Genomic DNA, 113,286 nt, shown 5'->3' with positions numbered 1-113,286 from the left:
CCACCACGGCAAGGGCGACCTCGAAGGGCATGCCGAGCAGTTCGGTCATCAGCGGGATGGCGGACAGGTCCACTGCGCACATCAGCAGGCCCTGAAAATAATCCGGCCATTCGAATTTGTAGTGAAGGAAGGGCAGGCGAATTTTGAATGGTCCGGCAGGCCAGTATGGCTGCTCCTGACCGTCGATACGTTCAGTGCTCAATTTATTCTCCGAAGACATGAGGAACGGCTGCGGAGAAGCGGCAATCAGCTCGCTTCTCCGGCACGTTCCGTCAGGTCATTGTTATTGATCAGAAAGCTTCGCGATAAAGCGCGAGCGCATCGGCCTCGGTTACGTCAACCGGGTTGTTGCCCAGAAGCCGTGTCTGCAGCATCGCGTCGCGCGCCAGCATTTCAAGGCTGTCTTCGGTCACGCCGACATCACGCAGGCGGCGCGGTGCGCCGGACTTGTTCATCAGCTCTTCCATATAGGTGACGAAGGCCGCTGAGCGCTCTTCCGTCGTGCCTTCCGATTTCTCCAGCAGGAGATCGGCAAGCTCGGCATAAAGCGTGGCTGCGCCCGCCATATTGTAGCGCAGGACAGGTCCCAGCATCAGCGCGTTGGAAAGGCCATGCGGCACATGATAATGACCGCCAAGCGGATAAGCCAGCGCGTGAACGGCGCCGACAGGCGAGTTCGAAAACGCCTGACCGGCATAGTTGGCGCCGAGCAGCATGGCCTCGCGGGCATGACGGTCATTGCCGTTTTCGCAGGCTGCAACCAGATTGGCTGAAAGAAGCTTCAGCGCTTCGCGGGCGAATGCGTCTGACAGCGGGTTCTTCTTGATCCGGCTCGTATAGGCTTCGATCGCATGGACCATGGCGTCGATGCCGGTCGCCGCCGTATGAAGGGCGGGCAGGCCGCAGGTCAGCTCCGCATCGAGGATAACGAAGTCAGCGTAAAGCTGGCGGGCAACGACGCCCATCTTCGTGGTTTCGCCGGTTGTCAGAATTGTGATGTTCGTGACTTCCGATCCGGTTCCAGCGGTTGTCGGAATCTGGATCAGCGGAAGACGGCTGCCTTGCACCTTGCCGATACCGTAAAGCTCGGAAAGTTCCTGTTCGGAAACGAGCAGCACGGCCGCGAGCTTGGCGATATCCATGGAAGAGCCGCCGCCCAGACCAAGTACGATATCGCAACCGGCGGCCTTTGCTTGCTCAACACAGGCAAACAACACGGATTCCGGCGGATCGGCTACCACGTCATCGAATACGCTGATACCGAAACCAGCCTTTTCAAGCGAGGCCAGCGCATGGTTGAGGACGCCGGCCTTGTGCAGGCCCTTGTCCGTCACGATCAGAATCTTGCGTTCGGAAAACCGCTCGCCGAGGATTTCGCCGAGGCGCTTGGCAGCGCTCCATTCGACGAGCATCGAGCCGACGGTATCGAACGAAAATGGCTTGATCTCTGTTGTCATCATTCCACCCTTATCACTTTCACCAGCGCCGAGGTCTCTCACTTCCTCACCGGCACACAACGCTGGGCTTATCCCGGAAAAGCTTCTGTCTTGGGAAGGAAGCGCCTCCGTCATTTTCCGATACAGCCGATGCATCGGCGGTTCTGAAGAAAAGCCTGGGAGAAACTTTTCGTCTGTTCAGTATATTGAACAATGTTCAAAACTAAACGACCGATACAGGATAAGAAGCCGGACTGTCAATTTCTCCCTTCGATCAGGAGGGCTAAATCAAGGCCAGAAAGTTCGCGGTCGAAATGCCCCGGAATATAAGCGATTGAAAATGTTCGTTTTCACTTCGGTTGCCATCACACAACTTTGTGAATATTTCAGGAAAAATAACTTGCCGGGCTTCGCCCGAGGCTGCGTTTGAACGTTGCGGCGAAAGCGCTTGCGCTTTGGTATCCGCAGTCCAGCGCAACGGTGACGACGGGCATTCCCGCGGCCAAGGCGGGCAGGGCGGCGAGCAATCGTGCCTGTTGCCGCCAGCGGCCATAGGTCATGCCGGTCTCGCGCTCGAAGTGTCGCATGAAACTGCGTCTGCTCATGCCCGTTCGATCAGCGGCATCGTCAAGGGACAGCTCTGTATCGGGCTCCGCTTGCAGGGCTTCACAAAGTTTGCGGAACCGTTGATCCAGAGGCGTTGGAAGATTGAGCGGTTCCGTGGGGAGAAAGGTCAGTTCTTCCAGCAAAAGTTCGCTGATACGCTGTGCAAAGGATGTAACAGGCTGGTCCTGCAATTCAACCAGACGCAGGATCAATTCCCGCAATAATGGCGAAACTTCCACCACGCCACAGGACGGGGGAAGGGAGCGGGCCGCATCCGAACGGACAAAGATCGTACGAAACTGGACCGGTCCATGGCTGCGCGTTGCATGTTCCACCATCGGCGGTACCCACACCGCACGATTTGGCGGCACGACCCAGGTTCCGCTCTCCGTTGTGACGGATACCACGCCGGATCGCGCATAGATCAGTTGCGCATCCTGATGGCGGTGCGGCGGTCCGGCAAAAGACGTGTCATCTTGCGCCAGGGCCGATAGGGCGAGTGCAAGCGGCGCAGGGTAGTTCAGCGACATGGGTTGACCCTTTTGCGCTCTATTATGACCCTGATGCGCAAGAATGCCAATATGGGCACGTCTATTATCGGGTGGAGAAGCCAGTTTTCCAGAAAGCCTGAACGTGTCCGCTTGCGCCTGCCACAACACAGTTGTTTCGACGGAGTTGAACACTCCGGTCGGCAATGCGCGACTGGCGTCCCTGCTTCTTCTCCTTCGACTTACCGGCGACCGTTGGGCCTGATGGCATCCCGGCGGTCGTAATCTGCCGTCAATCCCTTTCCCATTGTCGCAGTCGCTGCTCCGCGCAGCCGAAGGAACTATTATCATGTTGCAGAACCCGGACAGCAAATACCGTCCTTTCATATCTCCAATCGAACTGCCGGATCGCCAGTGGCCGAACCGGCGCTTGACGCAGGCGCCGCGCTGGGTATCGACAGACCTGCGCGACGGCAATCAGGCGCTTGCCGACCCGATGGATGGCGACAAGAAAATGCGCTTTTATCGCATGCTCCTGGAAATCGGTTTCAAGGAAATCGAGGTTGCATTTCCTTCAGCTTCGCAGACGGAATTCAATTTTGTCCGCCGCCTGATCGAAGAGGAACTGATACCCGACGATGTGACCATTCAGGTGCTCACCCAATCGCGTGCCGACCTGATTGCACGCACTTTTGAATCCCTGCGCGGCGCACGTCAGGCCATCGTCCATCTTTATAATGCGACAGCGCCGCTTTTCCGTCGCGTTGTGTTCAAGATGGAAAAGAACGAGATAATAGACCTGGCCGTCTGTGGCGTAACGGCCATGCTGGAGGAAAGCCGGAAGCAACCCGAGACGCGTTGGACGTTTGAATATTCACCGGAAACCTTCTGCTTTACCGAGCCGGACTTTGCGCTGGAAATCTGTGAACGTGTTCTGGATGTCTGGCAGCCAACGCCGGAAAACAAGGTAATTCTCAACCTTCCTGCTACCGTTGAAGTGGCAATGCCGAACGTCTATGCGGACCAGATCGAATGGTTCTGCCGCAATCTTTCCCGCCGCGACAGCGTGATCATAAGCGTCCATCCGCATAACGACCGGGGCACAGCGGTGGCTGCAACGGAACAGGCCCTGCTTGCAGGCGCTGATCGTGTCGAGGGCTGTCTGTTCGGCAATGGCGAGCGCACTGGCAATGTCGATCTCGTTACGCTGGCGCTGAATTTCTATACGCAGGGCATCGACCCAAAACTGTATTTTCCAGAGATGCGTTCCGTCGTGCGAACGGTGGAACATTGCAATGACTTGCCAGTTCATCCGCGCCATCCCTATGCAGGCGAACTGGTCCATACAGCTTTTTCCGGCTCGCATCAGGACGCTATCCGCAAGGGCTTTGCCGCGCATGAAACGCGTAATGACGGAATATGGGAAATGCCTTACCTGCCCATTGACCCGAAGGATATCGGCGAGAGCTATGAAGCCGTCATTCGCGTGAACAGCCAGTCGGGAAAGGGCGGCGTGGCGTGGGTGCTGGAACAGGACCGGGGGCTGAAACTGCCGCGTCCGCTGCAAATCGATTTCAGCCGTCGCGTACAGGCATTTGCCGACGATACCGGCAAGGAAACGACCTCTGAAATGATCTGGACGCTGTTTAGCGACCTGTATCATTTGAACGCAAACGCCGAATTCGAGCTTCTGAATTACAGGGAAAGCAGACCGGCGCGGAGCGGCGAGCCGCGTGTCTTTGCCGGGCGAATCCGGCATCGCGGCAAGGAAATCGCCATAACGGGGCGCGGTAACGGATTGATCTCAAGTGCGGTTTCGGCATTGCAGGCCGGTTGCGATATCGAACTGGAAATCGTCGATTATCACGAGCATTCGCTCAAAAAAGGCACCTACGCACAGGCCGCGGCCTATATCGAATGTCGGACGCAGGATGGGCGGAAAGTTTTCGGCGTCGGGATCGATGACGATATCGCAACCGCGTCGATACGGGCTGTGTTAAGCGCTGCCGCGAATTTTTCTGCGAGCGGTGCTTAAAAAGTGAGGAGGCAGGCAAGATTTGCTCTTGACCTCAACCAAGGTTGAGGAACTAGAGAAGCATGGCCGATTATCTGGAGTATCGTCCATGCGCTTGTCGCTCCTTCTTGTTCCCCTTGCCTTTTCCACTGCTCTCATTGTTTCGACAGCCGCCTCTGGTGAAGGGGCGGATGCTGCCGCGGGAGAAAAACTCTTCAAGCGATGCTCCGTCTGCCACACGGCGGATGCCGATGAGAGCAAACGCGGCCCGTCATTGAAGGGCGTGGTGGGCCGCAAGGCCGCCTCCTATCCGGGTTATCCCTATTCGGATGCAATGCGCAAGGCGGCGTCCGAAGGGCTGGTCTGGAACGAGGATGAGCTAAAGAGCTTTCTCAAGAAACCGCAGGCCATGGTGAAAGGCACATGGATGGCTTTCGCCGGACTGACCAAGGAAAAAGACCTCGAAAACATGATCGCCTATCTGAAACAGCATTCCGAATAGCTGTTTGGAGCCGATATGGCCGAACGGACATCCCGACGTAAGGCCATGGCCGGTCGGAAACGCTGCGGGGCGATTCCGACCGGCGCCAGAACATTTCCAGCAAAAGTGTGAAACGGTTTTGCGTTCGGAAATGCAGAAAAAACAAATAGATAGAGCGGTTCTGACGATGCCGTCAAACAGGAACCGCTCTAAGCAGGGACAGAAGCCGAAGGTTGTCTGACATGATGAACACGAACGTGCTGCATATAGACCGCGACGCAATTGGCGCTGTTTCGAAACGAGAGTTCGCGGATGTGATGTCGCGTATGGCCGCGACCGTGTCCGTGGTGACAGCGCGCGATGCTGGCGAAGCCCACGGTCGCACGGTGACAGCGGTGTTGTCGCTTTCCGCCGAACCGCCGATGGTCTTGGTTTCGGTCAAAAGCGACAGCGCACTGGCAACGGCGATCATTTCCGATGGCGGCTTCTCACTCGCCATGCTCGCGGAAGGGCAGGAGATGATCGGCGATGCTTTTGCAGGCAAAATACCGCATGGGCAAAGATTTCTAATTGGCGTGTGGGGCGAATGGCCGTCGGGCAGGCCGCATCTTTTCGGGGCGTCAGCTGCGATTGATTGCGAACTTGCAGGCAGTGTTCCGATGGCGGATCACACGCTTTTTGCCGGGCTGGTAACGAATACCGATTTGCCGCTGCATTCTCGCCCGTTGCTATGGGCGCGCCGCAATTATCGCGCGTTGAGACATGACGCGGATTTATGAGATGCTTGCGATGGCGCGCGGCTGGAGCGCTTTTCTTCCGCGCATCTGAACCAAAAGCCGTTTCACACTTTTCGGGATGTGCTCAAAGGCCTACACATTCGGCATGATCGAGTTTGACGATATGGAACATTCAGGTCTCAAGAAAAGCCTGACAGTTGGTGACGTTTCCCGGCGCGCTGGCGTGGCGGTCTCTACGGTTCATTTCTATGAAACCAAGGGGCTTATCGAGGGCTGGCGCACAGAGGGCAACCAGCGACGTTATCACCGCGCCGTGCTGCGTCGCATTGCCATTATCAAGATCGCGCAACGCGCAGGTATCCCGCTCGCGATCATTCGTGAGGCGCTGGAAGACCTTCCGCATGACCACGTTCCGACAGCGGAAGACTGGAGACGCTTTTCGGAAGCCTGGAAAGGCATGCTTCAGGAGCGTATCGACAGTCTGATGCAGCTTCGTGACCAGATAACAAGCTGCATCGGTTGCGGTTGTCTCTCGCTTTCCGAATGCCCGTTGCGAAATCCGGACGACATCCTCGGGCAACAGGGTGCCGGCCCCAGAAGATTGATGGCCAAGACCGGCAATCTCACCTGACTTTCGAGCGTCCGAGCCGAGTTTTCCCCACCACCATTGTGCTCGCTCGCAGTGGCGGTTTTGTTTTGGATTTGGCCGATTAAATCCTGATGTTTTCAGTCGAAATAGCCTATTGACCTCAACCAAGGTTGAGGTCCTATAAACCCGTCGGCAACAATTCAGTTCACGGAGGCCGACAGTGCAAAGTTCGATCGAAGAAACAATTCCGGCGGGGGACGCGGGCTATAAGCCCGCTGGCTGGGGTGAGCTTCTAAGCGGTAAAAATGGCCTCTATGCCCTGGCTTTGGCTGGTGGGGTCACGCTCCACGCGGTCAATATGTACATCGCGACCACAGTCATGCCGAGCGTGGTGCAGGATATTGGCGGCATGGATTTCTATGCCTGGGCCACGACCTTGTTCGTCGTTGCCTCCATTCTGGGTGCCGCACTCACTGCGCGGCTTCTGAAAAGTGCGGGTCCAAGGGGCGCCTATGTCGTGGCGACCTTGCTGTTCGCGGCCGGTACACTGATTTCGTCTCTGGCTATCAATATGCCTGTGATGCTGGTGGGGCGGAGCGTGCAAGGCCTTGGCGGCGGCTTCCTTTATGCGCTTGCCTATGGCCTGACCCGTGTCGTGCTGCCAGAGCGTCTGTGGGGCAGGGCCATCGGTCTCATTTCCGCGATGTTTGGCGTGGCGACACTGATCGGTCCGGCGATTGGCGGCATCTTTGCCGAATATGGCGCATGGCGCGCCGCTTTCTGGTCGTTGCTGCCCGTTTCGGGCCTTTTCGCTGTGGTCGCATTCGCAACATTGCCGCGTTCGAGCTGGGACAAGAATGAGCGCGTTTCCATTCCCGTTCTTCAACTCATTCTTTTGACCGGCGCTGTCCTTGCGGTATCCGCAGGGAGCCTGTCTCAGGAGACGCTATGGAAGATCGTTGGACTGGGAGCTGCTATATTCATGATTGCCATTATTGCGGTCGTGGACCGCGATGCCAAGGCCCGCCTCCTGCCGCGCCGCTCGTTCAGCCTGTCGACGCCGCTGGGTGCGCTTTACCTTACAATCGCGCTTTTGATGCTCAGCATGCAGCCCGAAATATACGTGCCCTACCTGCTTCAACACCTGCATGGCCAGTCTCCGCTATGGGCGGGATATCTGGCGGCACTGATGGCCATTGGCTGGACAGTGGCATCCTTCCTCAGTTCCAAATGGCAGGAGAAGGGCGGCGACAAACTTGTCGCGGCTGGCCCTATCCTCGCGCTTGCGGGCCTCGTGTTGCTCGCCGTATTCCTTCCGGTTCACGGTAGCGGCAACTGGTCATTGCTCGCGCCCGTCTGCCTTGGGCTCATCCTGATCGGTTTCGGGATCGGCCTTGCCTGGCCGAGCCTCGTCACCCGTGTTTATCAAAGCGCTCCGTCGACCGAGCAGGACCTTGCCGCAGGCGGCATGACGACCGTGCAGCTTTTCGCCATCGCCTTCGGGACGGCCTGTGCGGGCATGGTTGCCAATTTCGCCGGTATTGCAGTGCCTGGCGGCGTGGAAGGCGCGGCCAATGCCTCGCTCTGGCTCTCGGTGATTTTCGCGCTCGCACCGGCAATTGCGATTGCCGTGGCATTCAAGGTCAACCGGATCACTGGCGGAAAGGCTGATTGATGCCGCGCTTCATTGCCAACATTCTCGATTCCCGCGTCAGTCTTTTGCTGGCGCGGATCGTTCTCACCTTTGTTTTCTGGTCCAGCGGCCTGGCCAAGCTCTTCGATTTCGGTGCCAATGTCGCGGAAATGGAGAGCTTCGGCCTCTATCCGGGCTGGTTGTTCAACAGCGCGACCCTGCTTTTGCAAATCGGCGGATCGTTGATGATTATCTTCAATCGCGGAACCTGGCTGGCTTGTGGCGCTCTTGCGGTCTTTACGATCCTGACCATTCCGGTCGCTCATCCATTCTGGGCGAAAGAAGGAGAAGAAGCTTTCCGGGATATGACGGTGGCACTGGAGCACATATCGCTGATTGGTGGCCTCGCCATAGCCGCGATCCTGGCGCGTAAGGTTTAAACCACTGGACGCAAGGATTGGCCTGCCTGTACCTTGCCTGTCGTCTGATCGATAGGCAGGGAGGGCCTGGTATGGATGTGACGATCATAACGGGAGCATCGGATGGTATCGGTGCCGAAACGGCACGGCAGATTGCCCGACGCGACCGTGCAAATGCTGCTTTGGTGCTCGCCGCACGCAATGTGGACAAGCTGGAAAATCTGGCAGCCGAATTGCGGCAGCTGGACAGTTCTGCCCTCGTGGTGCCAACCGATGTGAAAGATCGCGCTGCCTGCATCGCTTTGATTGACAAGGCGGTGTCCGCCTATGGCCGCATCGATACGCTGATCGTGAATGCGGGCATGTCGGCCCATGCCAATTTTGCCGAAATCAAGCCGGATGATCTCGGCTGGATGCATGATCTGATGGAGTTGAACTATTGGGGCAGTGTCTGGCCTATCCATGCCGCACTTCCCCATCTTGCTGCAAGCAAGGGGCGGATTGTAGCGGTCTCATCCATTGCCGGGTTGATCGGCGTGCCGGGACGCACGGCCTACAGCGGAACGAAGTTCGCCCTTTCCGGCTTCTGCGAGGCGCTTCGCGCGGAACTGGAACCAAGCGGCATATCCGTGACAATCGTCTATCCGGGTGTCGTGAAGACCGACATTCGCAAGGTGGGCTACAGTGCGAGCGGGGCCGCTCTTGGAACGAGCGGCGTGCGCGAGGATGACATGATGCCGGTCGAAGAAGCCGTGCGGCTGATGCTGGACGGCGTGCAGGCGCGCAAACGGGAAGTGCTGATGACCCGGCAGATGCGGCTGGGGCGTTGGTTGAAGCTTATAGCGCCCGCGCTGGTGGACCGCATGGCGCTCAAGGCTATCAAGCCGGAGTTCAGGCCGAAACCGATCGTCCCCGCAAAGTAAACAGCGATTGGCAAGCGGTTGCGACCGAGAATGAGGTTCTCGACCCGTTTTGCAGCGGGAATGCGCGTTTAGCGCAAACTATATCGAGAAAGTACATTTTTCATTTGGCTTCTGTCGCGGTCCCGTTACAAGAGAGGCTCGGGCGGTAAAGGGCTAAAAATGGACACGCGGGGGCAGGGCAGCAGGAATGTGCCGCTGGCAGTCGATCTGGACGGAACGCTGGTTTCGACCGATCTGCTGTGGGAAGGCATTTTTCTTCTTCTGAAAAAGAACATTCTGTTCGTCTTCATGTTGCCGGTCTGGCTGCTCTCCGGCAAGGCATATCTCAGGCAACAGGTGGCGGGCCGCGTCACGCTGGATGCGTCGCGACTTCCTTATCGAACCGAGTTTCTGGATTTTCTGCGCGCAGAACATGCGTCTGGACGCATGTTGGTGCTGGTGACGGCAGCTCCGGAACCGGTAGCGACTGCTGTCGCGTCGGAACTCGGTATCTTCAGTGAGGTCTGCTCAACGTCCCTGACAAAAGAATCTTCCGCAAAAAGCAGAGCCGAACTGCTGGTGGAGCGCTATGGGCGGCAGGGGTTCGATTATGCGGGGAATGATCGCGACGATTTGCCGGTTTTCGATGCGGCGCGGCAGGCGATTGTCGTGGCACCTGATCGCGCAGCGGCGCGCTTCCAGAAGCGAAACGGCTGCGAATTTTTCAATGCCGGAAAGCCGACTATCCGAACCTATGCCCGGATGCTGCGCGTTCATCAATGGCTGAAGAACCTGCTGGTCTTTGTTCCTGCCACTCTGGCGCATGATATAGTGAAGCCGGACGTGTTCATTGCGGGTTGCCTGGCATTCATTGCCTTTTGTGCGACAGCGTCTGCGATCTATATCGTCAACGATATTTCCGATCTTCCGGCGGACCGGAGACATGCGCGAAAAAATCAGCGGCCCTTTGCAAGGGGGCAGATTTCCATTCCTTTCGGCCTTTCGGTCGCGGCTCTGTTGCTGCTTTTGACGGCCTTCATCTGCTTCTTCCTGCCGCCGGCTTTCACGCTGGCAATCGTCACCTATCTGGTTCTCACGACCGCTTATACATTTGCCTTGAAACGCATGCTGCTGGGCGACGTGATTTGTCTCGCAGGGCTTTACAGCTTGCGGCTCTTGGGAGGATCGGCGGCATCACATGTTCCGCCGTCCTTCTGGCTGATGGCCTTTGCCATGTTCTTCTTCCTCTCGCTCGCATTGGCGAAGCGCTATGTCGAGCTGCAAGGCGCGGTAGCGACGGAAAAGGACAAGATCGCCGGGCGGGGATACCGCCCCGAAGATCGCGATATCGTGGGGCAGTGCGGGGTGGCAGCCGCATTTACCGCAGCGCTGGTTCTGGCGCTCTATATCAATAGCGATGCGGTCAAGACGCTCTATACCTATCCCTGGCTGATATGGCCGCTCGGTCCGATGGTGCTCTATATGAATGTTCGCGTTTGGATATTGGCGCATCGGGGCAACATGGATGACGATCCCGTTCTCTTTCTTGCCAAGGATTGGCGCAGCCAACTCGTCATCACGCTTGGCGCGGTGTTGCTTCTTGTGGCTGGAATGCGCTGATGGAACAGTCCTTCGACAGCTTCGGGCGTGTTGATCGCCGAGAGCGCCGATCTCTTTCGCTGGAGAGGCTGGAGACTGATTTCACGCGCACCTTGCCCAAAGATGCCAGCCTGTTGCCATTCGGCAATGGTCGCTCCTACGGTGATAGCTGCCACAACGATGCGGGCTTCCTCGTGCCCATGCAGGCGCGAAGAAGAATAGTGCATTTCGATCCCGACCGGGGAGTGCTGACGGCGGAAAGCGGCGTGCTTCTGGGCGAAATCATCGCTCATGTTGCGTCGCATGGTTATTTTCTGCCTGTTACGCCCGGCACCCAGTTTGTGACGCTCGGTGGCGCTATTGCCAATGACGTGCATGGCAAGAACCATCATCGGCAGGGTAGTTTCGGGTGCCATGTCGACGCGCTGGACCTGCTTCGCTCGGACGGTGTTCATTATAGATGCTCCGCAGCGGAAAACCCCGACCTGTTTCGAGCTACAATCGGCGGAATGGGGCTGACCGGATTGATCCTCCGCGCAACGATCCGGCTTATGCGTGTAAGCGGTCTCGACGTTGAGGAGAAGATTTTGCCCTTCGCCAATCTCGATGCATATTTCGATATGGCCGAGATTGCCGATAGTGAGAATGAATATGCCGTGGCCTGGGTCGATCAGCTTTCCAATGGTAGGGGCCTGCTGATGGTCGGCAATCATGTTGCCGCGCCCGGCGGCGCGCATATCGCGGCATCTGCGCGCCTCGGCGTGCCTTTTGACTTGCCGTTTCCCGTGTTGAACAGGGCAAGCCTTGCGCTCTTCAATACAGCCTATTTTCATCGCAAGAGACGGATGACGGCAGCGCATGGAGTGCGGTATCGGAACTTCTTTTATCCTCTCGACGCCATCCGAAACTGGAACCGGCTTTATGGCCCGGCAGGGCTTTACCAGCACCAAAGCGTGATCCCGCTTGATGCTGCCAGAACCGTCATTCCGGCAATGCTCGCGGCGAGCCGCGAGGCGAGGCAGGTATCGTTCCTGACTGTGCTCAAACGTTTCGGGTCGGTGAAGTCTCCCGGTCTTATGTCATTTCCAATGGCGGGATATACGCTGACCATGGACTTCCCCAATCGTGGCCGAAAGACGCTGGAATTGCTGGACCGTCTGGACCGGATGACCGTCGAGGCCGCCGGTCGGGTCAACCCCTATAAGGATCAGAGGATGAACGCCCGAACGTTTGCAGCAAGCTATCCGCGCTGGCGCGATTTCGAACTTTTCCGCGACAAGGCTTTCAATTCCAATTTTTGGCGCCGCACGGCTTTGACGCTCAGTGAGGCAGGTTAGGAAACGTGATGAAATATATTCCCTTCATCCTGTTCACGGTCATGACCAATGCCGCCGCGCAATTGATGCTGAAATACGGCATGCTGACGCTCGGGCCGATCAGTTTCTCAGCAGACACACTGATCCAGCGCGTGTTCCAGATCGTTTTCAATCCGTGGGTTTTTGCGGGCCTTCTGACCTTTGTCATCTCCATGGCATCGCATCTTTACGTGTTGTCCAAGGTCGATCTTTCCTTCGCCTATCCGTTCCTCAGCCTTGCCTATGTGGCGGTGGCTCTGTTCGCATGGTTTTTGTTCAAGGAGGGCCTGGGCGCATACAAGATCGCAGGCATCGCGTTCATTTGCATCGGAACGGTCCTGATCGCGCAAAGCGGCAAATCATCCGAACCGAAGGCAGAGACGAATGTGAACCAGCAGACGCGGGGTTGAGCGAGGGGGCACGCAATGAGACACATAATCTTCGGCGGTGATGGATTTGTGGGGCGTTATCTCGCTCCCAAACTTCTTGGCGATGGCCATGAGGTCATTGTCGCGGATATCGTGAAAAGCGATCTGTCGCACTATGCCGACGTCGCTTTCGTCGCGACCGATGTAACCGATCCGGAAGCAGTCCGCAGGTTGGGCATTCGTGCCGACGACGTGATTTACAATCTGTCGGCCAAGATGCTCTCGCCGATACAGGTCCGGGCAAAACGGCATGATTTCTTCTTTCCCGTCAATTATTACGGGACGGAAAACATCATCAGGGCGATGGATGCGGCAGGGGCGAACAAGCTTGTGCATTTCACCACCGACATGGTGTACGGGCACACCTACACATGGCCGCAGAAGGAAGACCATCCCTGCAAGCCGCTCGGCGAGTACGGGCTTTCCAAGCTGAAGACCGAAGAACTTGCCATTGAATGGCGCGAGCGGGGGATGAATATTTCCCTGTTTCGTCCGCGCCTTATCATCGGCCCCGGACGCCTCGGCATTCTGGAAAAGCTGTTCAAGCTGATTGATTACAATCTGCCGGTGCCGATGATCGGTTCGGGCAAAAATCCCTATCAGTTTATTTCGGTATTCGACTGTGCCGAGGCGGCACGGGCTGCTTTCAAGGCGGGTATACCTAATGAGGTCTATAATCTCGGTTCGCTCAACCCGCCCCCGGTTCGCAAGCTGCTCGGAGATCTCGTCCGCCATGCAGGATCAAAATCCGTCTTGTTGCCGACACCTGCCTGGGCGGTGAAGCGGACATTGGGCGTGCTCGACTGGATGAACATGCCGATCATGGACCCGGAACAATATCTGATTGCCGATGAAATGTGCGTCCTGGATGTTTCAAAGGGCGAGCGCGAGCTTGGCTGGGTGCCGCAATATCGGGACGAGGATATGCTGATCGCAGCCTATCGCGAGTATCGCAAAAAGATCGAAGCTGCATCCTCCGACGCCCCGGCACTGGAAGCTGTATAGAGGCAGACATGAACCAGTCCAACACAACGCCAAAGCCGAAACTGCTGACTGTTGACGAAGCAAAAGCACTCGATCTGCCGCAGATGACGGAACTGTTCACGGCTCATCTCAATCCGGGCCAACTTCACTTCATGAAGCTGCTCGGTTTTCATAAGGTGAAGATCGAGCGTGCGGAAGGCATGTATTATTACGACCAGAACGGGCGCCCGATCCTCGATTTCTTCGGCGGGTTCGGGTCATTGGCTTTCGGTCACAATCACCCGCGCATTCTGGAAGCACGGCGACAGTTTCAGGAAGAGATGCGCCACGAGATTGCAATCGCCTTCATGTCCCAATATGCGGCTGCTCTTGCTTATGACATTGCAGCCTGTTCGCCCGGCGATCTCGACATGGTGTTTCTCGGATCTTCCGGCTCGGAAGCGATGGAAGCCGCAATCAAGGTCGCGGAGCGCGCCGCCGGTCCGAACAAGCCGAAGATCGTCTATGCTGAAAACTCGTTTCACGGCAAGACCAAGGGCGTTCTGTCCATCACGGATGGCGGGCTTTATCGCGGCGAATTCAAGCTGGTCGACAACACTGTGCGCGTGCCTTTCGGCGATATAGACGCCATTGAAAAAGCGTTTCGCGCGGACCCTGAAATCGGGGTGATCGTGCTTGAAACGGTGCAGGGCGGCGGCGGCATCATTCAGGCTGATGCAGAGTTCTGGCAGAAGCTGCGTGGCCTGTGTGATCAGTATGGTGTGATCTGGGTAGCCGACGAAGTGCAGTGCGGGTTGGGACGAACCGGGAAATTCTATGCTTTCGAGCATTATGGCGTCATTCCAGACGTCACTGCGCTGGCGAAGTCGCTTGGCGGCGGAAAGACAGCCATGGCCGCGATGATCGCGCGCCGTGGCATCTACATGAAGGCCTATGGCACGCCCAAGACTGCAATGATCCATGCGATGGCGACTTTTGGCGGGATCGGCGAAGCCTGCGTCACGTCCATTGAAGCCTTGAATGTTCTATACGATGAGCATCTGATCGATAACGCAGCCGAGGTAGGGGATTATCTTCTGGAAAGGCTGAGCGAGTTGCAGGGCCGCTATCCCGCCCTTGTGAAAGACGTGCGCGGGAAGGGGATGATGGTGGGACTGGAGTTCCATGATTTTTCCCAGACAATGCCAGCTGTGCTGCGGCCTGTTCTGGGAATGCTGGATGAAAAGCTGAAAGGTTCGCTCCCCGGCTTTATCGGCAGCCATCTGCTGCGCGATCATGGGGTTCTGGTCGCCTTTACCGAGTATAACCGCAATGTCATTCGCCTCGAGCCGCCGCTGATCTGCGGCCGCGAGCATGTGGACGCGTTCATCAAGGCGCTGGATGAAGTGCTTTCGCGCGGCATCGTCCGGATTGTGCGGGATTTCGTCAAGGCTCAAATCAAGTAAGTGGATTCCACTTACGGAATAAGACCATGGCGAAGCAGCAAATCCCAACATGGGTTCAAAGCGATAACGGATCGGTCCTTTAGCGCTTCGGCGTATATTTCCTGCAGGGCAAGACGATTGGTCGTCGTCGGACATTTCGGGCGCAATATGCCATCGGTTGCTTCCACGGCGGCTTTCGTTCGTTCGGACAGAGCTGGCACTGTGCGGAACGGGTCAGCGCCGATCTGGATATGTCGTGTGGCGTCGCGGTCCAAAATCCAGGCGAACGGATTGACGAAGTCGAGCGACATGATGCTTTGCAGGCGGATATTGTTGCGGGTTTCGAAGGTTTTCAAATCCTCCACCATCTGGTTTGCAGAGAGGAGCCAGAAAACCTGAAAGTCAATTTCCGAATAAAGCTGCCAACTGGGTAGCTGGCCCTGTTTGGCCAATACGTCATAGGCGGCATTGTTCTCTGGATAATGGGACTGGAAAAGTTCTGCCCGCTTCAGGAAATCAGGTCGCGTAAGCACTTGGCCCAAGTTCTTCAGCTCCGGCAAAGAGGGTTGAACATAAGTCGGCGCGACGGCCACGGCTCGCAAGGTGCGGTGTGTGACCTTGGTGAAAGTCGGAATGACACAGAAGGCGGCAAGCGTGACGAAGACGATCTTGAACTTCTCGCTGCCGGGTTTCACGCGTTGAAAGATCATGAGCAGGATGGGCCAAAGAAAAATGAATTCCTGACTGCCGGTGTTCTGCGTTTCAAGAATGACGCCGCCCAGAAGCCCGATGGCGAGCCAGACGGAACCCCGATCGAAGAAGTGGCCTTGCGTTCCGGGTAGGCGCTGCTCCCTCCAGAAAAGGGCCAGAACGAGAACCGCTGCCGGGACGATGACATCGAGTTTCAACGATATGACGGTGAGGAAGCGCGGCAATAGCGCCTCTTCATTCAATGCGATCAATGTCGTGATATCGTGAACATACGCGCTGACAATTCCATTATTCAGTTCCAGAGCCAACATTGCCGTGATGGCGGTCATAGCAGCCAGCGCTACGCTGCGAATTGAGATTCTTCCGGCCAGAAGCGCCGCAAGACCGAATAAGCCGCCCGCAAGAAAGCCCGTAACTTTCATAAGGAAGAGTGCAAGCATGGCTGCCGCGCAAAAAAGCGCAAGCTTCGCGCCGTCACGTATGAACATCAGGCCGCATATCAGCACGTAAAGCAGAAGCGACGTGTGGCGGTTATAAATCCCGAAACCGTCCAATCCGGGATAGGGATAAAAGCTCTGTGTATTGGCCGGAAAGATCGCGAAAACCAGAAATGGAACAAGAAGAAAAACACCGGTCATCCGGTTCCGGGGTTGAAGCTGCGCCAGCACCCATGCCATCAGAGGCGCCGCGATAGCCAAAAGGGACCATTGAACAAGCAACAGCGGTTGCGCTTTTGGGAACAGGGTTTGTCCCCACGCAAACAGATAATAACCAAGCGGTCCTGCGGGGGTGGAGAAGTCCACGTTCGGAATCTGCCCCATTCTTATGCGCTGGGCAGCATCAAAATAGATGTAGCTATCCCAATACATGGGGCCGATCGGCGCATTAAGCCTCAACGACAGAAGTACGATCTGCAAGAGCAGAACAAAAGCCAGCCAGAACAAGGGCGCTCCATGCACCCGCCTGGCGGAATTGAAAATCTTGCTGAAATACATGGAACCCCGCTCCCCTGCCGCGCCGAGTACCGAAATTATCCCTCAACCCTTAAAACAACTGAAAGAGCCAGCGCATCATCAGTTCGGATTGAAGAAAGTCAATGAGGAGTTCGGGGAGAGGCCAGAAAAGAGAACGCCCACTGCACTGGGAGGAGGAGTGTGCAGTGGGCGAATCTATAAAGCGCGATTGGGAGGAGGAGTATCGCGCTTTGGGTTCGGTTTTTGGGAGGAGGAGTAAAACCGAACAACGCCAAGATAGGGATATGGGTTACCGCTTACAAGGGGCAATGCTGCAAGGCAGATATGCATTTTCGGGTAGCTAAAAAGAAACCGCCCCGCAGCGATCGAGCGCGCTGGGGCGGTACTCCCTCCTCCAAGTGGAGGGAACAATAAACACGCTCATTCAGAAAGCAACCCCTTTATAAAACTCTATAATTTTCAGAAATTACTGAAATTTATGTATGTTTGTGGGGCGGTGGCGGTAAAAGCTCAAGCTGATCTCACAGTGGAAGCTATGCGCCCCAGAATGGAAGCGGGTCTTCCCTCAGCCGAGCCTCCCGCCAAAGATATCGACGCGGAAAATTCGAAGTTCGAGCGGTCTTCAACTCTTGGGCGATTTGTTCACCGGATTTTCAAGTGTACCGATAAATTGTCTATTTATTTTCGGCAAAGCTGTGAGTAAGTTCCTGCCATCTTCTTCGATTGGGGGCTTTCGGAGGAGGTACGCCGCCTCAGCGCGTTCATTCGCTGCGAGGCGGTTTTTAATTTGGGTGCGGTTGACAGTGCATATCAGCATTGCAAGCTTGTGAATTGAGCGAGCAGGCCCGACGGGTTACAGATTGCGAACTCCAGTGATCCGTGATGGTTCTCCCCCAACTATTCGGGCTTTTTTGCACTGCAATCACGTATTTTTTCACGCTGGAACGTATTGTTAGTTCCAGAATCGGAGCTAACGTTCCATTTTCCTAGTGCGTGCACTCCTGAGAGCTCGCCCGCCTCGCGCCCCTAAGCCCCCCGCCCAAACGCGAGGCGGTTCCTTTGAGCGGAACCTTCCAAGATTTATTTCGTATTCGGGCATTTTCGGCAGAATTTGCCGATTGCAGCTGGAGTATTTTCAGCAAAAGTGCGAAGCGGCTTTGCGTTGGATAGTGCGCAGAGGCACCACTCTATAGCTGTGCTTGATGAAGCAAAAAGACGACCGGAAAACAGCAATTGTTCTATCGCTATATTCATCGTCACCGCGATGAAGGTTTCTTGACGGTATGGCGCGAATTTTGTGCTTGAGTTTGTTTATGAGGCCTCTGGCTGGAGGGCATGAAAATACCGATTTCCCATTCGACAGGCATAGAAAAATTGCAAATGGATTAGAGTATACTTTTAATTGGTGCGGCAGAAACTTGATTATTCTTGGTGATGCCTAAACTTATCTCCCCGCATCTCATAATAAAAACATATTATAAATTTGTAATACATTACGTAACGTCACATTTGATTGAAATTTAATTTTATATTTTCCGTTGCGTCTTCTGTGGAAGGGCGAAGAAACGGCAATTATCGGTCAAGATATCCGGCTATAATCAAGAGAAAGTTGAGTCGTTTCCCGGCTGGAAGCGATTTCGGCATTCCGTACGGGTACAATGTTGCGTTCTGTGCCTGGAGTGGATCGCTGATCCAATTGTTATGCTCTGAGTGTCAAAAAAGAGCCGACTGCCTTGGCTGTCGGGATCATTCAGGCTTCAGAAATTAACCATCTGTTAACCATTGCGCATATAGACCGGATAAACCGTTTTTTAACCAAGATGAATCAAGTGCTAACACAGTCTCGTCCAATCCGCTTGAAAGGGAGGTCCTTTCTGGCGCTGGTGCTCTCGCCTGAACTACCGCTCGACGGCTGGCTCGACAAGCTGGATGATTTGGCAGCACGTTCGGTGGGGTTTTTCCTGAACCGCCCGATTGTTCTCGATCTGGAGAATGTATCGATCGAGCGCCCGCAACTGGTTCAGCTGCTTGAGGATCTGGTGAGCCGTGGCGTGTGGATTACCGGCTTCGAAAATGCCAGGCCTTCTCTTTTGGGTCCCGGCATGCCGCCTGCGATGCGTGGGGGGCAACCAGCCGCCGATTTCGACCCGGAGATTGCGGAAACGAAACCGAGGGAACATGCACCGGTTGCGCCAGCATCGGTACAGCTCGTCAAGGCCGTGCCTTCCATGGTTGTGACCGAGCCGGTTCGATCCGGGCAGTCTGTCTATTTTCCTGACGGCGATGTGACGATTGTCGGTTCTGTTGCATCCGGTGCGGAAGTGGTGGCCGGCGGTTCGATCCACGTTTACGGAGCATTGCGCGGTCGTGCGATGGCCGGAACAGCCGGAAACGCCAATGCGCGCATTTTTTGCCGCAAGATGGAAGCCGAGCTTGTCGCTATCGACGGCCTCTACAAGACGGCCGAGGACATGGAGAGCAGATTGCGTGGACAGGCTGTCCAGCTCTGGCTCGACGGCGATTATATGATGGCGGAAACGCTGAGCTAGCATGCTCGCAAAAGGGCAAAACGCTGCGGGAAAGCGTATGTCCAACCAAATTGTCAGGCACGTTTGAGTGCCACAAAAGAAAAGCAGAGCATTTTCTATACCCGGTAACGGATGCTCTGGAGGCGCGCGGGAGATACAGGAGACAAATATGGCAAAAGTGATTGTTGTAACTTCCGGTAAGGGTGGCGTTGGCAAAACGACATCGACCGCTGCAATCGGCGCCGCGCTGGCGCAACGCGGCGAGAAAACTGTCGTTATCGACTTCGATGTCGGCCTGCGCAACCTCGACCTCGTCATGGGGGCGGAACGCCGTGTCGTGTTCGATCTGGTCAATGTCATTCAGGGCGATGCCAAGCTTCCACAGGCTTTGATTCGGGACAAACGCCTTGAGACGCTGTATCTGCTCCCGGCCTCCCAGACGCGCGACAAGGATAACCTGACCATTGACGGCGTTGACCGCGTCATGGAAGAGCTCAAGAAAGAGTTCGACTGGATCATTTGCGACAGCCCTGCCGGGATCGAGCGCGGAGCCACGCTTGCCATGCGCCATGCGGATATGGCGGTTGTCGTAACGAATCCTGAAGTGTCGTCGGTGCGTGACTCCGATCGCATTATCGGCTTGCTCGATGCCAAGACGCTCAAGGCCGAAAGCGGCGAACGTGTCGAAAAGCATCTTCTGCTGACCCGTTATGATCCGGTGCGCGCCGAACGCGGCGACATGCTGAAGGTTGATGACGTTCTCGAAATTCTGTCCATTCCGCTTCTCGGCATCATCCCGGAAAGCCAGGACGTTCTGCGGGCTTCCAATATTGGTTCACCCGTGACGCTTGCCGATCAGCGCAGTGCGCCTGCATTGGCTTATCTCGACGCAGCCCGCCGCCTTGCCGGTGAAGAAGTGCCGATGACTGTTCCATCCGAAAAGCGCGGCCTTCTGGGTAAACTTTTCGGAAGGAGAGCGGCATGAGCCTGTTTCGTTTTTTCAGCAAGCCTGCTTCCGCGCCACAAGCGCGCGAACGCTTGCAGGTTTTGCTCGCCCATGAAAGGGCGTCACACGAACATTCTGATCTGGTTGCGGTGTTGCGGGAGGAAATCCTCGCTGTCATCGCCAAACATATCCAGATTGATCGCGACAAGGTCAGCGTGAAAATGGACCGGGGCGACCAGATGTCGACGCTCGAAGTCGATATCGAACTTCCCTTGAAAACGAAAGCGAAGGTGCGGGCAGCCTGATTAACACCAATCTTGCGGATAGCCAGAAAGATGGAGGGAGAAACCATGAACCGCGGTGCACTTCTCACCAGATTGAAGGAGCTTCAGGAGCTTCCCAAGTTTCAGAAGCGGGATATCTGTAGCATCAGCGCCTTCTTGCAACTCGAGGCGCTGGCAGAACATGTCAGGGTCTGCGAAGAAGCGGCCGGCGTTGCACAAACCGGGCAGGATCATTGATCCTGCCTTTTTTGCGCACATTGCTGTCTCGAACATTCCGTCTCTGCGACTTCTGGAGGCAGGAAACGGGATTAACTGACCTTCACGGCACGGCAAAGAACATCTGCAAATAGCAGCCGAGGAAAACAAGGGCGATCAGCGCAGCGATGAGAAACAGGAGCTTCATCGTCTATGGATCGCTCAATCGCTGTTCACATTCAAGAAAACAGATAGTGATTGACCGTCAGGGGAGGAAAAACCTTACCCCGGCTATCCGTTTTTAGCATAGGCTTCGATCACATCGGAGCTATAGCTTTTTGTTTCCGTGCGTTTTTTTTGACGCGCATTTCGCGCCATCAGGATGCGCGCCAATAAATTTGGCAGAAGCGATCCGGTTTATTCCCGCGAAGGGGAGAGTTCCTGTCGCGCGGTCGACAAGACCATCTGTGTAAGATCTGCAAGCCTGTCTGCCGCGAGGCGGTTGACCTGCCAGAACAACGGAATATCCAGCGGCGTGTCCGGGATCAGCTCAACCAGCCGCCCGGACGTCAAATGTTGGTCCACCAATTGCACCGGATTCATCCCCCATCCCATGCCGGACAAGCTGGCATCGACGAAGGCCTGCGTCGATGGAAGCCAATGTGTGGGGCAAGCCATATCGGTTTTTAGGACGGTGCGTACCCATGCATCCTGTAGCCTGTCCTTCTGGTTGAATGTCAGTGCTGGAGCCTTGGCAATAGCGTCGCGGGTTATGCCCTCCGGAAAATGCCGTGCGATGAATTCAGGGGAGGCGGTAGCCCGATAGCGGAGCACGCCAAGCGGGGTGAGACGGCAGCCCTGAACGGGTTTGTGCAGGGCGGTGACGGCGGCAACCACACGCCCGCGCCGCAACCATTCGGCAGTATGATCCTGATCATCGACTGCTATGTTGAAAAGATAGTCCGATGCCGTGCTGAACTGCGAGATGGCTTTCAGAAACCACGTGCCCAGACTGTCGGCATTGGTCGCGATATGAAGCGTTACGCGCTGTGCGGCATTTTCGCTGCCGGACAGCCCTGGCAATTCCGTCAGAAGTTCGCGTTCGAGCATGCCCACCTGTTCGATATGACGACAGAGCCAGTCGCCCTTTTCCGTGGCTGCGCACGGAGAGCCTCGCTCAATGAGGACGACCCCAAGCCGCTCTTCGAGATGTTTGACGCGTTGCGAGATCGCGGAAGGGGTTACGTTCAAAGCCCGCGCCGCCTTCTCAAAGCTGCCTGTCTGAACTACCATCGCCACTGCTCTCAAGGCGGAATAGTCGATCATTAGTATCCCTTAATCAGAATTACAAAGTTTAACTATTCTAACTCCCTGACTTTCGGTATCCAAGTGCCTAACTTGCTCCCAGACGGCGACCATTTATGAATGCTTCAGTCTATGTCACCGGCCTCACCATGGGCCTTACCCTCATCGTTGCCATCGGTGCTCAAAACGCCTTTGTCCTGCGGCAAGGGCTACGCGATGAGCACGTGTTCGCTGTAAGCCTTGCTTGTGCCATATCGGATGCCATCCTGATCCTGATCGGTGTCACAAGCTTCCAGAAGATCGCTGCCGTCATGCCAACGCTTGATCCTGTCATGCGCTACGGCGGTGCGGCTTTCCTCATCTGGTACGGTGCGCGAAGCCTTCATTCTGCCTTTACGTCGTCTGCCGCGCTGGCGACGGCGAACGGGGCGTCCGTAAGCCTGACCAAGACGCTGGCGACCTGTCTCGCGCTGACATGGCTTAATCCGCACGTCTATCTGGATACGGTCGTTCTTCTGGGAACAATCTCCACGCAGTTTCCGGGTTTTGAAACGTCTTTCGCCGCGGGGGCTATCACCGCGTCCTTCGTGTTCTTCTTTTCGCTGGGTTTCGGTGCGCGCTGGCTGCGTCCAATTTTCGCCCGGCCTTCTTCGTGGCGTATTCTGGAAGGCGTTATCGCGGTTACGATGTGGTCTATTGCGTGGAAGCTCGTGATTGGTATGTAACGGGAAAGCCGGATGGGCAGACCCATCCGGCTTTCCAGGTTTCAGAGCATGATGCTTACAGTCCCATGGCCTTCAATTCCTGAAGTGGGGGGATTGTGTCGTACATGACGGGGTCGAGACGGTCCCAGATGATTCCACAGGTTGGCTTGTGCGGGTCCTTCACCTCAATGGTGCGGGTCGGCGTGAAAATCACGTCCGCCACCGTGTCGTAAACATCGGGCGTAAGCTTTTCGCTCAATACCTGACAGTCGTGAACGACAGCGGCTGCTGGTGTTGCAGCCGTGATGCGGCCAAGCTGGTATAGCATGCCCCATTCGGCATCGAAGAAGCCATGCCCCTTGCCGAAGCGGACGCCTTCAAGATTAATTGCGCCAGTGCCCGTGACCATGTAGTCCACCACAGGCATGGCCGAGATATCTTTCAGCGTGACCGGTTGTCCCACGCGCTCCATCCCGTCGAGCGTCGAGGCATAAAGATAGAGATCCGACGAAATCAGCTTCGGGTCGAGCACCCAGAAACCGCGCTTGATCGAATAAGTCGTTATCAGAACGGTCTTGCCGTCTTTCAACGCCTGCAGGCGGAGACGATCAAGGCAATTATCGGGCGTGATGAAAATGAAATCGGCATTCTGATAGTAATGATGGCTTGTGAGACGGGCCACCGCCTCCTCGCCGCCTTCGAAGTCCGCGATGAATTCCCCAAAGTCGAAATGGAAACGGCTATCTGGAACGGCGACCTTGCGCAGCTCGTTCCACACACGTTCGCGAACGGAAGCTTTGTGATCGGTGATTTCCATGGGGACTCCTTGCATTTCAGTTTGCCGGGTTCATGCCCCGGCGTGCGAGTACCTTGCGCTCGCAGAGGGCTACGATTTGATAGAAAAAAACGGACAACAGGACGGACACCACGGCAACGGCCCAGATCATGCCATAGTCAAGATATCCGCGAGACTGGTTGAGGAGGTTTCCAAGGCCCGTACCCGTTGCCAGCCATTCGGCGATCATGACGCCGAGCAGCGCGCGCGGCACGGCCAGGCGAATGGCGGCAAAGAGATAGGGCAGGGAAGCAGGCACGGATACCAGGCGAATTTGTTTCCAGACGCTCGCGCCGTATGCGCGGGGAACATCCAGCGCGGCACGCGGAACCAGTGCCATGCCTTGCGCCATGGTCACGAATGCGGGAAAGAATGTAACCGAAATGGTGATCCAGAGAATGACGGACGGCCCGCGTCCCAGCAGCAGGACGAGCAGGGGCGTCAGCGCGACGAGCGGCATTGTCTGCGTCACAAGGGCGATTGGCATGAAGCCGCGCACGATGGCGGGTCTGGCAACTGACGCCACGGCAAGGGCGAAGGCGAAGACAATGCCTGCGGCCATGCCGAGAAATGTGAGTGGTAAAGTTTGCGAAAGCGCTGTCAGCAATTTTGCCTGCGCGGGAGCCGCTGACGGGGCGAGGAACAGATAGTCGAACAGTCCCGCCGGTGTCTTGGCAATCATGGCCGGTGTTCCCATGCTGACCAGAAGCAGCCACCACAAGACGAACGGAAGCGCGATTGAACAGATGGTGAGGACAAAGTTCAGGCTGCGAGACCCGCGAGGTTCAAAGTTCGGAGCGCTCGACGGGACCGTGATAGCCTTGGTGCTGCCAGTCAGGATTTTAGCAAGAACGGAAAAGAGCGCATAGGCCAACCCGGCAAGCAAGGTGGCGCAGAGGCCGATACCCCAGAGTCTGGTCGGTTCAGCTCGCCCGAGCGAACCGATCAAATAGGCGCCGAGACCGAAACGACCACCGCCGCCGAACTCCGCCAGAATGGAGCCTAAAACAGCATTCGGAGCGGCAATGCGCAAACCCGCGAGGATCGACGGCAATGCAGATCGCAATTGCGCCAGGCGCAACACTTTCCATCGGTTGCCGCCATAGGCGCGGACGATGTCGATCATGCGGCGGTCTGTCTGGCTGATGCCGGTTACGGTGGCAGCCATTGTGATGAAATAACAACCGAGTGCCGCCAGCGTGATGCGCGGTGTCATTCCTGAAAAAGTCAGTACCAGAATGGGCGAGATCGCTATCGGCGGCAGCGCAAAGATCGCGATGTTGACGCCGCGCCCCAGTTTGGCGGCAGCGGGAAACAGAGCGAACAGGATACCTGCTGCAACGGCGATGAGATTGCCGATGATAAAGCCCGCACCCGCGCCCTGAAGTGTAGCTAGGAGATGGGCGGGATAGTCGGCACGGTCTATCCAGAGACGGGTCAAAATCGCGGAAGGCGCGGGCAGGGCGCCATCAGCGATCAGCGAAAAGCGGCCGCACAACTCCCATATCGCAAGAAGGATAATCCAGTTGCGCAAGGTCGAGAGATGGTTGGACGGCTTCACGTCAGCCATGCAAAGCCTCCGCGACGGCGTCCTCCAGCGCATGGAATTGCGGCGTGCTGAATATTTCGGGACTGCGTGGACGCTCCAGCGGAATATCGATGATCTGCGCGATGCGTCCGGGGCGGCTGTGCATCACCACGATCCGGTCGGCGAGAAAGACCGCTTCGTCTATCCCATGGGTGACAAGCAGCGTTGTCGCCTTGCTTTCAAGCCAAATGCGTTGAAGCTCGATGTTCATCTGGCGGCGCAATATCTGGTCGAGGGCACCGAAAGGCTCGTCCAGAAACAGGACGCGCGGATCGGTTACCAGAGAGCGGGCGATTGCAACGCGCTGGCGCATGCCGCCGGAAAGCTCGCCGGGAAGCGATTTTTCGAAGCCTTTCAGGCCGACAAGAGCGATCAGTTCGGCGATCCGTTCTGCCTTGGCAGAACGGGGCAGGCCGAGAACATCCAGCGGCAAAGCAATATTATCTTCGACGCTACGCCACGGCATGAGCGCCGCGTCCTGAAAAGCCACACCCGTCAGCCCGGCTTTTGCGGCCTCGATCGGGCTTTTGCCCATGACGGAAATCGAGCCTTTATCGGGCTGGTCGAGACCAAGCGCCAGACGCAGCATGGTGGACTTGCCGCATCCGGACGGCCCGATGAGTGCGGTAAGGGAACCGGTCGGGCATTCGAGTGAAACGTTGGAAAGCGCAGTTACATTCGTGCCGCGCCCCGAAAAGGAGCGCGTCACATCTTCAAGTTTGATCCCGGACATTTCAGGCATCAAATCTCTTCGAGAAGCGTTGTGTCGAAATGGTCGCGCTTGGCGGCGATGCCGATGGTACCGAGCGCCGTGATTGTTTTCTCAATGGCTTCCTCGCTCATGGAGAATATGCCGTCTGGCGTTTCGATCAGCGGCTTCTGCGCAGCGTTGAAATAGATTTCGTTTTCGATTGACCGCCCCGTTCCCTTGAACCAGCTGTCAGCAAATTTCGGCGGGTAGGCTGCCGGGTCCTTGAGGTTTTCAATCCAGCCCCTGCGGCTTGCGCGAAGGAACGAAACGATTTCCTTGCGCTTCGATTTCAGCGTCTCTTCCGTTACGACAACCGTATCGTTGAAGATCGTAAAGCCGAAATCATAGAGCAGGAAGGACACAGCCTCTTCTCCAGCCTGCTTGATGGTGAAGGGAACATTGGTCGTGAAGTCAAGCGAGGCATCGATTTCGCCTTTGATGAGCGGCGTCGGATCATATGCATAAGGAACGATGTTGACCTGAGAAGGCTCGATGCCGGAAATCTTCAGCATGGCTTCAACCGAGATGACGTTGACCGGCGGTACGGCGAGGGTCTTGCCGATCAGGTCCTTCGGCTCCTTGATCGGGTTCTTGGCGAGCGAAACAATGCCGATAGGGTTCTTTTGATACTGGGCGCCGATGATCTTGAAAGGTGCCCCCTGTTCAACGATGGCCTTGATTGTCGTATCAGGGGTGGTGAGGGTCAGGTCGGCCTTGCCCGCGATGATGGTGCTCTCGGGAATGACATCGGGGCCGCCGGAAATATAATTCAGGTCCAGGCCCTCTTCACGATAAAACCCCTTGTCAGCCGCAATGAAATAGCCGCTGAATTCGGCATCGTTTATCCAGGAAGCCTGAAAGCTGAATGGCGTATCCGCACGGGCAAAACGGCTCATCGCGGGCAAAGCGGCTGCGGCGCCCATCAGTCCAAGAAAACGGCGGCGATCCAGGGCAATATTCATTGAATCTTCCTTTTTGGTGCTGAATTGTCAGGCAATACCGCGCATCCGCGCAAGCTCACGCAGCGGCGGGATCGACTGGATCTCTTCCGCTGAAACGTCGTTCCAGCGGATGCCGCGGGGGCGACGGCGATTACGCGTTACTTCTATCAGGCGGCTGGGGGTAGCGATGAAATCGAGTGCGATATCTTTGTCGGAAACGTTGAGGCGCTCTTCCACGATCTGCACATCATGCACAGCTGCCACGATCGGGGATTGCTCGTCGGCAAGCCCCAGATCGGTGAACATGCCCCATTCCAGATCGAAGAATGCATGGCCCTTGCCAAAACGAACTCCGTCGATGGAAACAGCGGATGCGCCAGTCGCGATGACATCAAAACGACCGATATGGGTCAAGTCTTCAAGACTGACCGGCCGGCCGAAATGTTCCATTCCGTCAAGCCAGGCTGCGGCTTTCTCCAGCCCCGGGGGAACGGATCCCGGTTCCAGCAGGAGAAAGCCGCGCTGCATGCCGTAGGTCGGCATGATGAATGGTGTACCCGACATGATCAGGCGACGGCGCAACTCGATCATGGAATTATCCGGGGTAACAAAAACCAGATTGGCCTTTGCAAACCCTTCCAGCGCCAGCAATTGATCGGTAGCTGTCTCGACACCTTCAAAATCGGGAATGAATTCCGAAAATTTGAGGTGGAAGCGTGCATCGGGGCGTGCGACATCTTTCAGTCGCTCCCATATGCGCTGCCGGGTATTGCGGGAATACGCCATGGAGATTCCATGAATTTCAATGTTTCACTATCAATGAAACAAATGTTTCAGTATTGCAAGGGGCAATGATAAGCTTTTTTAGTGCATTAGAGATTCGGAATAAACGCACATGGCTTCACGTCTGGTACTGCGCATACAAGAGCGCTACGCAAAGCTCACGGCAGGAGAGCAGAAAATCGCGCAGCTTGTTCTTGAACGCGAGGACGATATTCTTATTCATTCCGCTACCGAAATCGCGGAGATGGCCGGTGTATCCAAGGCAACGACGGCTCGTTTCTTTCAGCATCTTGGTTATGCCGATTTCAATGAAGTAAAACTCCAGGCGCGTGAGGAGCGCAATCGCACCGAACCCTATGAATATTCGGCTGCAATTGATGAGGAAGTGCCGTTGGTGCGTACCATCAGCGCGCATCTCGATCTGGAGATCGCCAATATCACGCGAACCTTCGAGGCGCTGCGTTCCGACAAGATGCGCGAGGCTGCGGAAATGATCGCTGCCGCGCCGCGCGTCTGGGTGATCGGAATGGGCGATGAGGAAGGGTTCGCACGGTACGCGCGGCTTCTGTTTTCAAGGCTGCGGCACAGTGTGATGATTCTTGGCATCAATCAGGGTTCGTGGGCTGAAGATCTGGCCATGACCGGCCCGAAAGACGTGTTGTTGCTGATCACGCTGCCGCCGCATCGGGCTTTGCTGAAACAAATTCTCGAATATGCCGTTACCAGCCGGCTGAATATCGTGACTATTACGGACCGGGGATCGGTTTCGGAGGCGCAGCGTTATGCTCGTGTCGTCCTGCCGTGCCATGTGGACAGTTTTGCATTGGGGGCATCTTATACGGCAGTCAGCAGCGCCATTCGGCTTCTCGCATTGACCTACGCTTCGCTCGCAGGCAAATCGGCGCAACAGCGGCTGGAGATTGTTGCCGGAATTCACGACGAACTCGACGATATAGACTGAAATCTTCCGCTCACTTGTTGCGGACGTGCTCCGGGCGGAAGCCGACCCCAATCAGTCTGCCGGCGAGATGGGCCAGTATTGGCCAGCGGGCGAGATGACGCATGAAAGCGGGCGGTCCATCTTGTCTTGTGTCATTCGTTTCGCGTTTGCGGCGATCGCTGCGCATCATCAGCTGCAGCTTCTGCGTTGCCTTTGTTGGAAAGCGGCGTCGCGCCTCGACGGCTGCGAGGTGACGGGATAAGGCCACGTTGCCCTTGAGCGGTGCAGCCAGAATATTCGCTGCCGCAACGGCATCCTGAATGGCGAGATTAACTCCGAACCCGCCGATAGGCGACATGGCATGGGCGGCATCCCCGATGCATAAAAGTCCCGGTTTCCACCATTTCTTCAGCCGATCAATGCGTACACTCAACAAATGGACATCATCCCATGTACGTATTTCATCCATTCGGTCAGCGGGCAATGGGGACACTTTCGCTACCGCTTCCCTGAATGCCTCGAGCCCCTTTTGTTTTACCTCGGTGAAAGACTGTTTGCGGAGTACGTAACCGCATTGCCAGTAATCACCACGATCGATCATCACAAAACCTTGCCGGGGTCCACCATGCCCCATCGTATAGGGCGGGTCGTTGGCAAGATGAGACAATTTCATCCAGAGTATCTCGCTTGGCGAACCAAAGCTCTCGATCTCCATACCGGCTTTTGTGCGCACCACGGAGTTTCTGCCGTCGGCACCCACCACGAGCTGGGCGCTGATATTGATCGTTTCATCGGGCGTTGCCGCGACGAGACCGGTAACATTGCCGTCCCGTTCAATCAGTTCCACCACGCTGGCCGGCATGACGAGTTTGAAGTTGGGATATTTCGCAGCTTCACGTGCGATATAATCGAGAAACTCCCATTGCGGCATGAAAGCAATGAACCGGCATTGCGCCGGAATCTTCGAAAAATCCGCGATTGTTATGTCCTGACCACTGATTTCCGCGTTTAGCCGATGTGCCTTGGTATGGGGTAACGCAAGGAGCCCGTCCAGCAAATCGAGTTCATGCATGATCTGAAGAGTGGACGGGTGAATTGTGTCGCCGCGAAAATCCCGTAGAAAATCCGAATGCTTCTCAAGAACGATCACGTTCACGCCTGAGCGGGCAAGCAGAAGACCCAGCATCAAACCTGCTGGCCCACCGCCTGCAATCGCGCAGTCGGTTTTGATGTAAGTGATATGCGATGCGACTGTCTGCGTCATGTCATACCCGCCCGACCCTGCTTGCACTGTACAGAAGACATAAAAGGACCGGCACTCTCGGCAGGTCAAGCCAGAGCGCCGGGGCAAGGACGTTTTGGCCAATCAATTCGATAGGTTCCGCCTAAGCGAGCGTCGGCGGCTTGCTTTTACCAAGCTGCCGTTCGCGGAAGACCGAGAACAGTCCGGCGCTGACAACGATAATCGCTCCGACGATGATGTTCCATGACAACTGTTCGTCGAACACCGTGACCGCAATGCAGGCGCCGATAACCAGCTGCAGATAGGTGAGCGGCTGCACTTCTCCAGCCTCGAGAATGTCATAGGCGCGGATGAGGAAGTAGTGGCTCGCTATGCCGCAGGCGCACAGCGCTGCCATCCAGAACCAGTCGCTTCTGGCAATCGGCATGAGATAGAAGCTACCGACAAAGGTGAGAGCGACCGCGCCCGCCACGCCGGTATAGAAAAAGCTTGTCATGGCATCGTCACTTTTGCTGACGGCGCGCGTCGCGACAGCGTAGACGGCAAACATGACCATCGCCGCTACCGGCAATAGCAGGCTGGCATCGAATGTCGCGTTCACCGGATTGATAATCAGCAAAACGCCGATCAACCCCACGATGATTGCCGTCCATCGTCGCCAGCCGACCTTTTCACCGAGGAACGGTACGGAGAGCATCGTCACCAATAGCGGCGCACCCTGAAAGATCGATTGTGCCGTTGCCATGCCGGCGCGACTGAGGGCGAAGATGAATGTAACGATTTCAGCAGCAAGCAGAAGACCGCGGAAAAGCTGAAGGAGGGGGCGTTTCGTTGCCGCGGCCTTTGCAATGCCGCCGGAGCGAGCAGCAAGCAGAAGAACGAACACTGCAAAGACCCAATAGCGGATCATCGTTATCAGGATGGGCGAATAATGGGTGCCGAGGTATTTCGAGATACCATCCTGCGTCGCAAAAATGGTAACCGCGAGAAGCGTGAAGAGATAGCCTTGGCCTTTGCGTGTCATGGCGCACTCATATCGAGACAATCTCGCGCGTGCTACCCATAAATTCTCATATGCTTAGATAGTAATGGGGTCGGACTGTATAGACAGAAAGGCCGGCGGTTAACGCCAGCCTTTTCGTGGTTGAAACTGCTTTCGATCAGTTTTCGATGTGGTGCTGTTTGGCGAGGTCCTCGACGGTCATGTCAGGCTCGTTGCGGGTTTTATAAAGCGAGTAAAGTACACCGCTCGCGAGGATGGCGAGCGTCACGACAAGCGAAAGCAACGTGTTGATGTGAACACCCAGCGGCACGAGGAAAATCTTGATGCCGATCAGCACCAGAATGATGGCAAGCGAGACCTGCAGATAGCGGAACCGGTTCATTGCAGCCGCGAGTGCGAAATAAAGGGCGCGCAAGCCGAGAACGGCAAAGATGTTCGAAGTGTAGACGATGAACGTGTCCTGAGTGACAGCGAAGACGGCTGGCACTGAGTCGACTGCGAAGATGAGGTCAACTGTTTCCACCATGATCAGCGCAACTGCCAGTGGTGTCAGCCAGGTAACCATTTTGCCGGTCTTCGGATGCGGTTGCTTGACCGTGAATTTGCGGCCATGCAACTCACTGGTGATGTTGAAGCGACGACGCAGGAATCTGAAAACGGCGTTCTGTTCGATGTCGGGCGTCTCATCTTTGTGGCCGAACATCTTGAAGCCGGTGAAAACGAGGAACGCGCCGAAGAGGAAAAGAATCCAGTTGAACTCGTGCACAAGTGCGGCGCCCAGCCCGATCAGGATTGCCCTGAAGGCGATGACGCCAAGAATACCCCAGAACAAGACGCGATGCTGATAAAGGCGCGGGATGCCGAGAAAGCCGAAAATCGTTGCGATAACAAACATGTTGTCCATCGCGAGGCTCTGCTCGATCAGATAGCCGGTATAAAATTCCAGACCGGCTGCCGCTCCGCGCTGCCACCAGACCCAGCCGCCGAAGGCGAGTGCGATCAGAACATAGAAACCATAAAGCAGGAGGCTTTCCTTGGCTTCGATCTCGTGTTCGTCACGATGGAGAATGCCGAGATCGAAGACGAGCAAGCCGACGACCACAATGATAAATGCCGCCCAAAAATATACAGGTGTGCCGAGAAAATCGCCCGAAAGGGCTACAATAAGCGAATCCATCGCCGGACCATCTCCATTTGAACAAGTGGAGCAGCCCCGACATCGCCATAGCGGTAGCCATGACCAGAGGGGCCCGGCGCTGCATTTCTTCAAATGTGCATGGATCTGGCAAGTTCAAGAGCAGAACGATATTTTTTGTAATGTTCGGTCTGATAGGTGTCTCCGAGAACCAAAAATCCGGCTCGCGATATACGAGTACCGAAGCTGATTGCTATCGGCTGATCAATTCAAAAATCGGGAAGAATGGCCGCGGACGGATTATCCGCTGTTTTGGAAATTATGCAGGAAAATCAAATGGCTGGGGGACCTGGATTCGAACCAAGACTAACGGAGTCAGAGTCCGCTGTTCTACCCTTAAACTATCCCCCAGCAGGGATTCGCAAATGCCTTCCGATTGGAGGCTTGCAAGCGTGATTGAAGCGTTCGCTCGTTCACGACGGCCTCCATCTAGCGAACTCAAACACCGAACGCAATACTTTTCTTCGAAAAAAATCACAGCGATTTCAGTTATCCCGCAATCGCTGATTTTAAGTGGTCGGGTTGGCGCGGAATGTCATGCGAATGAACTGTTTCCCGGAAACCAGCCCATAAAAAAAGCCCGGCCAGCGGAGGAGCGGCCGGGCAAGAAGGCAGGCTGGCCGAGAGGGGACCCGGCATGTGAAGGTGGCGCCTGCCAGATGTTCGCTCTGCGAGTTCAGAGAGTTGGCCTCTGACTGCAGGAAGATGCCTTTCAGCAGATATGGCGTGTTGCCTTGATCCGCAGCCGTGCATCCGCGAGCTCGCCCAGAATGTGGGTCGGATCTTCCGCCCCGCGATAATGGACCGCCGTGTAAATATCCTCACGGCGAAGCCCGATATCGCGCAGCATATGATCGTCAAAGTCGCTTAGATTCAGCACTTGCCGTCGACCGTGGGAAAACGTCCAGCGACGCACGATCGACATAAACACGGCTTTCACCATCTGCGTGAGCGTGGAAGTCGGTGCGCTCGCTGCCGGTAAGTGTGTGGTCGTCATCTTGCTTGTCGCTGTCATGTCCGCTCTCCTTTGATTTAGCGGGGTCTATGTAATCCTTATCGCCAGGGTCATTCGCTTTCGCGGCTCCTTTTCCTCTACGATGGCGGCTTTATCCAACAATCGAATTGATTGTTCCAACGAATGTTTTTAATGTCATTCTTCAATAATAATGATGGATGACGCCAATGAGTACACCTCTGGATCTCGATCAGTTGCAGACTTTCATCGCCATTGCGGATATGGGCAGTTTTACGCGTGCCGCAGATGCTGTTTTCAAGACGCAATCCGCCGTGTCCATGCAGATGCGGCGGCTGGAAGAGCGTATCGGCAAGCCTTTGTTCGAGCGTGACGGAAGGACCAATCGTCTCACGGAAGAAGGCGAGCGGCTTTTGCTCTATGCGCGTCGCATGATGCAGCTCAATGGCGAGACTATCGCCGCATTTGACGATACCCAGCTGGAAGGTCACGTGCGGATCGGGACGCCAGACGATTATGCCGATCGGTTTCTCCCTGAAATCATGGCGCGGTTTGCGAGATCAAATCCTCGCGTCGAATTGTCGGTCGTGTGCGAGCCAACCGTCAATCTCGATGAAATGATTCGTCGCGGAACACTGGATATTGCCCTTGTCACCCAATGCGATGACAAACGTCGTTCGGAAGTTGTCCGAACTGAGCCGTTGCTATGGGTGACATCTGCCAACCACGCAGTGCATGAAGAAGCTGTGCTGCCGCTTGCTGTCGGACGGCCAACCTGCATCTGGCGTCATGCCGCGATCGATGTGCTGGAAGCAGCCAGACGCGATTATCGCATCATCATCACGAGCTGGTCTGCGACGGTCCTCGCGGCCGCAGTTCTTTCGGGACTTGCAATCTCCGTGCTGCCGGAATGTGCGCTGCGCCCCGGTATGCGTGTGCTTGGTGAAGCTGACGGGTTTGGAATGTTGCCGGAATTCGGCATCGGCATCATGCGCGGCCATGCAAAACAAAACGCTGTTGTAGATGCACTTGCGCAGCATATCATCGAAAGTCTAGACAATATATCGTCACCGCAACCCGGCGCGATGGCTTCGGCGGAAATTTCGCCGTTTCCGGCGGTTCGTACGAGGAGGGTGCGAGCCAATGAATTGCTGCCGGGCTGGTGATGACGCAGTAAATCGCCGCATGGCTTCTTGACCGGCCATGCTCTCTGGTTGCCAATGATGGGATGAGCATGGCTTCCGATTCGAGTTTTACCGGCGCATCGTCCAATGTGGCCGAGTATAGCGTTTCCGAGATTTCCGGCGCGTTGAAGCGCACGGTAGAGGATACGTTCGGGCATGTGCGCGTACGCGGCGAAATTTCCGGCTATCGTGGCCCGCATTCGTCGGGACATGCCTATTTCGCGTTGAAAGATGATCGTTCGCGGCTCGAAGCGGTGATCTGGCGCGGTTCGATGAGCCGCCTGCGTTTCCGACCCGAAGAAGGGATGGAGGTGATTGCCACTGGCAAGCTCACCACTTATCCGGGCTCTTCAAAATATCAGATCGTCATCGAACAGATGGAGCCTGCCGGCGCCGGAGCGCTGATGGCGCTACTGGAAGAGCGTAAACGGCGGCTGGCATCGGAAGGCATGTTCGATCCCGCCGTCAAGCAGCTTCTGCCGTTTATGCCCCGTGTGATCGGGGTCGTGACTTCACCAACCGGGGCAGTCATTCGCGACATTATTCACCGGATTTCAGACCGCTATCCACTGCATGTCATCGTCTGGCCCGTGCGTGTGCAGGGCGAGACGAGCGGGCCGGAAGTAGCCGCCGCTGTGGATGGTTTCAACGCTTTGCCCGAAGACGGGGACATTCCGAGGCCGGATGTGCTGATCGTGGCGCGCGGCGGTGGCAGTCTGGAAGACCTGTGGGGCTTCAATGACGAGATTGTGGTGCGCGCTGTTGCTGCATCGCATATACCGGTGATCTCGGCGGTCGGTCACGAAACCGACTGGACTTTGATAGACCTTGCGGCGGATGTTCGTGCCCCCACGCCGACAGGCGCTGCGGAAATGGCGGTTCCTGTAAAGGCGGACCTCGTCGCAGCATTGGCTGGCCAATCCGCGCGGCTCTCGTCGGCGATGTCCCGCTTTATCGATCTGAAGCGGCAAATGCATCGTTCAGCGGCGCGTTCTCTTCCGTCAGCAGACCAACTGTTGGCTTTGCCGCGTCGCCGCTTCGATGAAGCGGCTTCGCGTCTTACGCGGGCACTGTTCGTCAATACGCAAAAGAAGCGTGTTCACTTTGAAGGCCATGCGCGACAATTATCGCCGCGCCTTCTGCAACGCCGGTTCACGGAACTGGAACGCCAGATTTCCGTTCTTGAACAACGATTGCCCCGTGCGCTTAAGAAATTCCTGCGCGAACGGCGAACTGCTTTCTCACATCGGGCAAGTCGTCTTTCGGCTGAGCCGATACTGCGACGCACGAAGCTTGCGACCCTCTCGATAGAGCAGCTGGATCGTCGTCGCGACCAGGCCGTGCGGCTTCTCATTGAAAGAGCCAAACGGCGCGGTCAGGAGTTGGAACGTCTTATGCGCACGCTTTCTTATGAAAGCGTTCTCGATCGCGGCTTCGCGGTTGTCTTCGATACAGAAGGGAAACCGGTAAAGCAGGCTGCATCAGTATCGGCTGGTGATGCATTGTCCGTTCGGTTTCGCGATGGTGACGTGGCGGTCGTTGCGGGCCACGAAGAAAATGAACCTACGAAGTCTCCACAAAGCAAAAGGACGCCATCGCCGGGGTCTGGAAATCAGGGATCGTTATTTTAGCAACAGTCAGTCGCGGTGTTTTCCGATTTCTGCCGAGATTGCCTGGCCTTAAGGCTGACTTAAGCTTGAACTCCTTTTTTCGCGCATCTGCCATTATTAGGGATTCAGGATGCCGCGTAAAAACTCCCAAGACAATCTTGCACATGGCTTTGCGAAGGCTGCTTTCAGCCGTCGTGGCTTTCTTATCGGTGCCAGCGCCATTGCGTTGTCGGGCTGTGTTTCGACGGTGCCGCAGCCATCACAGCCGGTGAAAAAACTGCCTCAACCCGCACCTTCGCGACCCGTGCCGCTGATGTACCAGGCATTGCCGGAAGAACAATTCCCAATTCCTGCGGTCGACACGAGCAAGGTCGATCCCAAGTTCTGGCGGCAGGAGGTCAACTATCCGACAGACGAAGTAAAAGGCACGGTCATCGTCGATACGCCGAACAAATATCTTTATCATGTGCTCGGCAACGGGCGAGCCATGCGATACGGTATCGGCGTTGGGCGTGATGGTTTTGCGTGGGCGGGACGCGCAAAAATTGCCTATAAGCGGCAATGGCCGCGGTGGACACCCCCGGACGAGATGGTCGCCCGCCAGCCATCGCTGGAGCCCTACAGCATTGCCAATGGTGGAATGCCCCCCGGGATCAAGAACCCGCTTGGCGCAAGAGCGATGTATATTCACAAGGACGGGCGGGATACGCTTTACCGCATTCATGGATCGCCGGAAGCCTGGAGCATCGGCAAGGCTGTATCGTCAGGATGTATACGCATGCTCAATCAGGATGTGATCGATCTTTATAATAATGTGCGCGATGGCAGCACGATTGTCGTGATACCCGATCCAACGAAGGGCCAGCAGGTTACGAGCTGATTAAAACACAAAGGGCGCGAATTTCGCGCCCTTTGTGCTCGATGTGCTTTGCGGCTCAAGGCTCAATAGGCATATTCCAGGAAGATCGGATCGACCGAACCAGCCCAGACGCTGTTATATGCTTTCAGCATACGCTCGGCATCAGTCACCCCGGCAGCGACAATTTCTTCCAGCGGGGCAAGGAAGTGAGTTTCGTCATGGCCTTCACTGTTGAGCTTGTTGCGGTTCAAAAGGCCCAGACGGGAGATTTTTAAGGTCTCGCGGGCGATCTGTTCCAGCGGTTTGCCACGGAAGGTTGTGTTCAATGCCTTGGCTGGAACTTCGTTGCGAAGTGCAAGCACTTCTTCATACGTCCAGTCCTTAGTCAAAAGCTCGGCGGCTGTCAGGGCTTCTTCGTCATAGAGCAAACCCACCCAATAGGCTGGAAGGGCGCAAATGCGGCGCCATGGGCCGCCGTCGGCTCCGCGCATCTCCAGGAACCGCTTCAGGCGAACCTCGGGGAAAAGCGTTGAAAGGTGATTGGTCCAGTCGCCCATGTTGGGAACCGGATCGCTGACTTCACCTTTCAATGCGCCGTTCATGAACTGGCGGAATGTAACATGCGTACAGTCATGATAATGGCCGTCGCGCAGGATGAAATACATCGGCACATCGAGAGCCCAATCGACATAATCGGCAAAACCGAAGTTTTCCGAGAAGACGAAAGGCAGAACGCCCGAGCGCTGGTTGTCCGTGTCGCGCCAGATGTTCGAGCGCCACGACAGGAGACGGTTCGGCTTGCCTTCGGTGAAAGGCGAACTCGCAAAAAGCGCGGTGGCCACCGATTGCAGCTTCATCGAAACCTGCATCTTGCGGCGCATGTCACGTTCTGAACTGAAGTCGAGATTTACCTGAATGGTCGAAGTGCGATACATCATGTCCAGACCTTCATGCCCGACTTTGGGCATGTAGTTGGTCATGATCTTGTAGCGGGATTTCGGCATGGCAGGCGTTTCAGCCCGGGTCCATTTGGGACTGCCGCCGACTCCCAGAAAACGGATGCCCAAAGGTTCGGCGATTTCGCGAACCTGAGACAGATGCGCGTTGACTTCACGGCATGTCTGGTGAATTGTCGAAAGCGGCGCGCCGGAAAGCTCGAACTGACCGCCGGGTTCCAGAGAGATCGCGCCCTGTCCAGTGGGTTCTACAAGCCCGATGATATTGCCTTCATCGATAATCGGTTCCCAGCCAAGCGTGGCCTGCATGCCTTCAAGTATGGCCTTGATGCCGCGCGGTCCCTCATAGGGCACAGGGCTGTTATCGACCGTATAGAAGGGAAATTTCTCGTGTTCGGTTCCTATGCGCCAGGCATCCTTGGGCTTGCACCCGCCAGCCAGATAGGTTGCCAGTTGTTCAACGCCCGTCAGTGCCGTTTCGTCCGTCGTATCGCGCGCCATGCAGTCTGTCCCTAGTCGTTTTTTCGCTTTTCAGCGTGATTGGACAAAATTGTCAAATCGCGCAAGTCAATTCCATTGAACATCAAATTTCGAGAACGTCATCCTGCATGGGACCAGTCCCCCAGCACAGTTTGTACTAAAGCCAGTGCCGCAACGGCAGCCGTATCGGCTCGCAGGATTCGTGGGCCGAGCGGAATGGGTGTCACGAATGGGAGTGTTCGAAGTGTTTGACGTTCGTCTTCTGAAAAACCGCCTTCCGGACCGATCAGCACCGCTGCAGGGCCTGCTGTCATCTTCTGCAGGATAGCCAGCGGATCGTCCGATTCGTGGCCTTCGTCGCAAAAGATCAAATGACGGGATTTGTCCCACTGCTCGATAAAGCGGTCGAAGCGGATGGCTTCGCGACATTCAGGCAGGGAAAGAACGCCACATTGTTCCGCAGCTTCTATCGCATTGGCTCTGACGCGGTCAGTTCCCAGTTTCGGTACCTGCGTGTGCTGCGTAATGACTGGTTGCAGCACGCCTGCGCCCATCTCCACCGCTTTTTGCACCATATAGTCCAGCCGCCCCTGCTTCAGCGGGGCGAAGCAATAGATCAGGTCGCTTGCAGAAGGCTGCGGGCGCGTTTGTTCGAAGGGCTCGAGAAAAAGCCGTTTTTTACCCTCCGGTCTCAGTCTTGATTTCCACTCGCCGTCGCGCCCGTTGAAAGCGAGAATTTCATCGCCATCCTTCAATCGCAGGACATGGGTAAGATAATGTCCGGCCTGTGAGGCGACCTCAATCTGGCTGCCAGATTCAAGATCGTTTTCAACGTATAGTCTCTGCATTTTGTAATTTGCGCGCATGTCAGCATCGATGGCAGAGGGCAGGGGCAGAGGTCAAGCGCTATGGCGACGCATCAAGAGGCAATTGATTGTCATTCCTACACAAACAATTGATGGGAAATATCATGCCTGTTGCATTTAAATAGATTGTATCCATATAGATATGAAGCTATCTATTTGAATGGAATTGATGTGATGAAACAAGCGTGGGTCGAATTCGCACCGCTTCTTGCAAGCGCCGCCAGAGGTTGGCGAAAAGCTTTTGATGCGGCGATGGCGGAACATGGTCTTTCCGACGCGAAAGCCATACCGCTGATGATCCTGCTGCGGCACGGAGATCGTATTCCCCAAGGTGTGCTGGCCGAACGGGTTGGCATAGAGGGGCCAACGATAGTTCGGGTTGTGGATGAGCTGGAAAAGGATGGCCTGATCCAGCGCATCGCCGACGACGCTGATCGTCGCATCAAGCTCATTCAACTGACAGAGGACGGTCGCGCCCTTGCCAGCAAGGTGGAAAAATCTGCTGCCCGTCTTCGCGCTCATTTCCTCGGCGGTTTCGATTCCGATGCGGTCGATGTCGCCATGGAAGTACTGCGCAAGCTGAATGAGAAGTTTCAACAGTCTTTCTGATCGGCCTTCCGACCGGAGAGATGCAATGCATTCAACCGGTGTTCCACAAGCTATGACGAAGCCAGCCGAAACAACCCCGAAGTTCTGGGACGTAGTCTTTTCATTGAAGACTTTCGCTGCGGCCATGCTTGCCCTGTGGATCGGGTTGATGGCCAACTTGCCCAATCCCTATTGGTCGATTGCGGCGGTTTATATCGTTGCGCATCCGCTGTCAGGGGCGACTACGTCAAAGGGCTTCTATCGTCTGATCGGTACGATAATCGGCGGGGCTGTAACCGTCCTGTTCGTGCCGCATCTGGTCAATTCCCCTGAAATTCTGACATTGGCCATCGGTCTTTGGATGGGGCTATGTCTCGCGATCAGCCTGCTTGACGGCACACCGCGCAGCTATCTCTTCATGCTGGCCGGTTATACGGTGGCAATCGCAAGTTTCGCGGTTGTATCGGTGCCTGAAACGACGTTCGATTATGCGGTCGGCCGTGTCGAAGAGATCGCAATCGGCATTATTTGCGCCGCTGTCGTGAATCGTCTCGTTTTCCCGCGTCATAGCGGTCCGGTGCTGGTCAATCGTATTGATAACTGGTTGCGTGACGGCTCCAAACTTGCGCTGGCAAGCATGCGGGGTGAAGGCGCGACACCCGAATTTCTTCGGGATCGTCAGCGTCTTGCGGCCGATGCGCTGGAATTGCGTAGTTTGACCACGCATGTCGCCTATGACACGTCGTCGATCAGGAATGTCGGGGCTTTGCTGCAGGTGTTGCAGCAGCGCATGGTGGCTGTTCTTCCGATCATATCGAGCTTGCACGATGTACTGGCACTGAAACCCGGTGAGAACGAAAAATCCTGGCATCCGGCTGTGCAAAAGCTGTTGGACGAGGCCTGTGACTGGATCGAAAGTGGCGAAAACCTGACTGACGAACGTCGGGCCGTTCTGTTGCAATTAATCGAAGAGATTGACCGGCATGGAAAGGACGCGACGAGCTGGGGTGAATTGCTGCCTTTCAATGTGGCTGCGCGGGTTCGCGATCTGGTTCAGATATGGAGCGATTGCATCACGCTGCGCCAGGACATCGTGTCAGGTTCCAGACATTCGCTGCGCTGGCGCCGTTATGATGCTCATCTGAAAGGCCGCCCAATGCATCGGGACTACGGCATGGCGCTTCTCTCCGGCTTTTCGGCTTTTCTGGCAACTTGCGTGGCAACCGCCTTCTGGATTGCGACCGGTTGGTCTCAGGGAAGCGCGGCAGCCATGATGGCGGGCATCTTTTGCTGCATTTTTGCAACCATGGATGATCCGGTGCCAGTGATGCGCAAGTTCAACTGGCTGCTCCTGATTGTGATCGTTGCCGCTTTCGTTTTCGAATTCGCGTTGCTGCCACTGGTGGATGGTTTCTTTCCCTTGGTGCTGGTGCTGGGATTGTTTCTCATTCCAGCGGGCTTGCTGCTCGCCATTCCCTCGCAATTCCTGCTCGGCATGGTGCTCTGTGTGAACTTGCCCAACATGCTCATGCTACAGGGGCATCTGACACATGATTTCGTCAGTTTTGCCAATGCCAATCTCGCAACGGTGCTAGGTATCGTAATAGCGGCCGTCGTGACATCGATCGTGCGTTCTGTTGGTGCAGAATGGAGCGTCCGCCGCCTCATAAAGGCCGGTTGGAACGATATAGCGCTCGTTGCCGAGCGCCGTCCGGGGCGTCATCGCCGACAGCGCATGAATCGCCTCTTGCTTCGCATGATCGACCGCATTGGCATGATGACCCCACGGCTGGCATTGGTTCCGGCGGCGGATGTGGCGAAGGTCGATCTGTTGCGGGATTTGAGGAACGGTATGAACACGATCGATCTTCAGCAATATCGTTCCAAATTGCCGGAAAACTGTCGCTCGGCAGTGGATGAGGTTTTGGATGGAGTGGGCGCTCATTACCGGGCTTTGGCGAACAAGCCGCGGCAAGCAGCCGAAATTGATCGAAATCTGCTGATCTCCATTGATGCGGCAATAGCGGCCATTATCGGGAGTGGATCGCCAGCGATTGCCAAGCGCACGCGAATGGCGCTGGTGGCACTTCGCTTCAATCTTTTCCCGAAGGCACCGCCTTTCGTATTGCCGCCGCTACCGCTGGCCCAATTCTCGCAAGCAGCCTGAAAGAATGATGTGATTTGTGATGCAACCTGAACTCGACATCTATGGGATTTATATTCCAACCCTCGCTGTTCTTGCGCTGGGAGCCTACTTCGCAAATACGGCCATGCAGCGCCTTTTGGCGCGCATGCGCTTTTATCGTTTCGTGTGGCATCGGCCCTTATTCGATGCTGCGATGTATTTTTGCATTCTCGGCGTTACCGCCGTCATTCTCAATGGAATACCGCTATGAAAAAGCTCTTTGCACATTCAGGCCGGGTCTTTGTAACCCTCGTCATGGTCACAATGGCGGGACTTCTCGGCTGGCATCTATGGGATTACTATATGAACGCGCCATGGACACGCGATGGCAAGATTCGTGCGGATGTCGTGCGTGTGGCTCCGGACGTCTCGGGCCTTGTTGGCGAAGTGCTCGTTCATGATAATGAGGCTGTGCATCAAGGTGATGTGATCTTCCGTATCGACCAGGCCCGCTACAAACTCGCCCTGCAAACAGCAGAAGCGAAGGTGTATAGCAGCAGGGCTGCACTCGACATGGCCAATCGGGATCTGGTCCGCTACCGCCAGCTCAACGACACCACGGTGACCCGTCAGAAACTGGAACAGATTGAAACTACAGCCCAACAGGCGGAAGCCTCATATCGACAGGCGCAGCTGGACCGCGATCTTGCCGCGCTCAATCTGGACCGATCATCGGTCAAGGCGCCTGTGAACGGCGTTATTACCAACTTCTCGCTTCAGCCGGGCGATTATGTTTCTGCAGGTTCCGCTGTGACGGCGCTTGTGGATACGGATTCGTTCTACGTTTCCGGCTACTTCGAGGAAAACAAGCTTGAACGCATCCAGATCGGTGATCCGGTGGTGGTCGACATCATGGGCAGCAAAGTCCAGATCAAAGGAAAGGTCGAGGGCATCGCCGGAGGGATTGAGGATCGTGAGCGCAGTGATTCTTCCAGCCTGCTCGCAAATGTTTCACCGACTTTCAACTGGGTGCGACTGGCGCAACGCGTGCCGGTGCGTGTGAAACTTGAAGAGGTGCCAGACAACGTTCATCTGGTTGCGGGCCGAACGGTCAGCGTTTCAGTTGTAAACTGATTTCAAGGCCCGGCTGTCGTCCGGGCCTTTTCCATGTTAGCAAGCAAAAAAAGCGGTCGGGGATTTCTCATGGGTGTGCTGGTCGTTCAGAACTACGAAGGGTCTGGATTGGGGCAAATTGAACCCCTTCTGGCAGAGGCGGGCTTTTCCATCGATCTTCGGCGTCCTTGCAGCGGTGACGCATTGCCCGCTGACGATGTCGAATACAAAGCCTTGATCGTGCTTGGAGGTGAGCAAAATGCGCTTGCCGACGCCGAATGTCCTTATTTTCCGCATTTGCTAGAGCTGATACGCAAGTTTGGCAGCAATGATAAAGCTGTTCTCGGTATTTGCCTGGGCAGCCAACTCATAGCTCGTGCTTACGGCGCCGAGAACCTTCTGGATCGCCCCATGGAATTCGGCTGGCGGGAGGTTCGGCTTACCGAGGAAGGCAAACGCGACCCGGTCCTGTCGGCGGCTGGGGATGCCTTTCCAATCTTTCACTGGCATCGCGATACGTTTTCGCTTCCGAAGGATGCGATACACATGGCGACGAGCGATATGACACCCAATCAGGCCTATCGTATCGGTCGTGCAGTCTACGGCACGCAGTTCCATTTCGAGGCAGACACGGCGCTTGTAGGCGAGTGGAGCGAGCAGCTTGGCGAACTCATCTCGGGATTCGCGCCGGACTGGCCAAGACAGCATCCCGTGATTTCAAAGAAGTTCGGAATACAGGCGGATGCTGCAGGCGCAGCTTTAGCAAGGGCTTGGATAGCCAAAATCTGAAGATTCCGTAACCGCTCCTTAACCTTAAGTCGCACTCCGGCGTTGCGGCTTTGCCACAGCTCACAGTCAATTCTGGTTTTCATGGCAAAAGCCGTGATCTGGCGGGAACCGTTCAGTTGCGGGTAACTTTTTTCGGGTGTAACTGAACGCCGTCTTCCCGGGCAGCGACCGAGTGAGCATGGCTGATCGCCAAGCTCTCAAGTGGCGGCTCGTCTAACGAATTTCGTCCGGCCCTGTCGAAAGAGTTCCGAATATGACCGTCAAGCATGCCACTCTTCTCACCGTTCTGATGGTTTCCGCGATCGTGTTCATGGCGGTCGGCATATTCACCGTCGACGCTGGCAACAACAATGCGATGTCTACCGACGGTTACGGCATTTCCAGCGCGCACTGAGCGCGTTAATAGGTCCTGACCCTCGCTTCAATAAAACGCTTTTCCGCACCATCGATCACGATGGCCGAAAGCTGGCCGCTTTTCCACGCATAAGTATCGAGATTGACCCTGTTGGGCTGAATATCGATGGCGCTTTGTGGCGTATGGCCGTGGACGATGACTTTTTCGAATGGCTCGGCCCACTTCAAGAAGGCTGTGCGAATCCAGATCAGTTCCTCGGGATCTTGCGCATCGAGCGACACTGCGGGATTGACGCCGGCGTGACAGAAGAAGAAATCGCCAAAATCGACCGAGCGGGGCATGGCGCGGATGAAGTCTATATGACTTTGCGGAACGGCGTCGACGAGCGCTGCATGACCACGGCGGGCTGAATCCGCGTCGGTAAAATCAATTTCCACACCATAGGATCGAGCGGTGTCGACGCCGCCATGCAGTGCGAATATCCCGGCAACGTCTCCCGTCGCGAGATAGGCGAGAAAACCGTCGTCGTGATTGCCAAGCAGCGAAATCACGCGTTCGTCCCGTTCCGATGCGTCGATCAGGAAATCCAGCACGTCCTTCGATTTCGGACCGCGATCGATATAGTCACCCAGATGAATGATGCGCCAGTCGTGGACAGGACGGCGATCAAGGTCGGCGCGAATAAGCCCATGCATGTCCTCCAGCAAGTCGAGACGGCCATGCACATCGCCAATGGCGTAAATTCTGACTCCGTCGGGTCCTTTCGCATCCTTGAAAACCACGCTCATTCGTCGTCATCTTCCTTCATGTCTTTGCCAGTCTTGAGGCCGGCCCTCTGCCGGTAGCGCAGGCGCGAGACACGCTCGCGTTCCTCATGAAGCTCGCGATCGTGCGTTGCCTGTTCCACGAAACGAATATGCTTTTGGACGGCTTCGCGCGCAGCCTGCGGATTACCAGCCATGACTGCATCGTAAATGGCGCGATGTTGCGACAGAAACATGTCGGCCACGCCGGGATAGCTATAAATAAGGCTGCGATTATAAAAGACACCGTCCTTCAGCAGTTGGTAGCAGGATCGCAAGGTGTGCAGAAGGACGATGTTATGGGCAGCTTCACCAATGGCATTGTGCAATTCCACGTCGAGATGCGCTTCGGTATCGAAATCGCTGGCGCCGTGAGCTTTTTCCATCCCGGTCATGATTTCGGTCAGAAGCGCCTTGTCGGCTGGTGTCGCCCGAAGTGCTGCATATTCGGCGGCAATGCTTTCGATTTCACGGCGGTATTCGAGATAATCCGCTGTTGCCTTGCGGTGATCGGCAAAAAGCTTCACCACAGGGGCGCTGAATACCTGTCCAATGACATCTGCAACGAATGTGCCGCCGCCGTGACGGGAGATCAAGAGTTCGGCTGTTTCAAGCCGCTTGAGGGCATCGCGCAATATGGGGCGGGAAATATCGAACTGACGGGCCAGTTCTCGCTCGCCAGGCAACCTGTCGCCGCCGCGCAGAACACCCTCGAGAATAAGCGTCTCAATCTGGTGCACAACATCATCTGCCGTGCGGCTCGCCTGTATGCGTGAAAAAATCGTTTCCGCCATGCCCTCTGAAGCCTCTTTGTAACGGCGGCAAAGTAGCCGTTAGCCCCATATCCGGCAACGGAATATATTGAAATTGAAAGCCCGGCTCATAATCCAACCGGGCTTTCTTGGTTTGTCATCGAAAAGCGATCAGGCTTTTTTACGCTTGCGCGTTGCCACGAGTACAAAAAGGCCCGCAACGACACCATACATCGCCCATTTGAAGGGAAGTGCGTCAGCGGTTTCGCTACGGATCGGAAGCACGGTCACTGTGCCGGGGCGGCTTTCAAAGCCTGGCTTGCCTTCGGCTTTTGCCTGCTCGATTTGCTGCGGGGAAACAACCCATTCGGCACCGCGCGATTTGTCGTAAAACATGAAGCCGCAACCGACGATAACGGCAACGATGATTGCTAGAATGAGGCGTACAGGTGTGTTCATCATTTTTTCCCGGAAATCAGGACAATAGGGAGGAAATCATCCGATTCGCTTGAATCACGGATTATGGAAGAGCCAAGCGTTTTGAAATCAAAGGCTTAGCCAGCTCTATATGCTGCTTCGCTAATAGAACATGCGCGACTTATTAATCGACGAATGAAAATTAGTCTATTTTTTAGGCATTTCATCTGGGGATGTGCCGCTTTCCCAGTAGGGAACCGGTCCATACAGATCGGCCAGATAGTCGATGAACAGCCTCACCTTTGCCGGAAGAAACTGTTTGGATGGATAGACGGCGTGAATTGCGACGTTACGGGACGCCGCATATTCGGGCAGTACCTGGACCAGTTTGCCTGCTGCCAGTTCGGGACCGATATCCCAGGTTGAGCGTTGCGCGATGCCGAGGCCTGCCAGAACTGCCTCGCGAACCATTTCGCTGGAATTGGTTTGCAGCGGACCCACCGGACGTATGACAATGGGGCCTTTAGGCCCTTCCAGCCGCCATGGATCATTGTTGTGCGGCGCCAGACAGATATGGTGTTGCAAATCCTCGATTGTCTCCGGCGTGCCGCGCTCTGCTACATACCCCGGAGAGGCAACGAGAATGCGACGGACGGGGGCGAGGCGGCGTGCGACAAGGGTGGAATCGGAAAGTTCCGCGATGCGGATGGCAAGATCGTATCCATCGCCCACAATATCCACCATATCGTCGGTGAGCTGCATATTCACGGTGAGATCGGCATTGGCACGCATGAACGGCACGAGATAAGGCGCGATATGCATGCGTCCAAAGGTGGTGGGGGCGGAGATCTTGAGCGTACCGCGTGCGTCGGCGGAACGACGGGCGACAAATGCTTCCGCTTCCTCGATGTTGGAGAGAATGGCGAGAACCCGCTCATGATAGCCCTGACCGGCCTCGGTAAGCGCAATCTGGCGAGTCGTGCGTTGGAGAAGTCGGGTTCCAAGCCGTTCTTCCAGCCGTCCGAGTCGTTTGGAAACCACTGCGGGCGAAAGACCGAGATCCCGCGCAGCCGCCGACATGCTGCCCGTTGCCACAACACGAGCAAAAATTTCCATATCTGCCAGACTGCTCATCATATTCGGTTATCCCGCTCCCTGGATGCTTTGCGAAAGCGCTGGGTTTAGAGCATCTAGCCGAGCGCTGGGAAACTAGGCAAGCAATTATGCCGCAGCGTGGAAACTGTTCAGTCACGGGCCAAAGTGGTAAAAATGATTTACCACTTGACGAGAACGGTGCACAGTGCACTTTGGCCACACAAGTGGTGGAGGAGAATATGAGCGGACTCATCATGCCGGAGCCGGACGCGTCCGTCATGCAACGGCGCGAGCAGATCGTTGCTGACCTGCGCGGCATCGTGCCGGGCGAGGGCGTCGTTGATGCTGTCAATGCGATGCGCGTGTTCGAAAGCGATGGGCTGACGGCCCACCGCTCGCTGCCGCTGGTGGTCGTGCTGCCTGAAACGGTTGAACAGGTTTCGCAGGTTTTGCGCTATTGTTACGATAATAATGTTCGTGTCGTGCCAAGAGGGGCGGGCACTTCGCTATCGGGCGGCTCGATGCCGTTGCAGGATGCGGTTCTGCTTGGCCTGTCGCGCTTCAACCGTATTCTGGAAATCGATTATCCCAACCGTGTCGCGGTGGTGCAGCCAGGCGTGACCAATCTCGGCATCACCAAGGCCGTGGAATATGAGGGCTTTTATTATGCGCCCGATCCGTCGTCGCAGATCGCCTGTTCGATCGGCGGCAATGTCGCGGAAAATGCCGGCGGCGTGCACTGCCTGAAATACGGCCTCACCGCCAATAATGTTCTGGGCATTGAAATGGTGCTGATCACCGGCGAGGTGATCCGTCTCGGCGGCAAGCATCTCGACAGCGAGGGCTACGATCTTCTTGGTCTGATGACCGGTTCGGAAGGTCTGCTCGGCGTGGTGACGGAGATCACCGTGCGCATCCTGCAGAAGCCGGAAACGGCGCGCGCCGTCATGATTGGCTTTCCCTCCAGCGAACAGGCCGGTCAGTGCGTCGCCGACATTATCGGCGCAGGCATCATTCCCGGCGGCATGGAAATGATGGACAGGCCAGCCATCAAAGCCGCGGAAGATTTCGTGCGCGTGGGTTATCCGCTTGATGTCGAGGCACTTTTGATTGTCGAGCTGGACGGTCCGCCGGTGGAGGTGGATTATCTGATTGGCCGGGTCGAGGCGCTGGCGCTTGAAAACGGCTCAACGACCTGCATTCTGTCGCAGTCCGAGGAACAGCGTCTGGCTTTCTGGGCTGGGCGCAAGGCGGCTTTCCCGGCAGTAGGGCGCATCTCGCCTGACTATCTGTGCATGGACGGGACCATTCCGCGCAAGGAGTTGCCCCGTGTTCTCTCCGGCATGCGCGATCTGTCGGAAAAATACGGATTGCGGGTGGCCAATGTGTTCCATGCGGGCGACGGCAATCTGCACCCATTGATCCTCTATGATGCGAATATTCCTGGCGAATTGGAAGCGGCGGAAGATTTTGGTGCCGACATTTTGCGGCTTTGCGTGAAAGTGGGCGGTGTTCTCACCGGCGAACATGGCGTGGGTATAGAAAAGCGCGACCTGATGCCGGAAATGTTCAACGAGATCGATCTCGATCAGCAGATGCGCGTCAAATGCGCTTTCGATGCCAAGCATCTGCTCAATCCAGGCAAGGTCTTTCCGCAATTGCGCCGCTGCGCCGAGCTTGGCCGCATGCATGTGCATCGCGGCGAGTTGGCCTTCCCGGATATTCCCCGATTCTGACCTGTGGTTCCGATCATGAGTGATGCAAATATCTTGAAGCCTCAGGATGAGGCGGGCGTTCTGGAGGCGGTGCAAGAAGCGCTGGCAGGCTCCATGCCGCTGGAAATCATTGGCCACGGCTCCAAGCGCGGTGTCGGCCACCGCGTTGATGCCGGTCGTGTGCTGGACGTATCGGCTCTGTCGGGCGTGACCCTGTACGAGCCGGACGAGCTGGTGCTTTCCGCAAAGGCCGGTACGCCCATGGCCGAGATCGAAAAGCTTTTGGCCGACAACAATCAGTGCTTCCATTTCGAACCGATGGATTACGGGCCGTTGTTGTCTGGTGAGGGCGGTCGCGGCACCATTGGCGGCACACTGGCCGCCAACCTGTCCGGTCCGCGCCGTCTCAAGGCAGGTGCTGCCCGCGACCATGTGCTCGGTGTGCGGGTCGTTTCGGGGCGCGGCGAAGTGTTCAAGTCCGGCGGACGGGTAGTCAAGAACGTGACTGGCTACGATCTTTCCAAAGGCATGGCCAATTCGTGGGGCACGTTGGGCGTTGCCACGGAAGTGACATTCAAGGTCCTGCCGAAGCCAGAAACTGCAGCGACGCTTGCCGTGCGCGGACTGACTGACGAACAGGCGGCGCGCGTCATGGCTATGGCCATGGGTTCGCGAGAGGAAGTCGCTTCCGCGGCGCATCTGCCGCCGACGGTCGCCAATCGTTTTCTGGATGGAAAGCTCGGTTGGGAAGCGGCAACCGTGTTGCGGCTTGAGGGCTTTGCACCTTCGGTTGAGCATCGCAGCAAGCAATTGCAGGCATTGCTTGGCGGGTCGATTGATGTGCTTGATGAAACGCAGTCAGAGCAGCTTTGGCGGGAGGTGCGCGACGTGCTGCCTTATGCCAATGCAGGGGATAACCGAGCTGTCTGGCGCGTTTCAATGACGCCGATGCAGGGCTGGCAAATGGTGGACGAGTTCCGTCGGCATGCCGGTGTCGATGCCTATTATGATTGGCAGGGCGGCCTGATCTGGATGCGGATGGAAGCCGAACCTGAAGCACAAACTCTGCGCAAGCTTATCGCCAGACATGGCGGCGGTCATGCAACGCTTGTGCGCGCGCCGGAACATATTCGAGCAAATGTAGAGGTGTTTGAGCCGCAACCGTCAGCACTTGCCGCACTTTCCCGGCGGCTGAAAGAACAATTCGATCCAGAAAATATCCTCAACCCGGGGCGTATGCATCCCCGTCAGGCTGGAGCTTGAAACCATGCAGACTCATTTCAGCCCCGACCAGCTACGCGATCCCGGCGTCAATGAAGCCGAGAAAATCCTGCGCAAATGCGTGCATTGCGGCTTCTGCACCGCCACATGCCCAACCTATGTGACGCTCGGCAATGAACTGGATAGTCCGCGCGGACGCATCTATCTCATCAAGGACATGCTCGAAAACGGGCGTCCGGCGGATGAGGAAATCGTGCGCCATGTGGATCGCTGCCTGTCTTGTCTCTCCTGCATGACGACCTGCCCATCGGGTGTCAATTATATGCATCTGGTCGATCATGCGCGCGCGCATATCGAGAAAACGTACAAACGCCCCTTCATGAACCGCTTCCTGCGTGCGGTTCTGGCGCAGGTTTTGCCCTATCCGGGCCGCTTCCGCGCCGCCCTGAAGCTTGCGAAGCTAGGCAAGCCCTTCGCGCCGCTATTGCGCAAAAGTCCGACATTGCGGCCGATGGCGGCTATGCTCGATCTTGCACCGCAAAGCCTGCCTGTGGCAACCGAGATCAAAACGGTCAGTCCCGCCAAAGGCGAAAAGCGTGGTCGCGTGGCGATCCTCAATGGCTGTGCTCAAGCTGTCCTCAATCCCGGCATCAATGCCGCGACCCTGCGGCTCTTGAACCGCTTCGGTATCGAAGTGGTGACGCCGAAGGGGGAGGGCTGCTGCGGTTCGCTGGTCCACCATATGGGCCGCGAGGAGCAGGCGCTGGAACAGGCAAGGCACAATGTCGATGTGTGGATGCGCGAGATCGAAGCGGGCGGTCTCGATGCGATCATCGTCACGGCTTCGGGCTGTGGCACGACCATCAAGGACTATGGCTACATGCTGCGCCTCGATCCTTCCTATAAGGACAAGGCGGCGTGTGTGTCGGCTCTGGCCAAGGACATTACCGAGTATCTCGCGGGCATCGAACTGCCGGAACCGGATGCGCCGCAGGCCCTGACGGTTGCCTATCATTCCGCCTGCTCCATGCAGCACGGGCAGAAGATCGTGCGCCAGCCGAAGGACCTGCTCTCGAAGGCGGGTTTCACGGTGAAGGAGCCGCTGGAAGGGCACCTGTGCTGCGGATCGGCTGGTACCTACAACATCATGCAGCCGGAGATTGCTGCCAAGCTGCGTGATCGCAAGGTGAAGAACATCGAGGCGACGCGTCCCGATCTGATCGCAACCGGTAATATTGGCTGTATGACCCAGATCGCCACGGGCAGCAAACTGCCTATCGTACATACGATAGAACTGATCGACTGGGCCTATGGCGGGCCGAAGCCGCAAGGATTGTCACAAATCGCCGCTTGAAAAAAACCGGGCGGCGGCCCGGTTTTTTTCTTCGGTGCCTGCTCAGCCTGCCGAGAATGTGCTCGGGTTCGGACCTATCCGTCCATCGGCCTTGTCCAGTTTCGTGATCGCATCATGATCGGTTCCATTGAGACGGAAATCGAAAATACCGAAGTTTTCCCTGATGCGGGCGGGTGTAACGGACTTCGGGATAACAATATTGCCCGTCTCGATATGCCAGCGCAGGATGATCTGTGCAACCGATTTGCCATGCTTTTCGGCGATGGCTTTCAGCGTGGCGTCCTCGAGAATTTTACCCTGGCCGAGCGGGCTCCAGGCTTCGGTCGCGATGCTGTGCTTGCCATGGAACAAACGCAACTCATCCTGCTGGAACTGTGGGTGGAGTTCGATCTGGTTGAGAACCGGCGTGACGCCGCTTTCCTTGATGATGCGTTCAAGGTCGGCTGTGCGGAAATTCGATACGCCGATGGACTTGGCGCGGCCTTCTTCTTTCAGCTTGAGAAAGGCACGCCAGGTTTCCATAAACAGATCTTTCGATGGCATGGGCCAGTGGATGAGATAAAGATCCACATAATCCGTTCCAAGCTTTTTCAGGCTGGCATCGAATGCTTTCAGCGTCGATTCATAGCCCTGATCGCTGTTCCACAATTTCGTGGTAAGAAAAATGTCATTGCGTTCAATGCCGGAGTTCTTGATCGCCCTGCCGACGCCCTCTTCATTGCCATAAATGGCGGCAGTATCGATATGGCGATATCCTGCTTGCAACGCTTCGCTGACAGCGGCGACCGCTTCGTCGTTACCCACTTGCCAGACACCGTAACCGAGCTGCGGAATATGATTGCCGTCGTTCAGTTTAACCATCGGTACGGTCATGATTTGTCCTTTCCCTCCGAAGCATTCAGCGCGGGCAGATTCCCGTGATGCTCAAAATGCTATTGACCCACATGCCGGTTCTTCTCCGGCACGGACTGCCTTCCAGCAGTCCATTTCATCTTTCATTGGACTTTGCCATCGTCAGCATATGGGTGTTCGGCAGAAAAGGAAAAGCCCTTTCAATCATGTTTGCAGGTCTGCAATCATTCTTTCTGTGCAGAATTTTTGATGTTTTCAGATTTGTGAAAACAATACGGCCGCCCCGGCAAGAGGGCGGTCGCAAGCAGCTTGAAAAAGGCGATTGTTCTAACGGACAACGACCTTTGCACCAATCGGAACACGTTCATAAAGATCGGTGACGTCCTCATTGCGCATGCGAATGCAACCGGAAGACATGGCTTTGCCGATGGTCCATGGCTGGTTGGTTCCATGAATGCGATAGAGCGTTGCACCCAGATAGAGCGCCCGTGCACCGAGCGGGTTATTGATGCCGCCTTCCATGCGCGCAGGCAGGATACGTCCCTTTTTGCGTTCACGCGCGATCATTTCCTTTGGAGGCGTCCAGGTTGGCCATTCGGCCTTGCGGCTGATGCGCTGCGAACCTTTCCAGCTGAAACCTTGCTTGCCGACGCCGACCCCATAACGCATTGCCTTACCGCCGGATTGAACAAGATAAAGGAAGCGTTTGCCTGTATCGATGACAATGGTTCCCGGCTTTTCAGTGCCGGAATAGGAAACCGTCTGCGGCAGGTAAGCCGAGTCGATCTGGTGTTTTCGCACAGTATTGGAAGGGTTTGCTGCCGGACGCTGGTATGAAACCTGGCGGTAGTTCGATCTGGCTTTCTGTTTCTGCCTGGCAGCCACGCGCGGCGCTGGCTGCTGAGACTGCTGCACGACCCGTATTCTGGCGGGCTGCCCCTGCAACTGAGCGACCCATGGCGCGGAAAGATCAGGGCTGACACGCACAGGTGGTGGTGTTGCATAGCGATCATTGGCAAACGCCATGCCCGTGCTGACGATGGAAACAGCAATCGCCGCAAGCGATCCGATTAAAAGAAGATGACGTGGTTTCATAATCCAAATCCGTCTCTTTGCGCCGGAAAACCTTGTTGGCGCAGTTGCCCCTTGCAGCTCCTGACATCACCTGTCAGGAGAGCGGCCCTCATGCTCATGGGGGGATTGTGTGCCGGAATGGAATCATAAAGGTAAATTTCGCCGCGTGTTTTGCCTCATGCTCCTTCCAATTAAAGTTGTGGTTAGTGTCAGGTTGCGCGACATAATTAATTATGGATGAAGCTTGAGAGGCGGAACAATGAACGATGTTGCGGAGGCAAGAACCGGTCTGATCGTCGGTGCCGATGGAATGATGCGTTGTTTCTGGCCAGGTGAATTACCCGATTATCTTGCCTATCATGATAATGAGTGGGGTGTTCCTGTTTCCGACGATTTGCGGCTTTTCGAAAAGATCTGCCTTGAGGGTTTCCAGTCGGGGTTGTCGTGGCTCACGATTTTGCGAAAGCGGGAGAATTTTCGGGCCGCTTTCGATGGCTTCGATTTCCATCGTGTTGCCCAATACGGTCAGGCGGATGTGGAGCGCCTGCTGGCTGACAAGGGTATTGTGCGCCATCGCGGGAAAATCGAATCCACGATCAATAACGCCAAACGCGCAATTGAACTCGTTGCGGAGAAAGGTTCATTGGCAGCCTATTTCTGGTCTTTCGAGCCGGGCTCAAAAGATCGCCCTGCGGTGGTGGACTATCCAACTCTGATTGCCAATCCAAAGACTGAAACGTCCATCCGCATTTCCAAAGACCTGAAGAAGCGCGGCTGGTCATTTGTGGGGCCGACGACTGTTTATGCGTTCATGCAGGCGATGGGACTGGTGAACGATCACATTGAAGGCTGCCATTGTCGGCTGCATATCGAAAAGTTGCGAGAGAGTTTCAAAAGGCCGGGCCCGAGCAGCGATTGCTAAGCTGCATCATTTCTGCCAGAAACATCCCACATTTGAGTATGGGAGATAATCATGGACTTGGTGTCGTTGTTGGCATTCGCCGGTATTCTGGTTGTGGCGGCGGGTACGCCGGGGCCGAATGTCGGCGCGCTGGTGGCGCGTGTCATCAGCCGCGGCCACAAGGGCGTCTTTCCATTCATGTTCGGCCTGTGGCTCGGTGATGCGATCTGGCTTTCATTGGCGGTCTGGGGACTGGCCGCGCTGGCCAATACATTTCATACAGCATTTCTCATTCTCAAATATGTGGGCGTTGCCTACCTGATCTATCTTTCGTGGAAGATGTGGATCGCACCAGTTGATGAAGTTTCCGATGAAAACGCTATTCCTCGTCAGGGGGAAGCCGGGAAGCTCTTCCTTAGCGCGCTGGCGATTACGCTCGGTAATCCCAAGATCATGGTGTTTTACCTCGCCATTCTGCCGACGGTGGTCGACATCACGCATGTTTCCCTTGTGGGCTGGGGCGAATTGCTGCTGGTCATGTTTGCCGTTCTCGCCGCGGTCGATACGGCGTGGGTAGTACTTGCAGCGCAGGCACGGCGGTTTCTTCGCAGTCCGCGCATGATGCGGATTGCCAACAGAACCAGCGCCGGCATGATGGCAGGAGCGGCAGTCGCCATTGCGACACGCTGAACACATTCCCTGCACTTGCCGCAACGGACTTGATCGGTTAGGAAACCGGCAACACAATTGATGCCGGTTCCAATCGGCAATATGTACAAATCAGCGATCAGGCAGGAAAAATGGCCGATAAAGCGGACAAGATGAAGGCGCGGTTGCCGCGCGGGTTTGTCGATCGGGTGCCGGATGATTTGCGCGCCGCCGAAAAAATGATGGCGACCATCCGCGAAGTTTATGACCTCTATGGCTTCGAGCCGGTGGAAACGCCGCTGGTCGAATATACGGATGCGCTCGGAAAATTCCTGCCGGATCAGGACCGCCCGAATGAAGGCGTGTTCTCGTTTCTGGATGATGACGACCAATGGCTGTCGCTGCGCTATGATTTGACCGCGCCGCTTGCGCGTTACGTCGCTGAAAATTTTGAGTCGCTGCCCAAGCCTTATCGCAGCTATCGCAATGGCTGGGTATTCCGCAACGAGAAGCCCGGCCCGGGCCGTTTCCGCCAGTTCATGCAGTTCGACGCCGACACGGTCGGTGCGCCGAACGTGTCGGCCGATGCCGAAATGTGCATGATGATGGCCGACACGCTGGAGCGTCTCGGCATTCGGCGCGGGGATTATGTAATCCGCGTCAATAACCGCAAGGTTCTCGACGGCGTGCTGGATGCAATTGGCCTGGAAGGCGAGGGCAATGCCGCGAAGCGCCTCAACGTGCTGCGTGCCATCGACAAGCTCGATAAGTTCGGTCCTGAGGGCGTTCGTCTTCTGCTTGGCAAAGGCCGTCTGGACGAAAGCGGCGATTTCACCAAGGGTGCTGAACTTGCCGATGCCGCGATTGAAAAAGTGTTGGCTTTCACTGACGCAGGTGGTGCAACTGGTGGCGATACGATTGCCAATCTTCGCGCTGTCGTCGCAGGCAATGCCAAGGGCGAAGAAGGCGTTAGCGAACTTGCCGACATGCAGGCGCTGTTTTCGGCAGGCGGATATGATGGTCGTGTGAAGATCGATCCATCTGTTGTGCGCGGTCTTGAATATTACACCGGTCCGGTTTTCGAGGCAGAACTTCTGTTCGACGTTACCAATGAAGACGGTCAGAAGGTCGTGTTCGGTTCGGTCGGCGGCGGCGGCCGTTACGATGGCCTTGTGTCGCGCTTCCGGGGCGAGCCGGTTCCGGCGACGGGCTTTTCCATCGGTGTCTCACGCTTGATGACCGCGCTGAAGAATCTGGGCAAACTGGATGTTTCCGATGTGGTCGGTCCTGTTGTCGTGTTGGTCATGGACAAGGATACAGAAAGCCTCAGCCGCTACCAGAAGATGGTCTCCAATCTGCGTCAGGCTGGTATCCGCGCTGAAATGTATGTTGGCGGTTCCGGCATGAAGGCACAGATGAAATATGCCGATCGCCGCGAGGCCCCTTGCGTCATTATTCAGGGTTCGCAGGAACGCGAGGCTGGTGAGGTGCAGATCAAGGATCTGGTCGAGGGAAAGCGTCTTTCGGCAGAGATCGAAGATAATGTGACCTGGCGCGAAAGCCGTCCGGCGCAGATCACCGTCAAGGAAGATGGGCTGATCGATGCCGTCCGCGAAATTCTCGGCAGTCAGGCGCGTGACCGCGCAGAACAGTCGAAGTGACGGAAGCCATGACTGGATCGCGTTCGTCTGAGGTTCTTAACTCGCTTCGCGCAGAACTTGATGCGCGCGAAGCGGAGCTTGTCGAAATTCCGCTGATCCAGCCAGCTGATCCATTTCTGGATATGGCGGGCGAGGATTTGCGCCGCCGTATCTTCCTGACTGAGAACGAAAACGGCGATAGCCTGTGCCTGCGGCCAGAATTTACCATACCGGTCTGCCGTAATCACATCGCTTTGAATGCCGCGACGCCCAAACGCTATGCCTATCTCGGCGAAGTTTTTCGTCAACGTCGTGATGGCGCGGCTGAGTTTTTGCAGGCTGGCATTGAGGATCTGGGCGCATCCGATGAAGCCGCCTCTGATGCACGCTCAATCGTTGATGCGCTGACTTGTGTTCGTGCTGCGGCTCCCCAGGCTGAACTTCAGATCGTGTTGGGCGATCAGTCTGTTTTCGCAGGCATGCTGAAAGCGCTGGGGCTCCCGCAGGGCTGGCGCAAGAAGATTCTCCGTTCTTTCGGCGACGCCAGTTCGATGGAACAGGTGCTTGCTGAATTGACGGGAGACCAGCGGCGTGATCCGTTGCCGGAAACGCTCGCAGTGCTGGTCGCAGAAGGTGACGAAACCGGACTTGCGCGGATGCTGGCAGCGGAAATGCTTGAAGCCGGCATGTCGCCCGGCGCCGGACGTTCGCCGGCTGAAATCGCTCGCCGGCTGATCGAAAAGGAAGATCTGGCGGCCACGCGTTTCCCTGCCGCGGCGCTCGATCTTCTGAAGCAGTTTCTTGAAATGCGCGTTTCGCTTGATTCCGCGACCGTTACCCTGCGGGCGTTTGCAGCGGAAAACGCTCTTGATCTTGCTGCGGTGCTGCAGAAATTCGAAGCACGCAGCGAAGCCATCGCGAATGCGGGTATTGCCACCAACGAGATCATCTACGATGCATCCTTCGGGCGTCCGCTCGATTACTATACCGGTCTCGTTTACGAAATCCGGGCTGCGGGCATCGAGAAAGATGGCATTCTTGCGGGCGGCGGCCGCTATGACCGGCTTCTGACTATGCTTGGCGCTTCGGAAAATATCCCCGGCGTTGGCTTTTCCATCTGGCTCGACCGGTTGCAGATGCTGGCGGGAGAGAAAAAATGAGCGTGACACTCGCATTGCCATCCAAGGGACGGTTGAAAGAGCAGACGCTGGCGGTGCTCAAAAATGCAGGTTACACAGTCGTCCTGCCGGATGACTCGCGCAATTACCGTGCGCGCGTCGAAGGTGAGGATGATCTGGATATCCTGTTTCTTTCTGCTTCGGAAATTGCGCGCGAGCTTGGGTATGGCAGCGTCGATCTGGGCGTTACAGGTGAGGACCTCGTTCGCGAGACATTGGCACATTCGGAAGAACGTGTGGCTATTGAAGCTGAGCTTGGTTTTGGTCACGCTGACGTGGTGGTGGCTGTCCCTGAAGTCTGGCGTGATGTGACCAGCATGGCAGATCTGGACGATGTGGCTGCAGACTTTCGCCAGCGTCATGGCCGTCGCCTTCGCATCGCCACAAAATACTGGCGTCTGACTCAGCAGTTCTTTTCGCAGAAACACGGTATTCAGGTCTATCGCATCGTGGAAAGCCTCGGTGCGACCGAAGGTGCACCGGCGGCAGGTTCCGCCGACATGATCGTGGATATAACTTCTACGGGGTCCACCTTGCGCGCCAACCGTCTCAAGGTGCTGGAAGACGGCGTTATTTTGCGCTCGCAGGCCTGTCTTGTTTCGGCGCGACGAAGCCACGGCAATGCACGTGTGGCGGAGGTAGCATCGCGTATTCGCCAAGGGTTAGGGCGCTGATAGCAATCAGCCTTGCATAGAACCCGTTCATATACGCTCAATTGAAAAAGCCGCGCCCGATGAAGGCGCGGCTTTTTCGTCGTATGTAGTGCTTTTATCAGCTGCGCTTGGCATCGACCGACAGCGAACCTGCGCCGTGCAGGGCGAGAATGAACAGGCCACCGGCAATTGCCAGGTTTTTCTGGGCCATCATGGCGTTCATAGCCTGCGAGAAGTCCATATGAGCAACGAGCGTTGCTCCGATGGTGAAGAGGCCAACAATGGCCGCTGCGATACGGGTCTGGAAGCCGACGAGAATTGCAAGGCCGCCGAGCAACTCAACCAGGCCGACGATCACGGCGGTGACAGTCGGTAATGGAAGGCCGAGGCCAGCGAAGTAGCCTGCGGTGCCAGAAATGGCGGTGAGCTTGCCGTAACCGGCAATAATGAAGAGAATCGATAGGAATATGCGGGCGATAAGCGTTACAACGCCATTCGTCTGCGGAGTGATAGTGGACATGGGGCTATCTCCTGTTGAGCTGAGGCATCAATTAACGATTGTTGACTGTCAAGGAAAGCCGTCTAATCCTCGACAGTTTGTTTACAGTATGAATACCAATTCACTCAGGCGCAATCATTCTCTCTGCGCGAACCAGCCGATCGTAGTCTTCTTCGGATACGAGCCCGCTCGCCAGAGCTTCTTCGCGCAAGGTTGTGCCGTTCTTATGGGCTGTCTTGGCGATCTTGGCCGCATTGTCATAGCCTATGGCTGGGGCCAACGCGGTTACGAGCATCAACGAGCGATCCAGCAATTCCTTGATACGGTTCAAGTTCGGTTCGATTCCCTCGACACAATGATCGGCAAATGACACCATGGCATCGCTAAGGATGCGGATCGATTGCAGGACATTATATGCAATAACTGGCTTGAACACGTTAAGCTCAAAATGGCCCTGACTGGCCGCGGCGGTTACGGTCGTCTGGTTGCCGAAGACCTGGGTTGCCACCATCGTCAACGCTTCAGCCTGGGTTGGATTGACCTTGCCCGGCATAATGGAGGAACCTGGTTCGTTTTCCGGCAATGATAGTTCCCCCAGACCGGAGCGGGGACCGGAACCCAGGAAACGGATGTCATTGGCAATCTTGAAAAGGTCTGCCGCCAAGGCATTCAGGCTTCCGTGGAAGTTGAGAATAGCGCCATGGCTGGCAAGCGCTTCGAATTTGTTGGGCGCTGTTTTGAACGCCAGGCCTGTAATTTCGCTCACGGCTTCAGCAAAACCCGTATCGAAACCGATCGGCGCGTTCAATCCCGTGCCAACGGCGGTTCCTCCTTGCGCAAGCAGAAAAACGTCTGCAAGCGATTGCTCGATCCGATGGCGCGCATATTCCAATGCGGCACTATAACCGGAAAATTCCTGTCCGAGCGTGACCGGCGTTGCATCCTGAGTATGGGTGCGACCTATTTTGATAATGTCCTTGAAAGCGTCTTCCTTGACTTTCAAGGCTGTCGTTAGATGCTCAAGCGCCGGATAAAGACGATTTACCGCTTCAACTGCGGTTGCAATGTGAATGGCTGTTGGAAAACTGTCATTTGATGACTGGCTCATATTCACATGGTCATTGGGGTGGACCGGTTTCTTGGATCCCATTTCACCACCGAGAAGCTCGATAGCCCGGTTTGAAATGACCTCATTGGCATTCATGTTGGATTGCGTTCCCGAACCGGTCTGCCAGACGACCAATGGGAAGTGATCGTCCAGCTTGCCCTCGATGACTTCGGACGCCGCCACCGCGATTACCTGACCAAGAACAGGGTCGAGCTTTCCCAGAGCAATGTTGGTTTCTGCTGCCGCGCGCTTGACGACCCCCAGCGCATGAACCAACGGAAGCGGCATGCGCTCGCCTCCGATCCGGAAATTTTGCAGCGAGCGTTGCGTCTGGGCGCCCCAGTAACGATCTGCGGGAACATCAATCGGGCCGAAAGTGTCTGTTTCGGTACGCGTAGCGGTCATTTCATGTCTCCGGCAAACTTGGACTCGGAACCGAGCCTTTTAGAATGAATATAGCACCGCCAAATCTTTGGCGGGTCAATGTTTCTCCGTGAAACTTCTAATATTCGATAGACTGATAAAATATGATCATAAAAGTCAATTTTTATTGACCGGACTTTTCGTCAAGCGTCGTCTTCTTGTTCGCTATCGTCCGCCTCGGAAATCCAGGCAGTTGGTTCGATCTTGCGTTGTGTCTTGCTGTCGGTGAAAGTCCACCAGCCTGTATCTGTTTCATCCCATTGCCCGCCGCCAGCCTGCAATTGAGCAAGGGTTCGGTATTGCGCAATCGACTCGTTGCGCTGGTCGTCTTCGTCGGTCCAGACGACTGTTATCTTGCGGCCGTCTTTCGGGGCTGTCGCGATGGGAAGTTCCTTGCGCATATGACTATTCACTCCGTTATAGCTGCGGATAATCATAGGGCGCCCGATGCCAGCGGCAAGCCGGAATTCTGATGTCCGGCTTGCCATTTTCGTTATACGGCGCGAGCGGACTTGAGAGCTCTACCCCACCAGATCAGCTGATCCAGCATGTTCTTGGCTGCTTCCGCCAGATGAGGGAAATCGTCCAGAGTATTTTCGCCCTTAACGACTGCGAGATAATCAGGGAAGAGGATATGGACCCCTGTTTTGACCGACATGGAAGACATTTCCACTGCGATCATCCGCAATTGCTCGACAGCGCGGGCGCCGCCCACACCACCATAGCCAACGAACGCCATTGGCTTTTGTATCCACTCACCATAGTCGATAGCGTTCTTCAGGACGGCGGTGGGGGCATGGTTATATTCAGCCGCCGTAAGAATATACGCGTCGAACCCGCGCAGTTTCGTTTTCCATTTGTCGGCGGTTTCCGCTTGAGCGGGCGTGGTGGCGGTGTCGCCATAGAACCCCATTGGATAGTCGGCGAGATCAAGAACTTCGACGTCCATTTCGGGCCGTTCGGCAACAAGCTTCGCAATCCACTGGGCAGGGACCGGGGCAAAACGCTGTTCGCGCGTGCTGCCGATGATGACAGCGACTTTGAGTTTAGACATGGATAGTACCTCAATTGAGTGGTAACCGTTGGGAACCGACGCTATATAAGTGACTAATTTTCGGCACAAGGAGGCACTTTTTTGAAACCCGGTGACTTCAAGGAAACCAGTGCATGCAGGACTGTAACGGAGATTCTGTCTCGCGTTGGTGATAAATGGACGGTGCTTGTGGTGAGTTATCTTGGTAATCATCCCATGCGTTTCAACGAGTTGCGCCGAACCGTGGACGGCATTTCTCAAAAAATGCTGACGACGACGCTACGCAATCTGGAACGGGATGGCTTCGTCAAGCGCACGATCTTTCCGACGATCCCGCCTAAGGTCGAGTACGAATTGACGGAAATGGGGCGCGACCTTTTGCGCCCGGTGCGCGCACTGGGTGAGTGGGCCATCGCCAATGAAGCAAAAGTAATGATGGCTCGCGCTCGATATGACGCCCGCGCATCGGATGGGTTGAGAATCTCCGCCGCAGAATAAAACCGGCTTTTCAGGAGGGCAGGTGGAAAGACAAGCCGAGGCCTGTCTTTCCTGTTGCCTGAGACAGGACTTCCAAGGTGCGGGGGCAAACAGGAAGTCCATCTCGCTATCAATCGGGATTGACCATGATTGATGGTAGAGAGTCAATCAGAAGTTTCTAAAATAAGAAATTCCCTGCGGTAAAGCGAAAGCAGAGTAAATTTTTCATAAATCACAAACTGTTACGTGAAGTAAAAAGAAAGGCGACCCAAGGGCCGCCTTTCTCGCATTCTCAGTAAAATGGCGTTTGAACTTCTTAGAAGTCCATGCCACCCATGCCACCCATACCGCCGGGCATGCCAGCCGGAGCTGCATCCTTCTTCGGCAGTTCAGCGATCATGGCTTCGGTGGTGATCAGGAGGCCAGCAACCGATGCTGCATTCTGCAGGGCGGTGCGGACAACCTTGACCGGATCGACAACGCCAGCCTTGATCAGGTCGCCGAATTCGCCATTGGCGGTGTTGTAGCCAAAGGTTTCGGAGGCGTTTTCAAGGATCTTGCCAACGATGACCGAAGCTTCTTCACCGGCATTGGTCGTGATCTGGCGAGCCGGAGCCTGCAGAGCGCGACGAACGATGTTGATGCCAGCTTCCTGGTCGGCATTGATGCCCTTGGCAGTGATCTTGGCCGAAGCGCGGAGGAGTGCAGTGCCGCCGCCAGCAACGATGCCTTCTTCAACCGCAGCGCGGGTTGCGTTCAGGGCGTCGTCAACGCGGTCCTTCTTTTCCTTCACTTCAACTTCCGTTGCACCGCCGACGCGGATCACGGCAACGCCGCCAGCGAGCTTGGCAAGGCGTTCCTGAAGCTTTTCACGGTCGTAGTCCGAAGAGGTTTCTTCGATCTGCTGCTTGATCTGGCCAACGCGAGCGTCGATTTCAGCCTTCTGGCCTGCACCGTCAACGATCGTGGTGTTTTCCTTGGAGATCGAAACCTTCTTGGCACGGCCGAGCATGTCGAGCGTAACGGTTTCGAGCTTGATGCCGAGGTCTTCGGAGATAACCTGACCACCGGTGAGGATCGCGATGTCTTCGAGCATGGCCTTGCGGCGATCGCCGAAGCCAGGAGCCTTGACAGCAGCAATCTTCAGGCCGCCGCGCAGCTTGTTGACAACGAGCGTTGCAAGAGCTTCGCCTTCGACGTCTTCAGCGATGATGACGAGCGGCTTGGAGGTCTGAACGACAGCTTCCAGAACCGGCAGAAGAGCCTGAAGGTTCGAGAGCTTCTTTTCGTGCAGAAGGATGTAGGCGTCTTCGAGGTCAGCAACCATCTTTTCAGGGTTGGTGACGAAGTAAGGCGACAGGTAACCGCGATCGAACTGCATGCCTTCAACGACTTCGAGTTCGGTTTCAGCGGTCTTGGCTTCTTCAACCGTGATCACGCCTTCATTGCCGACCTTCTGCATCGCTTCCGCGATCATCTTGCCGATTTCGGATTCGCCGTTAGCGGAGATCGTGCCAACCTGGGCAACTTCTTCCGACGTGTTGATCTTCTTGGCCTTGCCGAGAAGTTCAGCGACAACTTCCGAAACTGCGAGGTCGATGCCGCGCTTCAGGTCCATCGGGTTCATGCCAGCGGCAACAGCCTTGGCGCCTTCCTGAACGATTGCCTGACCCAGAACGGTCGCGGTCGTCGTGCCGTCACCGGCGGTGTCGTTGGTCTTCGAAGCTACTTCGCGCAGCATCTGTGCGCCCATGTTTTCGAACTTGTCTTCCAGTTCGATTTCCTTGGCGACCGATACGCCGTCCTTGGTGATGCGCGGAGCGCCGAAGGACTTGTCGATAACAACGTTACGACCCTTCGGGCCGAGCGTTACCTTAACAGCGTCAGCGAGGATATCGACGCCGCGCAGCATCTTTTCGCGCGCAGTGCGGCCGAATTTTACGTCTTTAGCAGCCATTTTACTCTCCTGGGAATTGTCCCGGTCAGATTATGGTGAATTGGTTTTCAGGTAAGAGCGAAACCGCCCGAGGCTTGGTTAGCCAACGATGCCCAAAATGTCGGATTCCTTCATGATCAGCAGGTCTTCGCCGCCGATCTTGACTTCGGTGCCCGACCATTTGCCGAACAGAACCTTGTCGCCAGCCTTGACTTCCAGAGCGATCAGCTTGCCTGCTTCATCACGAGCGCCAGCGCCAACAGCGACGATTTCGCCTTCCTGCGGCTTTTCCTTGGCGGTGTCAGGGATGATGATGCCGCCAGCGGTCTTGGCTTCCGATTCAACGCGACGAACGACGACGCGGTCATGAAGCGGGCGGAACTTGATATCAGCCATGGTATAACCCTTGGTGTTATAGACGTTGAACCCTGTTAACGGATCGAACCGATCCGCGCTTGTTAGCACTCATCATCTGAGAGTGCTAACGTGGCTCTGAGATAGAAGCCGTGCCTTATCTTGTCAAGATTGCCTGATGAATTTGACAGGCGAATGATGGTTAATTTGCACCATACTTAACACAGAACCACCATCGGGCAGGCGCAGCCGATACCCGCATATGGTGATGCCGTTGCCGATATCAATTGACGATGCGTAGATTGGACAATTCGTCGCCAATCTGACGAAAGGTTTCGCTCAGCTCGCCGCCGGTCGAATTCCAGAAGAGTTTGACTGGTTTTCCCCCTTCCATGCGCACGCGTGAGTTTGAAGAGCACGATTTCAGCAAGTCGATCTGGGCCTTTTCTGTGCTGTTTGCTTCGTTGAGATCAAGCGCGACCGTCATGACGATGATATTGGCGGATTTGGCGTTGTCGCAGAGTTTTGCAAAACGGGCGTTCATAGCCTTGGTGTATGTAGCGTTGTTTTGCGAAACCGAAACGCCGCTTTCCTGAAAGAGGCGGCTCTGGCTGTATTTCTTGGTTATACGGGAGGTATAGCCATGTGCCGAGTAATAAGACAGGTTTCCGGCACGGTCTGGCCCCGAGCCAGCCAAACCGTCATATTTATAATAAGTATTGGCGCCATCGGTGAGTACGATCACCACCTTGTCATTGCCTCGTTCCGTTGCAGCCCGGGCCTCTGTGAACGGGGCACCCTGAACGATGGTTCGCCAGCCCCAGGCCATGGCTTCAGGAACATTCGTGCCACCGGCTGGCACCATTGCCTTGATCGCGGTTTGGATCGTTTTCATTCCTTGTGCGGTTGTAACGTCAGTCAAGGGCGTGAGAGGTGATGTGGTGCAGCTATAGTTAGGGCCGCCGTCTGTCGATCTTCCGCCCCGGTAGATCTTGTCGAGGGAATCGCGCAGGTAATATTTTTTCAAGTCGCTTTGTCGGGGCGAGTAGGCGAGGGAGGTGTCGTCTTGCCACCAGCTGTTCAAAACGGTGGAAGTGACGTTCCCCCTGCTGTCGGTGTTGTAATACTCAGCCGGGCCGAACATCGGTACAAACAACGTATCCGGATTGCTGTCAGAAGGCGGCGTTACATCCAGCGCATAAGGGCCGGGACGGGATTCGACGCACCCCTGCCAGGAGAGCCACTGCTCGCTTGATCTCCGTGTAAGGTCAGCATAAAGCTCCGCGCGCGAAAAAGGCTTGTTGTTGCGTTCTCCCCAGCCGGTTCCCACTTTGTAATATCGCCCGCTGCCCGCGGGCTTTTCTTCTATCTTGCGGGTACTGTCGATCGTGACGGGCAGGCTGAAATTTTCAAGATTGACAGAAGACTTGCCTTCCGGGTCCATCCAGGCCGCATTGAGATATTGCGAGCCGACGTTCACAGAACCGGCGAAAGGAACCAGCGAAAACTGCACAGGTTTTTCGACATGGGTTATGAGTGCGGATTGCGAGGCCATCGTTTCCACAAGTTGCGAGGCGGCTTCCTTTAGAAGATCGATGCGTTTTTTTGACGATCCGCTTCTTGTTTCATCCATGGACTTGGAGTTATCGAGGACAAGCGCAACTTCGACCGTGTTCTTAAGTCTTACGGCTGATTGCATCGCGTATTTTTTATTATCCCAGTCATTTCGGTCTGAACCCAGCAGGCGAGACGCTATGACCCCGAAAAGGGACTGATATGTGAAGTTGGCAGTTGCCCGTACTTGCTGGTTTGCTTGCGCTCCTTCTGGAAAACTGACCTGAAACTGCACCGCATCAACGTTTATGGCCGTAAGGTTCGCGCCGAAGACCCGTGCTCCATATGCCTGCATATCGGATTGGGAGGCTCCGGTGGAGAACCTCTTACCCACAGCCAAAGCAGCAGCATCAAGCGAAGCCTGCACATTGTTGCGCACGCGCATGAGATTGGCGGTGTCAACCGCGACCATGCCAGCGAGAAGCAGGGGTACCAGCACCAAGGCTGTCATCATCGCAAAATTACCGCGTTCATCCTCGATGAAACGCTGGCGCATTGAATGAGGCAGACGGCGAAAGGCAAGCAGCGAAAGCCTGCCGAATTTAACAAACCAGTTTTTCAATTTTGCCCCCGCCGGCGGTTGTATCTGCAGTGTATGAAATGGAAAGTTGTATCCGCTCCTATCAATATCTTTCTAATAGTCGGTCACGAAGCAGGGTAAATGAAGGGTGAAATCCCCTGTGGGATGATTGAACGAAGCTTTACCTGTCGGAATCCGGGCCAAAGGCCGTGACAGATGGGGTCGGCTGGGTTAGATGGAGCGCTGGCAATTCTCGCCTTACAGATGAATTATCAAGAGGAAACCATGAAGCAGCTCGACCGCCTCGATGATCTGACCGACCAGTACGATGTGCTCTTCTGCGATGTATGGGGTGTAGTGCATAACGGTGTGTCCGCCTATCCGGCGGCGATTGAGGCGCTAAAACGCGCACGCGCCAACGGCGTTACAGTTATTCTGGTAACCAATTCTCCACGACCTCATCCTGATGTCGAAGCGCAGATGCTGGGACTTGGCGTGCCCGCGGATACATATGACCGTGTTGTGACATCGGGCGATGTAACCAGAGATCTGATCGCAGAAGGTCCGCGAAAGGTGTTTCATATCGGCTGCGAGCGCGAATTGACCATTTATGACGGTCTCGAGGTGGAACGGGTCGAAGAATTCGAAGCTGCAGGTGTTGTCTGCACCGGCCTCTATGATGATGAAACCGAAACGCCCGACGATTATAAGGAACTGCTGGTCCGCTTGCGCTCTCGCAATCTTCCGTTCATCTGCGCAAATCCGGATATCATGGTTGAGCGCGGCTCGCGGTTGATCTGGTGCGCTGGCGCTCTCGCGCGCGAATATAGCCAGTTGGGCGGCCGCACCCTCATCGCTGGAAAGCCACACCGCCCGATTTATGAGGCAGCGTTGCGGTTTGCTGAAGAAATTCGCGGCGGGAAAGTGGAAAAAAGTCGAATTCTCGGTATTGGAGACGGTGTTCTGACCGATGTGAAGGGCGCTGCCGACTTCGGACTGGATGTGCTTTACATCTCCGGCGGAGTGCATGCAGCGGATTATACAACTGACGGCACCGTTGACATTGCCCGAATGGAAGCGTTTCTGCAGAAGCACGGCAACCGTCCGGTTGCTTCATTGAACGCTCTCGTTTGAACGCTGGCAACCTCTTACGACCAATCGAAGACCAGACAAAGATGATCAAATCCAGCTTTCAGCGCCTTTCTGGAACGGATTCCTTGCCTGAACGCCTGCAAAATTGTGTGGTGGCGATTGGCAATTTCGATGGAGTCCATCGCGGCCATCAGGCTGTTCTCGAACGTGCGTTGGAAATCGCGGAAAGAAGCGGCTTGCCAGCTGTGGTTCTCACTTTCGAGCCGCACCCTCGCAGCTTTTTCAAGCCCGACGCGCCGGTTGATCGTTTGACTGCGGCTGCAAAGAAGGCGGACATATTACGCCTTCTTGGGTTCGACGCCGTCGTGGAGCAGCCTTTCACGGCTGAGTTTTCGTCCCGTTCGGCGGAAGATTTTGTCGAACACATTCTGGTGGAAAGGCTGCATGCGAGCTGTGTTGTCACCGGCTATGATTTTCATTTCGGCAAAGGACGGCGCGGAACGCCGGAGTTTCTTCAAAAGGCGGGAGAATTTGCCGGATTTACGGTTACGCTGGTCGATGCATTTACAGATGAAGGTGCCAATCTGGTTTCGTCGACTCGCATAAGAAACCTGTTGTGCGAAGGCGATGTCGCCCAGGCGGCAGGACTTCTTGGTTATCGCTATATGGTGTGTGGTGAGGTCATTCACGGCCAAAAGCTTGGGCGCACGCTTGGATTTCCAACCGCCAATATGAAAATAGATGCGCAGGCGGGCCTGAAACACGGCATCTATGCTGTCAGGTTCAGGCGCGAAAATGGCGACTTGCACGATGGAGTCGCAAGTTTTGGTCGTCGCCCCACGGTGGATAGTGACGGTATGCCGCTTCTTGAAACCTTTCTCTTCGATTTCTCCGGCGATCTTTATGGCGAGACTGCTTGCGTCTCGTTCTTCGGCTATCTCCGCAGCGAGATCAAGTTCGATGGCCTTGACCCGCTTATTGATCAGATGAAGCGGGATGATGCTGAGGCGCGAGCTCTTCTTGCCGGGGCGAAGCCGCTGTCTGAACTGGACCGCCTGCTTTCTTTCGCGTGAAGCGAAGTCTTGCTCCTGTTTTCCACTTAAAATTTAAATCAAATTTTACTTATTTTTGACCAAAAGTGATAAATGCCTCAATACTAGCTGGGGCGCTTTTTGTTGGAGTTTAATGTGGCACGTATTGTTTCTCTGGCGCTCGTTGCAGGTGCCGCATTTCTAATGAGCAGCCCGTTTGCTTTTTCCGCAGACGTTCAGCAGACGGATATTTATGCTGCGGAAGCGGCGCAGCCGGCCCGCAAGCATTTTTGGTCCGGTGACTGGTATCTCAAGGTTGGTGCGGCTGGTCTTGTTGCTCCAAAATTCGAAGGTTCAAACAAGTATCGCTTTTCTGCCCAGCCGTTGATCTCGCTTGGCCGACAGGGAGAAGCGACGCGCTTTTCATCGCGAAATGACAACGTGTCCTTCGCTTTGATTGACAATGATCGCTTCCGTGCGGGGCTCGCTGGCAAGCTTCTCTTCGAACGCAATGACGATATTCATGGCCTGAAGGACACGAAGTTTGGCGGCGAAGCCGGTGCGTTCGTTGACGTTTATCCGACTGACTGGCTGCGTGTGCGCGGCGAAGTGCGCCATGGTATCCGTGCGCACAACGGCGTCGTAGCGGATATTGCTGCCGACGCGTTCTATGACGTGACCCCGACCGTTCGCGTGTCGGGCGGCCCGCGTGCGACTTTCGCCTCGAAAGACTATTTCAAGACTTATTTCGGCGTTGATGCCGAAGAGGCTGCGGCGTCGGGACTTTCAGAATACAAGCCGGGGAGCGGCTTCAAGTCGGCTGGCGTGGGTGGCGCGATCACCTGGAAGGCGACTGACAAGGTCGATACCAGCCTGTTCGGAGAGTACAACCGCTTGCAAGGATCGGCGAAGGATTCGAGCATCGTCAAGGAGCGCGGCTCGCGGGATCAGTTTATGGTCGGCGTGTCGGCGACTTATCGTTTCGATTTCTCGTTGGACTGACCTCAACGGCGTTTATGTAAACCTTTTCAGGGGCAGGGATGCAGTTTTATTGCGTCTTTGCCCCTCAAACCTCTTTATTCCTGCGAAGCTCATTGCTAAAAGCGTGCCCATGATGACGGATTTTCGGCTTATCATGACGGCCATACGAATTATTGGCCCGGCCTCCCGCTTTGCCTGAACGGCTGTTTTGCCAGGCAATATGTGGCGCGGAGGTCCGGGAGCGACCGGCTGTGCTCTACAGTCCCCTGTTTTCTTTGATCCACATGCCCGCCATCTCTGGCCGGGGCTTCACAGGCGAATACCCTCATGACTGAGACGACCAAAATCGATTATTCCAAAACTCTTTATCTTCCGCAGACAGAATTTCCGATGCGCGCCGGGCTTCCGCAACGCGAGCCGCTTTTCGTCGAGCGCTGGGAGGGCATGAACCTCTATAAGAAGTTGCGTGAACAGGCGAAGGATCGCCCGCTTTATGTGCTTCACGATGGTCCTCCTTACGCCAACGGTAATATCCATATCGGCCATGCGCTGAACAAAATTCTCAAGGATGTCATCACGCGCTCCTTCCAGATGCGCGGATATAACTCGAACTACGTTCCGGGCTGGGATTGCCATGGCCTGCCGATCGAGTGGAAGATCGAGGAGAAATATCGCGCCGAAGGCAAGAACAAGGATGAGGTGCCGATCAACGAATTCCGTAGGGAATGTCGGGAATTCGCCGCCAGCTGGATCAAGGTCCAGACGGAAGAATTCAAACGCCTCGCCATCCTGGGCGACTTTGAAAACCCGTACACGACAATGAACTTCCATGCCGAGTCGCGCATTGCGGGCGAATTGCTGAAGTTTGCCGCTTCCGGCCAGCTTTATCGTGGCTCCAAACCGGTGATGTGGTCGGTCGTCGAGCGCACGGCACTTGCCGAAGCCGAAGTCGAATATCACGACGTCGAGTCGGATATGATCTGGGTCAAGTTCCCGGTGGCTGGTCAGAACGATCTCTTTGGCAGCGCCGTGGTGATCTGGACGACCACTCCATGGACCATTCCCGGCAATCGGGCTGTGTCCTATTCCTCGCGGATTGAATATGGACTTTACGAAGTGACCGAAGCCGAGAACGACTTCGGCCCGCGTCCCGGCGAAAAGCTTATCTTTGCCGACAAGCTGGCCGAAGAAAGCTTCGCCAAGGCAAAGCTTCAGTTCAAGCGCCTGCGCAGCATTTCGTCCGATGAGCTTGGCAAGGTTGTGCTCGACCATCCGTTGAAGGGCTTTGGCGGCGGTTATGAGTTCGTTGTACCCATGCTCGACGGCGATCATGTCACCGACGATGCCGGTACCGGTTTCGTGCACACTGCGCCGAGCCATGGTCGTGAAGACTTTGAAGCCTGGATGAACAATGTCCGTGAGTTGGAAGCGCGCGGTATCGATGTCGCCATCCCGTTCCCCGTTGACGATGCCGGCTTTTATACCAAGGACGCGCCGGGCTTCGGTCCGGACCGCGAAGGCGGTCCTGCACGTGTTATCGACGACAACGGCAAGAAGGGTGATGCCAACAAATCCGTCATGGATCAGTTGATCGCCCGTGACAAGCTCTTCGCCCGCGGTCGCCTGAAGCACTCCTATCCGCATTCGTGGCGCTCAAAGAAACAGGTCATCTTCCGCAACACACCGCAATGGTTCGTCTATATGGACAAGAACCTCGGCGACGGCACCACACTGCGTTCGCGTGCGCTGAAGGCGATCGACGATACGCGTTTCGTCCCGGCTGCCGGTCAGACGCGCCTGCGCTCGATGATCGAAGGCCGCCCGGACTGGGTGCTGTCGCGCCAGCGCGCATGGGGTGTGCCGATCTGCGTCTTCGCGGACGACGAGGGCAATATTCTCCTGGACGATGCCGTCAACAAGCGCATTCTCGATGCTTTCGAGGCCGAAGGTGCGGACGCATGGTTCGCTGAAGGCGCGCGTGAACGTTTCCTCGGCAGCCGCGCCGGTGAGGCGTGGGTGCAGGTACGCGACATCCTCGACGTGTGGTTCGACTCCGGTTCGACCCACACTTTCACGCTGGAAGATCGCCCGGACATGAAATGGCCGGCGGACGTGTATCTCGAAGGTTCCGACCAGCATCGCGGCTGGTTCCATTCCTCACTTCTGGAAAGCTGTGGTACGCGGGGTCGCGCGCCGTACAATGCCGTTGTGACCCATGGCTTCACCATGGACGAGCATGGCAAGAAGATGTCGAAGTCTCTCGGCAATACGGTGACCCCGCAGGACGTCATCAAGGAATCCGGCGCGGATATTTTGCGTCTGTGGGTCATGACGACCGATTATTGGGAAGATCAACGCCTCGGCAAGAGCATCATCCAGACCAATATCGACGCCTACCGCAAGCTGCGCAACACCATCCGCTGGATGCTAGGCACACTGGCGCATGATGAAGGCGAAAACGTCGCTTATGCCGATCTGCCGGAACTGGAACGCCTGATGCTGCATCGTCTGACCGAGCTGGATGAAGTTGTCCGTTCCGGTTATGACGCGTTCGACTTCAAGCGCATTGCCCGTGCGCTGATCGATTTCATGAATGTCGAGCTGTCGGCCTTCTATTTCGATATCCGCAAGGACGCGCTTTATTGCGATGCGCCGTCAAGCGTTCGCCGCAAGGCCGCGTTGCAGACCGTGCGCGAAATCTTCGACCGCCTGACGACATGGCTTGCGCCCATGCTGCCTTTCACCATGGAAGAAGCATGGCTCGACCGTTATCCGCAGTCGGTTTCGGTCCATGCCGAACAGTTCCGCCCGACGCCAGCCGAATGGCGCGACGACGTGCTGGCTGAAAAGTGGCGCAAGGTGCGCGCGGTGCGCCGTGTCGTCACGGGTGCTCTTGAACTGGAACGTGCCGACAAGCGCATCGGATCGTCGCTGGAAGCTTCTCCGGTTGTCTACATTTCCGACAAGAGCCTGACCGATTCGCTCGAGGGTCTCGATTTTGCGGAAATCTGCATCACAAGCGGCATTTCGCTGAGCGATGCCAACGCGCCTGACGATGCCTTCACGCTCGGCGATGTAAAAGGTGTGGCCGTTGTGCCTGCACGCGCTGAGGGCGAAAAATGCGCCCGCTCATGGCGTTATACGACGGATGTCGGCTCCGATCCCGAGTTTCCCGAGGTGTCGGCGCGGGACGCGATGGCGCTTCGCGAGCTCAAGGCTCTGGGCAAGCTTGAGGTTTGATCGCATTCGCACGAAGTTGCTCTCGGCATTTCGCGTGCCGGGAGCTTTAGAAACGGGGTTGCAAACTTCCCTTCGAACATGGTGAAATAGCGGTTAACATCGGATTGCCGCATGGGTTGCACTCATGTACAAGGCAGTCCTCGGATAATTTCAAGATCTGCCTTGGAGTTGCCGGTTTTTTCAGTCAAGGCTCGTCTGAGCAAATCTTGGTGAAGATAAAACCGGCAGGCGTAAAAGAAGTGGCGCTAATGAAGATTGAAGGACGAGTTCTGGTGCTTATGACAGCCATAGCGGGAGTTTCGCTATCTGGCTGTGTGTCTTCGCCAACCTATGGAACCGACAAAACGGCAGGAGCGCAGCTCTTTGACGATGTGTCGAATCTGGCGAGCTTCGGACAGGGTAAGAACAAGAAAGAGCGGATTGACTACAAGCCGCGTCCTGATCTGGTCCGCCCGGCTCCGGGTGACAAGGGCCAGCTGCCTGCGCCTCAACAAAGTGTTGCCAGCGCTAGCGATCCGAATTGGCCGGAATCACCGGAACAGCGCCGCAAACGCCTCCGGGACGAGATTACCGCGAACCGCGATGATCCGAATTTCGTATCTCCGGTCGTTCAGGATGTGCCGGTAGCGTCCAATATCCAGGCGGCATTGCCCCGCGGCAATAGCCGCCGCGAAGACTATGAATCCCGCACGCCGACATTCGATCCGGCAAAGGTTGCAGCCTACAAGGCAGCGCGCCAACAGCAGGTTCAGGGGTCTTCCACGACGCGCCGCTATCTCAGCGAGCCGCCGCTTGCTTACCGCCAGCCTGCATCAACCGCTGCTGTGGGTGAGCTGGGTACAGATGAGGCCCAGAAGGAACGCGAGCGCAAGAAGGCGTCCGGCAAGTCCAAGGGATGGCGCGATTATCTGCCCTGGAACTAATACTGAATTGGTATTCCCAGAAAAGCCGCAGCAATTAATCTGCGGCTTTTTGTATTTGAGAGTAATGCCGCGGCGATTTGATTCAGTTCGAATAAGGGGTGCTTGGTTAGTCTGTAGGCCGGTATCTCTTCGTTATAGAATGTGCATTTTATCATGCTCGCTCTATTGTTAAATTTTTGTAATGTTCTTCTGACGTTTATTTGATTTCAATCAAAGATCAATTTTCAATAGATCGTATCATATTAGCTCTAGGTGTAAGGTTTGATTATATGAGCAATGTGAATAATTTTTTAGATAGTCGTAATGGATATGGGCTGCTCAGCAGAGTGTTCCATTGGTCAATGGCTTTATTGTTTCTATGGCAGTTTATGTCTGCCCTTCTTCGTATCTTTGCCAAGAATACGGCAGTTTATAATTTTTTCTGGTCTGCGCATCACCAGCTCGGTTTTGTGCTTCTGATGCTTGTCCTGCTGCGCGGTATCTGGGGATTGTTGAATATTCACCGCCGTCCGCATAAGCAAAGCCTTGCCGGAAAGCTCGCTCTGTTGGGTCATCTTGCAATTTATGGACTGATGTTCACAGTTCCAGCGGTGGCTCTGCTGCGTACATATGGCAGTGGGCGAGGCTTCGCGTTTCTTGGCATCCAGATTTTCGAACAGACAGGCGTGCAAAATGCGGTTCTGACTGCTCCCGGCAACGCGTTGCACGGTTTGCTGGGATGGATTTTGCTGGCCGTTATTGCCGGGCACGTTCTGATGGCGCTTGTCCATCATTTCGCGCTAGGGGATGACACGTTGCGTTATATGACCGGCCGGAAAGTGTTGAACTGAACCGTTCAGCGTTTCTCTCGAAAGAAATCCCTAAGGATCGCCTGGGCTTCGCCTTCGGAGAAGCCTGCATAAACTTCCGGTACATGATGACAGGTGGGCTGCGTGTAAAAGCGCGGCCCATATTCTATGCCTCCCCCTTTCGGATCGGAAGCGCCGTAATAGAGGCGACGTATGCGGGCGAAAGAAATGGCGGCCGCACACATCGCACACGGCTCCAGCGTTACATAGAGATCGCAATCGACAAGTCGTTCCGATCGCAGCGCCAGACCCGCTTCGCGGATTGCAAGCACTTCAGCGTGAGCGGTTACGTCGTTGAATTCTCGTGTGCGGTTGCCCGCCTGTGCGATGATCGAGCCCTGATGCACGATGACCGCACCAATGGGGACCTCACCGCGCGCACTGGCAGCTCGCGCTTCTGCTAGCGCGACCTCCATTGGAGCTGCCACATTCCGGTTCATGGCTTCGGCACGCTTTTTCACGCCTGTTCCACTTCGTGCATTCTTTCAGAAATTTCGCTCGCAAGCCATGGAGTGATTTGTTACTGCATATTTCTCGAAATCGAAACCGATTTGCGAACGGATTTATACGGCGTTCCTGTTTCCGGCTGTCCCTTGCCTGTCATTAAAGGTGTAAGGTGACACGGCAGCGCTGCTGAAAGGCCATATCAGATGACTAAAGACGACGACAACAAGGACGGCAAGCGTCCGCATGGCCGTGGAGGACGCTCCGACCGTCCCGGGCGACCAGACCGTGACAAAGACCGCGAAGGCCGTCAGCGCCGCGATGATGCCGGGCGCGACAAGTCGCGCAAATTCGGGCCGCGCGATGTTGAGGGTCAGGAAGAGACGAGTGAACGCATCGCCAAGCGTCTTGCTCGCGTTGGAATAGCATCGCGGCGCGAAGCTGAAACGATGATCGCGGCCGGACGTATCGCAGTAAATGGCAAGGTACTGGAAAGTCCGGCAATCAATGTGAAACGTACCGATGTCATTACGGTCGACGGCAAGCCATTGAAGCAGGCCGAACGCACCCGTCTCTGGCTTTATCATAAGCCAGCCGGGCTCGTGACGACAAATCGTGATCCGGAAGGTCGCCCAACGGTCTTTGAGGCGCTGCCTGCGGAAATGCCTCGCGTGCTGTCGGTTGGGCGGCTCGATATCAATACCGAGGGGCTTCTGCTGCTGACCAATGATGGCGGGTTGTCTCGTGTCCTTGAGTTGCCGTCCACCGGATGGCTTCGCCGCTATCGCGTGCGTGCTCACGGCAAGGTCACTCAGCAACAGCTGGATGATCTGAAGAACGGCATTGCCGTGGATGGCGTGTTCTATGGCAGCGTGGAAGCTGAACTTGAACGTGTTCAAGGCGCCAATGTCTGGATTTCCATCGGACTGCGCGAAGGCAAAAACCGCGAAGTAAAGAACATTCTCGGCGCACTGGGGCTTACGGTCGGCCGGCTTATCCGCGTTTCGTTCGGCCCGTTTCAGCTCGGAGACCTTGAAGAAGGCGCGGTGCGCGAAATCAAGGGGCGTATCCTGCGGGATCAGCTCGGTGACAAGCTTATCGAGGAAGCCGGAGCAGATTTCGATGCGCCGGTTTTGAATGAATTTTCCAATACGGCGGTGCAAGGGCGCACACGCCGCGAAATGGAAGAAGGCGAACCAGGTCAGGAAGGCGAACGTCGCCGTCAGCCGCGTGAGCGCGAATGGATTTCCAGCACGGGGGATCGTCGCCGCGGACGCGAAGACAAGACTGAAAAAGTCGAGCCGCGTCGTCGCGGAAATGCCAATGTCTGGATGGCTCCGGGCGCACGCCCGAAGGGTGAAAAGGCAGCTGCAAAGCCGGCGCGTGTCGAGCATCAGCTTCCGCATCGGTCGGCGAAGTTCAGTGGTGATCTGCAGATGCGTCCGCGCCGGGTTGGTGATGAGGACCAAGGGCGCGAAGAAGGAGGCGAACGTCGCTTCAGCAAGCGTCCTGAAGGCCGCTTTGACAAGGATGCACGTCCTTCGCGTCCTGATGCAAATCGCTCGGAAGAGGCGCGCCGCGAGCCTCGTGAGGATGGACGCAAGGAGCGCCGCCCCGGCAAGCGCGAGCGTGCAGAATTGCGTGATGCAGAGGGGCGGAGCGCAGAACGTGGCAAGGGTGGCTTTGAGGGGCGCAAATCCGGTAAACCGGGTGGGCCGCGTGGAGAAGGCCGGTTTGGCGCTTCCGACCGCGATACGCGTTCAGGCCCACGCAGCAGTGGCCCCGGCGGCAAGTCCCGCAATTTTGATGATGGTCCGCGTCGCGACCCCGGAAATAAGCCGGGTGGCAAGCCAGGCGGAAAACCGGGTGGCGGCAAGTCAGGCGGTGGCAGAAGTGGAGGCGGCGGTGCGGATCGTCGGCGGTAAGTTTCGTGGGCGTGCGCTCGTAACGCCCTCGACCAACGCTATTCGTCCTACCACCGACCGCACCCGCGAGAGCCTGTTCAACATTCTTGCGCACAAGTTCCCCGATAAGGTGGAGGGCGCCCGCGTGCTCGACCTGTTTGCGGGTACCGGTGCGCTTGGACTGGAGGCCTTGTCGCGAGGCGCCCGCTACGCGACCTTCGTGGAAGAATCTGCCGAAGGACGAGGATTGCTGCGCCAGAACATCGAGGCCTTCGGTCTTCAGGGGCACACCAAGATTTTGCGGCGCGATGCCTGCCAGTTGGGTATCGTCGGTACGATGGAGCCGTTCGATCTGGTCTTTGCTGATCCCCCTTACGGACGACGCATGGGGGAAAAGGCATTTTTGTCAGCACTCCAAGGCGGTTGGCTTAATCCTGACGCACTTTTGGTGCTTGAAGAAGATGGTGAAGCGGCGTTGGAACTGGGTGAACGATTCGTTGTCCTGGAAGAGCGTAACTATGGGGGCACAATCGTTCGGTTGATCCAATGCAAAGCCCCCAGTTGAATGAGCGGACGATCCCGTCCGCATGAAAGTTGATATGCTGCCGGAATGACCGGGTAGTAATGAAACCGATTGGAGATGTCGCTTGGTGAATAACCCCTCACTCCGGCGCTTGCTATTGTCCACCGCCCTGGGTTTCGTAATGGTATTGCCGTTGGCAAGCGGTGCTGTCCGGGCGGACAACCAGCCCGCTCCAGCCGAAGCACAACCGGCAACAACGTCCGCATCAGCTGTCGAGCAGGAAACCCTGCCCAAAATTACCCAGTCAGACGGTGTCAGTCATTTTTCTTTGCCAAACGGCCTGGAAGTGGTGGTTATCCCGGATCATCGCGCTCCGGTCGTGACCCAGATGATCTGGTATCACGTGGGGTCGGCGGATGAAGCGCCCGGTGTTTCGGGCATTGCGCACTTCCTTGAGCACCTGATGTTCAAGGGAACGAAAAATCATCCGGCAGGTGAATTCTCCGCGAAAGTTGCCTCCATCGGGGGGCAGGAAAATGCGTTCACCTCCTACGATTATACGGCTTATTTTCAGCGCGTATCGCCCGAAGCCCTCGAAATGGTAATGCAATTCGAGTCGGACCGGATGGAAAATCTGATCCTGAACGAAGAGGCCGTGAAAACAGAACGGGACGTTATTCTGGAAGAGCGCCGCATGCGGGTCGACTCGAACCCTGCGTCCATGCTCATGGAAAACACCGACGCCGTTCTTTTCTATAACCATCCCTACCGCAAGCCGGTCATCGGCTGGCAGCAGGAGATGGAAAAGCTGAGCCTCAAGAACGCTATCGATTTTTATCAGCAATATTACACGCCGAACAACGCGACGCTTATTATTGCCGGAGATGTTTCACCTGAGCGCGTACGCGAACTGACACTAAAAACCTGGGCAAAGGTACCAAAACGCGCCGAAGTCCTGCCGCGAGAGCGCCCGCAGGAGCCTGCGAAGCATGCGGCCCGCGTTGTGACGCTGCACGACGAACGCGTCAGCACGCCCTCATTCCGTGTGTCCTGGCTGGTGCCATCCTACGCGAATGAAAAGCGGTTTCCGAATGTGAAGGCGGGCGATGCTCCCGCTCTGGATCTCCTGAGTGAAATTCTGGGAGGTTCATTGCGCTCGCGTCTTTACCAGGAACTGATCGTCAAACAGGGTATCGCCGCCAATACGGGAGCGAGCTATGGCGGCGACGCGCTCGATGACGGTACGTTCTCCGTTTATGGTGCGCCGCGCAATGGTGCTACACTCGGCGATGTCGAAAAGGCCGTGGAAGCCGAAGTCGCGCGGATCATCAAGGATGGCGTCAGTCAGGCCGAGCTTGATCAGGCTCGCAATCGCTTCCTGAAAGCAGTTATCTTTGCGCGCGATAGCCAGGCGGGTATGTCAAGGATCTATGGCTCATCGTTATCGGTGGGACAAACGGTTGACGACGTCCAGAAATGGCCGGAGGTCATCAAGAGTGTTACCGTCGACCAGATCAAGGATGTGGCGACACGTTATCTCGTTAAAGACCAATCGGTAACAAGTTACCTGCTTCCACCAAATGCGGAGCCGCAAAGTGCTCGCGAGAACCCGAATGCATCCGCTGAAGGCGTAGGCGGCAACGGGGCGGGAGGAGCGATCCAGTGAAGAACATTCTCATGCTGAACTTCAAACGTGTTTTTGAGTCTCGCCATGCCCGGTCCGCTTTGGGCCTGTACGTGGCGACTATGACGTTGTTGGTCGTGTGCGCTTTGCCCGCACGGGCCATCGAAATTCAGGAAGTTGTTTCGCCAAAAGGCATTCATGCCTGGTTGGTAGAGGATGACTCGGTCCCACTTATTTCGATGCGGTTTTCGTTCAAGGGCGGCACATCGCAGGACCCTTCCGGCAAGGAAGGGTTGGCTAATCTGATGACGGGTCTTTTCGACGAAGGCGCGGGCGATCTGAAATCGGATGCGTTTCAGGAACGGATGGATAATCTGGGCGCGGAAATGAGCTTTTCCGCGACGCAGGATTCGGTTTCAGGCGGTATTCGCATGCTTGCCGAAAATCGCGATACAGTAACCAGTCTGCTTGCCCTTGCAGTCAACAAGCCGCGCTTTGATCAGGATGCCGTTGACCGTATTCGCCAGCAGGTCGTTGCCAGCATCGAAGCTTCGCAACGCGACCCTTCGACGATCGCATCGCGCAAGTTTTCCGAAGTTCTTTATGGCAATCATCCATATGCACGTCCCAACGACGGCACCGTGAAGTCGCTACAATCGATCACACGCGACGAGCTGGTGAATTTTCATCGCAAGAACTTTGCGCGGGACCGCCTGACAATCGGCGTCGTGGGGGCTATCAGCGCCAAAGATCTCGGTGGACTGCTCGATAAGGTATTCGGTGAACTGCCGGCAACGGCCGAACTGGTTCCCGTGCCTGATGCAAAATTGGCGCTGGGTACAACCACCAGCCTCAATTTTGATATGCCGCAGACCTCGATCAGCTTCGTCTATCCGGCTATCCCGCGCAAGGACCCCGAGTTCTTCGCTGCCTATTTGATGAACCATATTCTGGGTGGTGGCTTCACCTCGCGTCTTTATGCCGAGGTGCGTGAAAAGCGTGGCCTTGCCTATTCGGTCTCCTCATCCATGGTTATGCGCGACCATGTTTCAGCATTGATGATTTCGACAGCAACCCGACCCGACAAGGCGCAGGAATCGCTGAAAATCATCCGTGAACAGGTTGCCGCGATGGCTGCCGATGGTCCGACAGAAGCGGAGCTGGCCGCAGCCAAGAGCTTCCTCAAGGGATCCTATGCCGTCAACAATCTGGATTCTTCTGCGGCAATCGCCGAAACGCTCGTAAGCTTGCAGGAAGCCGAACTCCAGCGCGATTATATCGACAAGCGTTCGCAACTGATTGATGCAGTGACGCTGGATCAGGTGAAAGCCATTGCCAAGAAGCTGCTTGAAGCAGAACCAGCTATTCTGATCTACGGTCCAGCCCAAAGCTGAAAGGTGCCAACTTGGAAAAGGCAATTCCGTCTTCCCCCCGAATAGCCGTCGCTTTCGGCGGTGGTGGGGCACGCGGCATTGCCCATATCCATATTGTTGAGGTGCTTGACGAACTGGGCATTAAGCCGGTTGCCATCGCGGGTTCTTCAATCGGCTCCATCGTAGGGGCCGGAATGGCCAGTGGCATGACCGGCCGGGAAATTCACGACTATATGGCGGCGATTTTCAATCGCCGCTCGGAAGTCGCAAGGCGCGTGTGGCAGACCCGTCCAGCGCGTTGGGTAGAATTGCTCAAGGGGGGGCTGCGTGTTAGCCAGTTCAATATCGAGAAGGTGCTGGACGTTTTTCTGCCTGCGAGCCTGCCCACCAATGTGGAAGAGCTGAAAATTCCCATGAGTATCACAGCGGCAGACTTTCACGCCGCTCGGGAGATTCATATTCGCGACGGCGATCTGCGATCCGCGATCGCGGCATCCTGCGCCATCCCGCCCGTTTTCGCACCGGTACGCCGGAATGGTCGTATTCTGGTCGATGGCGGCTTGCTCAATCCCGTTCCCTTCGATTTGCTATTCGACGAGGCTGATATCGTTATTGGCATTGATGTTGTCGGGACCCCGGTTGGACCAGACGACTACATGCCAACCACATTTGAGGCGGTGATCGGTGCAAACCAGCTCACGATGTGCTCTATCATCGAGAATAAATTCCGCATTCGCCCGCCGCATGTTTTCATCCGTCCCAACGTTGAACGAATTGGACTGCTCGATTTTCTGAAGTTCGAGCAAATCCTGCAGCAGAGCGCCGACATTCGTGACGAATTGAAGCGCGCCATAGAACTGGCGGTCGAGGGAAAAGTGGTGCCGATAAATTCAATTCTTGCAACTTGAATTTATCGGCTTCCTGGAGCGGTTCCTGCTTTTACGAAACCGTCGGAGCCGCTCTAACTGTTTGCTATTCCGCCGGGATCGGGGATCCGACCGTGTCGGTTGACGGTGAAGCAGACAGGATATCGTCCGTACCCTTGTCGATACGCTGACCTTCGCGGGTGGGCTTCACCAGAGGTTCTGGTGTGACCGGCTTGTTGAACAACAGGTGACGACCCGCCAGGATTCCTTCGGATGCCTGCACGTGGAGCCGATCTTCGTCGCGCTGACGGACGTCTTCGCGAATTCCGTAAGCTTGCGCTTCGGCCATGCCAAGACCTTCGAGCGTCCGTTGACCGAAAAGGAGACCGGACTCAAAGGTTTCTCGCAGTTCGTATTCAACGCCCTGAGCCCTCAATTGCAACGTATGCTCGCGGTCATAGGAGCGAACGAACAGCCGTACATCCGGATATTCTGACTGTATGAGATTGACGATGTGGTTGGTCGTTTCCTTTTTGTGTGTACAGACGGCGACAATCTTTGCTTTTCGAATTCCAGCGGCTTCCAGCACGTCCTTGCGGGTGCCATCGCCAAAGTAAATGCGGAAACCGAATTTCCCGGCTGCACGAACACGGTTTGGCGAACTGTCAATCACGGTTACGTCGATACCGCCTGCAAGAAGAATCTGTGAGGCAATCTGGCCGTATCGCGAAAAGCCGATCATCAAAACGTCAGAACCTGCGCCCTCGTAGTTTTCCTCAATGACGTCGATAGTCTTGTCCTTGATCAGCAGCTTCGATCCGATCGCCACGGAAAGCGGCGTGAGAGCCATGGATACGGTGACAGCGGCCACAAGCTCGGAACCGAGAGCACTTGAAATGATGGCTGCAGCCGAGGCCGCAGAGAACAGAACGAAAGCAAATTCGCCTCCCTGCGGAAGAAGAAAGGCAATCCGCACCGCATCGTTATGGCTGGACCGGAAGATACGGCATAGTAGATAAATGATGGCGATCTTGGTTGCCATGAAGATGGGCACCGCAAGAAGAATGATCTTCCAGTACTGCAGGATCACCGTGAGGTTTAGCGACAAGCCAACCGCAACGAAGAACAGTCCAAGAAAAATGCCGCGAAAAGGTTCAATGTCCGCTTCAAGTTCGTGCCGATAGGAGGACTCTGCAAGCAGAACGCCTGCAATGAACGCACCCATGGCCATCGACAATCCGGCGGCTTGCAGCAAACTGGCCGATCCCAATACAACGAAGAGTGCTGCTGCAATCATTACTTCGCGAGCGCCGGTGTTGGCGATAATGCGGAACATCGGGTTAATAAGATAGCGTCCCGCAACGACCAGCGCTGCGATGGCCGCGATAGCCGTGGCGAGATGGAACCCGGCGCTTGCTTGTGAAGGCTCGTTCGGAGAGAGTGCCGGAATTATGGCAAGGATTGGCACGATAGCGAGATCCTGAAACAGCAGAATCGAAAAAGCCCGCTGGCCGTGCTTCTGGTTTGTTTCGGCCCGGTCTTCCAGAACCTGCATGGCAAATGCCGTGGAAGAGAGTGCAAGGCCGAAACCAATGATAACGCCTGCCTGCGGACTGAGGCTAGCGAAGTAGATGCCGAGGGCGGTCAAGGCGGCTCCGCAAAGCAGAACCTGTGCGGTGCCAAGCCCGAAAATCGAGTGGCGAAGCGCCCAAAGTCGCGACGGCTTCAACTCCAGCCCGATAATAAAGAGAAGGAACACAACGCCAAGTTCGGAAAAGTGTAGAAATTCCTCACCATCGGCGATGAGGCTGGCTACAGGGCCGATCGTAATGCCGGCGGCAAGATAACCGAGGACCGTGCCAAGCCCTAATCGCTTGAACAGCGGCGCGGCTATAATGGCGCCGCCCAAAATCATCAGACACTGTAGATAGAGATTTCCGCCGGTTGCAACCATGCCAAGCTCTTGGAATTTGGAGAAATGTGGAAGGGCTTGCCTTGAAGCCCTTTGATTTCGGCAATATAGAAACAAGATATGGCTGTAATCAGCCCATTGTCGAACAGTTTGACGATATTTTTTAACAAGTCCCGGTTTCTCCCTCGCCGAAAGTTGCGGTGCCCGGTTGAGCCGTGATGTGCTTGGGAAGCTCGGATTGTATAATGATTTCAGATAGTTCGGCGGATAATCTTGTTGATCGGGCAGCCTTTCTCGTAGCTGCAGCAAAACGAGCTGGTGCCGATCACGCTGACGCGGTTGTGATGCGGGCGCGGTCTGTTAGCGTCTCGGTGAGATTAGGCAAGGTCGAGGGAACCGAATCGTCGGAAAGCGACGATTTCGCCTTGCGTGTTTTTGTTGGCCGCCGCATTGCTAGTGTTTCAGCCAACGCGGGCGCCGATCCTGACCGTCTTGCAGAGCGGGCTGTGGCCATGGCGCGGGTTGCGCCGGAAGATCCTTATGAGCAACTTGCCGATCCATCCCTGCTTGTGGCTTCGCCTCGTGACCTTGATCTCTTTGACCCAATAGAGATTGATTCCGAGCGCCTCACCCAGGACGCGCTTGCAACGGAAGCGGCGGCGCTGGCGGTCAACGGCGTAACGAATTCAGGAGGGGCTGGCGCTTCACGCAGTCTGGGAGGGCTGGTGCTGGTCACGTCCACGGGGTTTTCAGGGCACTACGCTGCAACGCGCTTCGGACGATCGGTTTCGGCTATTGCGGGTGAAGGTACAAAAATGGAGCGCGATTACGATTTCAGTTCGCGTCTGCATTTTGCTGATCTCGATACACCCGAGGACATAGGCCGTCGTGCTGGCGAACGCGCAGTGAGGCGGTTGGGCGCGCGTCAGGCAAAGACCGGGCCCGTTACAGTCGTCTTTGATCCGCGCCTTGCGCGCGGCATTGCGGGACATCTCGCAAGTGCGATCAACGGTGCTTCGGTCGCGCGAAAGACGAGCTTTCTTCGCGACGGTTTTGGAAAACAGATTCTGAAGCGCGGTATAAATGTTACCGATAATCCTTTGCGTGTGCGCGGTTCGTCTTCGCGTCCGTTCGACGGTGAAGGGATTGAGGGGCAGCCCTTGACGATGGTCGAGGACGGTGTTCTCAATCATTGGCTGCTTTCAGGTTCGAGCGCTCGTGAACTTGGTCTGCAAGGCAATGGGCGTGGCGTTCGCTCCGGTTCTGGTGTTTCACCTGCATCCACCAATTTTGCCATTGAGCCGGGTTTGCAGACAGCTGAAGAATTAATTCGCGCTGTCGGCACTGGCTTTTACATGACAGAGGTGTTCGGGCAGGGCGTGGACATGATTACCGGCCAGTATAGCCGTGGGGCATCGGGGTTCTGGATTGAAAACGGCGAGGTCACCTATCCCGTCAGCGAAGTGACGATTGCTTCTAATCTCAAGGACATGTTCCTCAATATGACGCCAGCGTCTGATATTGACCGAAACTTCGGGATGGCGGCACCGACGCTTGTGATCGAAGGCATGACCCTTGCCGGAAACTGACAAATATAAAGAGATTGCCAGCGATCTGGCGCTTCTGCGTGAGGCTGCGCGCGAGGCTGGTCGCATTGCGATGCGCTATTTCGGCCAGTCTCCGGAGGTTTGGCTGAAAGACGGCATGTCGCCGGTCAGCGAAGCCGATCTCGCAGTCGATCGCTATCTGAAGGGTGTCCTTTTGAATGCACGGCCAGATTATGGCTGGATATCGGAAGAGACTGTCGATGAACGGGCCGCTGTAAAACGCAGTCGGGCGTTTGTGGTCGACCCCATTGATGGCACGAGGGCATTTATTGCCGGACAAGATCAATGGTGTGTAAGCATCGCCATAGTCGAGAATGGGCGCCCTTTGGCTGGCGTTCTGGAATGTCCGGCGCGTAAGGAACTGATTGAGGCCGGTAACGGAATCGGTGCTTTGCAGAACGGTATCGCCATTCACGCCAGCCTACCGGGGCCTGGAGAGCAGATCGTTATTGCGTCAGCGCGCAATATGGTAACGGCGTTGCCAGAAAGCTGGCGAGATCGGGTAAAGATTCATCCATATGTTCCTTCTCTCGCATATCGCATTGCGATGGTGGCGCGAGGAGATATAGCCGGCACCTTCATTCGGCCAAATTCGCATGATTGGGATCTGGCAGCAGCTGATCTGATTCTGAGTGAGTCGGGTGGGGCGGTCCTTACGAGCGATGCCTTGCCGATCATTTATGGTGGTCCGACGTTGAGCCATGGTGCTCTCGTTGGTGCCAGCGGGAACCTTCTGCAAGAAATGTTGAGTGTTGTCGCGGGCTGACCCTTGGGTTAATCATGCCGCGAACCAAATTTGTTCAGGGATAATTGTCATGAGCGTCGAAGGCGACAAAAAGCAGCTTCTTCATCTGGTGTTTGGCGGCGAGTTGAAAAAACTTGGCACCGTTGAATTCCGTGATCTTGAAAACCTCGATATTGTCGGCATCTATCCGGATTATGAAACGGCCAAGACTGCGTGGAAGTCCAAAGCCCAGCAAACGGTAGACAATGCTCACATGCGCTATTTCATCGTGCACCTGCATCGGTTGCTCGACCCGGAAGGCTTGACATTGAAGGCGGACTAAGCTGCGGCCAATACCGGATGCACAGCGGAGATAGCCCGGGCCAGAACGCCGGGCGTAAGAAGCAAAGGTTCGCGAAGCGCTTCTGGCGGCGCATTCGCGGGCCGCTGGCGCAGTCTGCGGTGGTCAAATCCGTACTTGTGTGGCTGATCACCGCCTACTTCAAATTTGTCTATCTCACCAATTCACGTCTGAAGGAATCTGCCGATCCGCAAGCGCTCGTTGGCAAGGATGATCCTTTCATTGTGACCTTTTGGCATGGACAGCATCTTATGGGGCCGTTCATCTGCCCCAAGGGAATTGAACTGGTCGCCATGTTTTCGCGCAGTGCCGATGCGGAGCTGAACGCTCGCGTTGCGGAAAAACTTGGATTGTTGACAGTGCGCGGTTCCGGCGGACGCGGTTCGCGCTCCAAGCCAGAAAAGGGTGGGGCGCGTGCACTTCTGACACTAAAGAATGCGCTAAAAAAAGGTCAGTCGGCGTCGATAATTGCAGACATCGCGCATGGCAAGGCGCGTGAGGCCGGAGATGGTATCATTTTATTGGCGAAATTGTCCGGTCGCCCGATAATACCGGTTGCTTATGCTTTCTCGCGGAACCATGTTCTGCAAAAGTCTTGGGATAAGACGACGATTCCGCTGCCCTTTGGGCGTTCGATTATCGTACGTGGCGAAAACGTATGGGTCGATGCTGATGCCGATGAAACGCAACTGGAAGAAAAACGCATGGAGCTGACGCGCCAACTCAACGACGCGACCACCAAGGCCTATGCAGCGTTGGAGAAAGCGAAATGAGCGAACGCTGGGCGCGCAATATCTTGTCTGCCTACCGTGCACTCGGCTCTGCGGCTTATCCTTTCATGGGCCCTTACATTGCCTACCGCGCATCGCGCGGCAAGGAAGAACGGTTGCGTCGCGGCGAGCGCTACGGCAAATCTGCCATCATACGTCCGCAAGGACCAGTTATCTGGGCACATGCGGCAAGTGTGGGAGAGACCGTTGCGATCGCGCCGTTGATCGAGCGGATTGCGGCAACCGGTATTCATATCGTGTTGACGACGGGGACCGTGACCTCGGCAAAATTTGTCGCTGATCATCTAGGCCATAAGGTTATCCACCAATATGCGCCGCTGGATTTGCAGCCTGCGCTGAACAAGTTTCTCAACCACTGGAAACCGGACCTTGCTATTGGCTGTGAGTCCGAAGTCTGGCCAGCAACGGTGCTTGCGCTCAGCAGTCGGCATACGCCGCAGGTTCTGGTCAATGGACGCATGTCCGATCGTTCCTTTGCTTCCTGGCAGAAGAGGCCGGCTTTGGCGGAGGCGCTCTTTGAAAATTTTGCCTATGTGGTTGCGCAGTCGGAACTCGATGCAGATCGCTTTCGGGCGCTCGGTGCGCGCCCCGTGAGTGTTTCAGGTAATCTCAAGGTGGACACGAACCCTCCGCCCGCTGATCCGCAGGTGTTGGTCGCATTGCAACGCCAGATCGCCGGAAGGCGGACATGGGCCGCTATCTCCACTCACGACGGAGAAGAAGCAATCGCGGCTGAAGTCCATCAGATGCTGAAGGTGCGCTATCCGCATCTTGTTACCATCATTGTGCCGCGTCATCCGGATCGCGCTCCAGCCATCGAGGCTATGCTGGTTGAAAAGGGACTGAAGGTTGCGCGACGTAGCGCCAGTGAGCTGATTGAAGCCGACACCGATATCCTGTTGGGAGACACGATTGGAGAGATGGGGCTGTATCTCCAACTGACCGAGATAGCGTTTATTGGTAATTCACTGACCAAGGAAGGCGGACATAATCCGCTGGAACCGGCAATGATGGGAACTGCCGTACTAACGGGGCGGAACGTCCAGAATTTCCGGGAATCCTTCCAGCGCCTCATCAAAAACGGGGGTGCGCGCATTGTGAAGGATCGCAACATGCTGGCGGGAGCGATCAATTTCCTGTTCAATAATCCCCAGCACCTTCGCGCAATGATCAATGCGGGGGTGAATACAGTGAGGGATATGCGCGGCGCGCTGGACCGTACGCTTGTAACACTTGAGCCGTTTATCCAACCATTGATTTTGCAGGCACAATTGCCGGGCAACCGCAATGATGCAGCCTATCGGCCGGACGGGTTCTGAGCATGGCGAGCGAGGCGCCGCCATTCTGGTGGGAAAAACCTGATTGGCGCGCCTTGTCATTGGCACCTGCTGCCTGGCTTTACGGCGCAGTGGCTGGACGTCGGCTTCTGAAAGCTGAACCACCGAAGATTTCTTTGCCCGTTCTTTGCATAGGTAATTTTACTGTCGGCGGAGCGGGGAAAACACCGACCGCAATTGCTTTCGCAGAAGGAGCAAAGGCGCGGGGGTTTAGGCCCGGAATTGTCTCGCGTGGATATGGCGGTGCCTATAAGGGACTGCACGTCGTTGATATCGCCCAGGATAGCGCTCGCTACGTTGGGGATGAACCACTCCTGCTAGCACGTCATGCGTTGGTAGCACTCTGTCCTGATCGACTGAAAGCAGCTCACCATTTACAGACACTCGGCTGTGATTTCATCATCATGGATGATGGCTTTCAGAGCGCTCGGCTTTTTGCCGATTTTTCGCTGCTGGTGGTGGATGCGGCGCGGGGTATTGGCAACGGCAGAGTCATACCGGCCGGTCCCTTGCGGGCTCCACTGACAGACCAGATGCGCAAGGCAGACGCTTTGCTTCGCATAGGCAAGGGCGATGGTGCTGATTTCGTTATTCGTCAGGCAGCGCGAGCCGGCAGGCCGATTTATGAAGCCAGGCTTGAGCCGTCCTCTATCGCACCTGTGGCGGGCAATCGCTGGCTTGCATTTGCGGGCATTGGCAATCCCGAAAAATTCTATGCGAGCGTTGCCGAAGCAGGCGGCGAGATTGTTGAAACTCGCTCGTTCCCGGATCATCACAGTTTCGATGCGGACGATATTCGCAGCCTGATCGATACGGCTCGCCGACAAGGATTGGGACTGATTACCACGGCAAAAGATCAGGTGCGTCTGGCAACGATGATCGGCGTTCCCGCAGGATTTCTGGCGAAACTCGCTGTCCTCGACGTCGATCTTAAATTTGATCGCGGCGATGCTCTTCACCGCATTCTGGATACGGTCATCGAGCGTTTCAAAAGCCGTATTATGAGTAAATTTTAAGCCTTCTTGCGGCTGCGCAATTCAGGATTGACTTCAAGCTCGCGCTCGAAAGAAATCAGGCCGGTTGCATAAGGCTCCTGCCGTGAGACGCTCCAATATTTCAACTCATCCAGCGGGATATGGGCACCCGTCACCGCACATGCGACATAGGCGCCGTGCTTGACGATCTCATAATCACCATCGAGATAGCGCAAAACCGCTTCGGACGAGCGGGGGGATTCAAATCTATTCATGTGTCTAAACCTCTGTTGAGGACTCTAGCAAGCACAGGGCATTGCGTCCAGCAGCGTCCTGTGCTGCCTGGCGGCAATTCTATCAGCGCCTGCCAAAAAGCCGTTCGATATCTGTCAGTTTCAGTTCGATATAGGTCGGTCGCCCGTGATTACAGGTGCCTGAGCCGGGAGTTGCCTCCATTTCACGCAGGAGTGCATTCATTTCTTCAGGTTTTAACCGTCGTCCCGAACGCACGGAACCGTGGCAAGCCATGGTTGCGGCCACGTGGTTCAGCATGGCTTTCAAGCCATCGGAAGTATCATGCTCCGCTATCTCGTCAGACAGATCGCGGATCAGTTGCTGCACGTTCATTTCACCCAGCATTGCAGGCGTTTCACGCACCGCAATAGCACCTGGCCCGAATTGCTCAATTCCAAGGCCAAAGCGTGCAAGTGTTTCTGCGTGGGTTGCCAGCCGTTCGGCGTCTTCTTCAGGCAAATCCACGATCTCGGGAATCAGCAGCATTTGACCTGGTATGGGACGGGAATGCAGGGCGTTTTTCAGCGCTTCGTAAACAAGGCGTTCGTGCGCTGCATGCTGGTCCACGATAACGAGACTGTCTTCCGTCTGGGATACGATATAATTGGCATGGATCTGCGCTCGGGCGGCGCCAAGGGGTTTTTGCTGGAGTTCCGCCGGTATTTCTTCAAGCGTCGCGCGGGCATCCGCAGCAGGCATATTGATGGCGGCGAGTATCGCCTGCTCACTTTCCTGGAAAGATGATGATGCTCCCAGATCGAGCGGTCTATGAGCAGGATGTGCAGTCTGTGGCGACCATTCGGTTCTGGCTGTGGAGGTTGCGGGGCGCCAAGCCCCGGATGCATAACCCGTCGAAGCGGAACGCGAAGTGAAGGATGGTGGGGAAGGCCGCACCCCTTCCGCCCGGAAAGCTTGCAGCATGGCGTCTGCACCGCTGGTTGCAGGCCGAATGCCCGATTGCGCGAGTGCCTGTTTGATCGCTCCAACGATCAATCCGCGCACGAGGCCCGGATCGCGAAAACGCACATCAGCCTTGGCGGGATGCACATTGACGTCAACCAATGCCGGGTCCAGCGTCAGGAACAGGACCGCAACCGGATGGCGGTCACGCGCCATGACATCTGCATAGGCCCCGCGCAGCGCGCCGAAAAGTTGCTTGTCACGCACTGGGCGACCGTTCACATAGGCGAACTGATGAAGGGCATTGCCGCGATTATGGGAGGGAATGCCGACGAACCCAGCCAGACGCACACCGTCACGCTCGGCGTCGATGGCAAGCGCGTTTTCGCCGAATTCTTTTCCCAGAACCTGATTGATACGCTCAAGCGTTGCTTCCGCGCCACTACCGGTTGCAGCCAGTTCCAGCGGTGTTCTGTCGGTGCCTGCAAGCGAGAAACGGACATGCGGAAAGGCAATCGCGATGCGCTTGACGACATCGGTTATCGCTGACGCTTCCGCACGATCCGTCTTCATGAATTTGAGACGGGCCGGTGTCGCATAGAAAAGATCGCGCACCTCGGCAATCGTTCCGCGGTTCAGCGCGGAAGGACGGGGACCATCGAGATGTCCGCCGGAGACCGAAACTTCGAAACCGGAGTCCGCATCCTGCGGACGGGATTTGAGGGTCAGTTTTGCCACCGAGCCAATAGATGGGAGAGCTTCTCCACGAAATCCAAGTGCGCGAATATCGTGCACATCATCGGAAAGTTTGGAGGTGCAGTGGCGGGAAACTGCCAATGGAAGCTCATCGACCGGAATTCCCGAACCATTATCGGTCACACGCAGCAATGTCTTACCGCCGCCGCCTGTCACGACCTCAATACGGGTCGCACCGGCGTCGATGGCATTCTCGACAAGTTCCTTGATGACGCTGGCGGGGCGTTCAATGACTTCCCCTGCCGCGATCTGGTTAATGATGGTTTCGCTTAAGTGTCGAATTGGCATGGGCGGACTATAGAAGGATTCGCTCCTGCAAAGAACATGCTTCTATAGCCCGCCAAGACTGTCTCTGCGGGTGTCGAATTACTACAGAAGAAATTACCTTATTGCGCGGCATAATCCTTATATGCAGGCAGATTCAGGTCCTTAAGGCTGTCCGCGTTGATGACTGCGCGCGCCACTGCTTCCGCCATGACGGTCGCGGCGATCGCACCAATGGCAGTGACATCGGCTTCCACGCCTGTTGCTTTGCCTGTGGACAGTGCGAAGATCGTGTCGCCGTCCCACATCGTATGGATCGGATTGATCGTGCGCGCAAAGCCGTCATGTGCCATGCCCGCGATCTTCTTGAGTTGAGCCTTGTCGAACGGGACATTGGTCGCTATTGCACCAATCGTTGTATTGGCTCCACCCGAATTGACAACGCCATGGCCCTGCATAATGGCTGACATCGTGTCACGGAAGCCCTTGCCGTCCTCGCTCCGCGCACCAGCCAGAATCTGGCGTGAATTCGGCGCATAGACATCGCCGACAGCATTGACAGCGACAATTGCGCCAACCACGATTTCAGTGCCGGGCACTTTGTAGCTCGCCGTACCGAGACCACCCTTCATGGCGTAATCCATGTCGAACATTTTGCCGACAGTCGCGCCAGCGCCAGCGCCAACATTGCCTTCTGCGGATGCCTCGGCGTTGGCCGCCTTGCATGCCAGATAGCCGGCTTCCTCATCGGGACGGACGGAAAAATCACCGACGCCCAAATCCATGAGAATTGCCGCCGGTACAATCGGAACAACGCCTTTTCCGATCTTGAAGCCGAGATTGTTTTCTTCAAGATAACGCATGACGCCAGTCGCGGCTGCGAGACCATAGGCGCTGCCGCCGGAAAGCAGGATAGCCTGAACCTGTTGAACATAATTGATCGGATCAAGCAGATCGGTTTCGCGTGTACCCGGTGCAGAACCACGCACATCAACGCCCGCGGAAGCGCCTTCCTCGCACAGAAGAACCGTGCAGCCGGTCGGGCGCTTTGTCAGCGTATGATGACCCAGCTTGATGCCAGGTACATCCGTGATACTTCCACCCATAAGTTCCAGCACGCTTTCTCCTCCCTTGTTAGCAGCCGACGCTACATTGACGACAAAGGGCATTGCTCCAAGTCCTGCAAGCGACATGGCAAATGTTCTTCGATCCATGAACAGTTTTCTCCTCCATTTTCACTCTGTTGTGAGTGCATATTTTTTGCGTGCTGGGCTATCGGACATCGTTTGGCCTGCGCATTGGGCGGAATCCAGGGGCGGATTTTTTCACTTTGCCTGAAAACCGGCTTCTCCCAGATTGCGATGAGCAAAGATTTATCACCCAAATCCTTATCGGTAACTGAAACTTGTCCGTAAAAGGCTTTCCATTTGGTCATAACCGTGTTACCAGCCGGTGCCAATTCAACCTAGCAAACCAGATGTGTCGCTGCTCCCGGACTTATTCCGGAGAGGCGGCTTTTCTCATTCGATAAAATCGGCAAAGGAATTGGCAATGGCTAAAATCGTGGAATCGCCCACTGGCGCTCTCGCTCTTACATTCGACGATGTGCTGTTGCAGCCAGGCCATTCCGAAGTAATGCCGGGGCAGGTCGATCTGCGCACGCGCATCGCCAGGGATATCGAACTCAACCTTCCTCTTCTTTCCGCCGCCATGGATACCGTGACGGAATCGCGTCTGGCCATTGCAATGGCGCAGGCTGGCGGTATTGGCGTCATTCACCGCAATCTGACGCCGGAGCGTCAGGCTGAAGAAGTCCGCCAGGTGAAGAAATTCGAGTCTGGCATGGTTGTGAACCCGGTTACTATCGGGCCGGACGCCACACTCGCCGATGCTCAGGCATTGATGAAAGCACATGGAATTTCCGGTATCCCGGTTGTCGAGAATGCAACCAAGGGGCCGGGACGTCTTGTTGGCATCCTGACCAATCGCGACGTTCGATTTGCTTCCGATCCGAAGCAGAAAATTTATGAACTGATGACCCGCGAAAACCTGATTACGGTCCGCGAGAACGTCAATCAGGACGAAGCAAAGCGTCTCTTGCACGCTCATCGCATCGAAAAGCTTCTCGTCGTGGACGATCAGGGGCGTTGCGTCGGGCTCGTCACTGTAAAGGACATCGAAAAGTCGCAACTCAATCCCAATGCCGCCAAGGACGCCCAGGGGCGCCTGCGGGCGGCTGCTGCAACGAGCGTCGGCGAAGACGGTTACGAGCGTGCCGAACGCCTGATCGACGCGGGCGTTGATCTTCTGGTCGTGGATACGGCGCATGGTCATTCGCAGCGCGTTCTCGATGCTGTGGCCCGCATCAAGAAAGCTTATCCGAATGTCGCAATTCTTGCGGGCAATGTGGCGACGACTGCCGGTACGCAGGCGCTTATTGATGCCGGAGCGGATGCGGTCAAGGTTGGTATCGGGCCGGGCTCGATCTGCACGACACGTATTGTTGCCGGTGTCGGCGTGCCGCAGCTTTCGGCTATTATGTCTGCCGTCGAGGCAGCACAGAAGGAGAATATTCCGGTGATCGCTGATGGCGGCATCAAGTTCTCCGGCGATTTCGCCAAAGCGCTCGCCGCTGGCGCGGTCGCTGCGATGGCTGGCTCACTGCTGGCCGGTACGGAGGAAAGCCCCGGTGAAGTCTATCTCCATCAGGGCCGCTCATTCAAAGCCTATCGCGGTATGGGCTCTGTCGGAGCCATGGCACGCGGCTCTGCTGATCGTTATTTCCAGGCAGAAGTACGCGACGAGTTGAAGCTTGTGCCAGAAGGCATCGAAGGACAGGTCGCCTATAAGGGACCGATATCCGCAGTTCTACACCAGCTCGCTGGTGGCTTGCGTGCTTCCATGGGCTATGTGGGTGCGAAGACGCTGGAAGAGTTCCGCGAAAAGGCAACCTTCGTGCGCATTTCCAATGCGGGCTTACGGGAAAGCCATTCGCACGGTGTTGCAATTACCCGTGAGAGCCCGAATTATCCTGGCGGTATGTAATATCATTTCGCATAGGTGAAATGAAAAGGAGGCGGCGCGATTGCGCCGCCTTTTCGTTTTCAGTTCGTCACTGTCTTCAGCTTCTTGATTTCGGCTCTGATTTCGTCAAATGGGCCAACTTTGTGCATTTGAGCGGGCAGGTCGTCGGCATAAGGGCCATAGCCAGCATCCACCGGCTTTTCCAACCGGTTCGGGAAATCTCTGTCCAGATTCGCTTTTGCCGGACGCGGCTTCGACTGGAAGAAGGCGGCAATGTCCCAGGCATCTTCCGGCTCCAGCTGCGGCTCATCCAGAGAGACGCCATTCGGCATGTTGGCATGAATGAAATTCGCGGCTGAAATCAGCCGGTTCATGCCTGCGCCATCGTTGAAGCTATCCGGTCCCCAAAGCGGCGGAAATTCATAACCCTTTGCATCGCCCACGACGCCAACACGTTTGCCTTGGCCGTCCGCTCCATGACAGGCGGCGCAGATTTCCGCATAGAGCTTCTCCCCGTGCACCGGGTCGGCGGGGCGCTTCAATTCAGGCATCTTTCCAGAGCCGCGCCCCTTGGTGTTTTCACCGACAATCGTGCCAGCGGACACATACTTGATATAGGCGACCATTGCCTTCATCTCGGCGGAGTCGATAGGGAGCGCTTTGCCATTCAGGCTCCGGGTCATGCACCCATTGACGCGATCCTCAATCGTGCCGACTTGTCCTTCACGGGAACGGTATTGTGGAAAGTCCCCGTAGACTCCAACCAGCGGCAATCCGTACTGCTTGGTCCCTGCTTCCAGATGGCAGCTCTGGCACGAAAGATTGTTGCCCGCAAAACGTTTCGTTTCATCGGCTACTTCCGGGCCAATATGCGCATAAGTCGCGGTAATCAGATCGCGGCCCTGACGCACAACGCGTCCCCATGCGTCGTCAGGCAATGCATCTGGATCCGGTATGTTCCAGGCCACGTCTTCAATCGCTGCGGCTTTCACGGGCGCGCTTTGCGTGCTTGCAGCCGTCGACGTGCTTTGCGGCGCAGTCGCCACACTCTTTGCGACATTGTTGCTCGTACGTGGCGGTGCAGACGATCGCGAACTGTCGCTCGTCACCGCGAAATATCCCAGGCTAAGGCAAAAGACCGCACCATAGGCCGCCAAATCAGACCACCTCATTATCCCCTCCAGGCAATGTGTTTCAGAATCAAAACGTTGGGTGGCTATGCTTTCAAGCTTAATGCAGCCTTAAGAGCGCGACGGTCTTACGATCCGAGGGTGTTGAGATCGTCCAGAATTACTTTCAATTTTTGTGCGCTTTCGGCGATACAGTCGGCGAGGGCGTTGAAGTCCTTTCGACGCATGCTCTGCCGCCGCCAGAATAGCGCGATCTCTCGCTTCGGCTGTTCGCCTACAAACGGAACGATACGCATATGATTGCTGCGTGTTTCAGCGCGCACCGCGATTTCTGGGATGAGCGTAAGGCCCATACCATGGCTCACCATTTGCAAAAGGGTGGTCATGCTGGTGGCGCCATATTTTACCAGCTGCCGCTGCGAGGGTAGCGAGCAAACGGCAAGCGCCTGATCTCGCATACAATGTCCTTCCTCCAATAGGAGCAAACGATCAAGAGCTACATTGTCCTGTGTCATGGGGGAGGACAGAACCGTTTGATCATTGGTGGAAGTCGCGATCAGAAAGCGATCATCAAACAGTTTTCTCTGCGTAAGTCGCTCATCATCAATCGGCAATGCGGCAACAATGGCATCGATTTCGCCAGCATGCAGTTCATCGAGGAGTTTGGCGGTTACGCTTTCCCGCAATTGAAGGCGGAATGACGGATGCCGTTCGCGCAAAAGCGGAATGAGAACAGGAACCAGATAAGGTGCTACAGTAGGAATGATACCCAGACGCAGCCGCGTTTGCAGCAAGCCCCGGCTTTGCGCGGCTATCTCCTCAAGCGCGTGGAGTTCGCGCAGGACGGTCTGGATACCGGGATAAAGCTGCTTGCCAAGCTCTGTCATGATGACTTGTCGCTGTGACCGCTCGAAAAGCGGGGCGCCCGCAAGGGCTTCCATTTCCGCAATCTGGGCGGAGAGGGCAGGTTGGGATACGTGCGCCAGCTGCGCGGCCTTGCGAAAATGCAGGGTGGAGGCGAGCGCATCGAAATAGCGCATTTGACGGACCGTGAACATGATAGGAAAAACTTATCGGAAATAATCGGAAAAGCAATTGGAGATTATGATTGGAATAGGTCTAATCTGGGTCAGTTGCTTTTCAGGAGGGAATTTCCATGACAGATCGCCCAATTATGACGACGAGTGCAGGCGCTCCGATACCGGACAACCAGAATTCCTTGAGTGCCGGCGAGCGTGGCCCTCTTTTGATGCAGGATTACCAGCTCATTGAAAAGCTTTCGCACCAGAACCGCGAGCGTATCCCGGAACGGGCGGTACATGCCAAGGGATGGGGTGCTTATGGCACGCTGACGATCACCGGCGATATTTCGAAATACACCAAGGCGAAGGCTTTGCAGCCCGGTGCCAAAACGCCGATGCTGGCGCGTTTTTCGACTGTTGCCGGCGAGCAGGGTGCGGCGGATGCCGAGCGCGACGTGCGCGGCTTTGCCTTGAAGTTCTATACCGAAGAAGGCAACTGGGATTTGGTCGGCAACAACACGCCGGTCTTCTTCGTGCGTGATCCGGTCAAGTTTCCCGACTTCATCCATACCCAGAAGCGTCATCCCAAGACGAACCTGCGGTCGGCAACCGCCATGTGGGATTTCTGGTCGCTGTCGCCCGAAAGCCTGCATCAGGTGACAATCCTGATGTCGGATCGCGGCCTGCCGACCGATGTGCGCCATATCAACGGTTACGGCTCGCACACCTATTCGTTCTGGAACGATGCCGGTGAGCGCTATTGGGTCAAGTTCCACTTCAAGACCATGCAGGGTCACAGGCATTGGACCAATGCGGAAGCCGAACAGGTGATCGGCCGCACGCGTGAATCCACTCAGGAAGACCTGTTCACCTCCATAGACAAGGGAGATTTCCCGAAGTGGAAGGTTCAGGTGCAGATCATGCCGGAACTCGAGGCCGACAAGACGCCCTATAACCCATTCGACCTCACCAAGGTCTGGCCGCATGCCGACTATCCGCCGATCGATATCGGCATCATGGAGCTGAACCGCAATCCGGAAAACTACTTCACCGAGATTGAGAATGCCGCCTTCTCGCCGTCGAACATCGTGCCGGGCATCGGCTATTCGCCGGACAAGATGCTGCAGGCGCGTCTCTTCTCCTATGCGGATGCGCATCGCCATCGCCTCGGAACGCATTATGAAACCATTCCGGTCAACCAGCCGAAATGCCCGGTGCACCATTATCACCGCGATGGTCAGATGAATGTCTATGGCGGCATCAAGACCGGCAATACGGATGCCTATTACGAGCCGAATTCGTTCAATGGGCCGGTGGAGCAGCCATCCGCCAAGGAGCCGCCGCTGCGCATCTCCGGCAATGCGGATCGCTACAACCATCGCATCGGCAATGACGATTATTCGCAGCCGCGCGCGCTGTTCAATCTGTTCGATGACGGCCAGAAGCAGCGTCTGTTCTCCAACATTGCTGCGGCAATGGGCGGCGTGCCGGGCTTCATCGTCGAACGCCAGCTCGCGCACTTCAAGCTCGTTCATCCCGACTACGAAGCCGGTGTGCGCAAGGCACTCAAGAATGCTCATGGCTATGAAGCCAACACGATTGCCCTAAACGAAGAGGCAACCGCGGCTGAATAAATCGCCTCAATAAAGTAGAAAGAAGGCCGGAGCTCGTTGCTCCGGCTTTTTGTTTTGATTTGCCGATTGCCTTTTCCCTGCAAGGAAGGCTATGCCCGAGCAGGCATTCGAGAAGGAGACACAATGCGGCTTGGCGGACGCCTGCAGGCGGCTATCGAGGTTCTGGGCGAGATTGAAGCGGGCACGCGCCCGGCTTCTGACGTGCTGAAGGATTGGGGAGCTTCCCATCGTTTTGCAGGTGCGGGCGATCGCGCCGTGATTGGCAACATTGTCTATGATGCGCTGCGCCGCAGACTGTCTATCGCGTGGCGAATGGATGCCGATGATGCTCGTGCTCTGGCTTTTGGTGCACTGCTGGCCGATGGCGGTATGGATATTGCCGCTATCGATACAGCGCTTGACGGCGACAAGTTCGCACCGGAAACATTGGAACAAACGCGCCGTGCAGCCTGGGAAAGCCGGAAAATAACTGACGCACCAGGTTACGTTCAGGCAGATGTACCGGAATGGTGCGCATCATCACTTGAGGAGCTTTTCGGTGCGCGCTGGGTGGATGAAGGCAGGGCGCTGGCTACGCGACCTCCAGTCGATCTTCGCGTAAATAGTTTGAAGGCGACGCGTGAAAAAACCCTCGCCGCGCTTGAAAAGGCTGGGGCGGCGCCAGCTCCTTTCTTGGCGCAGGCACTGCGCATCCCACCGATCGAAGCGCTTGGGCGTCATCCAAATGTGCAAGGCGAGCACGCTTTTCTTGATGGTTGGTTCGAGGTTCAGGATGTGGGCTCACAACTCGCAGCCCTTTTCGCCGGTGCGAAGCCTGGCCAACAGGTGCTTGATTATTGTGCCGGAGCAGGCGGCAAGACATTGGCACTGGCTGCTGCAATGCAAAACAGCGGCCAGATTCATGCTTATGATGCTGAGCGCGCTCGGCTCTCACCCATGCACGAGCGATTGCAGCGCGCAGGCGTGCGCAACACGCAGGTGCACGGGAACCTTGATGCGCTCGATCCTCTCACGGGACAGATGGACCTTGTACTCACCGATGCGCCTTGTACTGGCTCCGGAACCTGGCGACGCCGTCCTGATGCGAAATGGCGGCTGAACGAGCAGCAGCTTGAGCGGCGCGTTCAGGATCAGATGGAGGTTCTGGAATCCGCCAAGCATTATGTGAAGCCGGGCGGGCGACTTGCTTATGTTACCTGCTCACTCTTTGCTGAGGAAAATACGCGACAAGTGACGCGATTTCTTGCGGAAAACAACGATTTCACCGAAGTTGAGCCACAGGCATTGTGGGATGCAGTGGTAGCCGATGCTGGCGATTTGAGCCCGGTGTTTCCTTCTCGGGGCACGATTTTTTCGCCATTGTCCACCGGTACTGACGGATTTTATGTAAGCATTCTACAAAGATCGAAATAGGACGGGGGACCCGATGCCAGCCCAGCGCGTAGCGGAACCGGATTTCAAGGAGCGCGTCGAGGAAAGTTTCGGGCGGCAGGCCGCCATGAAACTGATCGGCGCCGAACTGACGCGTTGCGAGCCCGGCATCGTAGAAGTCGAAATGCCGTTTCGGGAGGAATTGACGCAACAGCACGGCATTTTGCATGCGGGGATGATTTCGGCCGCGCTCGATTCCGCCTGCGGCTATGCCGCGCTTACCTTGATGCCTCCTGAAGCCGCCGTACTGACTATCGAATTCAAGGTGAATCTGCTTGCACCCGGCAAGGGTGAACGGTTCTTGTTTCGCGGCGAAGTCACCAAGCCGGGCCGCACCATCATGGTAAGCGACGGGCAGGCCTTTGCCGTGACCGATACGGAAGTGCGCCTCATCGCCACGATGACCGGTACCATGATGGTGGTGCAGGACAGAAAGGGCTTGCAGGGATGATGAAAATCGTCGCGGGCAAGCGCCTGCTCTACGTTATGGCGGCAGATGCTGAATACGGGCGCCATCTGGCGAAGCTGTTCACGCCGCTCATGGTTGGAGTTGGACCAGTCGAAGCGGCGACTACTCTTTCTTATGCCCTTGCAGGTTTGACGCAAGCAGGCGAAAAACCTGACCTTGTTGTCTCGCTGGGCTCAGCAGGCTCGGCCAGGTTACAGCAAGCGCAAGTGTTCCAGGTTTCCTCCGTATCCTATCGTGATATGGACGCTTCGCCACTGGGATTTGAGAAGGGAACAACGCCGTTTCTCGATCTTCCCAAGGTCATCAAGCTTCCGGTTTTCGTCCCCGGTATCCCTGTTGCATCGCTTTCAACAGGTGCCAATATCATTTCCGGCAAAGGATATGACAATATCGACGCAGATATGGTCGACATGGAAACCTATGCGTGTCTGCGTGCATGCCAGCTGTCAGGAATTCCGCTTTTCGGCCTTCGCGGCATCTCCGATGGTGCAAGTGAGTTGCGGTATGTGGGCGACTGGACCCAATATCTGCATGTAGTAGATGAAAAACTGGCCGATGCCGTTGAGCGATTGGAACTCGCAATCGTGGACGGACTCCTGTCTGCTCCTGACAATGATATGTCAGTATCCGTCGGTTTTTGACAACGCACTTGTTGAGCATACAGGCTATACACCATATAGGCATTGCATCCCGGTCACTTTTTAAATAGATGCTGCACATGAGCACCACGGTACATCCCGATACAATCCTTATCATCGACTTTGGCAGTCAGGTTACGCAGCTGATTGCGCGGCGCGTGCGCGAAGCCAATGTCTATTGTGAAATTGTCCCCTTCCAGTCCGCTGAAGAGGCATTCAAACGGCTGAAGCCGAAAGGCGTTATCCTTTCGGGCAGTCCGCATTCGACGACCGATATAGGGTCGCCGCGCGCGCCACAGGCCGTTTTTGAAGAAGGTATCCCCGTTCTCGGCATCTGCTATGGCGAGCAGACCATGTGCGCCCAGCTGGGCGGCAAGGTGGAAAGCGGCCATGATCGTGAATTCGGGCGCGCGTTCCTCGACGTGCAGGAAGATAGTCCACTTTTCGAAGGTATTTGGGCCAAGGGCACCCGCCATCAGGTCTGGATGAGCCATGGCGACCGCGTGACGTCACTTCCTGACGGTTTCACGATTATCGGTACATCGCCGAACGCGCCTTTTGCAGCCATTGCTGACGAAAAGCGCAAATATTACGGCGTTCAGTTCCATCCGGAAGTCGTACATACGCCAGATGGCGCGAAGCTGTTGCAGAATTTCGTTCATCGTATTGTCGGCGTTAAGCCGGGCTGGACGATGGGCGCTTATCGCGAGCAGGCGGTCGAAGCGATCCGCAAACAGGTTGGCAGCGGCAAGGTTATCTGCGCGCTTTCTGGTGGCGTGGATTCGTCTGTTGCCGCACTTCTGGCGCACGAAGCCATTGGCGATCAGCTCACCTGCATTCTCGTCGATCATGGCCTGATGCGAAAGAACGAGGCTAAGCAGGTCGTTGAAATGTTCCGCGAACATTACAATCTGCCGCTGATCCTTGTGGATGCTTCCGACCGCTTTATCGGCGAACTGGAAGGCGAAACCGATCCGGAAAAGAAGCGCAAGACGATTGGACGTCTCTTCATCGAAGTGTTCGAAGAAGAAGCCAAAAAGTTGGGTGGTGCAGATTTCCTCGTGCAGGGCACGCTTTATCCCGATGTGATCGAAAGTGTTTCATTCACCGGCGGACCTTCCGTCACGATCAAGTCCCACCACAATGTAGGTGGCTTGCCGGAGCGCATGAAGATGCAGCTGGTTGAGCCGCTGCGCGAATTGTTCAAGGACGAAGTGCGACTGCTCGGCAAGGAACTGGGTCTGCCGGACAGCTTTATCGGGCGCCATCCGTTCCCTGGACCGGGTCTTGCGATACGCTGCCCCGGCGGCATCACCCGCGAGAAGCTGGAAATCCTGCGTGAAGCAGACGCGATCTATCTCGATGAAATCCGCAAGGCTGGCCTCTATGACGCAATCTGGCAGGCTTTCGCGGTCCTGCTTCCTGTCCAGACCGTCGGCGTGATGGGCGATGGCCGCACTTACGAATTCGTATGCGCGCTGCGTGCGGTGACGTCGGTGGACGGCATGACGGCGGATTTCTATCACTATGACATGAACTTCCTTGGCAATGCGGCGACCCGCATCATCAATGAAGTACGCGGCATCAACCGCGTTGTCTACGATGTGACTTCAAAGCCGCCCGGTACTATCGAGTGGGAGTGATCCCGCGTCCGGCATAGACTGGCACCAAAAAGCATTAAAACACCCCTAAGCCCGCGTAATTGCGGGCTTTTTTCGTTCTTGGCGTAGCACTGTCTGGCAAATTTTCGCATCGCCAAGCACACCGTTTCTATGGCATGGTAGATGGTACGATTTGAACCTGATGCCATGTTCGGCACTCGATACCATGCCGCCTCTGATGGGGTGTTCATGGTATCGAATTTAGGTAACGCATTGTCCTTAAAGAAGTTTTTTGAGGATTTGTGGGGCTTTTTGAGCATGGTATTTTTGAGAGGAAACCCAACCCGACCATGCTGACTGATACCAAGCTGCGCAACCTCAAGCCAAAGGACAAGCTCTACAAAGTGAATGACCGTGACGGCCTCTACGTGGCCATCACCCCTGCGGGTTCGATTTCGTTCCGCTACAACTACTCGATCCACGGCAGGCAAGAGACCATCACCTTCGGCCGCTATGGTGTCGGAGGGATCACGCTAGCGGAAGCTCGCGAACGGCTGGGCGAAGCCAAGAAGATGATCGCCGCAGGGAAATCTCCAGCCAAGGAGAAAGCGCGGGACAAAGCCCGCGTCAAGGATGCTGAGACATTCGGCGCGTGGGCCGAGAAGTGGTTGCGCGGCTATCAAATGGCAGATTCCACCCGCGACATGCGCCGTGGAACATACGAGCGAGAGCTAAAGCCGAAATTCAGCAACAGGAAACTGATAGAAATTACCCACGAGGACTTGCGGGCGCTGACTGATGCCATCGTGGAACAAGGCAGGCCATCAACGGCCGTGCTTTGCCGCGAAATTATGATGCAGGTCTTCCGCTGGGCTATCGAACGCGGACAGAAGGTTGAGAACCCGGCCGATTTGGTGCGCCCGTCAACTATCGCCAAGTTTGAGCCGCGAGATCGAGCACTGACGCCCGAGGAAATTGGCTTGATGTACCAGTACATGGAGCGTATCGGCACCACACCTTCAATTCGAGCGGCTGCCAAGCTGCTGTTGCTAACGATGGTTCGCAAAAGCGAACTGACCAACGCAACGTGGAACGAAATCAATTTCACCGACGCGCTCTGGACAATCCCCAAGGAGCGGATGAAGCGCCGCAATCCCCATTTGGTGTTCCTGTCGAGGCAGGCGCTGGATATTTTCATCGCGCTGAAGACCTTCGCCGGCGGTTCGGAGTACATTCTGCCATCACGTTATGATTCAGACTTGCCGATGAGCAGCGCAACGCTCAATCAGGTGCTTACCCTTACCTATCGGCTGGCCCAGAAGGAAGGGCAGTCACTTGGCAAGTTTGGACCGCACGACTTGCGGCGCACAGCTAGCACGCTGCTGCATGAGGCGGGCTATAACACCGACTGGATTGAGAAGTGCCTCGCGCACGAACAGAAGGGCGTGCGAGCCGTCTACAACAAGGCCGAATACCGCGATCAGCGCCGGGCGATGCTACAGGATTGGGCGGACATGATCGACGAGTGGACAATCAGGAAGCCCCGCTTCAAGGACTGATTCGGAGCCTAGAGACCTGCATTCTGTAGCGAAATGCCCACTTCGGTGGGCATTTTTTTGTCCCGAAACAGACGTTTGTCGGACACTCCTTCTCTCATAAATTTCCTCAAGAAAACTTCCGGAAAAACAAAAGATTGGGCGATTGCCTCTGTCCCGAAACTATACGTTTGTCGGACAGTTAACTAATTGATTTTTAACGAAAAAATAGTCCATAAATGCTGGAAAACACCGGCATTGTGTAGCAATAATTAAACCTCGGACGATGACAAAACGAGGTATTCGGTGTGGAAAGAGAATTAAGGAGAGCGAGCAAAGTTCTCATTAGCAAAAAGCAGCTGCTGGAGATGATTCCACTGTGCGAGCGCACGATCTACAACTTTGAAAAGCAGGGAAAATTCCCTCAGCGCATCGCACTTAGTAGTCGCAAGGTCGTGTGGGATTTAGCCGAGGTCGAGGCATGGATTGATGCGTGCAAACATTCCGGCTCGGCCCCTCGTCCCGGAATGGGGGCCTGAATTGTGGCGATTGACTTACGGGCAGCCTTCGAGAACGAACCGCCCACACTGGACTTCATTTGGCCGGGCTTTCTCGTAGGCACAGTAGGAGCGTTGGTAGCTCCCGGAGCTACAGGCAAGAGCTTCTGGGCGCTGGAAGCGGCAATGGCCATCGCGTGTAGCGTTGCCGGTGGCGATCTTGTAGGGCTTGCCCCCGCGAGCACTGGCCGCGTGGTCTATTTCGCTGGAGAAGACCCGGAAATTGCACTGGTGCGCCGTATCCATGCCATCGGTCAGCACCTGAATCAGCAGGCACGTGAAGCCATCGCGGAGAACCTGACCATCAAGCCGGTCATGGGTGCGCTCATGAACGTAATGGATGACGCTCAACGCGCAAACCTAATCAAATTCTGTTCCGGTGCTCGACTAATCGTATTGGATACACTGAGCCGGATTCACGACCGCGACGAGAACAACAACGGCGAAATGGCCAAGCTCGTAGCCAAGCTGGAGCACATTGCGACGTGTACCGGGGCCTCAGTTCTGTACCTGCACCACGTTAGCAAAGGTAGCGCCCGCGATGGGCAGACGGATCAACAGCAGGCAGCACGAGGCGCATCCGCTCTAATCGACAATGCCCGCTGGTGCGGCTTCGTCGCAAAGATGACCGAGGACGAGGCTAAGAGCCTCAGCGACCGCGCCTATGACCGTCAGCCCATCGGCAACGACCGGCGCGGCTTCTTTGTCCGTTTTGGTGTCAGCAAACAGAATTACGACGCTACTCCGTATGACCAATGGTATCAACGCCGCGATGGCGGCGTTTTGCTTCCGGTGGAGTTGTTGGACGCCAAGCAAGAGGGTGCGGATCGGACCCGAGGCAAGGGCCATGTCGCAGCCGCATATTAGACCGGCTTACGCTCGGCTCGATCCTGCCCATGCGTTCGACGGACTATTCGTCCCCACGAAGGGCAAGCCGCGCGGACGTTTGCTCGTGGAGCCGCGCCGCTTCGGTAGGCTTGAAATCGGCTTTCAAGGCTTCGAGCAGCTTGGAGCCGATGATCAATCGATCCTGCTGGCATTGACTGCTCAGCTTGGCATAGAGCGTCTTGTAATCGAAGCTACCCCAGTCGGGCCTTTCAGCAAACAGTTGCGCCTCGCGCTGGACTTTAACCGCGACGAAGGCGCACCGTTGGCGACCAAGCGCACCAGTCTGCGAAGCCTCCTGATCGGCGCCGGATATCGAGACCCCGAAAGTGGAGCTGCGCTTGCAAGAGCGAAAAAGAGTCTCAACCGGCTGCGGGCAACACAAATTCGGGAAATCGATAGGGAAACGGGGTGGGATAGGGCCTGCAACCTGATTTCGCTTAGCTTCAACCATAAGAGCGGGGAAATTTATGTCGCCGCCAATCCTCGCCTGACGGGTGCGGTTTTTCATGGACAGCATGTCCGAGTCTCGTTGTTCGAGCGGAACGCACTGGAAACGGAGGTCGCCAAGCTGCTGCACTGCTGGCTATGCTCGAATATCCGACTTGGCCAAGCGCTGGGGAACGGCAATGGAGCACACCTCGACACCCTTGCGCCTCACGTCTGGGGCCTAGTGGCATGGGAGCGCTTCTCCGCGTCGGACCGCAGTAAAAGGCGCGGCCAGCTGCGAGCGGCATTGGATGAAATCGCAGAGCGCACATGCGGCCTGCAAGATGGAATGGGCTGGGCCATCGACCAGACCAGCAGCGGGCTGGTGTTGGTCGTCCGCCCCAAGGTGCTGCCACTTCTTGAAAGCGAGCACGAAACGCCTCCCGCCGGAATGTACGGACTCACAAGTCAGTCCGACCGAGAACCGTCCACCTTGTCAGATTGGACGCCGAATTGAATTAGCACCCCCGGCGCAAGTGGAAACCACCCCCGGCGTAGGTGGAAACCACCCCCGGCGCAGGTGGCAATCCGCGAAGCCTCAAACATGGGCGCAAACCCTTGTGCCGTCTCGTCTGCGGTCGTTCTCTGGAATTCCGGTCTAAGAAGTTCTAAGGAACTTCTACCATGCGCGCTAAGCGCCGCGCCTTGATGGCGCAGCTCATCGCTTGCTGCTCTTGGTCGGCCTACGGCCGTTGGGCACCAAAAAAGGTAGGGCGGGCCTGCCGTCGCCGCCGCGGCTAGTTCCGTGGATTACCCACCGGTCGCAGCACCTGGTCGAGCCGTTGAAACCGGCAAAAAGACGATCAGGCACCAAAAAGGGAAGGGCAGGGCCAAAACCGACATAAGGCCTCTAACGGCCAGCGAAAGCGTGCAGAATCCCTCCCGTATGGGCCGTGGTGGCGTTTTTTCAGTGTCGGAATAGGTTCATGGCTGTCATGCGTGAAAGCTTCTCACAGAGCGATACAGGCCGTTTTTGCGGTGTGTAATAGACGGAGAAGCTGTGGCAGGAAAACAAAACCCCGCACTTAGGCGGGGTTGTGGGCGATGGAACTGGCTGTGCTCGTCAGCGATTGATGACCCTGCCTCGCTGCCGTTCTTCCTCTTCCATCTGAAGGATGGCCATTCTCACACGCTCTACCAGTACCACCTGATTCTTGCTGCCGAAAAGTGGCATGCGATTAAGCATACCCATGCCGCCGTACAAATGCGCAGCAGCAGGCAGAGCCAATCGGTTCACACGATGCTGTAGTGCCGTGTACTGCTTATCCAGTGCATCGAGCTGCGAGCCGAAGCCTTTGCGTCGCAGCCATTGGCCAAGCGCCCACATACCAATACCGAGAACAAAAAAGCCGCCGAGCATCATCAGGCCAAAAAATATATCGTTCATCATGATTACGTCTCCGATTGAGAGTTAACGCTAGAAGCCATGCCGGGCACATTGAGCGCGCCGACGTCTCCGGTGCTAGTGGTGTCCGATGCCGGACGAATAATGTTGGATTCCGCTTGTGCAGTCGGCTCCGCGCCGTCATCAGGCGTTGGACTGTCACCGCCGGGGACTGGAGGGGGAGATCCGGTGCCCCCGAGCGAAAGCCCGTGGGAGCTTTCCATGCCGGGTACGCTGATAGCGCCCAGCACGCCAAGCGTCCGTGTGGCCACCTCGGCACCCTGCGCAACAGCCTTGCCGTTGCCGCCAGTCCCTTCTTTTGGTGTCATCTGCCGTTGCTGCGCGACGGCTTGCTGATCCATATTGTCGTCACCACCCTTCGCAGCTTTTCCGGCCTGTTTGGCGGCTTGCTTCAAGCTGCTGCCTGATTCTTGGCTAGCAGGCGAAGCGGCCGCCGACACTGGATTCGCCGATCCTGACGCGACACCACCCCCGACGCGAGAACCTGCGGCCTTTGCGGTCGCACCGCTGCCCCCTCCTGTGCTTGCGCCAATTCCAGCGCTGCCGACGCCCGTCGCACCACCGATGCCCCCTGCGGTACTGCCGCCTGCCATGCTGGCGTTCAATGCGGAGGCCAGTCCACCACCCGCGGCACTGGCAGCGCCTCCGCCAGTTCCCGCGGCCCCTAGTGCTCCAGCAGCCGGGGCTGCTGCCCCAGCTGTTGCAACAGTAGCGATTGCGGCCGCCGCACCGGCTGCACCGGCTGCGGCCATGCCCCCAATTGCAGAGCCGCCGCCCATCGACGTGCCGCTAATCATGCCGCCGATCAGTTCAGGGATGGTTTTGGTCAGGTAAGCGCACACCAAAGACAGGCCGACCAAGGTCATCAACGACGCTTCGTCGTTGGTGTAGGCTGCCGACCATTCTGCGGAAACCTGCATGATCAGACCCACAATCAGAGTCAGGACAAACAGCTTGGCACCTACCGCAACGGCATAGCGAATGGGAGCCAGTGCATATTCGCGTGTCCATTGAGAGCCACCGAAACCCATGAACAGGACGGCGGCATTGATGATGACGTAGGCCTCTACGAGCGTCACGAACACCAGAGCCGCTATAAATGTGAAACACATCAGGACGATCAATGCAGATACGGCCACTACAACCGATGTGATTGGGCTGAACATCGAAACACCGGCCGTCAGCACCTGCCGTGAAAAGTCCACAGCAGTTGAGAACATATCCCCCGGCATCAGCTCCGCACTACCCAACCCTGCCGCGTGCGCCCCGGCCTGCCGGAAGCTGTTGACGATGGCCCCGCCCCACTCGGTCGCATGCTCGAGCATCGCATAGAAGAACCCTATCACGAGGATGAATTTCACCAGCTCATGGAGGATGTCGCCCAGTTCAGCTCCGCGCATGACCAAAGGAGCAAAAGTCCAAACTAACTGGATGACGGCAAGGCATCCCAAGAGCCACAAGGCGTAGTCATGCAGGCGCGGTGCCCATTGGTTTGAAGCGTTCTGAATCAGGCGCAGAAGGCTGTTCATAGACGTGTTGCTCTGCGCCAAATCGACCCCGGCAGCCATCGCACTAGTTGCAGATAGCAAGAGCACCGCGCCGACAAGCGCGAAAACGGTTGAACGTCGCATAGTCAGAACCCCTCAGACGGGCCGCGAGTGTTTGGGCGGCTGCGGAATTGGTCATCCTGATGGCCATTGCCGACCGCTGCGCATTCCGGCGCGGCGGTGTTCGTGACGACTACGGCCGTCAGTGCCGACCCACCAAGGGCCGAGACGAGGCAGAGGGCGGCAATCAGCGCCTTAGAAATCATCATGGTTAGAACCCCTCAGACGGGCCGCGTGTATTTTCACGGCTGCGGAATTGCTGTTCGGAGGCATCGCTAACGGACTGTCGTTCGTTTTGCTGCGCCATGTAGTTGCCTTGCAGGGTGATTTGCGTGGCCACCAGATCGCGCAGTTTCTGGAGCTGCTGCACGTTCTGCGCCGCAATCTCGTTCCCGGCTTGAATGGCCTGCTGACGGCCAACGGCCGACTGCGAACGGCTCACCAACTGATCCAGCATCGCGTTCTCATCCTCGAATGTGCTGGTATTTACGCCAGCGGCCTGCATGGCCGTGCGGGCGTTATCGAAGCCGGATTGTGCCCAGTCCCGATAGCGCTGCGGCATGTTGTTTTGCCCTTGGCCAATCGAGTTCAGATAGCTGTCATAGCCCTTGAACTGCTGGCGAAACTGTTCGTCCAGATTGCTGATGTTGCGGCCGAGCGACTGCGCCGAGTTGTAGACGCTGGCCACGCGCTGAAGGTCGCCAGTGATGGTGTTGAACATGCGGCTGGGCAGTGACATGCCCTGCTTAATCATGTTGTCGTACTGCTGGATCTGCGTCTGCAACTGCTGGGCCGTGTTCAGTTGCGTGTTGACCGCTTCGGCGTACTCGTACATCTGCTGATAGAACGTCGAGCAGTTCGAGCAGTAGATGGCATAGGCCGGAGCCGGTGCCATGTAGAGACTTACACCAAGGCCTGCGCTTGCCATTGCCAAGGCGAGCGCCGCGCCTCGACCGAATTTTCGGGCGGCATAAGCCGACGTTTTTTGCGATTCCATTTCCATACCGAATACCTCATTTTGTCATCATCCGAGGTTTGATTATTGACCGATATGGAGCGATTTTAAATATGCGGATAATCTTGTATCCGCATAGAATTCAATGATTTATGTCCGTAAACTGTCCGTCAATCTTCACGAGATTGTTTCTCAATACTATGATTTTGATCGCGTTTTTTATGATGAGCGGAACGGGCTTGGATGTCCGTTTTGATACGTTTTACGGACAAAAAAAGCCCACCGAAGTGAGCTTTTGATAAGCCGGTGCGTGGCGTCAGTGGGCAGCGTAATAGGGATTCTGTGCGCGATAGAGGTCACGCTCCGGTTCAGGAATGTGTAGCGTTTCAAGGTGCCAATCTTCGAGTGAAGAAGCCAGCTCGGCCGCTATGCGCTGGGCTTCCATAACGCTGTTGCTAGGCCGCCCACTGGCTCGACCGAGGCAGGCTTGCAGTTCGTTGAGTTGATTGGCCAATGCGCTGATGCGGTGAGCTGTCTTCATGATCAATTCCCCTTGCTGATCCTTTCCACGATTCTGTCGAATTCTTCCCGGACTTGATCGTCCGTCAGTTCAAGATTAACCAACCCTGATTTTATTGCAAGTCTTCCGATTCTTTCGGCTGCCTCATTGTCAAGTTTTGCCAGCCTTGCTTTTGCCGTTTCAAGCTCTGAAAGCGCATCAGCTCGCCGCTCTGAAAGTGTCTTTCTGGCCAATTTATCCACTCCTCTTTGGTGCCATTTTGGCTTTACGCCGTTGAATGTAATTGCATTCTAACGACCGTCGGCATGTTTGGCCATAACAGGATCATCGCTTCCCGTCGTGCTTGTAGGGAGCGAGGATTGGCTGACCTTGCTTGATGTATCGTGTGACGTATTTGGTGAACTGGGTGTATCCCATTTCGAGCCGGTCCGCGAATGCCTCATAAATCCATACCAGCGGTACCCCGCGTTCGTGCTCCTTCCGCACCTCATCCAGTACCGCCACGAACGATGCGCGGCCACGGCGTTGAGGGCGACGTTCAGTATTTACATTTTGATGGTCGGTCATGTGCCTTTCTCCGTTCTCGACGTTCGGTCCAAACCAGTATATCCAAGCAAAGAAAATTAGCGCAATTTTACGTAATTCTGCGCTCGCAATAACGCGACGATGCGCGATTTAAGGAAAACTAGCGCAATTATAGGAAAATGAACGCAACTTATGTTAGCGAAGCTGGCCATTAGCGTTAAATTGCCTAGAATTGCACTGAGCAGTACGGCAAGATGTGTGTTGTACCGGTACGGGCAAGCTCGCACCAGTCCAACACCGCCCCTTACTCACCTGCGGTTCGACGGCATCTTGCTCTGCGAGGTTGTCAGTCGCTCCGCGACATTTACACCAAAGAGGAAAGGCTTATGGCCGGTGAAAATGCGATTGAGGCTATCAAGCCGCATTCGCGTGGGACACGTCCACGGCGGGAGCGAATTGAGGTTTGGGTCAGCATTGATGAGAAAAAAGAGTTAGCCGAAAGGGCCGATCAGGCGGGATTGTCTAATGCCGCTTTCCTTCGCGCTGTTGGGCTGAATCTGCCTATAGGTTCACGGGCCGATTTGGAAGCTGTCCGCCAGTTGGCAAAGGTGAATGGCGACCTAGGCCGGGTGGCCGGATTGCTGAAATTGTGGCTCGCTGAGAAACGCGGTCAGGGCGCGCGACCGATTGACGTAGAAGCGATGATGATGGATTTCCGCGCAATCCAAGAGGTCATGCGGGCGCTCATGGGGAGGATTTCCAAATGATCGCACATCGCATCAACCGTGAACGCAAGGCCTCAAGCCCAGCCCGGTTAATCAAGTATATGGTGGCGGCCAAGGGCGGCATTGACCCTACGAGCTGGGAGCGCACGGCCGATTACATTCTGGATTCCGCCAATGGAACGACCGAGGGCGAGAAGGTCGCCAGCTACCGCGTTACCAACTGCGGCACGGATGATCCGGCAGATGCCGCAATCTTAATCCAAGCCACGCAAGCGGCTAACACCAGGTCGAAGGCGGAAAAGACCTACCACTTTGTCTATTCTTTCCCGCCCGGCGAGCAGCCAGACCTTGAGGCGCTGCACGCCATCGAAGACGAACTATGCTCTGCTATCGGCCTCGATGAGCACCAGCGTGTATCAGCGGTTCATATCGACACCGATAACCTGCATGTGCATGTGGCCATCAACAAGGTTCACCCGACCGGGTTACAGAATATCGAACCCTATTACGATCAGTTCCGCCTGATGGAGGTCTGTGAGCGTCTTGAGGTAGAGCATGGCTTGCAAAGAACGTTTCATGGTCTGGAGGCAAAGCAGCGGCATCAGAACCGCGACATTGAGCTGTTGCCAGCGAAAGCCCCAGAGCAGCGCGACAGCCTATTCCGTGAACACCTTAGAAACGCTTACGACCTCAGCATATCGAAGCCTCCTGAAGCCAAAACCCTGAACAGGTTGCGCAAGCTGTCCGATACCCGTCTACAGAGGCAGTCAGCAGATAAAGCGGAGCCAGTCCGCATCGGCGCGAAGGTGGCCAGCGTGGAGGCGCAGTCCGGCATCGAGACGCTGACCGGGTACGCGGCCCGCAAACTGGCCCCGGCGATGCGACAGGCGACGAGCTGGCAGGAGCTGCACGACGCAGCGGCCGAACACGGCCTAGAGGTTCGCCAGCGCGGCGCTGGCCTTGTCATCGGTGAGCCAGATTCAGGCATTTGGGCGAAGGCCAGCAACGTCGGCCGCGACCTTTCCATGAAGGCTTTAACCGACCGTCTTGGCACGTTCCAGCCTTCCGAACGGCAGGCCGAGGCGAAGGCGAACCGCAAGCGGTACGAGCCACGACCCCGGCGATCGGACAACCCGACGACTGCGGACCTGTTCAGCAAGTACCAGCGTGAGCGACAGGCGGCCATTCTGGCCCGTCGTCAGGGCCTCGACCAGATCAAGCGCGAGAGTGCGGCTTTCAATGCGCAGGTGAGGCAGTGGAGCCAGACAGAGCGAATGCTTTTGAAGGTCGCGGGCAAGGGGCCAACCAAACGCCTTATGTACGGCACTATCAAAAAGCAGGCCGACGCCTCGCGCCAAAAGAACCGGCAGAGCGCAGACGCTCGCCGTCAGGCGCTGTTCAAACAGACGACGATGCCCACTTGGGCCGACTGGCTGACGCAGCAGGCCGAGCGCGGCAACGCCGAGGCGCTGGCCGTGCTGCGCGACCGCGAGGAACGGACACGCCGCTGGAACGGGGAGCTACTGACCGCCGACCGGGCCGACAAGGCTAAGGCTGTCGTTCTCGACAAGCTCAAGCCCAAGGCCCGGAAAGACGGGACGATGGCCTACAGTACCATCGACGGCGGCATGGTGATCGACCGGAAGACGCACGTTCAGGCGCAGAAAGCCACGACCGGCGCGGCACTGGTTGCGCTCGAACTGGCGTCCAAGCGGTTCGAGGGGCAAGCCCTCATCGTGGAAGGCACAGACGAGTTCCGGCTTGAAGTCGCCCAGCTCGCCGGTATGCACGGCCTTAAGGTCACGTTCACCGATCCGGCGATGGAGCAGATGCGCCGCGAGACGGCCGAGCACAAGGAAATGGAGAAGGCCTTTCAGACCGAGGTGTACGGCCGGAAGGGCACCACAAACGCTGAGGGGAGCAAGACACCGCGTGTCGCTCCACAGCATGGCCAGAGCCGGACGAAAGACCGGTCCAATACGCTGACGTAGCACCTTTCGGTGCCAACTTGACTGTTCACGACAACAGAACATTCGCCAATAGCCTAAGCAATAAAATTAGATGATGATGCGTGTGGGGCTCGGCTCTGATTCGACCGGAGACGAGAAATGTAAATAACATTTGGGGCTAATCATGAAGTTGCGTGCTATCACGATACATAATTTCCGTTCAGTACTCG

The 113,286-nt window shown here is 56.1% G+C and carries 108 protein-coding genes, 1 tRNA gene and 1 pseudogene (2 of these 110 running past the window's edge); 66 read left to right on the top strand and 44 right to left on the bottom strand.

What is annotated here, in order from left to right:
* The 3 genes from AC0TOF_RS10865 to AC0TOF_RS10855 all read right to left on the bottom strand — a co-directional run.
* Window positions 1-202, bottom strand: partial view of a hypothetical protein gene (locus tag AC0TOF_RS10865; RefSeq protein WP_208851915.1) — the start only. The gene continues 1,160 nt to the left of window position 1, outside the view; 202 of the gene's 1,362 nt are visible here — the first part of the coding sequence; its start codon is at window positions 200-202; its stop codon lies off the left edge, out of view.
* Between the two features lie 88 nt (window positions 203-290).
* On the bottom strand, window positions 291-1,460 hold the full coding sequence (locus tag AC0TOF_RS10860; RefSeq protein ID WP_122001132.1) for an iron-containing alcohol dehydrogenase: 1,170 nt from the start codon (window positions 1,458-1,460) through the stop codon (window positions 291-293).
* A gap of 362 nt (window positions 1,461-1,822) precedes the next feature.
* Window positions 1,823-2,572 carry an AraC family ligand binding domain-containing protein gene (locus AC0TOF_RS10855; RefSeq protein ID WP_473768239.1) on the bottom strand — a complete coding sequence of 250 codons (750 nt, stop codon included), beginning with the start codon at window positions 2,570-2,572 and terminating at the stop codon, window positions 1,823-1,825.
* A 307-nt stretch (window positions 2,573-2,879) separates the two neighbouring features.
* Here AC0TOF_RS10855 and leuA point away from each other — a divergent pair, with 307 nt between their 5' ends.
* From leuA to AC0TOF_RS10795, 12 genes are all read left to right on the top strand, one after another.
* Window positions 2,880-4,565, top strand: a complete 1,686-nt coding sequence (gene leuA / locus AC0TOF_RS10850; RefSeq protein WP_473768238.1) for a 2-isopropylmalate synthase — start codon at window positions 2,880-2,882, stop codon at window positions 4,563-4,565.
* A gap of 88 nt (window positions 4,566-4,653) precedes the next feature.
* Entirely contained in the window at window positions 4,654-5,046 is a 393-nt protein-coding gene (locus AC0TOF_RS10845; RefSeq protein WP_109986765.1) for a c-type cytochrome, read from the top strand.
* Window positions 5,047-5,267: 221 nt separating this feature from the next.
* Window positions 5,268-5,804: a flavin reductase family protein gene (locus AC0TOF_RS10840; protein WP_109986766.1), complete on the top strand. Its 537-nt coding sequence runs from the start codon at window positions 5,268-5,270 to the stop codon at window positions 5,802-5,804.
* A 121-nt stretch (window positions 5,805-5,925) separates the two neighbouring features.
* Window positions 5,926-6,393, top strand: a complete 468-nt coding sequence (gene soxR, locus AC0TOF_RS10835) for a redox-sensitive transcriptional activator SoxR (RefSeq protein WP_162997308.1) — start codon at window positions 5,926-5,928, stop codon at window positions 6,391-6,393.
* Between the two features lie 178 nt (window positions 6,394-6,571).
* Window positions 6,572-8,026, top strand: a complete 1,455-nt coding sequence (locus tag AC0TOF_RS10830; protein ID WP_473768237.1) for an MFS transporter — start codon at window positions 6,572-6,574, stop codon at window positions 8,024-8,026.
* A complete protein-coding gene (locus tag AC0TOF_RS10825; RefSeq protein WP_473768236.1) occupies window positions 8,026-8,424 on the top strand; it encodes a DoxX family protein in 399 nt (132 codons plus the stop codon). The genes AC0TOF_RS10830 and AC0TOF_RS10825 overlap by 1 nt, the downstream gene beginning before the upstream one ends.
* Window positions 8,425-8,495: 71 nt before the next feature.
* The gene (locus AC0TOF_RS10820) at window positions 8,496-9,326 is read left to right on the top strand and encodes an SDR family oxidoreductase (protein ID WP_473768235.1); all 831 of its coding nucleotides are present in this window, start codon (window positions 8,496-8,498) and stop codon (window positions 9,324-9,326) included.
* Window positions 9,327-9,485: 159 nt separating this feature from the next.
* The gene (locus AC0TOF_RS10815) at window positions 9,486-10,925 is read left to right on the top strand and encodes a UbiA family prenyltransferase (protein ID WP_473768234.1); all 1,440 of its coding nucleotides are present in this window, start codon (window positions 9,486-9,488) and stop codon (window positions 10,923-10,925) included.
* The gene (locus AC0TOF_RS10810) at window positions 10,925-12,241 is read left to right on the top strand and encodes an FAD-binding oxidoreductase (protein WP_473768233.1); all 1,317 of its coding nucleotides are present in this window, start codon (window positions 10,925-10,927) and stop codon (window positions 12,239-12,241) included. The genes AC0TOF_RS10815 and AC0TOF_RS10810 overlap by 1 nt, the downstream gene beginning before the upstream one ends.
* Before the next feature lie 8 nt (window positions 12,242-12,249).
* Window positions 12,250-12,669: an EamA family transporter gene (locus AC0TOF_RS10805; protein ID WP_473768232.1), complete on the top strand. Its 420-nt coding sequence runs from the start codon at window positions 12,250-12,252 to the stop codon at window positions 12,667-12,669.
* 15 nt (window positions 12,670-12,684) lie between these two features.
* On the top strand, window positions 12,685-13,692 hold the full coding sequence (locus tag AC0TOF_RS10800; protein WP_473768231.1) for an NAD-dependent epimerase/dehydratase family protein: 1,008 nt from the start codon (window positions 12,685-12,687) through the stop codon (window positions 13,690-13,692).
* Window positions 13,693-13,700: 8 nt separating this feature from the next.
* The gene (locus AC0TOF_RS10795; RefSeq protein ID WP_473768230.1) at window positions 13,701-15,116 is read left to right on the top strand and encodes an aspartate aminotransferase family protein; all 1,416 of its coding nucleotides are present in this window, start codon (window positions 13,701-13,703) and stop codon (window positions 15,114-15,116) included.
* Window positions 15,117-15,127: 11 nt separating this feature from the next.
* Here AC0TOF_RS10795 and AC0TOF_RS10790 read toward each other — a convergent pair whose 3' ends face one another.
* Entirely contained in the window at window positions 15,128-16,801 is a 1,674-nt protein-coding gene (locus AC0TOF_RS10790; RefSeq protein ID WP_473768229.1) for a hypothetical protein, read from the bottom strand.
* 1,799 nt (window positions 16,802-18,600) lie between these two features.
* Between AC0TOF_RS10790 and minC the strand changes: the two genes are divergently transcribed.
* The 4 genes from minC (at window position 18,601) to AC0TOF_RS10770 (ending at window position 20,775) form a co-directional block, all read left to right on the top strand.
* A complete protein-coding gene (gene minC, locus AC0TOF_RS10785) occupies window positions 18,601-19,329 on the top strand; it encodes a septum site-determining protein MinC (RefSeq protein ID WP_473768228.1) in 729 nt (242 codons plus the stop codon).
* Window positions 19,330-19,477: 148 nt separating this feature from the next.
* Complete coding sequence (minD, locus tag AC0TOF_RS10780) at window positions 19,478-20,293, top strand: septum site-determining protein MinD (RefSeq protein WP_122001119.1); 816 nt, start codon at window positions 19,478-19,480, stop codon at window positions 20,291-20,293.
* Window positions 20,290-20,559, top strand: coding sequence for a cell division topological specificity factor MinE (gene minE, locus AC0TOF_RS10775; protein ID WP_006468449.1), 270 nt, complete (start codon window positions 20,290-20,292; stop codon window positions 20,557-20,559). Before minD ends, minE begins: the two co-directional genes overlap by 4 nt.
* Window positions 20,560-20,604: 45 nt before the next feature.
* The gene (locus tag AC0TOF_RS10770; RefSeq protein WP_006468450.1) at window positions 20,605-20,775 is read left to right on the top strand and encodes a hypothetical protein; all 171 of its coding nucleotides are present in this window, start codon (window positions 20,605-20,607) and stop codon (window positions 20,773-20,775) included.
* A gap of 375 nt (window positions 20,776-21,150) precedes the next feature.
* Here the strand turns inward: AC0TOF_RS10770 and AC0TOF_RS10765 are convergent, their stop codons facing one another.
* Window positions 21,151-22,059, bottom strand: coding sequence for a LysR family transcriptional regulator ArgP (locus AC0TOF_RS10765; protein WP_473768227.1), 909 nt, complete (start codon window positions 22,057-22,059; stop codon window positions 21,151-21,153).
* A 95-nt stretch (window positions 22,060-22,154) separates the two neighbouring features.
* On the opposite strand from AC0TOF_RS10765, the gene AC0TOF_RS10760 reads away from it, so the two are divergent.
* Window positions 22,155-22,763, top strand: a complete 609-nt coding sequence (locus AC0TOF_RS10760) for a LysE/ArgO family amino acid transporter (RefSeq protein ID WP_122001117.1) — start codon at window positions 22,155-22,157, stop codon at window positions 22,761-22,763.
* 55 nt (window positions 22,764-22,818) lie between these two features.
* On the opposite strand, the gene AC0TOF_RS10755 is transcribed toward AC0TOF_RS10760, so the two are convergent.
* Genes AC0TOF_RS10755 through AC0TOF_RS10735 form a run of 5 tightly spaced genes read right to left on the bottom strand, consistent with a single transcriptional unit; the run spans window position 22,819 to window position 27,643 of the window.
* Complete coding sequence (locus tag AC0TOF_RS10755) at window positions 22,819-23,559, bottom strand: 5-formyltetrahydrofolate cyclo-ligase (protein WP_473768226.1); 741 nt, start codon at window positions 23,557-23,559, stop codon at window positions 22,819-22,821.
* 16 nt (window positions 23,560-23,575) lie between these two features.
* Window positions 23,576-25,147 carry an ABC transporter permease gene (locus AC0TOF_RS10750; RefSeq protein WP_473768225.1) on the bottom strand — a complete coding sequence of 524 codons (1,572 nt, stop codon included), beginning with the start codon at window positions 25,145-25,147 and terminating at the stop codon, window positions 23,576-23,578.
* Entirely contained in the window at window positions 25,140-25,907 is a 768-nt protein-coding gene (locus AC0TOF_RS10745; protein ID WP_473768224.1) for an ABC transporter ATP-binding protein, read from the bottom strand. The genes AC0TOF_RS10750 and AC0TOF_RS10745 overlap by 8 nt, the downstream gene beginning before the upstream one ends.
* Window positions 25,907-26,878, bottom strand: a complete 972-nt coding sequence (locus tag AC0TOF_RS10740; RefSeq protein WP_473768223.1) for an ABC transporter substrate-binding protein — start codon at window positions 26,876-26,878, stop codon at window positions 25,907-25,909. Before AC0TOF_RS10740 ends, AC0TOF_RS10745 begins: the two co-directional genes overlap by 1 nt.
* A 27-nt stretch (window positions 26,879-26,905) precedes the next feature.
* Window positions 26,906-27,643 carry a 5-formyltetrahydrofolate cyclo-ligase gene (locus tag AC0TOF_RS10735; protein ID WP_122001113.1) on the bottom strand — a complete coding sequence of 246 codons (738 nt, stop codon included), beginning with the start codon at window positions 27,641-27,643 and terminating at the stop codon, window positions 26,906-26,908.
* 109 nt (window positions 27,644-27,752) lie between these two features.
* Between AC0TOF_RS10735 and AC0TOF_RS10730 the strand changes: the two genes are divergently transcribed.
* Window positions 27,753-28,601 (top strand): MurR/RpiR family transcriptional regulator, encoded by an 849-nt coding sequence (locus tag AC0TOF_RS10730; protein WP_473768222.1) that lies wholly within the window; start codon window positions 27,753-27,755, stop codon window positions 28,599-28,601.
* Between the two features lie 10 nt (window positions 28,602-28,611).
* Here AC0TOF_RS10730 and AC0TOF_RS10725 read toward each other — a convergent pair whose 3' ends face one another.
* From AC0TOF_RS10725 to AC0TOF_RS10705, 5 genes are all read right to left on the bottom strand, one after another.
* Entirely contained in the window at window positions 28,612-29,844 is a 1,233-nt protein-coding gene (locus AC0TOF_RS10725) for an FAD-dependent oxidoreductase (protein WP_473768221.1), read from the bottom strand.
* Window positions 29,845-29,965: 121 nt separating this feature from the next.
* Window positions 29,966-30,847: a DMT family transporter gene (locus AC0TOF_RS10720; protein WP_473768220.1), complete on the bottom strand. Its 882-nt coding sequence runs from the start codon at window positions 30,845-30,847 to the stop codon at window positions 29,966-29,968.
* Window positions 30,848-30,983: 136 nt separating this feature from the next.
* A complete protein-coding gene (locus AC0TOF_RS10715; RefSeq protein WP_473768219.1) occupies window positions 30,984-32,003 on the bottom strand; it encodes a TerC family protein in 1,020 nt (339 codons plus the stop codon).
* A 295-nt stretch (window positions 32,004-32,298) separates the two neighbouring features.
* A tRNA-Gln gene (locus AC0TOF_RS10710) sits at window positions 32,299-32,372 on the bottom strand.
* Between the two features lie 361 nt (window positions 32,373-32,733).
* Window positions 32,734-33,036 carry a DUF1127 domain-containing protein gene (locus AC0TOF_RS10705; RefSeq protein ID WP_473768218.1) on the bottom strand — a complete coding sequence of 101 codons (303 nt, stop codon included), beginning with the start codon at window positions 33,034-33,036 and terminating at the stop codon, window positions 32,734-32,736.
* Between the two features lie 167 nt (window positions 33,037-33,203).
* Between AC0TOF_RS10705 and AC0TOF_RS10700 the strand changes: the two genes are divergently transcribed.
* From AC0TOF_RS10700 to AC0TOF_RS10690, 3 genes are all read left to right on the top strand, one after another.
* Window positions 33,204-34,160 carry a LysR substrate-binding domain-containing protein gene (locus AC0TOF_RS10700; RefSeq protein WP_122001105.1) on the top strand — a complete coding sequence of 319 codons (957 nt, stop codon included), beginning with the start codon at window positions 33,204-33,206 and terminating at the stop codon, window positions 34,158-34,160.
* A 68-nt stretch (window positions 34,161-34,228) separates the two neighbouring features.
* Complete coding sequence (xseA, locus tag AC0TOF_RS10695; RefSeq protein WP_473768217.1) at window positions 34,229-35,809, top strand: exodeoxyribonuclease VII large subunit; 1,581 nt, start codon at window positions 34,229-34,231, stop codon at window positions 35,807-35,809.
* A 109-nt stretch (window positions 35,810-35,918) separates the two neighbouring features.
* Window positions 35,919-36,668, top strand: a complete 750-nt coding sequence (locus AC0TOF_RS10690) for a L,D-transpeptidase (RefSeq protein WP_122001103.1) — start codon at window positions 35,919-35,921, stop codon at window positions 36,666-36,668.
* A gap of 62 nt (window positions 36,669-36,730) precedes the next feature.
* Here AC0TOF_RS10690 and AC0TOF_RS10685 read toward each other — a convergent pair whose 3' ends face one another.
* Window positions 36,731-38,104 (bottom strand): glutamate--cysteine ligase, encoded by a 1,374-nt coding sequence (locus AC0TOF_RS10685; protein ID WP_473768216.1) that lies wholly within the window; start codon window positions 38,102-38,104, stop codon window positions 36,731-36,733.
* Between the two features lie 98 nt (window positions 38,105-38,202).
* Window positions 38,203-38,949 (bottom strand): 16S rRNA (uracil(1498)-N(3))-methyltransferase, encoded by a 747-nt coding sequence (locus tag AC0TOF_RS10680; protein ID WP_473768215.1) that lies wholly within the window; start codon window positions 38,947-38,949, stop codon window positions 38,203-38,205.
* A gap of 174 nt (window positions 38,950-39,123) precedes the next feature.
* On the opposite strand from AC0TOF_RS10680, the gene AC0TOF_RS10675 reads away from it, so the two are divergent.
* From AC0TOF_RS10675 to AC0TOF_RS10650, 6 genes are all read left to right on the top strand, one after another.
* Entirely contained in the window at window positions 39,124-39,558 is a 435-nt protein-coding gene (locus tag AC0TOF_RS10675; protein ID WP_122001100.1) for a MarR family transcriptional regulator, read from the top strand.
* Window positions 39,559-39,610: 52 nt separating this feature from the next.
* A complete protein-coding gene (locus tag AC0TOF_RS10670; protein WP_473768214.1) occupies window positions 39,611-41,704 on the top strand; it encodes an FUSC family protein in 2,094 nt (697 codons plus the stop codon).
* Between the two features lie 19 nt (window positions 41,705-41,723).
* Window positions 41,724-41,933, top strand: coding sequence for a DUF1656 domain-containing protein (locus AC0TOF_RS10665; protein WP_122001098.1), 210 nt, complete (start codon window positions 41,724-41,726; stop codon window positions 41,931-41,933).
* Entirely contained in the window at window positions 41,930-42,796 is an 867-nt protein-coding gene (locus tag AC0TOF_RS10660; protein WP_473768213.1) for an efflux RND transporter periplasmic adaptor subunit, read from the top strand. Before AC0TOF_RS10665 ends, AC0TOF_RS10660 begins: the two co-directional genes overlap by 4 nt.
* A gap of 69 nt (window positions 42,797-42,865) precedes the next feature.
* Window positions 42,866-43,564 (top strand): type 1 glutamine amidotransferase, encoded by a 699-nt coding sequence (locus tag AC0TOF_RS10655; protein WP_122001096.1) that lies wholly within the window; start codon window positions 42,866-42,868, stop codon window positions 43,562-43,564.
* Between the two features lie 253 nt (window positions 43,565-43,817).
* On the top strand, window positions 43,818-43,958 hold the full coding sequence (locus AC0TOF_RS10650) for a hypothetical protein (RefSeq protein ID WP_162997303.1): 141 nt from the start codon (window positions 43,818-43,820) through the stop codon (window positions 43,956-43,958).
* A gap of 5 nt (window positions 43,959-43,963) precedes the next feature.
* Here the strand turns inward: AC0TOF_RS10650 and AC0TOF_RS10645 are convergent, their stop codons facing one another.
* The 4 genes from AC0TOF_RS10645 to AC0TOF_RS10630 form a co-directional block, all read right to left on the bottom strand.
* Window positions 43,964-44,707 carry a metallophosphoesterase gene (locus tag AC0TOF_RS10645; protein ID WP_473768212.1) on the bottom strand — a complete coding sequence of 248 codons (744 nt, stop codon included), beginning with the start codon at window positions 44,705-44,707 and terminating at the stop codon, window positions 43,964-43,966.
* Window positions 44,704-45,516, bottom strand: a complete 813-nt coding sequence (locus AC0TOF_RS10640; protein WP_473768211.1) for an FCD domain-containing protein — start codon at window positions 45,514-45,516, stop codon at window positions 44,704-44,706. Before AC0TOF_RS10640 ends, AC0TOF_RS10645 begins: the two co-directional genes overlap by 4 nt.
* A 129-nt stretch (window positions 45,517-45,645) precedes the next feature.
* Complete coding sequence (locus AC0TOF_RS10635) at window positions 45,646-45,933, bottom strand: hypothetical protein (RefSeq protein WP_122001093.1); 288 nt, start codon at window positions 45,931-45,933, stop codon at window positions 45,646-45,648.
* Window positions 45,934-46,098: 165 nt separating this feature from the next.
* A complete protein-coding gene (locus AC0TOF_RS10630; protein WP_473768210.1) occupies window positions 46,099-47,028 on the bottom strand; it encodes a LysR family transcriptional regulator in 930 nt (309 codons plus the stop codon).
* Between the two features lie 197 nt (window positions 47,029-47,225).
* Here AC0TOF_RS10630 and AC0TOF_RS10625 point away from each other — a divergent pair, with 197 nt between their 5' ends.
* Genes AC0TOF_RS10625 through glcF form a run of 3 tightly spaced genes read left to right on the top strand, consistent with a single transcriptional unit; the run spans window position 47,226 to window position 51,276 of the window.
* Window positions 47,226-48,722 (top strand): FAD-linked oxidase C-terminal domain-containing protein, encoded by a 1,497-nt coding sequence (locus AC0TOF_RS10625; protein ID WP_473768209.1) that lies wholly within the window; start codon window positions 47,226-47,228, stop codon window positions 48,720-48,722.
* A 15-nt stretch (window positions 48,723-48,737) separates the two neighbouring features.
* The gene (gene glcE / locus AC0TOF_RS10620; protein ID WP_473768208.1) at window positions 48,738-49,964 is read left to right on the top strand and encodes a glycolate oxidase subunit GlcE; all 1,227 of its coding nucleotides are present in this window, start codon (window positions 48,738-48,740) and stop codon (window positions 49,962-49,964) included.
* A 4-nt stretch (window positions 49,965-49,968) separates the two neighbouring features.
* Window positions 49,969-51,276 (top strand): glycolate oxidase subunit GlcF, encoded by a 1,308-nt coding sequence (gene glcF / locus AC0TOF_RS10615; RefSeq protein ID WP_473768207.1) that lies wholly within the window; start codon window positions 49,969-49,971, stop codon window positions 51,274-51,276.
* 42 nt (window positions 51,277-51,318) lie between these two features.
* On the opposite strand, the gene AC0TOF_RS10610 is transcribed toward glcF, so the two are convergent.
* Window positions 51,319-52,149 carry an aldo/keto reductase gene (locus AC0TOF_RS10610; protein ID WP_122001088.1) on the bottom strand — a complete coding sequence of 277 codons (831 nt, stop codon included), beginning with the start codon at window positions 52,147-52,149 and terminating at the stop codon, window positions 51,319-51,321.
* Between the two features lie 306 nt (window positions 52,150-52,455).
* A complete protein-coding gene (locus AC0TOF_RS10605; RefSeq protein WP_473768206.1) occupies window positions 52,456-53,223 on the bottom strand; it encodes a L,D-transpeptidase in 768 nt (255 codons plus the stop codon).
* Between the two features lie 238 nt (window positions 53,224-53,461).
* Here AC0TOF_RS10605 and AC0TOF_RS10600 point away from each other — a divergent pair, with 238 nt between their 5' ends.
* From AC0TOF_RS10600 to hisG, 5 genes are all read left to right on the top strand, one after another.
* Entirely contained in the window at window positions 53,462-54,124 is a 663-nt protein-coding gene (locus AC0TOF_RS10600; protein WP_473768205.1) for a DNA-3-methyladenine glycosylase I, read from the top strand.
* A gap of 51 nt (window positions 54,125-54,175) precedes the next feature.
* Entirely contained in the window at window positions 54,176-54,793 is a 618-nt protein-coding gene (locus AC0TOF_RS10595) for a LysE family translocator (RefSeq protein WP_122001085.1), read from the top strand.
* Window positions 54,794-54,903: 110 nt separating this feature from the next.
* Window positions 54,904-56,412 carry a histidine--tRNA ligase gene (gene hisS, locus AC0TOF_RS10590; RefSeq protein ID WP_473768204.1) on the top strand — a complete coding sequence of 503 codons (1,509 nt, stop codon included), beginning with the start codon at window positions 54,904-54,906 and terminating at the stop codon, window positions 56,410-56,412.
* A gap of 8 nt (window positions 56,413-56,420) precedes the next feature.
* Window positions 56,421-57,551 (top strand): ATP phosphoribosyltransferase regulatory subunit, encoded by a 1,131-nt coding sequence (locus tag AC0TOF_RS10585; RefSeq protein WP_473768203.1) that lies wholly within the window; start codon window positions 56,421-56,423, stop codon window positions 57,549-57,551.
* Window positions 57,548-58,243 (top strand): ATP phosphoribosyltransferase, encoded by a 696-nt coding sequence (gene hisG, locus AC0TOF_RS10580; protein ID WP_122001083.1) that lies wholly within the window; start codon window positions 57,548-57,550, stop codon window positions 58,241-58,243. The genes AC0TOF_RS10585 and hisG overlap by 4 nt, the downstream gene beginning before the upstream one ends.
* 97 nt (window positions 58,244-58,340) lie before the next feature.
* Here hisG and AC0TOF_RS10575 read toward each other — a convergent pair whose 3' ends face one another.
* From AC0TOF_RS10575 to AC0TOF_RS10560, 4 genes are all read right to left on the bottom strand, one after another.
* Entirely contained in the window at window positions 58,341-58,742 is a 402-nt protein-coding gene (locus AC0TOF_RS10575; protein ID WP_473768202.1) for a DoxX family protein, read from the bottom strand.
* 100 nt (window positions 58,743-58,842) lie between these two features.
* Window positions 58,843-60,234, bottom strand: a complete 1,392-nt coding sequence (gene fumC, locus AC0TOF_RS10570; protein WP_473768201.1) for a class II fumarate hydratase — start codon at window positions 60,232-60,234, stop codon at window positions 58,843-58,845.
* Between the two features lie 161 nt (window positions 60,235-60,395).
* Window positions 60,396-60,653: a hypothetical protein gene (locus tag AC0TOF_RS10565; RefSeq protein ID WP_473768200.1), complete on the bottom strand. Its 258-nt coding sequence runs from the start codon at window positions 60,651-60,653 to the stop codon at window positions 60,396-60,398.
* Between the two features lie 92 nt (window positions 60,654-60,745).
* On the bottom strand, window positions 60,746-61,306 hold the full coding sequence (locus AC0TOF_RS10560; RefSeq protein WP_122001079.1) for an NAD(P)H-dependent oxidoreductase: 561 nt from the start codon (window positions 61,304-61,306) through the stop codon (window positions 60,746-60,748).
* An 81-nt stretch (window positions 61,307-61,387) separates the two neighbouring features.
* On the opposite strand from AC0TOF_RS10560, the gene AC0TOF_RS10555 reads away from it, so the two are divergent.
* On the top strand, window positions 61,388-61,783 hold the full coding sequence (locus AC0TOF_RS10555; protein ID WP_122001078.1) for a winged helix-turn-helix transcriptional regulator: 396 nt from the start codon (window positions 61,388-61,390) through the stop codon (window positions 61,781-61,783).
* Between the two features lie 295 nt (window positions 61,784-62,078).
* Here AC0TOF_RS10555 and groL read toward each other — a convergent pair whose 3' ends face one another.
* The 3 genes from groL to AC0TOF_RS10540 form a co-directional block, all read right to left on the bottom strand.
* The gene (gene groL, locus AC0TOF_RS10550; protein ID WP_122001077.1) at window positions 62,079-63,719 is read right to left on the bottom strand and encodes a chaperonin GroEL; all 1,641 of its coding nucleotides are present in this window, start codon (window positions 63,717-63,719) and stop codon (window positions 62,079-62,081) included.
* 78 nt (window positions 63,720-63,797) lie between these two features.
* Window positions 63,798-64,094 carry a co-chaperone GroES gene (groES, locus tag AC0TOF_RS10545; RefSeq protein ID WP_006472506.1) on the bottom strand — a complete coding sequence of 99 codons (297 nt, stop codon included), beginning with the start codon at window positions 64,092-64,094 and terminating at the stop codon, window positions 63,798-63,800.
* A 241-nt stretch (window positions 64,095-64,335) separates the two neighbouring features.
* The gene (locus tag AC0TOF_RS10540; protein ID WP_473768199.1) at window positions 64,336-66,228 is read right to left on the bottom strand and encodes a TadE/TadG family type IV pilus assembly protein; all 1,893 of its coding nucleotides are present in this window, start codon (window positions 66,226-66,228) and stop codon (window positions 64,336-64,338) included.
* Between the two features lie 243 nt (window positions 66,229-66,471).
* On the opposite strand from AC0TOF_RS10540, the gene AC0TOF_RS10535 reads away from it, so the two are divergent.
* The 6 genes from AC0TOF_RS10535 to AC0TOF_RS10510 all read left to right on the top strand — a co-directional run bounded on the left by AC0TOF_RS10535 (window position 66,472) and on the right by AC0TOF_RS10510 (window position 74,283).
* The gene (locus AC0TOF_RS10535) at window positions 66,472-67,320 is read left to right on the top strand and encodes a TIGR01459 family HAD-type hydrolase (RefSeq protein ID WP_473768198.1); all 849 of its coding nucleotides are present in this window, start codon (window positions 66,472-66,474) and stop codon (window positions 67,318-67,320) included.
* 41 nt (window positions 67,321-67,361) lie between these two features.
* Window positions 67,362-68,351 carry a bifunctional riboflavin kinase/FAD synthetase gene (locus tag AC0TOF_RS10530; RefSeq protein ID WP_473768197.1) on the top strand — a complete coding sequence of 330 codons (990 nt, stop codon included), beginning with the start codon at window positions 67,362-67,364 and terminating at the stop codon, window positions 68,349-68,351.
* 162 nt (window positions 68,352-68,513) lie between these two features.
* Window positions 68,514-69,311 carry a MipA/OmpV family protein gene (locus AC0TOF_RS10525; protein WP_473768306.1) on the top strand — a complete coding sequence of 266 codons (798 nt, stop codon included), beginning with the start codon at window positions 68,514-68,516 and terminating at the stop codon, window positions 69,309-69,311.
* Window positions 69,312-69,617: 306 nt separating this feature from the next.
* Window positions 69,618-72,530: an isoleucine--tRNA ligase gene (ileS, locus tag AC0TOF_RS10520; protein WP_473768196.1), complete on the top strand. Its 2,913-nt coding sequence runs from the start codon at window positions 69,618-69,620 to the stop codon at window positions 72,528-72,530.
* Window positions 72,531-72,778: 248 nt separating this feature from the next.
* On the top strand, window positions 72,779-73,453 hold the full coding sequence (locus AC0TOF_RS10515; protein ID WP_473768195.1) for a hypothetical protein: 675 nt from the start codon (window positions 72,779-72,781) through the stop codon (window positions 73,451-73,453).
* Between the two features lie 269 nt (window positions 73,454-73,722).
* On the top strand, window positions 73,723-74,283 hold the full coding sequence (locus tag AC0TOF_RS10510; protein WP_473768194.1) for a cytochrome b: 561 nt from the start codon (window positions 73,723-73,725) through the stop codon (window positions 74,281-74,283).
* A 5-nt stretch (window positions 74,284-74,288) separates the two neighbouring features.
* On the opposite strand, the gene AC0TOF_RS10505 is transcribed toward AC0TOF_RS10510, so the two are convergent.
* A complete protein-coding gene (locus AC0TOF_RS10505) occupies window positions 74,289-74,741 on the bottom strand; it encodes a nucleoside deaminase (RefSeq protein WP_473768305.1) in 453 nt (150 codons plus the stop codon).
* Window positions 74,742-74,903: 162 nt separating this feature from the next.
* On the opposite strand from AC0TOF_RS10505, the pseudogene AC0TOF_RS10500 reads away from it, so the two are divergent.
* The 5 genes and pseudogenes from AC0TOF_RS10500 (at window position 74,904) to AC0TOF_RS10480 (ending at window position 81,077) form a co-directional block, all read left to right on the top strand.
* A pseudogene (locus AC0TOF_RS10500) lies at window positions 74,904-76,670 on the top strand (pseudouridine synthase).
* Window positions 76,651-77,214 (top strand): 16S rRNA (guanine(966)-N(2))-methyltransferase RsmD, encoded by a 564-nt coding sequence (gene rsmD, locus AC0TOF_RS10495; protein WP_473768304.1) that lies wholly within the window; start codon window positions 76,651-76,653, stop codon window positions 77,212-77,214. The pseudogene AC0TOF_RS10500 and the gene rsmD overlap by 20 nt, the downstream one beginning before the upstream one ends.
* Before the next feature lie 85 nt (window positions 77,215-77,299).
* Window positions 77,300-78,838 (top strand): M16 family metallopeptidase, encoded by a 1,539-nt coding sequence (locus tag AC0TOF_RS10490; protein WP_473768303.1) that lies wholly within the window; start codon window positions 77,300-77,302, stop codon window positions 78,836-78,838.
* 11 nt (window positions 78,839-78,849) lie between these two features.
* Window positions 78,850-80,190 (top strand): M16 family metallopeptidase, encoded by a 1,341-nt coding sequence (locus AC0TOF_RS10485; RefSeq protein ID WP_473768302.1) that lies wholly within the window; start codon window positions 78,850-78,852, stop codon window positions 80,188-80,190.
* 11 nt (window positions 80,191-80,201) lie between these two features.
* Window positions 80,202-81,077, top strand: a complete 876-nt coding sequence (locus tag AC0TOF_RS10480; protein WP_473768193.1) for a patatin-like phospholipase family protein — start codon at window positions 80,202-80,204, stop codon at window positions 81,075-81,077.
* Window positions 81,078-81,141: 64 nt separating this feature from the next.
* Here AC0TOF_RS10480 and AC0TOF_RS10475 read toward each other — a convergent pair whose 3' ends face one another.
* A complete protein-coding gene (locus tag AC0TOF_RS10475) occupies window positions 81,142-82,989 on the bottom strand; it encodes a monovalent cation:proton antiporter-2 (CPA2) family protein (RefSeq protein ID WP_473768192.1) in 1,848 nt (615 codons plus the stop codon).
* A 203-nt stretch (window positions 82,990-83,192) separates the two neighbouring features.
* Between AC0TOF_RS10475 and AC0TOF_RS10470 the strand changes: the two genes are divergently transcribed.
* The 6 genes from AC0TOF_RS10470 to lpxK are packed head-to-tail and all read left to right on the top strand — an operon-like array spanning window position 83,193 to window position 88,783.
* On the top strand, window positions 83,193-84,536 hold the full coding sequence (locus AC0TOF_RS10470; protein ID WP_473768191.1) for a TldD/PmbA family protein: 1,344 nt from the start codon (window positions 83,193-83,195) through the stop codon (window positions 84,534-84,536).
* Window positions 84,523-85,320, top strand: a complete 798-nt coding sequence (locus AC0TOF_RS10465; RefSeq protein WP_473768190.1) for a 3'(2'),5'-bisphosphate nucleotidase CysQ — start codon at window positions 84,523-84,525, stop codon at window positions 85,318-85,320. The genes AC0TOF_RS10470 and AC0TOF_RS10465 overlap by 14 nt, the downstream gene beginning before the upstream one ends.
* Window positions 85,321-85,369: 49 nt before the next feature.
* Window positions 85,370-85,621 carry a DUF4170 domain-containing protein gene (locus AC0TOF_RS10460; RefSeq protein WP_473768189.1) on the top strand — a complete coding sequence of 84 codons (252 nt, stop codon included), beginning with the start codon at window positions 85,370-85,372 and terminating at the stop codon, window positions 85,619-85,621.
* 17 nt (window positions 85,622-85,638) lie between these two features.
* On the top strand, window positions 85,639-86,412 hold the full coding sequence (locus tag AC0TOF_RS10455; protein WP_473768301.1) for a lysophospholipid acyltransferase family protein: 774 nt from the start codon (window positions 85,639-85,641) through the stop codon (window positions 86,410-86,412).
* The gene (waaA, locus tag AC0TOF_RS10450) at window positions 86,409-87,749 is read left to right on the top strand and encodes a lipid IV(A) 3-deoxy-D-manno-octulosonic acid transferase (protein ID WP_473768188.1); all 1,341 of its coding nucleotides are present in this window, start codon (window positions 86,409-86,411) and stop codon (window positions 87,747-87,749) included. Before AC0TOF_RS10455 ends, waaA begins: the two co-directional genes overlap by 4 nt.
* A 2-nt stretch (window positions 87,750-87,751) precedes the next feature.
* Window positions 87,752-88,783, top strand: a complete 1,032-nt coding sequence (gene lpxK / locus AC0TOF_RS10445; RefSeq protein WP_473768187.1) for a tetraacyldisaccharide 4'-kinase — start codon at window positions 87,752-87,754, stop codon at window positions 88,781-88,783.
* Here lpxK and AC0TOF_RS10440 read toward each other — a convergent pair.
* From AC0TOF_RS10440 to AC0TOF_RS10430, 3 genes are all read right to left on the bottom strand, one after another.
* Window positions 88,780-89,016 carry a DUF2093 domain-containing protein gene (locus AC0TOF_RS10440; RefSeq protein WP_473768186.1) on the bottom strand — a complete coding sequence of 79 codons (237 nt, stop codon included), beginning with the start codon at window positions 89,014-89,016 and terminating at the stop codon, window positions 88,780-88,782. The genes lpxK and AC0TOF_RS10440 overlap by 4 nt on opposite strands.
* Before the next feature lie 82 nt (window positions 89,017-89,098).
* The gene (gene mutL / locus AC0TOF_RS10435) at window positions 89,099-90,979 is read right to left on the bottom strand and encodes a DNA mismatch repair endonuclease MutL (RefSeq protein ID WP_473768185.1); all 1,881 of its coding nucleotides are present in this window, start codon (window positions 90,977-90,979) and stop codon (window positions 89,099-89,101) included.
* 98 nt (window positions 90,980-91,077) lie between these two features.
* Complete coding sequence (locus AC0TOF_RS10430; RefSeq protein ID WP_473768184.1) at window positions 91,078-92,169, bottom strand: P1 family peptidase; 1,092 nt, start codon at window positions 92,167-92,169, stop codon at window positions 91,078-91,080.
* Between the two features lie 337 nt (window positions 92,170-92,506).
* On the opposite strand from AC0TOF_RS10430, the gene guaB reads away from it, so the two are divergent.
* Entirely contained in the window at window positions 92,507-94,000 is a 1,494-nt protein-coding gene (guaB, locus tag AC0TOF_RS10425) for an IMP dehydrogenase (RefSeq protein WP_473768183.1), read from the top strand.
* Between the two features lie 59 nt (window positions 94,001-94,059).
* Here guaB and AC0TOF_RS10420 read toward each other — a convergent pair whose 3' ends face one another.
* Both AC0TOF_RS10420 and AC0TOF_RS10415 read right to left on the bottom strand, forming a co-directional pair.
* Window positions 94,060-95,151, bottom strand: a complete 1,092-nt coding sequence (locus tag AC0TOF_RS10420; protein ID WP_473768182.1) for a c-type cytochrome — start codon at window positions 95,149-95,151, stop codon at window positions 94,060-94,062.
* 86 nt (window positions 95,152-95,237) lie between these two features.
* Window positions 95,238-96,167: a hydrogen peroxide-inducible genes activator gene (locus tag AC0TOF_RS10415; RefSeq protein ID WP_473768181.1), complete on the bottom strand. Its 930-nt coding sequence runs from the start codon at window positions 96,165-96,167 to the stop codon at window positions 95,238-95,240.
* A gap of 98 nt (window positions 96,168-96,265) precedes the next feature.
* Here AC0TOF_RS10415 and katA point away from each other — a divergent pair, with 98 nt between their 5' ends.
* The 9 genes from katA (at window position 96,266) to repC (ending at window position 105,827) form a co-directional block, all read left to right on the top strand.
* Window positions 96,266-97,765, top strand: a complete 1,500-nt coding sequence (gene katA / locus AC0TOF_RS10410; protein WP_473768180.1) for a catalase KatA — start codon at window positions 96,266-96,268, stop codon at window positions 97,763-97,765.
* A 123-nt stretch (window positions 97,766-97,888) separates the two neighbouring features.
* Window positions 97,889-99,178: an RsmB/NOP family class I SAM-dependent RNA methyltransferase gene (locus AC0TOF_RS10405; RefSeq protein ID WP_473768179.1), complete on the top strand. Its 1,290-nt coding sequence runs from the start codon at window positions 97,889-97,891 to the stop codon at window positions 99,176-99,178.
* Window positions 99,179-99,191: 13 nt separating this feature from the next.
* The gene (locus AC0TOF_RS10400) at window positions 99,192-99,647 is read left to right on the top strand and encodes a PaaI family thioesterase (protein ID WP_122001054.1); all 456 of its coding nucleotides are present in this window, start codon (window positions 99,192-99,194) and stop codon (window positions 99,645-99,647) included.
* On the top strand, window positions 99,644-100,306 hold the full coding sequence (locus AC0TOF_RS10395; RefSeq protein ID WP_473768178.1) for a 5'-methylthioadenosine/S-adenosylhomocysteine nucleosidase: 663 nt from the start codon (window positions 99,644-99,646) through the stop codon (window positions 100,304-100,306). The genes AC0TOF_RS10400 and AC0TOF_RS10395 overlap by 4 nt, the downstream gene beginning before the upstream one ends.
* A gap of 77 nt (window positions 100,307-100,383) precedes the next feature.
* Window positions 100,384-101,946, top strand: coding sequence for a glutamine-hydrolyzing GMP synthase (gene guaA / locus AC0TOF_RS10390; protein WP_473768177.1), 1,563 nt, complete (start codon window positions 100,384-100,386; stop codon window positions 101,944-101,946).
* A gap of 308 nt (window positions 101,947-102,254) precedes the next feature.
* A complete protein-coding gene (locus AC0TOF_RS10385; RefSeq protein ID WP_473768176.1) occupies window positions 102,255-103,463 on the top strand; it encodes a tyrosine-type recombinase/integrase in 1,209 nt (402 codons plus the stop codon).
* Between the two features lie 284 nt (window positions 103,464-103,747).
* Entirely contained in the window at window positions 103,748-103,978 is a 231-nt protein-coding gene (locus AC0TOF_RS10380; RefSeq protein ID WP_016941854.1) for a helix-turn-helix transcriptional regulator, read from the top strand.
* Window positions 103,979-103,981: 3 nt separating this feature from the next.
* Window positions 103,982-104,863 carry a helicase RepA family protein gene (locus AC0TOF_RS10375; RefSeq protein WP_473768175.1) on the top strand — a complete coding sequence of 294 codons (882 nt, stop codon included), beginning with the start codon at window positions 103,982-103,984 and terminating at the stop codon, window positions 104,861-104,863.
* Window positions 104,844-105,827 carry a replication protein C, IncQ-type gene (repC, locus tag AC0TOF_RS10370; RefSeq protein ID WP_473768174.1) on the top strand — a complete coding sequence of 328 codons (984 nt, stop codon included), beginning with the start codon at window positions 104,844-104,846 and terminating at the stop codon, window positions 105,825-105,827. The genes AC0TOF_RS10375 and repC overlap by 20 nt, the downstream gene beginning before the upstream one ends.
* A 606-nt stretch (window positions 105,828-106,433) precedes the next feature.
* On the opposite strand, the gene AC0TOF_RS10365 is transcribed toward repC, so the two are convergent.
* The 7 genes from AC0TOF_RS10365 to AC0TOF_RS10335 form a co-directional block, all read right to left on the bottom strand.
* A complete protein-coding gene (locus AC0TOF_RS10365) occupies window positions 106,434-106,760 on the bottom strand; it encodes a hypothetical protein (RefSeq protein WP_473768173.1) in 327 nt (108 codons plus the stop codon).
* 2 nt (window positions 106,761-106,762) lie between these two features.
* Entirely contained in the window at window positions 106,763-108,406 is a 1,644-nt protein-coding gene (gene trbL, locus AC0TOF_RS10360) for a P-type conjugative transfer protein TrbL (protein ID WP_473768172.1), read from the bottom strand.
* A 2-nt stretch (window positions 108,407-108,408) separates the two neighbouring features.
* On the bottom strand, window positions 108,409-108,591 hold the full coding sequence (locus AC0TOF_RS10355) for a hypothetical protein (protein WP_000973507.1): 183 nt from the start codon (window positions 108,589-108,591) through the stop codon (window positions 108,409-108,411).
* A 2-nt stretch (window positions 108,592-108,593) separates the two neighbouring features.
* Window positions 108,594-109,385, bottom strand: coding sequence for a P-type conjugative transfer protein TrbJ (gene trbJ / locus AC0TOF_RS10350; protein WP_000425121.1), 792 nt, complete (start codon window positions 109,383-109,385; stop codon window positions 108,594-108,596).
* A gap of 268 nt (window positions 109,386-109,653) precedes the next feature.
* Window positions 109,654-109,878, bottom strand: coding sequence for a hypothetical protein (locus tag AC0TOF_RS10345; RefSeq protein WP_001565720.1), 225 nt, complete (start codon window positions 109,876-109,878; stop codon window positions 109,654-109,656).
* 2 nt (window positions 109,879-109,880) lie between these two features.
* Entirely contained in the window at window positions 109,881-110,099 is a 219-nt protein-coding gene (locus tag AC0TOF_RS10340; RefSeq protein ID WP_473768171.1) for a TraC family protein, read from the bottom strand.
* Window positions 110,100-110,181: 82 nt separating this feature from the next.
* Window positions 110,182-110,424, bottom strand: coding sequence for a hypothetical protein (locus AC0TOF_RS10335; protein ID WP_473768170.1), 243 nt, complete (start codon window positions 110,422-110,424; stop codon window positions 110,182-110,184).
* A gap of 344 nt (window positions 110,425-110,768) precedes the next feature.
* On the opposite strand from AC0TOF_RS10335, the gene AC0TOF_RS10330 reads away from it, so the two are divergent.
* The 3 genes from AC0TOF_RS10330 to AC0TOF_RS10320 all read left to right on the top strand — a co-directional run.
* Complete coding sequence (locus tag AC0TOF_RS10330; RefSeq protein WP_473768169.1) at window positions 110,769-111,149, top strand: plasmid mobilization protein; 381 nt, start codon at window positions 110,769-110,771, stop codon at window positions 111,147-111,149.
* Window positions 111,146-113,098 carry a TraI/MobA(P) family conjugative relaxase gene (gene traI / locus AC0TOF_RS10325; protein WP_473768168.1) on the top strand — a complete coding sequence of 651 codons (1,953 nt, stop codon included), beginning with the start codon at window positions 111,146-111,148 and terminating at the stop codon, window positions 113,096-113,098. Before AC0TOF_RS10330 ends, traI begins: the two co-directional genes overlap by 4 nt.
* Window positions 113,099-113,240: 142 nt before the next feature.
* Window positions 113,241-113,286, top strand: partial view of an ATP-dependent nuclease gene (locus AC0TOF_RS10320; RefSeq protein ID WP_473768167.1) — the 5' portion only. The gene runs 1,676 nt beyond the window's last position; only the first 46 of its 1,722 coding nucleotides appear in the window; its start codon is at window positions 113,241-113,243; the stop codon falls past the right edge of the window.

The sequence above is a fragment of the Ochrobactrum sp. PL_is501 genome, from assembly GCF_055816895.1.
This window is presented reverse-complemented; position numbering and strand designations above follow the sequence as displayed.

Excerpts from the sequence above, each read along its gene's own strand:
- AC0TOF_RS10730 (WP_473768222.1), top strand. The coding sequence starts at position 27,753 with ATGGCTTCACGTCTGGTACTGCGCATACAAGAGCGCTACGCAAAGCTC.
- AC0TOF_RS10660 (WP_473768213.1), top strand. The coding sequence starts at position 41,930 with ATGAAAAAGCTCTTTGCACATTCAGGCCGGGTCTTTGTAACCCTCGTC.
- AC0TOF_RS10860 (WP_122001132.1), bottom strand. The coding sequence starts at position 1,460 with ATGATGACAACAGAGATCAAGCCATTTTCGTTCGATACCGTCGGCTCG.
- AC0TOF_RS10705 (WP_473768218.1), bottom strand. The coding sequence starts at position 33,036 with ATGACAGCGACAAGCAAGATGACGACCACACACTTACCGGCAGCGAGC.
- AC0TOF_RS10815 (WP_473768234.1), top strand. The coding sequence starts at position 9,486 with ATGGACACGCGGGGGCAGGGCAGCAGGAATGTGCCGCTGGCAGTCGAT.
- AC0TOF_RS10575 (WP_473768202.1), bottom strand. The coding sequence starts at position 58,742 with ATGTCCACTATCACTCCGCAGACGAATGGCGTTGTAACGCTTATCGCC.
- AC0TOF_RS10505 (WP_473768305.1), bottom strand. The coding sequence starts at position 74,741 with ATGAACCGGAATGTGGCAGCTCCAATGGAGGTCGCGCTAGCAGAAGCG.
- glcF (WP_473768207.1), top strand. The coding sequence starts at position 49,969 with ATGCAGACTCATTTCAGCCCCGACCAGCTACGCGATCCCGGCGTCAAT.
- AC0TOF_RS10725 (WP_473768221.1), bottom strand. The coding sequence starts at position 29,844 with ATGACGCAGACAGTCGCATCGCATATCACTTACATCAAAACCGACTGC.
- leuA (WP_473768238.1), top strand. The coding sequence starts at position 2,880 with ATGTTGCAGAACCCGGACAGCAAATACCGTCCTTTCATATCTCCAATC.
- AC0TOF_RS10530 (WP_473768197.1), top strand. The coding sequence starts at position 67,362 with ATGATCAAATCCAGCTTTCAGCGCCTTTCTGGAACGGATTCCTTGCCT.
- AC0TOF_RS10440 (WP_473768186.1), bottom strand. The coding sequence starts at position 89,016 with ATGAATAGATTTGAATCCCCCCGCTCGTCCGAAGCGGTTTTGCGCTAT.
- AC0TOF_RS10365 (WP_473768173.1), bottom strand. The coding sequence starts at position 106,760 with ATGATGAACGATATATTTTTTGGCCTGATGATGCTCGGCGGCTTTTTT.
- groES (WP_006472506.1), bottom strand. The coding sequence starts at position 64,094 with ATGGCTGATATCAAGTTCCGCCCGCTTCATGACCGCGTCGTCGTTCGT.
- AC0TOF_RS10675 (WP_122001100.1), top strand. The coding sequence starts at position 39,124 with ATGAAACAAGCGTGGGTCGAATTCGCACCGCTTCTTGCAAGCGCCGCC.
- AC0TOF_RS10825 (WP_473768236.1), top strand. The coding sequence starts at position 8,026 with ATGCCGCGCTTCATTGCCAACATTCTCGATTCCCGCGTCAGTCTTTTG.
- minD (WP_122001119.1), top strand. The coding sequence starts at position 19,478 with ATGGCAAAAGTGATTGTTGTAACTTCCGGTAAGGGTGGCGTTGGCAAA.
- AC0TOF_RS10630 (WP_473768210.1), bottom strand. The coding sequence starts at position 47,028 with ATGATGAGCAGTCTGGCAGATATGGAAATTTTTGCTCGTGTTGTGGCA.
- AC0TOF_RS10345 (WP_001565720.1), bottom strand. The coding sequence starts at position 109,878 with ATGAAGACAGCTCACCGCATCAGCGCATTGGCCAATCAACTCAACGAA.
- AC0TOF_RS10670 (WP_473768214.1), top strand. The coding sequence starts at position 39,611 with ATGACGAAGCCAGCCGAAACAACCCCGAAGTTCTGGGACGTAGTCTTT.
- AC0TOF_RS10715 (WP_473768219.1), bottom strand. The coding sequence starts at position 32,003 with ATGGATTCGCTTATTGTAGCCCTTTCGGGCGATTTTCTCGGCACACCT.
- AC0TOF_RS10405 (WP_473768179.1), top strand. The coding sequence starts at position 97,889 with ATGCGGCTTGGCGGACGCCTGCAGGCGGCTATCGAGGTTCTGGGCGAG.
- AC0TOF_RS10845 (WP_109986765.1), top strand. The coding sequence starts at position 4,654 with ATGCGCTTGTCGCTCCTTCTTGTTCCCCTTGCCTTTTCCACTGCTCTC.
- AC0TOF_RS10460 (WP_473768189.1), top strand. The coding sequence starts at position 85,370 with ATGAGCGTCGAAGGCGACAAAAAGCAGCTTCTTCATCTGGTGTTTGGC.
- AC0TOF_RS10525 (WP_473768306.1), top strand. The coding sequence starts at position 68,514 with ATGAGCAGCCCGTTTGCTTTTTCCGCAGACGTTCAGCAGACGGATATT.
- trbL (WP_473768172.1), bottom strand. The coding sequence starts at position 108,406 with ATGCGACGTTCAACCGTTTTCGCGCTTGTCGGCGCGGTGCTCTTGCTA.
- AC0TOF_RS10565 (WP_473768200.1), bottom strand. The coding sequence starts at position 60,653 with ATGCGCAAGGAACTTCCCATCGCGACAGCCCCGAAAGACGGCCGCAAG.
- hisS (WP_473768204.1), top strand. The coding sequence starts at position 54,904 with ATGGCCGATAAAGCGGACAAGATGAAGGCGCGGTTGCCGCGCGGGTTT.
- AC0TOF_RS10355 (WP_000973507.1), bottom strand. The coding sequence starts at position 108,591 with ATGATGATTTCTAAGGCGCTGATTGCCGCCCTCTGCCTCGTCTCGGCC.
- minE (WP_006468449.1), top strand. The coding sequence starts at position 20,290 with ATGAGCCTGTTTCGTTTTTTCAGCAAGCCTGCTTCCGCGCCACAAGCG.
- AC0TOF_RS10685 (WP_473768216.1), bottom strand. The coding sequence starts at position 38,104 with ATGGCGCGCGATACGACGGACGAAACGGCACTGACGGGCGTTGAACAA.
- AC0TOF_RS10470 (WP_473768191.1), top strand. The coding sequence starts at position 83,193 with ATGATTTCAGATAGTTCGGCGGATAATCTTGTTGATCGGGCAGCCTTT.
- AC0TOF_RS10385 (WP_473768176.1), top strand. The coding sequence starts at position 102,255 with ATGCTGACTGATACCAAGCTGCGCAACCTCAAGCCAAAGGACAAGCTC.
- AC0TOF_RS10645 (WP_473768212.1), bottom strand. The coding sequence starts at position 44,707 with ATGAGCGTGGTTTTCAAGGATGCGAAAGGACCCGACGGAGTCAGAATT.
- traI (WP_473768168.1), top strand. The coding sequence starts at position 111,146 with ATGATCGCACATCGCATCAACCGTGAACGCAAGGCCTCAAGCCCAGCC.
- katA (WP_473768180.1), top strand. The coding sequence starts at position 96,266 with ATGACAGATCGCCCAATTATGACGACGAGTGCAGGCGCTCCGATACCG.
- guaB (WP_473768183.1), top strand. The coding sequence starts at position 92,507 with ATGGCTAAAATCGTGGAATCGCCCACTGGCGCTCTCGCTCTTACATTC.
- AC0TOF_RS10820 (WP_473768235.1), top strand. The coding sequence starts at position 8,496 with ATGGATGTGACGATCATAACGGGAGCATCGGATGGTATCGGTGCCGAA.
- AC0TOF_RS10655 (WP_122001096.1), top strand. The coding sequence starts at position 42,866 with ATGGGTGTGCTGGTCGTTCAGAACTACGAAGGGTCTGGATTGGGGCAA.
- trbJ (WP_000425121.1), bottom strand. The coding sequence starts at position 109,385 with ATGGAAATGGAATCGCAAAAAACGTCGGCTTATGCCGCCCGAAAATTC.
- waaA (WP_473768188.1), top strand. The coding sequence starts at position 86,409 with ATGAGCGAACGCTGGGCGCGCAATATCTTGTCTGCCTACCGTGCACTC.
- AC0TOF_RS10800 (WP_473768231.1), top strand. The coding sequence starts at position 12,685 with ATGAGACACATAATCTTCGGCGGTGATGGATTTGTGGGGCGTTATCTC.
- AC0TOF_RS10665 (WP_122001098.1), top strand. The coding sequence starts at position 41,724 with ATGCAACCTGAACTCGACATCTATGGGATTTATATTCCAACCCTCGCT.
- groL (WP_122001077.1), bottom strand. The coding sequence starts at position 63,719 with ATGGCTGCTAAAGACGTAAAATTCGGCCGCACTGCGCGCGAAAAGATG.
- AC0TOF_RS10430 (WP_473768184.1), bottom strand. The coding sequence starts at position 92,169 with ATGGATCGAAGAACATTTGCCATGTCGCTTGCAGGACTTGGAGCAATG.
- ileS (WP_473768196.1), top strand. The coding sequence starts at position 69,618 with ATGACTGAGACGACCAAAATCGATTATTCCAAAACTCTTTATCTTCCG.
- AC0TOF_RS10335 (WP_473768170.1), bottom strand. The coding sequence starts at position 110,424 with ATGACCGACCATCAAAATGTAAATACTGAACGTCGCCCTCAACGCCGT.
- AC0TOF_RS10455 (WP_473768301.1), top strand. The coding sequence starts at position 85,639 with ATGCACAGCGGAGATAGCCCGGGCCAGAACGCCGGGCGTAAGAAGCAA.
- AC0TOF_RS10745 (WP_473768224.1), bottom strand. The coding sequence starts at position 25,907 with ATGCCTGAAATGTCCGGGATCAAACTTGAAGATGTGACGCGCTCCTTT.
- AC0TOF_RS10635 (WP_122001093.1), bottom strand. The coding sequence starts at position 45,933 with ATGAACACACCTGTACGCCTCATTCTAGCAATCATCGTTGCCGTTATC.
- AC0TOF_RS10640 (WP_473768211.1), bottom strand. The coding sequence starts at position 45,516 with ATGGCGGAAACGATTTTTTCACGCATACAGGCGAGCCGCACGGCAGAT.
- minC (WP_473768228.1), top strand. The coding sequence starts at position 18,601 with ATGAATCAAGTGCTAACACAGTCTCGTCCAATCCGCTTGAAAGGGAGG.
- AC0TOF_RS10400 (WP_122001054.1), top strand. The coding sequence starts at position 99,192 with ATGCCAGCCCAGCGCGTAGCGGAACCGGATTTCAAGGAGCGCGTCGAG.
- lpxK (WP_473768187.1), top strand. The coding sequence starts at position 87,752 with ATGGCGAGCGAGGCGCCGCCATTCTGGTGGGAAAAACCTGATTGGCGC.
- AC0TOF_RS10855 (WP_473768239.1), bottom strand. The coding sequence starts at position 2,572 with ATGTCGCTGAACTACCCTGCGCCGCTTGCACTCGCCCTATCGGCCCTG.
- AC0TOF_RS10805 (WP_473768232.1), top strand. The coding sequence starts at position 12,250 with ATGAAATATATTCCCTTCATCCTGTTCACGGTCATGACCAATGCCGCC.
- AC0TOF_RS10485 (WP_473768302.1), top strand. The coding sequence starts at position 78,850 with ATGCTGAACTTCAAACGTGTTTTTGAGTCTCGCCATGCCCGGTCCGCT.
- AC0TOF_RS10720 (WP_473768220.1), bottom strand. The coding sequence starts at position 30,847 with ATGACACGCAAAGGCCAAGGCTATCTCTTCACGCTTCTCGCGGTTACC.
- AC0TOF_RS10330 (WP_473768169.1), top strand. The coding sequence starts at position 110,769 with ATGGCCGGTGAAAATGCGATTGAGGCTATCAAGCCGCATTCGCGTGGG.
- AC0TOF_RS10760 (WP_122001117.1), top strand. The coding sequence starts at position 22,155 with ATGAATGCTTCAGTCTATGTCACCGGCCTCACCATGGGCCTTACCCTC.
- fumC (WP_473768201.1), bottom strand. The coding sequence starts at position 60,234 with ATGACCGCTACGCGTACCGAAACAGACACTTTCGGCCCGATTGATGTT.
- AC0TOF_RS10595 (WP_122001085.1), top strand. The coding sequence starts at position 54,176 with ATGGACTTGGTGTCGTTGTTGGCATTCGCCGGTATTCTGGTTGTGGCG.
- repC (WP_473768174.1), top strand. The coding sequence starts at position 104,844 with ATGTCGCAGCCGCATATTAGACCGGCTTACGCTCGGCTCGATCCTGCC.
- AC0TOF_RS10415 (WP_473768181.1), bottom strand. The coding sequence starts at position 96,167 with ATGTTCACGGTCCGTCAAATGCGCTATTTCGATGCGCTCGCCTCCACC.
- AC0TOF_RS10515 (WP_473768195.1), top strand. The coding sequence starts at position 72,779 with ATGAAGATTGAAGGACGAGTTCTGGTGCTTATGACAGCCATAGCGGGA.
- AC0TOF_RS10395 (WP_473768178.1), top strand. The coding sequence starts at position 99,644 with ATGATGAAAATCGTCGCGGGCAAGCGCCTGCTCTACGTTATGGCGGCA.
- AC0TOF_RS10600 (WP_473768205.1), top strand. The coding sequence starts at position 53,462 with ATGAACGATGTTGCGGAGGCAAGAACCGGTCTGATCGTCGGTGCCGAT.
- AC0TOF_RS10735 (WP_122001113.1), bottom strand. The coding sequence starts at position 27,643 with ATGGCGTATTCCCGCAATACCCGGCAGCGCATATGGGAGCGACTGAAA.
- xseA (WP_473768217.1), top strand. The coding sequence starts at position 34,229 with ATGGCTTCCGATTCGAGTTTTACCGGCGCATCGTCCAATGTGGCCGAG.
- hisG (WP_122001083.1), top strand. The coding sequence starts at position 57,548 with ATGAGCGTGACACTCGCATTGCCATCCAAGGGACGGTTGAAAGAGCAG.
- AC0TOF_RS10770 (WP_006468450.1), top strand. The coding sequence starts at position 20,605 with ATGAACCGCGGTGCACTTCTCACCAGATTGAAGGAGCTTCAGGAGCTT.
- mutL (WP_473768185.1), bottom strand. The coding sequence starts at position 90,979 with ATGCCAATTCGACACTTAAGCGAAACCATCATTAACCAGATCGCGGCA.
- AC0TOF_RS10790 (WP_473768229.1), bottom strand. The coding sequence starts at position 16,801 with ATGTATTTCAGCAAGATTTTCAATTCCGCCAGGCGGGTGCATGGAGCG.
- AC0TOF_RS10510 (WP_473768194.1), top strand. The coding sequence starts at position 73,723 with ATGAGCAATGTGAATAATTTTTTAGATAGTCGTAATGGATATGGGCTG.
- AC0TOF_RS10750 (WP_473768225.1), bottom strand. The coding sequence starts at position 25,147 with ATGGCTGACGTGAAGCCGTCCAACCATCTCTCGACCTTGCGCAACTGG.
- AC0TOF_RS10475 (WP_473768192.1), bottom strand. The coding sequence starts at position 82,989 with ATGGTTGCAACCGGCGGAAATCTCTATCTACAGTGTCTGATGATTTTG.
- AC0TOF_RS10535 (WP_473768198.1), top strand. The coding sequence starts at position 66,472 with ATGAAGCAGCTCGACCGCCTCGATGATCTGACCGACCAGTACGATGTG.
- AC0TOF_RS10560 (WP_122001079.1), bottom strand. The coding sequence starts at position 61,306 with ATGTCTAAACTCAAAGTCGCTGTCATCATCGGCAGCACGCGCGAACAG.
- AC0TOF_RS10605 (WP_473768206.1), bottom strand. The coding sequence starts at position 53,223 with ATGAAACCACGTCATCTTCTTTTAATCGGATCGCTTGCGGCGATTGCT.
- AC0TOF_RS10840 (WP_109986766.1), top strand. The coding sequence starts at position 5,268 with ATGATGAACACGAACGTGCTGCATATAGACCGCGACGCAATTGGCGCT.
- glcE (WP_473768208.1), top strand. The coding sequence starts at position 48,738 with ATGAGTGATGCAAATATCTTGAAGCCTCAGGATGAGGCGGGCGTTCTG.
- AC0TOF_RS10755 (WP_473768226.1), bottom strand. The coding sequence starts at position 23,559 with ATGGAAATCACCGATCACAAAGCTTCCGTTCGCGAACGTGTGTGGAAC.
- AC0TOF_RS10610 (WP_122001088.1), bottom strand. The coding sequence starts at position 52,149 with ATGACCGTACCGATGGTTAAACTGAACGACGGCAATCATATTCCGCAG.
- AC0TOF_RS10585 (WP_473768203.1), top strand. The coding sequence starts at position 56,421 with ATGACTGGATCGCGTTCGTCTGAGGTTCTTAACTCGCTTCGCGCAGAA.
- AC0TOF_RS10795 (WP_473768230.1), top strand. The coding sequence starts at position 13,701 with ATGAACCAGTCCAACACAACGCCAAAGCCGAAACTGCTGACTGTTGAC.
- soxR (WP_162997308.1), top strand. The coding sequence starts at position 5,926 with ATGGAACATTCAGGTCTCAAGAAAAGCCTGACAGTTGGTGACGTTTCC.
- AC0TOF_RS10680 (WP_473768215.1), bottom strand. The coding sequence starts at position 38,949 with ATGCGCGCAAATTACAAAATGCAGAGACTATACGTTGAAAACGATCTT.
- AC0TOF_RS10740 (WP_473768223.1), bottom strand. The coding sequence starts at position 26,878 with ATGAATATTGCCCTGGATCGCCGCCGTTTTCTTGGACTGATGGGCGCC.
- AC0TOF_RS10765 (WP_473768227.1), bottom strand. The coding sequence starts at position 22,059 with ATGATCGACTATTCCGCCTTGAGAGCAGTGGCGATGGTAGTTCAGACA.
- AC0TOF_RS10700 (WP_122001105.1), top strand. The coding sequence starts at position 33,204 with ATGAGTACACCTCTGGATCTCGATCAGTTGCAGACTTTCATCGCCATT.
- AC0TOF_RS10810 (WP_473768233.1), top strand. The coding sequence starts at position 10,925 with ATGGAACAGTCCTTCGACAGCTTCGGGCGTGTTGATCGCCGAGAGCGC.
- AC0TOF_RS10690 (WP_122001103.1), top strand. The coding sequence starts at position 35,919 with ATGCCGCGTAAAAACTCCCAAGACAATCTTGCACATGGCTTTGCGAAG.
- AC0TOF_RS10625 (WP_473768209.1), top strand. The coding sequence starts at position 47,226 with ATGAGCGGACTCATCATGCCGGAGCCGGACGCGTCCGTCATGCAACGG.
- guaA (WP_473768177.1), top strand. The coding sequence starts at position 100,384 with ATGAGCACCACGGTACATCCCGATACAATCCTTATCATCGACTTTGGC.
- AC0TOF_RS10650 (WP_162997303.1), top strand. The coding sequence starts at position 43,818 with ATGACCGTCAAGCATGCCACTCTTCTCACCGTTCTGATGGTTTCCGCG.
- AC0TOF_RS10420 (WP_473768182.1), bottom strand. The coding sequence starts at position 95,151 with ATGAGGTGGTCTGATTTGGCGGCCTATGGTGCGGTCTTTTGCCTTAGC.